Below are 115,343 nucleotides of genomic sequence, written 5' to 3'. Positions count from 1 at the left end.
TAGTTTTAAGCGCATATTGGGCCTTCCTTTATCTGTTTCGGTAAGCGGTGACTTGCTGAATGGTATTAAGAGTCAGCGATGTTTAAAAACAACAACCATTCTCATTACTATTCAGCACGGTGTCAATACACCGTTACCATATTCTTTTAAAAATGGTGCTATGCTTCGGAAGACTATAAAAACTATGCAGAAAGTAGCGGGCACACAGACTATGGGTGGAAATGATCGCAGAATACATAACCGCACGGCGATGAGTGCGAAAGTCCGCGTAACTCATGAAAAACTGGGTGAGTTCGTGTTTTCGACCAGAGACATATCCGATGGCGGTGTTTTTGTGGTGGTGGATACCGAACCGTTTGTGCCATCAATTGGGGACAAGGTTCAGGTCCAGGTGCAGGGCCTGCCGGTGCCCGCCCCGGTTCTGGATATGATGGTGGTGCGCAAGACCAATGATGGATTCGGGCTGCAGTTCGAAGATGCATGACACGATGTTAAATGTGAGCCCTGTCACATTGCTACACTTTGTTTCCCGCTGATAGTTTTCGTTACTCTCTGTCGCATTCTGGTTACCTTGCACTACAAAAATGTAATGGACTCTTTTCCCGCGGTGTCCACAATGGTGACTATCGATTCGTATCCGTGTGGGGGTGTCCCGTGGGAATTCGTCAAAAGAAAATAGCTGCCCATGATCTTGAAATCGGCATGTTTGTGTCTGATCTTGATCGCCCGTGGCACCAGACCCCTTTCCCTATCCAGGGTTTCCATATCCGCTCCCAGGACGACGTCCGCTCAGTGCTGTCCCACTGCAAGTGGGTGGTCATTGACGTTGCGGAAATCCGTGAAAGCATTGAGCAGAACAAATCTGGCAGCCGCTACTCTACTGATAAGCCAATGCGAGCGGGAACCAGTCGCGAATTGGTGCAACTGCCCCCGCTGAGCATCAGGGAGCCGGTCAGCTACGAAAATGTAACCAGCATGAAGAAGGAGCTCAAAGTATCCAGAAAGTTAATGGCGGATGCAGAGGCTTCTCTCCATCAGGTGTTTCAAGCCATAAAGGAAGGGGTTACGCCGGATTGGCGGGAAGTGGCTACAGTAACCCGCAGGATGGTTGCCAGTGCGATTCGCAATCCTGATGCGTTGCTCTGGCTCAGCCGAACACGGCATCACGATGACTATCTCTATCGGCACTCCCTGAATACCGCCGTATGGGCCCTGGTTTGCGGTCGTCAGCTTGGTCTGAATGAAGGTCTTCTGAATCACCTTGGGCTGGGCTGCCTGCTGTCGCAGATTGGCAAGCTGGACCTTCCGGGCCATATTCTGCGTAACGAAGGCAAGCTGGATGCGGGTGATTTCACGACCTACCGTCGTTACGTGGAAACGGGTGTAGAGAAGCTGCTGGACACAGGGTTATCAAGAGCTGTTATCAGCGTTGTTCAGGGGCACCGGGAGCGGCATAACGGTTCCGGCTTTCCCGAAGGCGTACGCGGTGACAGAATTCCACTGCTGGCCAAGGTTGCCGGGCTGGCGGAGTACTTTGAAACCCTGATTGGCCCCCGCGATGGGGCAGAGCCGCTGACGCCTGCCCGTGCCGTGAATCTGCTTTATGACATGCGCAATATCGAGTTTCAGGAAGACCTGGTGGAGCAGTTTATTCAGGCCACTGGCATCTATCCTACCGGCAGCCTGGTTGAGCTGACGGATGGCCAGCGGGGAGTTGTGGTTTCCCATACGCCAGAGCGTCGCCTGTGGCCGAAAGTGATGATTATGACAGATCATGACAGCCGTCCTCTCAAGTCTGCCCGCATTGTTGACCTGGCCAGGTACAACGAAAGCCTTGGCGGCCAGGAATCCCTCAGCATCGCCGAGTGCCTGCCCTATGGCACAGAAGGTCTGCATCCGGAACATTACGATGTGACCGGGGCTGAATCCCGCTGGAGCCTTTCCCGTATCGTTGGTGCCTGAGAGCACCAACGATACGGATGATCAGATAAGGATGCTGAGCTATCGTTGACCCGCAGTTCTGAGTTTCCTCCCGATTCGTGCGACAGCGCCCTGCCTACTTGAATTCCTCTTCCCTTGGCACAACCTATAACTACCTGTTTTTGTTCCTCTGGATTCATTATGACCAACGCACTGGAAATTGAAGGTCTGGTCAAGACCTATGGCGACGGCTTTGAGGCCCTCAAGGGTATTGATCTTCACGTAGCCGAAGGTGATTTCTTCGCACTGCTGGGACCCAATGGCGCAGGAAAGTCCACCACGCTTGGCATCGTCTGTTCCCTGGTGAACAAGAGTGCAGGCAAGGTGCGTGTTTTCGGGTCCGATATCGATACCCATCTCTCGGACGCCAAACTGAACCTCGGCGTCGTGCCCCAGGAGTTCAACTTCAACCAGTTCGAGAAGGTGTTCGATATCGTCACCACCCAGGCCGGCTACTATGGCATTCCCCTGAAGAAAGCATCGGAGTCGGCCGAAAAGTATCTGCGTCAGTTGGGGCTGTGGGATAAACGCAATACCCCGGCGATGATGCTGTCCGGCGGCATGAAGCGCCGGTTGATGATTGCCCGGGCGCTGGTTCATGAACCGAAACTGCTGATTCTGGATGAACCCACCGCCGGCGTGGATATCGAGCTGCGTCGATCCATGTGGACGTTCCTTGAGGAAATGAACCGCCAGGGCACCACCATTATTCTGACAACGCATTATCTGGAAGAGGCAGAAGCGCTGTGCCGTAACATCGCCATTATTGATCATGGCCGGATCTTGCGTAATACCAGCAAGCGGGAGCTGTTGCAGCAACTGAGTTCGGAAACCTTTGTTCTGGACACCGCCGAGCCGCTCGGGCATGCACCGGTTCTTGATGGTTTCTACAGCCATCTTGATGGCGAGGGCGCCATGGTGGTGGATGTGGAAAAAGGCCAGAGTCTTAATGGCATGTTCATCCAGCTGGAAGAGAAGGGCATCCGAGTGGTCAGCATGCGCACCAAGGCCAACCGGTTGGAAGAGCTGTTCATTCGCATGGTGGAGGACAATAACCCAAGCACCGCCAGGGAGGGAGACGCGGCATGAGAACAGATGCCATGCTGACGGCCTACAAAACCATCGTGACCCGTGAAATCCGCCGGTTCATGCGGATATGGCCGCAAACCCTTTTGCCGCCAGCGGTCACCATGACCCTGTACTTCATTATTTTCGGCAATCTCATCGGCTCCCGCATCGGGGTTATGGATGGTTTCGACTATATGTCGTTTATCGTTCCCGGGCTGATCATGATGGCAGTGATCACCAGCTCCTATGCCAATGTGGTGTCGTCGTTTTTCTCCATGAAGTTCCAGCGCAGCATTGAGGAATTACTGGTTTCACCGGTGCCCAACTGGATCATTCTGGCGGGCTATGTCACCGGCGGCATGTCCCGCGGATTGGGTATTGGCCTGATTGTGACGCTGCTGTCGCTGGGCTTCACCGAGCTGTCGATTCATCATCTGCCGATGGTAATCCTGACGGTGTTTCTCACCTCGGCACTGTTTTCACTGGGTGGTTTCATCAACGCCATGCTGGCCACCAAGTTCGATGACATTTCCATCGTGCCGACATTTATTCTCACACCACTGACGTACCTGGGTGGGGTGTTCTATTCCATCGACATGCTGCCGGGCTTCTGGCAGGGAGTGTCGATGATCAATCCCATCCTCTACATGGTGAATGCCTTCCGCTATGGCATTCTTGGCGTATCGGATGTCAATCCGTACGTTGCCCTTGGTATGATTGTGGTGTTTATCACCATTCTGTCTGCCGTTTCCCTGCGCATGCTGGCGCGCGGCAAGGGCATTCGTCACTGATGTCTGGTCGCAGGATTTTTCATGGCCCTTTTTGATGCCCCGCTGGGCAAATCCAGCGACTACCCGGATGCCTACGATCCGCAACTGCTGTTCCCCGTTGCCAGGGATGAAAACCGTCGGCGCATCGGGCTGGAAGACGGCCGCTGGCCGTGGTTTGGTGAAGATCTCTGGCAGGCCTGGGAAATTTCCTGGCTGCGACCGGGAGGTGTGCCTGCAGTGGCATGGGCGGAAGTGCGCGTGCCGTCGGCATCGCCATCCATCATAGAGTCCAAGTCGCTCAAGCTGTACCTGAACTCCCTGAACCAGACGGTGTTCTCCTCGGCTGATCAGGTCAGGGAGGTCATTTCCCGGGATCTGTCCAGTGCAAGCGGCGCTTCGGTGGCAGTGGAGCTGCACAGTGTCGACCAGGGAGCAAGGGCGATCGGACGGCCACAAGGGTTCCTGCTCATCGATGATGAGTTGCTGGATTCCGTGGAATATGACTACAACCCGGATTGTCTGTTAGCCAGTGGTGATGTGATTTCACAGAAGCTTTGCTCCCACCTGTTGAAGAGTAACTGCCCGGTAACCGGGCAGCCGGACTGGGCCACGGTACTGATCGACTACACCGGGCCGGCAATGGACCGGGCAGGACTGCTTCGGTACATCGTAAGCTTTCGTCAGAAGCAGGATTTCCACGAACACTGTGTGGAAACGATGTTCATGGACCTGATGGCACGCTGCAGTCCGCAGCGTCTGTCGGTTTGCGCACGCTATACACGCCGGGGCGGACTGGATATCAACCCATGGCGCAGCACCAGGCCGGAAGATGCAGCAGGGCCGAGGTTAATCAGGCAGTAGGCGCGAGCGGAGTCAGGAGTTCGCTTCCTGGCGCAGGCGATCGGCGGCATTTTCGAGGGCGTACAGGATGGACTCGCGTTCGCGCTCGGTAATTTTCTCCGAGTCCAGATACATCGCAAACCCGCTGTGTTCGTGCTCCAGAAAGCTACGGTTGGGGCCCATGTCACGGCGGAAGTCCACTACCTCATAGATGGGCACCGGCCGGCCGAAGCCTTTCACGGTAATCTTCCCCTTGTCCCGGCACATGATGCGTTCTTTGATCAGAGAGAAGGTTTCATGGGAGATGAGGATCTCGCCGGGCTTCGCGAGGGATTCCAGGCGGCTGGCCAGATTCACTTCCTTGCCGATGATGGTGTAGTCCATGCGGTTTTCGGCACCGAAGTTGCCCACGGTGGTGTACCCGGTACTGATACCCATGCGGATTTCCAGCGGCGTCTTGATGCCCTGGCTGCGCCATTTCTGGCGCAGTATTTTCATGTGCTTGCGCATTTCCACGGCCATGGAGACACAGGCGAAGGCGTCCTCTTTCTGGCCGCGGCTGGAGGGGTCACCGAAGAAGATCATGATGGAGTCACCGACAAATTTGTCGATGGTGCCGCCGTACTTGAGGGCAACTTCAGACATTTCATTGAAGTAGTGGTTCAGCAGTTCGGTCAGTGCTTCCGGTTCCATCTCCTCGGAAAGTTCGGTGAACCCCTTGATGTCGGAAAAAAACACGGCCAGTTTTTTCCGCCGGGTTTCCAGCCGCACATCGCGCTCACCGGTAAAGATGGACTGCCACACCTGCGGGGAGAGGTATTTGGACAGCTTGTGAGACAGTGCGGCGGACTGTTCACGTTGATTCTGGATCTGGGTTTTTGCCATCATCAGGGCACGGGCCTGCTGATGGGAGTATAAGGCAGTAACGCATATGTAGAGCCCGGTGGCCAGTATCGCGACAATGCTGGTAATCAGCGGTGACTCGAACGACTCTGCCGGGCCTGCAATGGCCAGGCCAATGGCACAGCTAACAGCCATGATGGTCGTACCGAACAGCCACTGGCGGATGCCGCCAATGATCAGGCAACTGAACATCAGCATCAACGCGACGGCCACGGACGGGATTGCAACCAGCCCGATGCAACCAACGAACCCGCCTCCGATGGCACAGTCCACCAGCAGCATTTTCTGGCGGATACGGGCCGAGTTGCGCAAAAAGGTCCGACGGGTAACCTGATGGGCGATGTGAGGCCAGGAGAGGGCGCCTGCGAGCAGCCATAGCATCCAAAGGCCAAATACATCCTGAAGCATGCCCGAAACGATGATGCCCGCGGTGGCGGTGTATGCCAGAATTCTGCCGTTATAATCCGGCATGGGGGGGATGGCAATGGGGTTGTTCTGGGAATGCAGAACAGCAGCCTTGCCGGTGCTGGCGTTACGCAGGTCGATCGGTGCGCTCATCATTTCAGAAGCGAATCCACCAGGTAGCGAAGGCTTTGCTGTTGGTTCATATAAGGATCTACGGGATCATTTATTGTTTTCAGGGTAGATAAATACGTGTTCATCGTGGAAAGTACATAGATGGAAGACTAACAGCAAACTATCTTCCCCACAATTCGTAAGGGTATCCAGGCTCGAAACTACGGCGTATACCCAACCACAGCGAGACACTATGACTGCAGTAATGGATGCATTGATGAACCGCTCTTCGGAGCCCCGCCTGGCCTCGCCGGCACCCGATGCCGGGACTCTGGAAAAAGCCTTCGCCTGCGCCGCAAGGGCGCCTGACCACGCGCTTTTGCGTCCCTGGCGTTACCTGGTCATTGAAGGGGATGAGGCCCTGAACGCCCTGGGTAATCTGTTTGCATCAACCTGTGGTGACGATGCGCCGGAAAAAGCACGGGAAAAGCTTCGCAAGAAAGCGTTGAGGGCGCCGATGGTTATCGTCGGCATTGCCTGTCACCAGACGCATCCCAAGGTGCCCGAAATCGAGCAGACCATGTCGGCTGCTGTTGGTATGGGCTATTTGCTGCTGGCGCTGGAGGCTGCCGGCTATGGCGGCATGTGGCGCACGGGTGGTCTCGCCTATCATCCGGATATCATCAGGGGCCTGGGGCTCAAAGATAATGAGATCATTACCGGCTTTCTTTTCACCGGTACCGTAACCGCGAGCAAACCGGCAGTACCAAGGCCCGATCAGAAAGAGTTTGTGAGTCGCTGGCCGCAGTAACTGCCGGCAGTTGCCCCTGCCGGTTCCGGCGGGGGAAATCCCTTGCCGCTTTAATGCCTGCTCTCTTCCCATGAGTGATCCGGATTCCGCCCCAGCCCCCGCCCCGCAACATCCCGTAAAAACTGGCATCGTGATTGCTTTCAGTCCTGCATAAAGCACAAACGGCAATTTGAACAAAGCCGGGTGCAGGTATCGGAGGCATTATGGCTATTACCCTGGATAAAGCATTAGGCATTCACCAGCACGCCCTGGAAGGGCGGGTCAAACGTGCCGAGGTGCTGGCAAACAATCTCGCCAATGCGGACACACCGGGCTACAAAGCGCGGGATATCGACTTTCAGGCGATGATGCAGAAAGCCCAGGAAGGCATGAGCGGGTTCGGCATGAGCCGGACGCACGAGTCACACATGGACACGTCAACCATGGGTCAGGACAGCGAGCTGCTGTACCGCGTTCCGCATCAGCCGTCAGTGGATGGCAACACGGTGGACTCGCAGCAGGAGCAGACCCGTTTCATGCGAAACGCCATGGATTACCAGGCCAGTTTCCAGTTCCTGAACGGCAAAGTTACCGGCATCAAAAAGGCACTCTCGGGTCAGTGATCCGGGCGCAGTCATTTAACTGAGGAGCAACACCATGTCACTGGGTAGCATTTTCGATATCGCCGGGTCCGGCATGACAGCCCAGTCACTGCGGCTGAATACCACAGCGTCCAACATCGCCAACGCCGAGACTGCCAGTTCCAGTACCGAGCAGACCTACCGTGCCCGCAAGCCGGTGTTCGCAGCCATCCAGCAGTCCATGCTGAACCCGTCACAGCAGCAGGGTCTGGCCTTCGGGAGCGAAGAAGGTCAGGGTGCCGGCGTTCGGGTCGAGGGCATCATTGAAAGCGACGCCGAACTGCAGATGCGATACCAACCCGATCATCCCGCGGCGAACGAAGAGGGGTATGTCTATTATCCCAACGTGAATGTGGTTGAAGAGATGGCAGACATGATGTCTTCGTCCCGCAGCTTCCAGATGAACGTGGACATCATGAACAGCGCCAAATCAATGATGCAGCGCATCCTGACACTGGGTCAGCAGTAACCGAGCGAGGATTGAAACATGAGCGCAATTAACCCGGCAGATGCCTCGGATGTGCTGAGCAAATACAAGCTCGAGCAGCAGCAGACCAAAAGCGGCAATGAGCTTGGCAAGAACGAGTTCATGGAACTGATGATCGCCCAGTTGAAGAACCAGAATCCGCTGGAGCCCCAGGACAATGGTGAGTTCATCTCCCAGCTGGCGCAGTTCAGTTCACTGGAAGAGATGCAGGGTCTCTCCGGCAGTGTGGACGATGTGGCAAACCAGTTCCGCTCCACCCAGGCCCTGCAGGCCTCGGCGATGGTGGGGCGTACTGTTCTGGCGCCATCCTCCGTGGGAATCCTGGGCGCTGACGGCGAGATTTCAGGCAATGTGGAAGTTCCGGCCAGCACCTCCGGTTTGAGGATTTCGATCGAGAACCAGGCCGGCGAACGGATAAGGCAGATTGATATGGGCTCCCGGCAGGCCGGTGTAACCGGATTCAGCTGGGACGGCAAGGACGGCAACGGCAACAGTTTGCCTCCCGGCCCCTACAAAGTAGTGGCGGAAGCGTCATACCCGGAAGGCCCTGAGCAGCTTGGCACCATGATGAGCGCCAATGTTGACAGCGTCTCGCTGGGCAAGGGCGGCAATATTACGCTGAACCTCGCTGGAATGGGTTCCATCGCCCTGTCAGAAGTTGAGCAGATTAATTGATACCGGTGAAAAATCAGAGGTGAAGTATGGCTTTCAATACAGGTCTTAGCGGCTTAAGGGCATCATCGGTGGACCTTGATGTCACCGGTAACAACATTGCCAACGCCAGTACCGTGGGCTTCAAGGGCAGCAAGGCCCAGTTTGGCGACTTGTACGCCAGTGGCTTTCTGAGTGCGGGCACCAATCCGATTGGGGATGGTGTGCGGGTGCAGGACGTCAAGCAGTCCTTCAGCCAGGGCAACATCAGCTTCACCGACAACGGCCTGGACCTCGCGATCAACGGCGACGGCTTTTTCGTGCTCAACAATGGCGGCGAAGTCCGTTATTCCAGAGCCGGTCAGTTCGGTATCGACAAGGACGGGTTTGTCACCAACAACCAGAATATGCGGGTGCAGGGCTTTGTGGCCGATGACGACGGTAACCTGTCGGGTATTCGTGACGACCTGCAGGTAGAAACCGATAACCTGGCACCACGGCGTACCACAAATCTGCGTACGGACGTCAATCTGGATTCCCGGGAGACGGTGCTGGAGCGTCGGGTGGCGGACATGGGCGACTTTACAGCTGTCGATCCAGGATTTCCTGCTGAAACATTTGATATCACCTACGAGGATGGCAGTGTCGTCAGCGCGTCCATCAGTGCAGATTCCTCAGCGGCAGATGTAGTGGCTATACTCAATGCCCAGGAAGGGCTTTCCGCATCTGCGACCACCACCTACGAGGGAATGACGGAAGGGAACTTGCAGGATGCAATAGATGACGGCAACTTTGCTTTCAATCTCGCCGTAGGCGGGGTAACGGTGCCGGTGGATACAACGGGTGTGACTGACCCTCAGTCTCTGGTCAATGCCATCAATGACGCCCAGGCGCCGACGATTTCGGCATCGCTGACTGGTGGCAATCTGAGACTGATCGATAATCGTGGCAACAATCTTACCGCCAGCTATAGCAGTACCAACTTTGGCCAGGGTCCGGACACAGCCGTGGGCACAGTAAGGCCCACGGCAGACCGCGAAATAACGGACATTGCGTCAACCAGTGGCACCACGAACCTGACCAATTCGTGGGACTCGCGGACCATTGAGATCACCAACCAGTTCAATCCCCAGGATCAGCGCACCTATAACCACGCCACTTCCACTACTATTTACGATAGCCTGGGCAATTCCCACGAAATGACTCAGTTCTATGTAAAACAGCCTTCACCGGGTGATGGTGTCGGAATAAGTGAGTGGTCCGTGTTCACACAGATTGATGGTGAGTTCGTTGGAGGCACGGACCAGAATCCGTACCAGGCCCGTTTCAATCAGGACGGCGTACTGCAATCGGTGAACGGTGATCCCAATGGCGAAATTCTGATCGATGACTGGACGCCCAAGGACGCTGACGGCAGACCCAACGGCGCGGACGGCCCTCCGGCTCCGGGGGAGGAAGTTACCACTCCTATTCCCGACCCACCTACTACATCTGCCTTTGTACTGGACCTGGGTAACACCACCCAGTTCGGTAGCGACTTCGGGGTGAACGATCAGCGCCAGAACGGGTTTGCGACTGGCCGTCTGTCAGGCCTGGATGTTTCCGATCAGGGGGTTCTGTTTGCCCGCTACACCAACGGACAGTCACAGTCCCTCGGGCAGGTGGCTCTGGCATCGTTCAACAATACCAACGGGTTGTCGCCGGTGGGTGAAACTACCTGGGTGGAAACCTTCGAATCCGGCCAGCCCATCGTCGGCGCGCCGGATACCGGAACGTTAGGCTCTATCAAGGCCAGCTCTATCGAAGAATCCAACGTGGATCTCTCCGCCGAACTGGTAAACCTGATCATTGCCCAGCGTAACTACCAGGCTAACGCCAAAACCATCGAAACCTCCGATGCCGTCACCCAGACGATCATCAACCTCCGCTAACCCTGAAAACTGAACATGGCACAACTCCTGCTAGAACAATGGAAAGACTGAATACAGTCAAAATTCCGGCAGGAGTTTTCCCATGGACAAAGCCCTCTATATTGGAATGTCCGGCGCCAAGCAGAACATGCTTTCCCAACGTGCCCACGCCAACAACCTGGCTAACGTCAGCACCACCGGTTTCAAGCGGGATTTTGCCCAGGCCCGCAGCATGCCGGTTTTCGGTGAGCATCACCCCACACGCGCCTATGCCATGGCCGAAAGGCCGGGAACGGATCTTTCTGCGGGCGCCCTGATGGACACGGGCCGCAAGCTGGACGTTGCCCTTGAAGGCGATGGCTGGCTGGCAGTGCAGAACCAGCAGGGCCAGGAAGTGTTCACCCGTTCCGGCAGCATGCAGATTGATGTGAATGGCCTGATGCGCCTCTCCAGCGGCGAGATGGTGATGGGCAATGGCGGCCCGGTTGCATTACCCCCTTTCGATAATGTGCAGATCGGTGCCGATGGCACGATTTCCGTAATTCCTGTGGGTGGACCACCAGACCAGCTGGTCGAGGTGGACCGCCTGAAACTGGTGAATCCGCCACCCGGAGCCCTGGAGAAAGGTGAAGACGGTTTTATCCGCCGTAAAGCCGACCAGGCGCTGGACGGTCCGGAGCCGCCAGACGCCAACATGCGGGTGGCGTCGGGATTTCTGGAAAGCTCCAATGTGAACGCCGTCGAAGAGATGATTTCCAATCTGCAGCTGTCCCGGCAGTACGAGATGCAGGTGAAGATAATGACTACTGCCAATGAGAATTCCGAGGCTTCGGCACGACTGTTGCAGAATCTCTGATAAACCTATTGAACATCGTCCGGGTGGGCGTGAAAGCGGCAAAATTCGGCCGCATTGAAGCGGCCCCGGCAAGGAGTAGATGACATGCATCCAGCACTTTGGGTCAGCAAAACCGGGTTGAGCGCGCAGGACACCAACATGTCCACCATCTCCAACAACCTGGCCAACGTGAACACAACCGGTTTCAAGCGGGACAGGGCGGTGTTTCAGGACCTGCTGTATCAGATTGACCGGCAGCCCGGTGGTCTGAATACCCAGAACTCGGAGCTGCCATCCGGTCTTCAACTGGGCACGGGTGTGCGTATCGTTGGCACCACCAAACAGTTCTCCCAGGGCAACCTGGAGGTCACCGAGCAGCCCCTGGACATGGCGGTAAACGGCCGTGGTTTCATGCAGATACTGCTCCCGGACGGCCAGATTGCCTACACCCGTGATGGCCAGTTCCAGCTGAATGCCGACGGCGACATCGTCAATCCGGATGGCTACACCCTGGAGCCCAACATCAATATTCCGGAGAACGCCACCAACGTTACCATCGGTAAGGATGGCACCGTGTCTGCGGTGACCGATGACCAGGCGACACCCGTCAATCTGGGCGAGATCACCCTGGTTGACTTTATTAATCCGCAGGGCCTGCAGGCGATCGGCAACAATCTTTACAAGGCCACCAATGCCAGTGGCGATCCCGCTGAAGGTGAGCCCGGCATCGGCGGCCTCGGAACCCTGGAACAGGGCATGGTTGAGGCCTCCAACGTGGAAGTGGTGGAGGAGCTGGTCAATATGATTACCACCCAGCGCGCCTACGAAATGAATTCCAAAGTGGTTTCTGCAACGGACCAGATGTTGCAGTTCATCACGAATAATATCGGTTAACCGGTAGCAGCGTTTCAGGAGGGCCATCATGACACCCATTATCACTGACAGATCAGGCAGGCACGGTGCAGGAATCCTGACTGTCGTGCTGGCGCTGGCTGTACTTCAGGGCTGTACCGCCATGAGCCGCCCCCGGGCAATGCCGGACGACCCGGCCTATTCACCGGTTCGGGCCGAGGCCATGATGCAGAGAGACCCGGAGTCAGGTGCTATTTACCAGTCCTCGCGTAACTACAGCCTGTACGGCGATACCGTAGCGCTGAACGTTGGCGACATCCTGACCGTGACCCTGGAAGAGTCAACCCGCGCCAGCAAGAACGCCGAAAGCAGCATTACCAAAGACAATGAAATCTCCATCCTGGACCCTCGTATCCTGGGCAGAAGCAACATCGACCTGGGTACCGATATCGATCTGGAGCGGGATTTTGCGGGCCAGGCGGAAGCCGATCAGAGCAACAGTCTGGCGGGCAACATTACCGTAACCGTCACCGAAGTGCTCCCGAATGGTGTTCTGCATATCCGTGGTGAGAAATGGCTGTCCCTGACCAATGGCGATGAATATATCCGTCTGACCGGGCTTGTTCGCCCCCAGGATATTTCGCCGGATAACACCATTGCCTCCAACCGTATTGCTGACGCCAGGATCGCCTACGGCGGTACCGGCGATTTTGACCAGGCCAATCAGATGGGCTGGCTGGCACGATTCTTCAACAGTGAGTGGTTCCCGCTATGAAAATGCTGAGATTCGGGGTGTTGCTGGTAGCGCTGTCAGTCATCGCGGCGCCTGTGCTGGCGGACCGGCTCAAGGACCTGGCCCGTATCAAGGGCGTGCGCAACAACCAGCTGGTCGGCTATGGCCTGGTGGTGGGACTGGATGGCACCGGCGACAAGGCGCCGTTTACCAACCAGACCTTCCGCAACATGATGAACCAGTTCGGAATCACCCTGCCGCCGGGCGTAAATCCCAACCTGGCAAACGTGGCTGCCGTGACTATCACCGCCACGCTGCCCCCGTTCGCCAAGCAGGGGCAGGAACTCGATATTACCGTGTCGTCCATCGGCAATGCCGACAGCCTTAGGGGAGGCATGCTGTTGATGGCCCCTCTGAAAGGTGCCGATGACCAGGTTTATGCCATGGCCCAGGGAAGCCTGGTAGTGGGTGGATTTGGTGCCCAGGGCGCTGACGGCTCGCGCATTACCGTGAATGTGCCCAGTGTTGGCCGCATACCCAATGGTGCCACCATCGAGCGCGAGGTGATCTCCCCCTTTAACAGGGGCGATACCATCACCTTCAACCTGATGCGCGCTGACTTCACCACGGCTCGCCGGGTGGTGGAAGCCATCAATGGCCAGTTGGGACCGGACATGGCCTATGCCCACGATGCCACGGCGGTGTCGGTAAAGGCGCCCCGTGATCCGTCCCAGCGAGTGAGTTTCCTTTCCATTCTTGAAAACATTACCGTCGATCCGGCACAGGATGCCGCCAAAGTGGTCATCAACAGTCGTACAGGCACGATTGTGGTGGGGCAGAACGTGAAAGTGAGTCCGGCCGCGGTGACCCACGGCAACCTGACGGTGACCATTGAAGAGAATCCGGAGGTGAATCAGCCCAACCCTTTCAGCGATGGCGAGACCGTTGTTGAACCCAACACCCAGATTGCGATCACCGAAGAGCCGGCAAGGATGTTCAAGTTCGGCCCGGCCGTCACTCTGAACCAGATTGTTCAGGCGGTAAATCAGGTTGGTGCGGCGCCGGGTGACGTCATGGCAGTTCTGGAAGCGCTTAAACAGGCCGGCGCATTGCGGGCCGAGCTGATCGTGATATAGGTGGCGTGATGCAGGATCTCAGTCTTCAGAAAGCACAGGTCTATACCGATTTCGGAGGTCTTAATGACCTGAAAACCCAGGCCAGGACTGACAAGGATGCAGCGCTGCTGGAAGTAGCAAAGCAGTTTGAAGGCCTGTTTCTGTCTGAAATGGTCAAGTCGATGCGTAAGGCGGGCGATGTGTTTGCCGAGGGCAACTACCTGAACAGCCAGCAGTCGGAGTTCTACCGCGAGATGTTTGACAGCCAGCTCAGCCTGACACTGTCACAGAAGCAGGGCACCGGCCTTTCCGAAGCCCTGGTTCGTCAGCTTAGCCGGCAGATTCCCGGCATGGATGATAAGGGCGAACCCATGGCCGCTCATAAGAAGGCGCTGGCTGACTATGACCGCAGTTTGCCGGTGCTCTCGCCGCGTCTGCCGGAGCAGGTGGACAGGGTGAATGAGGTTGCCGAAACCGCCGCGTCAGCGACTGATCCGACGGCAGGCAAAGTAATGCCAGACCGCTTCGACTCGCCGGAACATTTTGTGCGCGAACTTCTGCCGATGGCTGAAAGAGTGGCGGAGCAGAGCGGTATCAACCCCCGCCTGATGGTTGCCCAGGCAGCCCTGGAAACCGGCTGGGGCCGGCACATGATCGAGGGTGACGGCGGCTCACCCAGTTTCAATCTGTTCGGTATCAAGGCGGACAGCCGCTGGCAGGGTGAATCGGTGAATATTGCCACTACGGAGTTCAGGGAAGGTGTGCCAATGAACGAGCGGGCCGCATTCCGGGCCTATCCAGACTATGAAGCCAGCTTCCGCGATTATGTGTCGTTCCTTGAGTCAAATCCCCGTTACCGCGAGGTTCTGGCAGCGGCGGACAACCCTGATGAATTTGCCGACAGGCTGCAGCAGGCCGGCTACGCCACCGACCCGAACTACGGCGCCAAGATTCGCCGCATCATGAATAACGACTCCATGACAACGCTGTCCATGGGCTCCCGCGGGGCTGAGGAGTAAAGGTTATGGCAGGGCTTATCAATATTGGTCTGACCGGTATCCTCGGGCACCAGACTGCGCTGAATACCACCGGCAACAATATAACCAATGCCAATACGCCAGGCTATAGCCGCCAGGAAGTTCAGTTCGAAACCCAGGCGGCTCAGCGCACCGGTGCGGGATCTGTGGGTACCGGGGTTAACGTGACCGATATTCGCCGGCTGGCGAATGAGTTCCTGACCCAGCAGGTGCGTGAAGACAGCACGCTGTTCGGGGAACAGGAGGCCCTTAATTCCGAATTGTCCCGGCTGGACAACCTGTTGGGTGGGGAGTCCACGGGGCTGAGTAATGCTCTCAACAATTTCTTTGCCAGCCTGCAGAACGCCGCAGAAGATCCGGCCTCGCTGCCCCAGAGGCAACTGGTTCTCAGCGAAGCGCAACAGGTGGTCAACCGTTTTGAAGCGCTCAACCAGGAATTTATTCAGCAACGGGAATCGGTCAAGACCCAGATGCAGCAGGGCGCAAAAGACGCCACCACACTGCTCGAGAGCATCGCGGAACTGAACAAGGCTATCTCTGAATCGCCCGGGCTGGCCCAGGGACGCGAGCCGAATGAGCTGCTGGACAAGCGGGATGAGAAACTGCGCGAGCTGTCGGAACTGGTCAGCATCCGGGTGACCCGGGCCGAAGGTAGCCAGGTGAATGTTTCCCTGAGTAATGGCCAGGCTCTGGTGGTTGGATCCCAGGCAGCGCAACTGGGCACTCGTGTGAATTCCGAGGATCCCATGTCGCTGGCGTTTACCCTGACCACCGGTGGCCGGGTTCTGAACGTGGACGAACAGGTCAGTGGCGGCAAACTGGGCGGCTTGCGGCGCTTTGAGTCGGAGGGATTGCAGCCGGCATTCGACGAATTGGGACGTGTCGCCATAGCGCTGTCTGATACCGTCAATCAACAGCATGAAATCGGTATGGACCTCGAGGGTGACCTGGGTGGGTTGTTCTTCAGTGACATCAACTCGGAAGCCGCGCAGCAGGGAAGGGTGGTGGCCAATGCCAACAACGCCGCTCCAAAGAACGCGCAGCTGGCGGTAGAGATTACGGACAGTGCCGCGCTGCCGGCCGGCAGCTGGTCGCTGGAGTTTGGTGGCGACGGCCGCAACTTCGAATTGGTGGACCGGGCGACCGGTGAGGTTGTCAATCAGGGCCGTTTGCCAGACCCGGTGCAGTCAGAGATTTCCATGCCAGGGTTCAATATCCGCGTGGAAGGTGGCACCTTTAATGCCGGCGACAAGTTCCTTATCCAGCCGACACGGCAGGCCGCGGCCAATATTGATCTGAAAGTCGATCGGGAAGAGGACCTGGCCTTCGCCAGCCCGGTACGGGCAGAAGGGGATGACGCGAATACCGGTGATGCAACCATCAACCAGGGCAGGATGCTCAACGTACGGGACCCGTTTACCAACTCGCTGCTGACGAATTTCCGCCAGGACGGTCAGCTTGATCCGCCGCTGGAAATACGGTTCCGTGACGATGGAGGCACGCTTGTTTACGACGTCTTTGACTCAAACGCAGCTCCGGGGGACCCGCCACTTATTGCAGGCAACGCCTCGGGCACTCCGCCAGTCAATGTGTTTGAGAAGGGCGTCTCTAATAAGTTCTTTACTGAGGACCCGCGCTCTGACGAGTATTTCGGTTTCCAGTTTGAAATCTCCGGCAATCCCAGGCCCGAAGACTCTTTCAAGATTGAGTACAACACCAACGGCGTGTCGGATAACCGTAACGCTGAATTTCTGGCCGCGCTGGGCACCAAAAATACGCTGAACAATGGCAGCCAGAGCTTTGCCGAAGGCTATGCCGGGCTTGTTGAGGATATCGGTGTGAAAACCCGCCAGAGCCAGCTGGACAAGGACGCAGGCCAGACCCTTCTGGAGCAGTCCAGCAACCAGCGGGAGTCGGTTTCGGGCGTCAACCTGGATGAGGAAGCCGGCCGGTTGATCCAGTACCAGGCCGCCTATAACGCCTCGGCCCAGGTAATGAGCGTGGCTCAGGATTTGTTCAATACCCTGTTACAGAGTTTCCGGTAACAGCACGAGGTGATGTGACATGATCAGAATTTCATCACAACAGATATTCTCCGGCGGGATCAACCGGCTGCAGGACCTGAACAGCAGTCTTAACCAGACTCAGGAGCAGATCTCCACCGGTAAACGGGTGAACAGGCCGTCGGATGATCCTGTTGCGGCCGCCCGCATTCTCAAGCTGGACCAGGAACTGTCCCGTATTGAAACCTACCAGCGCAATGCCGGACTTGCGGAGAACCGGTTGCAGCAGGAAGAAAGCACACTGGCCAGTTCGGTGGATGTTATCCAGCGTGTTCGTGAACTGACGGTCCAGGCCGGCAATGGCTCTCTGTCTGCGAATGACCGCAAGTCCATTTCTTCCGAAATCAAGGAACGGCTGGGGCAGCTGGCAAACATTGCCAACACCCGTGACGCTTCAGGGGAGTATATCTTCAGCGGCTTCCAGGGCAACACAGCGGCGTTTGCCAAGGATGACTCAGGCAGTTGGGTGTACCAGGGTGACGAAGGGCAGCGAGTGCTGGAGATTGATGACGGTGTAACCGTTCCAATCAGCGATCACGGCAAGGGAATTTTCTCTAACATTGCGGCTGCTGTGTTTGCTGAAGGTGACCCTGCCAATGCGGCAGAAGCCAGAATAGACGGCATTCGGGTCACTGATAACGGAGATCTTGCTACCGTCTCACCCGACGATATCACCCTGACCGTGGACACAGCCACTGCAACCATAACCGCCATCAATAGCCGGACAGGAGACCCTCTACCGGATTCGCCCGTTAATTATGTCAGTGGTGAGCCATTTGAGATCGCGGGGGTGCAGGCGACTATCACGGATGCGGCGGCCGGAGATGAATTCACCATCCGTGCAGGCGAAAAACAGTCGGTATTTGCCACCTTCGAAAACCTGATTGATGGCCTGGATACCATCGACAAGGGCTCGCCAGCAGGCCAGGCAGCTTATGACGACCTGATTGCCGCCTCCCTGCAGAATCTGGACAACGCCCAGGAAAGCGTTGTGCAGAAGCAGACCGAGTTGGGCGGGCGACTGAATGCGGTGGAGTCCACCAGGTCCTTTCTGGAGGATTCCTCCGTTTACAGCGAAGAGATCCGCTCTGAACTGCAGGATGTGGACTACGCCGAGGCCATCAGTAACCTGAGCTTCCAGAGCTTCGTTTTGCAGGCGGCGCAGCAGTCGTTTGCGCAGGTATCGAGGCTGTCACTGTTTGATCGTCTGTAACAAAGGCCTGCCGGAACAAGGAAGCCCGGCACTTGTTATTGCTTTCAGATTCAACCTCAGTATAATTCCCCGCACTCTCCGATGGCGGCGTGGTGAAATTGGTAGACACGACGGATTCAAAATCCGTTGGGGTAAAACCCGTGGCGGTTCGAGTCCGCCCGCCGCTACCACTTACAAGCCGCTCAACGCGGTGTCGTGAACAGTCCATCCAATGAACGTCTCCGATTTTCACTTTGATCTGCCGGATGAACTCATCGCCCGGTATCCACTCAGGGAGCGCAGCGCGTCACGCCTGCTGAGCCTTGACGGCCTTTCCGGCGCAGTTTCCCATCGACAGTTTTCTGACCTTCCGGGCCTTCTGCAGCCCGGCGACCTGCTGGTGTTCAATAACACCCGGGTGATACCGGCACGGTTGTTCGCGAAAAAGCAGACCGGAGGCCAGGTTGAGGTGCTCGTGGAGCGGCTGCTTGGGGAGCACGACATGCTGGCTCACGTGAAGGCATCCAGGGCGCTGAAACCGGGGCAGCGGATAATTCTGGAAGACGGCACTCACCTGCTGATGAAACAGCGGGAGGAGGCACTGTTTCACCTGTTGTGCGATAGCAGCGAACCCTTGCTGGAACTCCTCGAGCGCATCGGTCACATGCCGTTGCCGCCCTATGTGGACCGCCCGGATGAATCCAGTGACCGGGAGCGCTATCAGACCGTCTATGCCAGAGAGGCCGGCGCCGTAGCTGCCCCGACCGCAGGGCTCCATTTCGACGACCGCATTTTCTCGCAACTCCGGGACCGGGGCATCGAAAGCACGTTTGTAACGCTGCATGTGGGGGCCGGCACTTTTCAGCCGGTGCGTGTCGACAGTATTGAAAATCACGTAATGCACAGCGAAGTGGCCCATGTATCCCAGGCCGCTGTTGATGCGGTTAATGCAGCCCGGGCTCGCGGCAGCCGGGTGGTTGCAGTAGGCACAACCTCTGTGCGATCGCTGGAATCGGCCAGCCGCGGCGGTGTACTGAGCCCGTTCAGGGGTGAAACGGATATCTTTATCTATCCCGGTTATCGTTTTCAGACCGTGGACGCGATGGTGACCAATTTTCACCTGCCAGAGTCGACGCTGATCATGCTCGTCAGTGCCTTTGCAGGTTATCAGAACGTGATGAGCGCTTACCGCGAAGCCGTTGCCGAGCACTATCGTTTTTTCAGCTACGGTGACGCCATGTTTATTACAGGGCAGGAACCGAGCCTGGGTGCCCTTAAATCCTGTGCCGGAGAAGGGCGCCCGGAATCCGGAGAGCAATCATGACCGATCAGTGTTTTATGTCCTTTGAAAAACTGGGCGAGGATGGCCGCGCCCGGCGCGGGCGTCTGACCTTTCCCCGGGGCACGGTGGAAACGCCGGCTTTCATGCCCGTGGGCACCTACGGCACCGTCAAAGGCATGCTGCCCAGGGATATCAAGGATATCGGCGCGGAGATCATCCTCGGCAATACCTTTCACCTGATGTTGCGGCCGGGCACCGAAGTGGTGAAGGCCCACGGTGACCTGCACGACTTTACCCAGTGGCACGGTCCGATCCTGACAGACTCCGGTGGCTTCCAGGTATTCAGCCTGGGGGAGATGCGCAAGATCACGGAAGCGGGAGTGACCTTCCGTTCCCCCATAGATGGTTCCCCGGTGGAGTTGTCGCCGGAAATTGCCATGCAGGTGCAGCGCGACCTGGGCTCCGACATCGTGATGATTTTCGATGAATGCACCCCTTACCCCGCCACGGAAAAGCAGGCCAGCGAGTCCATGGAGCTGTCCCTGCGCTGGGCCGAGCGCAGCAAACAGGCGCACGCGGGCAACCCGGCTGCGCTGTTCGGCATTGTCCAGGGCGGTATGTACGAATCGCTGCGGGACCGCTCACTGGAAGGCCTGACCGGAATTGGTTTCGACGGTTATGCCATCGGCGGGCTGTCAGTAGGAGAGCCCAAAGAGGATATGATCCGGATCCTGGATCACCTGCCACCGAAAATGCCGGAGGATCGCCCGCGTTACCTGATGGGTGTTGGCCGCCCGGAGGACCTTGTGGAAGCGGTCCGCCGTGGCGTGGACATGTTCGACTGTGTCATGCCCACCCGTAATGCCCGCAATGGTTACCTGTTCACCTCTACCGGTATCGTCAAGATCCGCAACGCACGTCATCGTCACGATACCGCGCCGCTGGATGACCAGTGCGACTGTTATACCTGCAACAATTTTTCGAGAAGTTACCTGCATCATCTGGATAAGTGTGGAGAAATGCTCGGTTCACAACTCAATACCATTCACAATCTGCGTTACTACCAGAAGGTGATGGCCGGATTGCGTGGCGCAATTGAAGCAGGTACATTGTCGGACTTTATTAGCGACTTCTATGCCCGCCGGGGTGAAACCGTGCCAGCAATGGCCCAATGACAGCGGGACAAGCCGGTTCTGAACCGCTACCTGAACTTTTCTTAAAAAACGGAGATAGTCAATGAAATCAATCAAGTTACTTGTTGCTGCACTCTTTGCCGTAATGCCGGCACTGGCTATGGCTCAGGATCCAGGTGCCGGCGGCATGGGAGTGATGGGGCAGGTGATTTTCTTCGCCGGCTTTATCCTGATTTTCTACTTCCTGATCTGGCGTCCCCAGTCCAAGCGTGCGAAAGAGCACAAGGCACTGATGGCGGGCCTTAACAAGGGTGATGAAGTGGTTACTTCCGGCGGCATGGCTGGAAAGATCACCAAGGTAACTGACGATTTCATCGTAATAGAAATTGCCGACAATGTTGAAGTGAAGGTTCAGAAAGTTGCTGTTGCAGCGGCACTTCCGAAAGGAACTCTGAAGGACATCTGATCGACCGGTTTTCGACTCAGGTCTGAATTTGCCAAGCTGAAACATCACAGCCGGTCCGCTGGCCGGCTTAAAGGGACCCCATGCTGAACAAGTATCCGCTCTGGAAAAATCTGGTAATCCTGATCGCACTGGTGATCGGATTCATCTACGCTCTGCCTAATGTCTTCCCTGATGACTACGCTGTACAGATTACCGGTGCGAGGAGTAGCACCGAGGTCGATCAGAGGATTCTTGAAAGGGCCGTTGATGCACTCGAGGCCAAAGGGATTGTCGTCAAGGAATCCGAGATTCAGGAGCGTGATGCCCTGATCCGGCTGAATGACGCTGAGGCCCAGTTGCGGGCACGGCCGATTGTTCAGGATGCACTCGGCAGGGAGTATCTGGTAGCCCTGAACATGGCACCCTCTACCCCGGAATGGCTGAAAAGCCTTGGTGCCGGGCCGATGAAACTGGGCCTTGATCTGCGCGGTGGTGTCCACTTCCTCCTGGAAGTGGATATGGAGACTGCGGTGGAGCAACGCCTTGAAGCCATGTCCAGTCAGATCAAGCGTGAATTGCGGGAAGAGCGCGTACGCTATCGTGGCGGTGACCTGGAAGGCGACAACTCTATCGTTCTGACCTTCCGGGATGAAGAGTCCCGGAGTGAGGCATTCAACCTTGTTCGCGATCAGTACAACCAGTTCCTGCTGGACGAAGAGACCGAGGATGGAGAATACCGTCTGGTGCTCACGATCTCGGAAGGCGAGGTCAAGTCTATCCAGGATTACGCCCTGGAGCAGAACCTGACGACCATCCGTAACCGGGTGAACGAGCTTGGTGTGGCGGAACCCCTGGTGCAGCGCCAGGGTGCCGACAGGATTATCGTCGAGTTGCCGGGTGTCCAGGACACGGCGGCGGCAAAGCGTGTACTGGGTGCCACCGCCAACCTGGAGTTCCGTCTCGAGGCGCGGCAGGATGCGCCAGAGGCGAGTACCGAAACTTACCAGTTCCGTGACAATCCCAACCGCGAGGCACGCCTGGAAGAGGATGTCATCGTAACCGGCGACAATGTGTCCAATGCCCAGCAGGGCTTCGACGAGAATGGTCAGCCCCAGGTTAATATCACCATGGATTCTGTGGGCGGTGACCTGATGAACCGGGCTACCCGCAACGCCATCGGGCGCAGAATGGCAGTGCTGTTTATCGAATACCGTACAGAAACAGAAGAAGTGGTGGTGGACGGCGAAACCCGTACCGTCGACAACCGCGTTGTTGAAAAAGGCATAATCAGCCTGGCCACAATCCAGTCCGCCCTGGGAATCAGTTTCCGGATTACCGGTCTCGATTCCATTCCGGAAGCTTCGGAGCTGGCGCTGCTGCTGCGAGCCGGCTCACTGGCCGCGCCGATGTACTTCGTGCAGGAGCGCACCATCGGCCCAAGCCTGGGGCAGAAAAACATTGATGCCGGCATGATGTCGGTACTGCTCGGCTTTGTTCTGGTGCTCTGTTACATGGTGGTCTACTACCGTGGCTTTGGCATGATCGCCAATGTTGCCCTGACACTTAACCTGATGCTGCTGATTGCCTGTATGTCGATCCTCTCGGCAACCCTGACCCTGCCGGGTATCGCGGGTATCGTGCTGACGGTGGGTATAGCGGTTGACGCCAACGTGCTTATCTTCGAGCGCATAAAGGAAGAGTTGAAAACAGGTGTTCCGCCGCAGTCTGCGATCAATGCGGGCTACTCCAGAGCGTTTGTGTCGATTTTCGATGCCAATATCACCACCTTGCTGGTGGCAGTGATCCTGTTCGCCATGGGATCGGGCCCGGTGAAAGGGTTCGCGGTGACGCTGTCGATCGGTATTCTCACATCGATGTTCTCCGGGCTGATGGTCAGTCGCAGCATCGTGAATCTTGTATACGGCGGTCGAAAGATCGAAAAGTTGTCGATCGGAGGTAAGCTGGCCAATGTCTGAAGTTGAGAGAAAACCTATCGATTTTATGGGCGCACGGAAAATTGCTTCCGTGGTGTCTATCGCCCTGATTGTGATCGCGATTGCGTTACTGGCGATACGCGGCCTGAACTTCGGGCTTGATTTTACCGGGGGCACGTCTGTTGAGCTTGAGTATCAGCAGGCCCCGGCCCTGGACGATATCCGGGAGACTCTGGAGAGTGCCGGTTACGAGCAGTTTGTGGTGCAGAATTTCGGTTCGGATACCACAGTGCTGATACGGATGGCCGAGTCCGAGAATGATCAGCTGGCGGCCGAGGTGATGGAAGTGCTTTCAGAAGAAGGCGCCGAACTGGAGCTGGTGAGTTCCGAGTTCGTAGGCTCCCAGGTCGGTGACGAACTGAAGGAAGACAGCGGGCTGGGGATGCTGATTGCGCTTGCAGTGGTGCTGATCTACGTGGGCATGCGCTTTCAGTTCAAGTTCGGGATCGCATCGGTTGTGCCGCTCGCCCACGACGTCATTATTGTCCTTGGCGTGTTTTCGCTGTTCCAGTGGACCTTTGACCTGAGTGTGCTGGCCGCGTTGCTGGCGGTCATCGGCTACTCCCTGAACGACACGATTGTTGTGGCGGACCGGATCCGTGAAAACTTCCGCAAGATGCGGGAGGGAGATTCCGAGCACGTGATCAATGAATCGATCCACCAGACCATCAGCCGGACCATCAACACATCCGGCACCACACTTGTGGTTCTGTTTGCCCTTTATTTCATGGGGGGTGAAGCTATCAATAACTTTGCGCTGGCTTTGATCATTGGTGTGGTTGTGGGTACCTATTCATCCATTTACGTTGCTGCCAATATGCTGGTTGCCCTCGGGGTTGCCCGTGAGGATCTGATTGTGCCGCCGAAGGAAGGCCTGGCAGGGCAGGAAGAGGAAGAAGAGCAACCGCCTGAATGGCTGAACCGGATGTAAACCTAAACCGGCCTACCACAAAAAAGCCGCAACACCCCGAGGGGTTGCGGCTTTTTTGTGCGTCTCCGGCTTAGCGCGGCAAACGGCCCCGGAAGGGGTGAAGCGTTTTCAGGACTTCACGGAACAGCTTGGGGTTGGCGACAATAAGCTGTTTCGCTTTTTCCGTTGACGGATTGCCGGAGAAGTCGCCTGTCAGCGCGCCCGATTCCAGTGCCAGAGTTACGCCAATGGCAAGATCTGCAGGTTCGGGGCGGAAAATGACAGCAGCGTCCAGGTGGCCGGAAGACACCCTTGCGATATCCAGGGCAATGCAGCCGGCCGTGCGGAACATGCTGCTGTCGCGGGCCAGCAATGATGCCATCTCGCCCCACATCAGCGGATCATCCCCATATCGGGTCTGGTCAAGCAGGTTACTGACCACTGCAGCGCGATCGGCGTGTTTGATTTCGCTTGTGCGTACGCGCCGGCTGTTCAGGGCTGCACCGTGGCCGCGGCTGGCGGAATATTCTTCACCGGTGACGGGGTTGACCAGCAACACATTCTCGGTGCGGTTGTTTTTCTTCTGCAGCAGTGCCAGTGCGAAATCAGGAATGCCCCGTAAAAAGTTTTCGCGCCCCAGCACCGGAAATATGTGCCAGCTTTTGTCGTTGGCGCCTGCATCCGCGTCGTTCAACGGTGCGATCATGTGGTCTTTGTAGGCCTTTTCGAGCTGCTCCGAGAAATTGTCGTAAACAGACTGCTCGACCCGCTCCAGTTGCTTGCGGCGGTCCTCGCTGTCGCCATTGGGTTCCTGGCGTTCGAAGTGTGCTTTCAGATAATCGGACCCCTGACGCGCGACGCGCAGGGCCATTTTAATAGCTGGTTGCATCTGAGTGTTCATTATCCGGGTGTGTGAAGGCCGCGTATCATATCAAAAACAAGTGCCACTTGTATGTTTTTCGGCTCCGCATTGTCACTGGGGGCGCTGTATCAGGGGGCATTCGAAGAAGCAGGGGCGGGGCAAAATCTGGTATCATGCAGGCCCTTCGGGATCATTATTTACAGGTTACTACAGAGACACGAGCGCCATGCACAAGTCAGCGATGCCCCAGGAGGGCACCGACACCTTTGATGACCAGGTCAGGATTGTTCTGGTTGAGACTTCTCACTCCGGCAATATCGGTGCCGTTGCCAGGGCCATGAAGAATATGGCGCTGGGTAGTCTCTGGCTGGTCAATCCAGTGTCGTTCCCTGATGAAACCTCCTACGCGCGGGCGGCCGGTGCATCGGATGTACTCGATAATGCCCGCGTTGTTACCTCTCTCGACGAGGCCATTGCCGACTGTGTCTGTGTGATGGGTACCAGCGCCCGTGGCCGCAAGGTCCCCTGGCCGGCCATGGCACCGCCCGATGCGGCTGCCATGGCCGCCGAACACTCAGGTGCAGGGCCTGTTGCACTGGTTTTCGGTCGTGAGAACCATGGCTTGAGTAATGAGGAGTTGCAGCGTTGCAACTTTCACATTCATATTCCGTCCAATCCGGACTACAGTTCCCTGAATCTGTCCATGGCTGTCCAGGTGATGTGTTACGAGTTGCGCATGCATTATCTGCGAGGACTTGAAGGTGGCGACGGCAGCCCCTACCTCAGAGCCATGGCCGCGCCGGGGGATGCCGGGTGGGATGTGCCACCGGCACCGGTAAGGGATGTCGAGAGTTTTTTCGAGCATCTTGAGCAGGTGATGGTGGATGTCGATTTCCATCGCCGCGAGAAACCCGGGCTGCTGATGACGAGGTTGCGTCGTCTGTTCCAGAGAGCGAAACTCGATCAGACGGAGATCAACATACTCAGGGGGGTTCTGACTGCTGTCCAGAAGTCCTCTGAAAAGACAGTAAAAAACACTTCCAGGGCTGGTTCTACAGCCGGTGAGCAGGAATAGGGTTATGTTTGAACGTTTAAAGGAAGATGTAAACAGCGTATTTCATCGTGATCCCGCAGCTCGTAATACCTTTGAGGTTCTGACCAATTACCCCGGCCTACATGCGCTCCTCTTCCACCGGTTTTGTCACTGGCTCTGGAATCTGGGCCTGAAGTGGCTCGCGCGCACCTTCTCGACTATTGCCCGCTGGCTGACCGGCATAGAGATTCATCCGGGTGCGACCATTGGCCGTCGCTTTTTCATCGATCACGGGATGGGTGTTGTCATCGGTGAAACTACGGTTATCGGTGATGATGTGACGCTCTACCAGGGCGTAACCCTGGGTGGTACCAGCTGGAGCAAGGGCAAGCGACACCCTACGCTGGGCAATGGTGTTGTGGTCGGTGCAGGTGCCAAGATACTCGGCCCGTTCGAAGTGGGAGAGGGCGCCAAGATCGGCTCCAATTCGGTGGTGACCAAAGCGGTCCCCGAGGGTGCGACGGTGGTCGGCATTCCTGGCCGTGTTGTCGTCAAACGCAGGGACGAAGACAGTGTTCGCCGCAAAGAAATGGAAGAGCGCATGGGGTTCGACGCCTACGGTGTGACCGAGGAAATGCCTGACCCGGTTGCCCGGGCCATGCGCAGCCTGCTGGACCACATGCATGTGGTGGATGATCGAATCGAAAATATGTGCAAGGCTCTGAGGAAGGTCAACAGCGAATACCAGAACGGAGAAATGCCGCCGCTTCAGGAGGAAGATTTCGACTGCGTGCGGGACGATGAACCATCAAAGCGGTGAATACTTGACTGAAATGGTTGGTCAATTCATACTCGCCGCTTATAAAGCCTAATCAATTCCTGACCGGGGCTGAGTTTATGAGACTGACCACCAAAGGCCGCTATGCGGTGACGGCAATGCTGGATCTGGCCCTTCACGGGGATCAGGGGCCGGTCAGTCTGGCAGATATATCTGCCCGGCAGGAGATCTCCCTCTCGTATCTCGAGCAGTTGTTTTCCCGCCTTCGCCGTCACCAGTTGGTGACAAGTATCCGGGGGCCCGGTGGTGGCTACCGGCTGAGCCGCACACCAGACTCCGTGTATATTGCGGAGGTGGTGGACGCGGTCAGCGAGTCCCTGGATACCACCCGTTGCGGCAATAAGGGTGATTGCCAGAATGGCGAGAAATGTCTGACCCACCACCTGTGGTCTGATCTGAGTGATCAGATCCATCAGTTTCTGAGTGATATCAGTCTCGGTGACCTGATGAGAAAGCGGGAGATCCAGGTGGTTGCTACCCGTCAGAACAGGCGCCATTCGGAAGGTGATTCACAGACGATCAACACCGAGCGCCTCTCGGATCAGGCGCCGGCCTGAACGATTATCCTGAAAATTCTATGAAAAAACCTGTCTATCTGGATTATGCGGCGACCACGCCCGTAGATCCCATCGTTGCCGAAGAAATGTGCAAGTACCTCACGCCGGATGGCGTTTACGGGAATCCTGCCTCCCGCTCCCATGCCTACGGCTGGCAGGCCGAAGCTGCAGTGGAAGGTGCCCGTCGGCAGGTTGCCAGCCTTATCCATGCTGACCCACGAGAAATCGTCTGGACGTCCGGTGCCACCGAATCCGATAACCTTGCCATCAAAGGCGCGGTTGCGGGCCGGGACGACCCTCACATTGTGACATCGGTAATCGAGCACAAGGCGGTACTTGATACCTGCAAATGGCTTGAACAGAACGGCGTAAGTGTAACCTGGCTAAAGCCCGGGAGTGATGGCCGCATTGCCCCGGCACAGGTCGAGAGCGCACTTCACGACAATACGGTTCTGGTGAGTCTGATGATGGTGAACAACGAACTGGGCTGTCAGACGGACATTGCAGCGATTGGAGCCATGCTCCGGGAGCGTGGCGTACTGTTTCATGTCGATGCGGCCCAGGCGGCCGGTAAAACCGAAGTGGATGTCAGCGCCATGGCGGTGGATCTGCTTTCACTGTCTGCTCACAAGGTATATGGTCCCAAGGGTATTGGCGCACTGTATGTCCGTCGGTCACCGGATGTGCGCATCGAAGCGCAGATTCATGGCGGTGGGCACGAGCGTGGAATGCGTTCGGGCACGCTGCCAACGCACCAGATTGTGGGGATGGGCAAGGCGTTCGAGCTTGCAGCCGGGCAGCTTGAGCAAGAGCAGGCGATGCTGGAACGTCTCCGCAGCCGCTTTCTGCAAGGCCTGAAGAACCTTGACGGCGTAGCGCTCAACGGCAGTGAAGAACACCGGGTGCCGGGCATCGTCAACCTGTCTTTTGCCGGCGTGGACGCGGAGTCCCTGATGCTGGGCTTGAGGAATCTTGCAGTGTCGTCCGGATCCGCCTGTGCGTCTGCGACCGTTGAGCCATCGTTCGTGTTGAGAGGAATAGGTCTGGGAGATGAGCAGGCCCATCGGGCTCTGAGGTTTTCTTTTGGCCGTTTTTCCACAGTGGAGGAGATTGACTTCGCAGCGACGCAAATCGTTGACGTTGTTACCCGTCTCCGTTCAGTGCGGTAGGCAGTTGCCTCCGGACTGCGTATAATCCCAACCCTGAAATTTTTCAGAACCTGTAATGGAGACAGATCATGGCAAACGAGCGCACGCTCTCGATTATCAAGCCCGACGCAGTCGCAAAAAATGTGATCGGCGAGATTTACACCCGCTTTGAAAAAGCGGGACTGGCGATTGTTGCCGCGAAGATGATGCATCTGACTCAGGAGCAGGCGGAAGGGTTCTATGCCGAGCACAAGGAACGCCCGTTTTTCAATGATCTGGTTGCCTTCATGACGTCCGGCCCGGTTGTTGTTCAGGTTCTGGAAGGCGAAGATGCTATCGTGAAGAATCGCGACCTGATGGGTGCTACCAATCCCAAGGAAGCGGAAGCAGGCACTATTCGCGCCGACTTTGCATCGTCCATTGATGCCAATGCGGTTCATGGTTCGGATTCGGCAGCGTCTGCCGAGCGCGAGATCGCGTATTTTTTCAATGACGGCGAGATCTGCCCCCGCGGCTGATTGAGCTGCACCGGGCCGGAACCATTTCCGGCCCGGATTGGTTATCTGATCGAGGTTATGAAATGACAGCTGTTGCTGAGAAAACCAACCTTCTGGGAATGCCGAAGGCCAAGATGGAGGCTTTCTTCGAATCCCTGGGGGAGAAGCGTTTCCGGGCAACACAGGTGTTGCAGTGGATTCATCAGCGTGGTGCCGATGACTTCGATCAAATGACCAATATGAGCAAGGTGCTGCGGGAAAAACTGAAGGAAGTGGCAGAGATTCGCGGGCCGGAAGTGGTCTACGACGAATCATCGAAAGACGGTACCCGCAAGTGGGCCATGCGCATGGATAACGGCAACAGTGTCGAAACTGTGCTGATTCCTGATGGTGAACGCGGCACTCTGTGTGTTTCTTCCCAGATTGGCTGTAGCCTGGACTGTACTTTCTGCTCAACGGGAAAACGGGGCTTCAACCGTAACCTGACCGCTGCCGAGATTATTGGCCAGGTCTGGGTGGCCCGCAAGGCGTTCATGCCCTTCGAGCCCGGCCCGGATCGCCCGATCACCAACGTGGTGATGATGGGCATGGGTGAGCCGCTGCTGAACTTCGATAACGTGGTTGACGCCATGAACCTGATGATGGAGGACCTGGCTTACGGCATCTCCAAGCGCAGGGTGACGGTGAGCACTTCCGGCGTGGTTCCGGCAATAGACCGGCTGGGCGAGGTTACCGATGTTTCACTGGCCATTTCGCTTCACGCGCCCAACGATGAATTGCGTAACCAACTGGTGCCGTTGAATAAGAAGTACCCGATTTCCGAGTTGCTGGCTGCCACGCGCCGTTATCTCGCCCGCCTGCCGGATAAACGCAAAGCAACCATCGAGTATACAGTGATTGAAGGGGTCAATGATCAGCCGGAACATGCGAGGGAGCTGGCGGTTGTTTTGCGCGGCTTACCGTGCAAGATCAACCTGATTCCCTTCAACCCGTTCCCCGAGAGTGATTTCCGGCGTCCGAGCATGAACGCCACCCGTCGCTTTCAGGCTGTTCTCAATGAGGCGGGGTATATTGCAACTGTCAGAACAACCCGCGGCGACGATATTGATGCGGCTTGCGGGCAGCTTGTTGGCATGGTGGAAGATCGGACCAGGAGAAGCCAGCGTTACATACAGGTGCACCAGGTCAGTCCATGAGTCCGGGTGAGGTTTCGCCCCTGAATACAAGAGGAATTATCCATTGTGACATCTGAACCGGTAAACAGGGTACGGGCTGCATTTGCCATGGTATTACTGGCAATCTTTGTCACAGGCTGTGTGACCAAAACCGATAGCCGATTCGCCCGCGAAGCCGATCGTGAGAAAGCAGTAAAGAACTACGTTCAGCTGGCGACAGCCTATATTGGCCAGGACAACATAGACCGCGCCAGAAACCACATTGACCGCGCTCTCGAGCTTTCGCCGGAAAACCCGGGTGCTCTTGCCGCGAAGGGCCTGGTCTACCAGTCAGAGGGTGAACCGGAACTGGCAGAGCGAGCATTCAAAGATGCCCTGGACAGCGATCCCGACTACACCCGTGGACGGGTTTATTATGGCGCCTATCTGTATCGGGAGCGGCGATTTGAAGAGGCTCGTGACCAGTTCCTGGCCGCTTCGCGGGATACTGACTACCCTGAGCGTGGATCGGTTTTTTTCAATCTTGGCCTGACTGAAGAGCGATTGGGCAATCTTGATGGCGCTGTAACGGCGTATCGACGGGCCGTCGAATTATCCCGTGGCGACGCCAGATCGTTGCTTGCGCTGTCGCGCACGCTGGTGGAGAGCGGCGAATATGAGGCTGCTGCTCGCTATTACAGCCGTCTGACCAATCTGATGCAGCGAAACCGGAACCTTCGCCATTCTCCGGAAAGCCTGTATACAGGCATTCGCATTGCCCGCCACTTCGGTGACCGGAATCTGGCATCGAGTCTGGGACTGCAGCTGAAGAACAACTTTCCGAACTCTGTCGAATACCAACAATACAGGGTGATGACGTCAAATGGACAGTGATGACACACAACAGCCAGTGGTGAATGAACCCGCAGGGCAGCAACTGCGGCGCGCACGGGAACAGAAGGGGCTGAGTGTCTCGGCCGTGGCTGATGCGCAACACCTGCGTCCGGCAGTCATACATGCCATCGAGGATGGCGCTTACGAACAGATCGACAGTGAACTGTTCCTGAAGGGATATGTCAGAATTTATGCGCGGCAGGTTGGCCTCGACCCGGACAGCCTTATTGCGACACTGGACAAGGAGCTTGAACCACTGCGGGAAAGAAAGGCGCAGGCGGAAGAGCTGAATCCGCTGGTTGATATTGAGCGCCGTAGGCGCCAGAAGCGCCATATTGCAAAGCTGCTGTTTTTTGTTCTTGTTATTGCCATTGCCGTATTTGTGGGTCTTCGTTTTCTGGATAACAGCGGTATGACCGTTGCACCCGAAGAGCCGGGTACCTCCGACATGCCATCAGAGTCGGTTGAAGAGTCGGTTGAGCCAGCGCAGTCCGAGACTGACGTCAGCGATGCTTCAGGCGCCGTCGGTGGTTCTAGCGGAGAAAACGGCGATGTCGCGAAACCGCTGCGGACGGAGGTTGAGCCGGGCAGCGACGAGCTGGCTGTCGAAGACGGCGGTATACCGGCACCGATGAACGGACAGAGTGAAATTCCTCTGGTTGCAGACAGCGATTCCGGTGAGGCCGCCAGGCCTGTGGGGGAACAGGCTTCAGAACCAACAGGCGACATTGACGAGAGCCGTGTACCGGTGGTCACCATTACTCAGGAACCAGCATTCGAGGAAAGCGCGCGGCCGGACGCGGCAGTGGGAAACGCCCGACTGGAAATGACGTTCAGCGGTGAGTGCTGGGTTCAGGTGACGGACTCCGCTGGCAATCGTCTGCTGGGGTCTTTGCAGCGGGATGGTGATCGCGTCGAGGTTTCCGGCAGAGTGCCGATTGAGGTGATTGTTGGCGCTGTTGATGCTGTCGAGTCCATTCGCTTCGATGGGGAAGCCGTGGATATATCCGAATTCAGGGCTTTCAATAACCGCGCAGAATTTTCGCTGGATATCTGATAGTTACGAACACACTTTTCCGGTTGGCAGCTATGAATCACGAATCTCCTATCAAAAGACGTAAATCCCGCCAGATAATGGTGGGTGATGTTCCCGTTGGTGGGGACGCTCCGATTGCCGTTCAGAGCATGACCAACACCAATACCTGCGACGTGGATGCTACGGTGGGCCAGATCCGGGCGCTCCAGGAAGCGGGTGCCGATATCGTCCGGGTATCGGTGCCGACCATGGACGCTGCCGAGGCCTTTGGTAAAATCCGCTCCCTGGTATCGGTGCCTCTGGTGGCGGACATCCACTTTGACCACCGTATTGCCCTGAGGGTGGCGGAGCTTGGTGTTGACTGCCTTCGGATCAACCCGGGAAATATCGGACGGGATGATCGTGTCAGTGCGGTTATCAGCGCCGCCCGGGACAGGAATATTCCGATTCGAATCGGGGTCAATGCCGGTTCGCTGGAAAAAGCCCTGCAGCGCAAATACGGCGAGCCTACACCAGAGGCACTGGTGGAATCGGCCATGCGCCATATCGATATTCTCGACAAACACGATTTCCAGAACTTCAAGGTCAGCCTCAAGGCCTCTGAAGTTTTCATGACGGTGGCGGCATACCGCCAGATTGCAGCGCAGATCGACCAGCCACTGCATCTGGGCATCACCGAGGCAGGGGGGTTTCGTTCCGGTACCGTGAAGTCATCGATTGGCCTGGGCATGTTGTTGATGGACGGTATTGGCGACACCATCCGGGTGTCCCTTGCGGCAGATCCGGTTCAGGAGATCAAGGTCGGATTCGATATACTCAAAAGCCTTCGTCTGCGCAGCCGCGGTATAAACTTTGTGGCTTGCCCAAGCTGTTCGCGCCAGAATTTCGATGTTATCCAGACCATGAATGACCTTGAGGCCCGCCTGGAAGATGTGAACGAGCCGCTGGATGTGGCCATTATCGGTTGTATTGTTAACGGTCCGGGCGAGGCCAAGGTGGCGGATCTCGGTCTCACCGGTGGTAGCCCGAAGAATCTGTTCTACATGTCGGGCAAGCCCAACCAGAAACTCGATAATGCCAACCTGACCGAGGATCTGGAACGACTGATCCGCGAGGAAGTCGCCCGTCGCAAGGAAAAGGAAGACGCGATCATTACCCGCTCGACTGACTGAGTGCTGGTCGTCAAATCACTGAAACAGAAAAGGTAGTAACTTGGCTAAGATCCAGGCAATCCGCGGGATGAACGATATCCTGCCAGAACAGACGCCGGTATGGCAGTTTGTCGAAGACACAGTCAGGCGGGTGCTTTCGCAATACGGTTACCAGGAAATCCGCATGCCAGTGGTAGAACAGACAGACCTGTTCAAGCGGTCCATTGGCGAAGTAACGGATATTGTCGAGAAGGAAATGTATACCTTCGAGGACCGCAATGGCGACAGCCTGACTCTGCGCCCGGAGGGCACTGCCGGCTGTGTTCGCGCTGCTGAAGAGCATGGCCTGCTATTCAACCAGACCCGCCGCCTGTGGTATACAGGCCCCATGTTCCGTCACGAACGCCCGCAGAAAGGTCGCTACCGCCAGTTTCACCAGATCGGCGTGGAATGTTTCGGAATGAACGGCCCTGATATCGATGCCGAACTGCTTGTGCTGACGGCCCGTCTCTGGCGTGAGCTCGGGCTGAGCGAACATACCCGCCTGGAAATCAATTCCATCGGTACCTCGGCGGCGCGCCGTGAATACCGGGAGGCTCTGGTGGCCTATCTGTCCGGTTATCGGGATCAGCTGGATGATGACAGCCAGCGCCGCCTGGCCACCAATCCCCTGCGTATCCTGGACAGCAAGCACCCTGGAACCCAGCAGGTTCTGGCGGATGCGCCAAAGCTGGATGACTATCTCGATCATGAGTCAGTGGAGCACTTCCGCGAGCTTCGCTCATTGCTGGATGCCGCCGGTGTCGATTACACGGTGAACCCGCGCCTGGTGCGTGGGCTTGACTACTATGGCAAAACCGTCTTCGAGTGGATCACCGACAGCCTTGGCGCACAGGGTACCGTATGCGCCGGTGGCCGATACGACGGGCTGGTTGAGCAATTGGGTGGCAAACCCACCTGCGCTGTGGGGTTTGCCATGGGCCTTGAACGGCTGATTCTGTTGCTGGAAACTCTCAGCCTGGTTCCGGCCAGTGCCAACGGCAATGTGGATGTGTATGTTACTGCGATGGGAGAGGCTGCGGTGGCACCCGCACTGTCACTTGGCGAGTCACTGCGTTCTGCCTTGCCGGGCGCCCGGATAATGAGCCATTGTGGCGGTGGCAGCTTCAAGAGCCAGATGAAAAAGGCAGATCGCAGCGGCGCACGTTACGCCATCATTCTTGGCGAAAACGAACTGGCCAACGACTCAGTGGCACTCAAGCCGTTGCGGTCGGATGAATCACAACAGGATATTGCCCGGGCCGAACTCGCGGGCATACTGGAAGAATTGCTGGGCCGCTGATGGCGGGCCGACAGGCTGCAGGCACAATAATCATCAATTACAGGAGTCATCATGGCTGAAGTTCGCACTGAGGAAGAAACGGTCCAGGCAATCAAGGACTGGTGGAAGAAAAACGGCAGCTCGCTCCTGATCGGTATCGCCGCGGCACTGGCTATCGTATTTGGTTGGCAGGCCTGGCAGAACCATCAGATGCAGCAGCGCACCGAAGCCGCTTCGCAGTTTGCCGACCTGATCAACGCCTACAGCGATGAGAGCGATGAAAACCGCGCCGAGACAGTTGCCTACGTGGCCCAGAACCTGCGTGAGGAATACAGTGACAGCGCATTTGCCATCTATGGCATGCTGATGCTGGCCCGGCAACAGATGATGGACCAGGATGACCCGGAAGCTGCCATCGAGTCCCTTACCTGGGCCCGCGAGAATGCGGAAGAATCCGGCGCCCTGGCGCTGGTGATCCGTAACCGGCTGGCCCGGGCCCAGTTTGGTGCCGAGCAGTATGACGTCGCTCTCAACACCATTGAGAGCGTGGACGATACCGGTAGTTTCAGCGCCATTTTCTCAGAGCTGAAAGGCGATATCCTGCTGGCACAGGGTAATCGTGACGCTGCCCGTGACGCCTACCTGGCGGCGAGAGATCAGAATCAGCAGGGGCGTAGCGGTATTCTTGAGCTCAAGCTCTCGGATCTTGGTGTAGGGGAGGGAGACTGATGCCCCTGGTGTTTAAAGGGCAAATGCGTCCCGCACCATTGATCGTCCTGCTGGTGATCGCACTGCTTGCCGGCTGCAGTGCCACGGATACTTATGAGCAGCCAGCGCCGGTGCCTGAAATTTCCGCCTCCGTTGAGCTCGAAACTGTGTGGACCATGTACGTGGGGGAGGGGCACGATGACAACTTCCTTTACCTGGCACCACTGAATGCCGGCGATATCCTCTACGCCGCCTCGGCTGAAGGTGAAATCTGGGCTGTCAGGCCGGAAAATGGAGAGGTGGTCTGGTATCAGGATCTCGACGAGGACATCAGTGCCGGAGTTGGCGGGGACCAGGGCAACCTGTATCTGGTTACCCGCGATGCGCAGCTGAAAGCTCTGTCGCGGCAGGACGGCACCGAGTTATGGGAGCAGTCCCTGCCAAACGAGGCGGTGGCTTCTCCGCAGTCAAACGGCCGCCTTGTAGTGGCACAGACGATTGACGGTAAAGTACTGGCGTTCGATGTCAATGGTGGCGAAAAGGCCTGGCAATACGACAGTGATGTACCGGTCCTGTCCATTCGCGCGGCGGCATCACCGCTGGTAGGTGCGGATCTGGTGCTGGCGTCACTGTCCAACGGCAAGCTGATGGCGATTTCCACTGAGACCGGGCAACCTGTGTGGCAGTATGAAGTGGGTCAACCCCAGGGGCGCACAGAGCTGGAAAGACTGGTGGATGTTGCCGGAGAGCCGCTGATTCTGGAAAGCGCGGCCATGGTGGTTGGTTATCAGGGCAAGCTGGCCCTGGTGGACCTGCAGAGTGGCCAGGAAATATGGAGCCGTAAGGAATCCAGCCTGCAATCTCCCATGATAGGCAGCGGCAACATTTTCATAGCCGGAGCCGATGGTAACATTACCGCCTATCGCGGCTCTGACCGTCGCGAATTGTGGGTTCAGGATAAGCTCTCCTGGCGTCAGCCCACGCAACCGGTTGTCTACGGCGATTATCTGCTGGTTGGAGATTATGAAGGTTACATCCATATGATGTCACTGGAGGACGGTAGCCTCGAGGGCCAGCGGGAGTTTGACGACGAAGGATTGCGGGTGCCTTTCCAGCGCCTGCAGAATGGAAACCTGCTGGTTTACGGCAATAGCGGTAAGATGTCTGTTCTTAAATTACCGGAGCGCGACTGAGCGTTCCTTTCCGGCCGTATCGCTGTGAAGCGCCGGCCCTGTTCACTGTGTAGCGAAAGATTATGACCCCTGTAATTGCACTTGTCGGGCGTCCCAACGTTGGCAAGTCGACACTGTTTAACCAGATGACGCGGTCCCGGGATGCGCTTGTAGCGGATTTTCCGGGCCTCACCCGTGACCGCAAATACGGCGAGGGCGATTACGAGGGCCAGCGGTTTATTGTAATTGATACCGGTGGCCTCACTGGCAACGAGGAAGGCCTTGACGCAGAAATGGCCCGCCATTCCATGCAGGCGGTTGAAGAGGCTGATATCGTGCTGTTCCTGGTGGACGGCAAAGCCGGGCTTAATGGCGGTGACGAACTGATTGCCAACCATCTGCGCAAAACCGGCAAGCGGGCACACCTGGTCGTCAACAAGACTGACGGTCAGGACCCTGACATTGCCGCCTCTGATTTTCACGGCCTTGGATTCACTTCGACCTTTCTGATTGCAGCCTCTCACAACCGCGGCATCCGTTCGATGCTTGAGGAACTGCTGCCTTCGGAAGAAGAGCGTGAAGCCCAGGACAGGGCGGATCGGTATCCGGGTATCCGGATCGGGATCGTCGGTCGACCCAATGTGGGGAAATCCACTCTGGTTAACCGCATGCTGGGCGAAGATCGGGTTGTGGTCTTTGACATGCCCGGCACCACCAGGGACAGCATTTACATCCCCTATGAGCGTATGGATCACCAGTACACGCTGATCGATACAGCAGGCGTTCGCCGCCGCAAGAACGTCAGCGAGACCGTGGAAAAGTTTTCCATTATCAAGACACTGCAGGCCATCGACGACGCCCATGTGGTTATCCTGGTGATCGATGCCCGGGAAGGGCTGGTGGACCAGGATCTTCACCTGATTGGTTTTGTTCTGGATGCGGGCCGCTCACTGGTCATCGCCATCAATAAATGGGATGGCATGGACCCTGAAGACAAGGCGAAGGTGAAAGAGCAGGTTCAGCGTCGCCTGGATTTTCTCGATTACGCCGACAAGCACTATATTTCCGCACTGCACGGCTCCGGTGTTGGTGTGATGTACGATTCGGTTCATGACTGCTACGAATCCGCGATGGCCAAGTGGCCCACTAACCGGCTTACTGCCATTCTTCAGGATGCAACCGCACAGCATCAGCCGCCACTGGTGCAGGGGCGCCGTATCAAGCTCCGTTATGCCCACCAGGGCGGCTCCAACCCCCCGGTAATCGTGGTGCACGGCAACCAGACAGATGCGTTACCGGGCGCTTACAAGCGCTACCTGGAGAATACCTTTCGCAAGGTACTGAAGGTAAACGGCTCACCCATCCGCTTTGAATTCCGTTCCAGTGAGAATCCGTTTGCCAACAAGGTCAGCCGGCTGACCCCTCGTCAGAAGGTCAAGCAGGACAACGACCTCAAGAAAGGCCGGCCGGTGAAAAAGAAAGCGAGAATGAAGAGCAGGAAACGCTGATCCTGCCAGCGCAGGGCTGATGCTTCAGATCAACCCTGCGTCCTCCACCTGCCTGGCCTGTACTGCGGTGAGAGCAATGGTAAAGACGATGTCTTCCACCGTCGCTCCCCGGGAAAGGTCGTTAACCGGTTTCCTGAGGCCCTGAAGCATGGGGCCGATACTCACTACGTTGGCGCTGCGCTGAACCGCTTTGTAGGTGGTGTTACCTGTATTAAGGTCGGGGAAGATAAAGACCGTTGCCTTGCCGGCGACCTTGCTGTTGGGCGCCTTGCTTCTGGCAACGCTTTCGATGGCTGCGGCGTCGTATTGCAGGGGGCCGTCAATCATCAGATCAGGGCGCCTTTCCCGTGCGATTCTGGTGGCTTCCCGCACTTTGTCCACGTCCTCGCCACTGCCCGACTCGCCGGTGCTGTAGCTGATCATGGCCACTACCGGCTCAATACCGAACGCTTCCGCCGAACCTGCGCTCTGAATTGCTATATCAGCCAGGTCCTCTGCATCGGGATCCGGATTGATTGCGCAATCACCATAGACAACAACCTGTTGCGGTAGCAGCATGAAAAAAACAGAAGACACCACCTTTGCATGCTCGTGGGTCTTGATCAGTTGCAGCGCCGGGCGCACAGTGTTGGCGGTGGTGTGGTTAGCGCCCGATACCAGCCCGTCAGCCTTGTCTTCGGCAACCATCATGGTTCCCAGAACCACATTGTCTTCCAGCATCGCTTTGGCCATATCCGGGGCCAGGCCCTTGTGTTTGCGAAGCTTCACCATCGGCTCGACATAGTGTTCGCGAACCTCCGCAGGGTCGATGATTTCCATTTCATCAGGCAATTCCAGGCCCTGGGACCGGGCCACATTTTCAATATCATTACGGTCACCCAGCATTATGCAGTGAGCCAGATTGCGCTGGTGGCAGATAATCGCCGCATGGACCGTACGGGGTTCATTGCCCTCCGGCAGGACGATGCGTTTGCCAGCGGCCCGGGCGCGTTCCGACAGTAAATAGCGAAAAGCCGGTGGCGATAGCCCGCGCTGGCGTTCTACCTTCAGGTGTTCTCTGAGCCATTCGGCGTCAATGCGGGTAGCAACTGCCTCCATGGCTTTTTCAATCCGGTCCGGATCATCCGCAGGGATGGCGGGCGAAAGACTGGCGAGGCGGTGAGCCGTTTCGTAGGTATTGGTTTTCGTTCTCATGACGGGCAGCCCCGTTTCCAGTGCCCGGCTGCAGAGTTCGATTACTCTGTCGTCGGGCATAAGCCCGCCTGTCAGCATGATGCCGGCGAGCGGGACGCCATTAAGTGCTGCAACCGCAGTGGTTACCATAATGTCCTCCCGGTCTCCCGGCGTCACCATGAGGGTGCCCGGTTTCAGGGTGTCTATCATATTGCGAATAGTGCGGGCACTGACGGTCACTTTCTGGACACGGCGGGTGTGCATTTCCCCTTCGTGGAGTACTTCCGAGTCCATTTCACGGACAATGTCCGAAACCCGTGGCGCCATCAGCTCCGGTTGCCAGGGAATGACAGCAAGCAGCCGGTACTGGCCGTCCCTGAAAACGCTACAGGCCTGGTCATAATCAACCGTTTCCGTTGGGACTCTGGAATTTACCCAGGGCGTGAATTCAGATCTCTCGGGTTCGCCAACCTTGTTGAGAACCACGCCGATCACGTCCGGATCCGACGGACTCGAGAACAGTCGGGCGTAGAACTCCAGTTCCTCGTCGAGACTTTGTGGATCGGTAGTGCCCGGAGTACTGACCAGAACAACCTCGGAACCCAGGTTGCGGGCTACCTCCATGTTCAGTCTTGCGATATAGGCTTCTTTTGTGTCCAGTACCAGACCCTCGATAATAACCACATCAACGGTCCTGGCTACTTTCTGATATTCGCCCACGATGGTTTCCAGGAGCTGGTTGTCCTTACCGGTATTGAGAAGGTTCTGGGCTTCTTTCAGGCTCATCGGGTCGGGAGGCTCGAGATGACTACGGGCCCGAACAAAAGCCACGGAGCTGTCTTCCCCTCCGTTATGGTGGGCCTCACCGTCATAGACTGACTGGCGAAACGGTTTGTAAAACCCTACGCTGACCCCCACTCGCTCAAGTGCTCTGAGCATGCCCAGGCAGACCGACGTTAACCCGGAGTTGAGGGCTGTTGGCGCAATAAAAAGACTTTTTGCCATGGATGGCTTCCTGCGTTGATTCGTCGTTATTCAGCCATTCCGGGAGGCCACCAGCGCTTCCCTGGCTATCACAAGTTCTTCATTGGTCGGTATGACCAGAACACGGAAGCGGCTGTCTGCCCCTTCAATCTGTCCATTACTGATGTTGCCGTGATGGTTGTTCAGCTCGCCATCGACGGTGAATCCGAACAGACCGAGGTGCTCCAGTGTCCTTTTCCGCACCAGACTGCTGTTTTCGCCGATCCCTCCTGTGAAGACGAGGGCATCGAGATGCGCCAGGGAGGCCATCATGGCTCCTACGTATCGTGCGAGGCGGAAGCAGAAGACATCAATGGCAGTCTGCGAGGGTTCATGGCCGTGATCTGCCAGTTCGCACAGGGCCCGCATGTCATTGGTCTGGCCCGACAATCCCAGCAGGCCACTCTCTTTGTTCAGCATACGGTGAACCTGCTCTGCGTTCATGTCCTTGTTGGCAAGAAAATCAAACAGGCCGGGGTCTACATCGCCACTGCGAGTGCCCATCACGAGCCCCTCCAGAGGTGTCAGCCCCATACTGGTATCAACACTGTTGCCGTCACGAATGGCGGTGATACTGCAGCCATTGCCCAAGTGAGCGGAGATAATGGATGTGGTGGCGGGGGTTTTGCCCAGAATGCGGGCTGTCTCAGTCAACATAAACTGATGGCTGGTGCCATGGAAGCCATAGCGCCGAATACCCCAGTCGTTGTACAGCTGCCTGGGGAGGGCGTAAAGATAGGCTTTCGGCGGCAGCGTATGGTGGAAGGCGGTATCGAATACCGCGACCTGGGGAACGTCCGGAAACAGGGCTGTGGTTGCCTCGATTCCTGTCAGGTTAACCGGGTTGTGGAGCGGCGCCAGGCTCGCGCAGTTTTTTATTGCAGCGAGTGCGTCATCATTGATGGGTGCCGCTTCACGAAAGGTTTCGCCGCCATGGACGACCCGATGCCCAATGGCAGCGGGTGTTTCATCAAGCAGCCCGCAGTCCTGCCAGACATTAACAAGTGCGTTCAGCGCCTCCTTATGGCCGGCTCCGGCACTAAGGTCAATCCGTTCCTCGCGGCCTTTGACCGTGGCAAAGGCGTCATCTTTGCCAAGACGTTCAGCCAGGCCACTGGATACCTTGTTCAGCTGTCCGTCAAACAGTGCAATTTTGAGTGATGAACTGCCACAATTAATGACGAGTATCGTTTCTTCCATGATAAGTCCATTTTTACTCAGTGGCTTTTCAGCGAACCCGATGATTGGATCTGAGCCATGACCGGAAATCGTCCTCCGGCAGCGGGCGGCTGTAAAAATAACCTTGGGAGTAGTCACAGCCTTCCCGTTGGAGGAAGTGGGTCTGTGCTTCTTCCTCAACTCCTTCTGCTATAACCTGCAGGTTGAGGCTGTGGGCCATATTGATGATGGCCCTGACCAGGGCTGCGTCGTCCGCTTCTTTCATTACATCCTGTACAAAGGATTTGTCAACTTTCAGCGTATCAAACGGATAGCTTTTAAGGTAGCTCAGCGCGGAGAAGCCGGTTCCGAAATCGTCCACAGCAAGGCGAACGCCGGATTGATCCAGCTGACGCAGTATATCAGCGGTCTCAATGGTGTTATCCAGTATCAGGCGCTCTGTAATTTCCAGTTCGAGCTGATGGGGCTCCAGGCCACTGGATTCAAGAGCATTCATGACGGTATAAACAAAACCCGGATCCCGGAACTGCCGCGGAGATACATTCACCGATATGCCGATGCTGGTGCCCATGGTTTTTTTCCAGCGCATCGCCGCATGGCAGGCTTCGTGCAGTACCCACTCGCCGATAGGTGTAATCAGACCCGTTTCCTCTGCCAGCGGGATGAAACGATCGGGCATGACCATGCCCAGGCCGGGATTGTTCCAGCGTAGCAGAGCCTCTGCCGACGAGAGTTCGCCGGAATCCGTATGCACAATCGGCTGGTAGTAAAGCTCGAATTCTTTCTGTTCCAGTGCCCGGCGCATCAGCGATTCCATCTGCAGTCTCTCGTGGGACACTTCGGTCATTTCCGGAGCAAAAAGTGCGTAGGCACTCTTGCCCTTGCGCTTGGCCTGGTACATTGCGGCATCGGCGTGCTGCAACAGGGTGCCACTGTTATCCGAGTCATTGGGGAATATGGCTATGCCGATACTGGTGGTGACAAACACTTCCTGGCCGTTGAGCAGGTAGGGCGGGGCAAAGGTCTTGAGAATACGCTCTGCTACCTGAGAGGTTGCTTCAGGGCCGGTCAGTCCTGGCAGAATAACCAGGAACTCGTCGCCGCCAAGTCTGGCAACGGTGCTGGTTCCCCGCAGGCAGCTCGAAATGCGGCGCGCTGCTTCAATCAGGAGGTTGTCGCCTGCATCATGTCCAAGGGTGTCGTTGATGTGTTTGAAGTTGTCCAGATCCAGAAACATGACGCCAACCAGCGAGCTTTCGCGCCGCGCCTGGGCCAACGCGAGCTTGAGCCGGTCAAGCGCCAGCATCCGGTTGGGAAGGCCGGTGAGAATGTCATAGTTCGCCTGCCGCAGAAGCTGCTGCTCGTATCGTTTGCGGATACTGATGTCTTCGCCGAGGATGAGGTACCCGGTTGCTTCTCCGTTGGCATTCTTGATGGGAGTGACAATCAATTGCTCCCAGAAGCGCTCACCGTTTTTGCGAACGCTGTTGATTTCACCCTGCCAAACGCCAACACGCTGAACCTGAAGACGAATGGATTGCCACAACTGCCGGTTCTCGCGATTGGCATGGGCATCCTCGGAAAGCATGCCTGGATGCCTGCCGAGGATGGAATCGGCATCGTAGCCGGTGAGCTGTGTGAACTTATGATTCGCGAACTCGATGCGCCACTGACGGTCACAAATCAGTACTGACGAGGGACTTTGCTCAATTGCCTTGGAGAATTTGCGAATCTCCTCGGCATCCCTGGCCTGCCGCTCCACGTCATCATTGAGTCGCTCCCGCATCTGGTTGATGGCATCGGTTACCTGGGCCAGTTCATCATTTCGATTCAGCGGACTGTCGGGTCGGTCCAGTTCGAGTGGTTGCGAGAGATTACTGAGGGAGAAGTTGCGGGCATAGTTGGCCATGGTGCTGAGATGGCGGACAACGAAATACTGGAATATCCAGATAATCAGAATCGACACAACGAAGATTTTCAGAAACTCGGTCGTCAGTACCACCACAACCTTTTGCTTCATGTCCGAATACACGCGGTCCAGATCCGCGGTTACGGTCAGTTGGCCCAGGGTGAACGTGCCTCCCCCCCCATGCGCCAGTTCAAAGGTATGTTCGGTGGTCCTTGTGTCACGGGGTATGTTGCCCATCACCAGTTCGGAATCAGGCTCGATCTTGAGTCGCAGATGGACGATGTCCGGAAGGCTCAGGATGCCCTCGAGCTGGGTCTGTAGCAGTTTCTGGTCAAGTGCCCAGAGGCTGCGGGCAAGGCTGGAGGTATAACCGGTCTCAATCACCTCCATCCGCCGGTCAATCTGGGCCAGATCCTTACGATAGTCTGAATAGATCTGGAAAGCCGAGGAAATCAGTGTGAACACGGTACTGAATAGCAGGATATAAGCGAGTAGCCGGAAGGACAGCGGAGACCCCGTTCGAAATTGTTGCAGACGATTCAGCAGTTTTTGCATGTCCTATACTTCGGCCGCACAGGGAGGATTTGGTCGCTAACGGTCAGGCTATATCTTCAGGACTATAACAGCAGTTTCTTGCAAATGCTTTGCAAATACAGGAAAAATCGGAAGAAATGTGTAGCGGTTCAGGGTTTTGACGGGGTATGGCCGTCGGTGCCATTGACTCAGATCAATATGCTGTCGGGGCCGTGAGCGTAATCTGAAAACAGTTAATCGGAACTGTTCAGGAGAGTAAGGCTATGTATACCGACGCAGTTGTTATCGCAGGCATTGTGACCGTTCTACTGATGGTAGGATTTTTTATCGGCGTGGGAATTTTTGTACTGAAGGACTCAAAGCATCAGCTTGGCGATCATGGCAGGCATTCCGGGTCACCAGAACATGATGGCCGCAAGCAGTAACAGGCAGGCTGTAAAGTTGGCGTCCCCTAGGGGGTTCGAACCCCTGTTGCCGCCGTGAAAGGGCGGAGTCCTAGGCCACTAGACGAAGGGGACGCATCGCTTCAAAACCTTGCCTCATCGAGGTGGCGCGTATATTAAGTAAGGCGATCCGGCCTGTCAAACGGTTTTTGAAAAAAACAGGCCGTCGGAATGCGCCCTTCAATATCCAACGGCATCCGCGAGGGCAGGGCTGAGATCAGGAAAGCGGAACTCGAACCCTTCAGCCTCAAGCCGCTCGGGTATGGCCATTTGCCCTGTCAGTAGCAGCCGTGACATTTCTCCCAACGCGACTTTCAGGACCGGCGCAGGAACCGGAAAAATTGCCGGCCGGCCGAGAACACCTGCAAGACATTTGGTGAACTGTCGGTTTGTCACCGGGTTAGGACTGACAACGTTGTAGGCTCCCCGTGCACCTTCGTTGTCCATCATCCAGATCAGGGCCGCTACTACGTCGTCACGATGCACCCAGGGCATGTACTGTTCACCACTGCCGAGGCGACCTCCGAGCCCAAGCTTGAACGGCGGTAACATACGTTGCAAAAACCCGCCGCCGGGCCCGGCAACAACGCCGGTGCGGGAAAGACACACACGCACTCCATCTGGTTCCAGTCTGAGCGCTGCCTGTTCCCAGTCACTGCACAGCCGGTGGGTAAATTCATCATTGGGCGGAGTATCCTCAGTGACCCGGCGACTGCCCTGATCGCCGTAGAATCCGACAGCGGAACCGGATACCAGAACGGGCGGGAGCGTCTGCCAGCTCCGTATCACATCCACCAGCTGGTTGGTAAGGGCAATACGGCTGTCCCTGAGTTCCTGCTTGCGCGACTCGGACCAGCGCTTGTCCGCAATGCCCTCGCCAGCCAGGTTGATCACAGCGTGGAAGCCCTCGTGGTCGCGGAGCTTTTCAAGATCGTTCACCGCTTCGACGCGACCGCACACCGACTGGACATCGGGCGCCGGTTGCCGGCTTAAAACGGTAAGGATATGACCCTCGGCGATCAGTTTCTGGCACAGCGACTGGCCAATAAAGCCAGTGCCTCCGGTAACCAAAATCCGCTTTTTCATGATCGTTCACTCCTTATGATTTGCCGGTTCAGGTGTCAGCGCGGGCAGCTTTGTCACGGAGATTGTCACGCCGGCTGTTTCTGTCGTTCCAGTTCCTGGGTCACCACATCACGGATTGCATTGCCCAGTTGTGGATTTTCCCCGATCGGTGGCGCCAGCGTAATGGTGACATCATGATTATCCTGAAGCTCTTCTATCATTCCGGGTACGTCTTTTCTCAGGTGACGACCCGCAGCCAGGAACAGCGGAACGATCGTGAAGGTGGTGATGCCGTCGTTCTTGCCTTCGGAGATAATAGTCTCCAGGGAAGGCTCTGCCAGTTCCATGTAGGCGATGCGAGAGCCCGGCACTGAATCCAGCGTTGGCGTGGCAAGTTTTTCAAAGGTCTGGCACCAGCGCCGGTCACTGCTTCCGTGCGCGAGTAGAATGATTCTGGGGTCGTGGTTCATGGCATCTCCTGATATGACCAATAGCCTGATAGTTATCGTAGAGTGTAGCATTGCCGGCCCGGTGGCCGGCCTGTAGCAATGCAACAGGGTAAACAATATGTTCGATTGGAAAGAGATTCTGGATTTCTGGTTTGGCGAACTCGATGAACACGGGTTGCCGGACAGCGAGCATCGCAATCGCTGGTTCCGATCGTCTCGCGCCTTCGATCAGGAGATTCGCCGACGTTTCATATCCATGGTTCTGTTTGCCTCTGAGGATGGATTGCGCCACTGGAGAAAGGTGCCAGGCGGGGCATTGGCCGAGATTATCCTGCTGGATCAGTTCAGTCGCCACATTTACCGTGGCGGAGCGCTGGCCTTCGATAATGACAGACTGGCTATCAAACTGTGCAGGAATGCCATGCGCAGCGGACATGACATGGCATTGCCACCGGTTCAGCGGGCGTTTCTCTATATGCCGCTGCAACATTCCGAGAAAATTGAAGACCAGAATCTTTCGGTGGATTGCTACGAGCAGCTGGCATCCGCCACTGGCGGAATTGCAGGGGACTTCATGGAAAGTTTCCTGCAATCCGCCAGAGATCACCGGGATATTATCCAGAAGTTCGGCCGCTTTCCCCACCGAAACCGGGCATTGAAACGCCGCTCGAGCCCGGAGGAAGAAAGCTTCCTGCAGTCAGGGAAGCGGTTTGGCCAGTAACACCAGGCTGATCGCAAAAAAGAGTTGACGGACAGGGATGAATCCGTAGAATACGCGTCCGTTGATCAAGCGGGAATAGCTCAGTTGGTAGAGCACAACCTTGCCAAGGTTGGGGTCGCGAGTTCGAATCTCGTTTCCCGCTCCAGTTTCCGGAAACCCCTCCCTCTCAAGCGAGAGCGCGGGGTTTCTTTTTTTAGCGAAGCCTCCGGGCTTCACCGTCAGCCTGGCATTCCCGCGCACTCTCGCTTTGGCCGGTTTCTCTGATACCCCCTGATTACCTTTTGCACTCTCGCCATTCCCGGTTTTAGCCTGAACAGTCCAAAAGCCGCAGGAAAATAGTCCTGATATCCATATTTATAGCCTCTGTTTAGCCTCCGTTTCCGGCAGGTTCCTCATATCATTTAGCGACTGAAGCATAAATTGGCGAATTCAATTCTTAAGGGACCAGGTTTATGGATACCAATAAAAAAACCTATATCCTTGCCGGAAGCTCGGGTAGCAAACTGGGTGTGCTTGATCTGATCATTGGATGCTTATACAGGCATGAGTGTTATGCCTATGAAATACATACTTTTGACGACAATGATGTTGAACGGTTTTTCTTCCGGGTAGAGTTTTATTATATTGGCGGTGGCGAATTTTCCGAAGAAAGCCTGCGGAGTCAGTTCGCCGACCGGGCTACAGCCTTTGACACGGAATGGGAGCTGCGGGATTTATCGATTCCCGACAGGCTGGTTATTCTGGTATCAAAGTATGACCATTGCCTGGAGGATATTCTGCATCGCTACCGTACCGGCGCATTCAATATCGAGATTCCGGCTATCATATCCAACCACCCGGACCTGAAAGGGCTGGCTGACTGGCACGACATCCCCTACTACCACCTGCCCATTACTGAGGAAACAAAGTCGCAGCAGGAAGCCGGGATATGGGAGATCATCCAGAAAGTCGATGCTGACCTGGTCGTGCTGGCGCGCTACATGCAGGTACTGTCCGACGATATGTGCAAAAAATTGCACGGGCGTGCCATCAACATCCACCACTCGCTGCTGCCGGGGTTCAAGGGCGCAAAGCCCTACCATCAGGCCTATGACAAAGGAGTGAAGCTGGTAGGAGCGACTGCGCATTACGTAAGTAAAGTTCTCGACGAAGGTCCGATCATCACCCAGGGAGTGGAGGCGGTGGATCATACCTACACGCCGGAGCTCCTGGTAGCAAAAGGACGTGATACTGAACGCCTCGCCCTGGTAAAGGCGATCAAGCTGCATATTGAGCGACGGTGTTTCCTCAACGGTAACAAAACTGTTGTCTTTCCCGGACACTAGAGATTATCAGGTCCGGCTTTAGGCCAAACAGTCTAAAAGACGCGGAAAAATAGTCCTGATACCTGCTTTTGTGGCTTCTGTTTAGGCCCCGTTTTCGGCGAGTTCCTCATATCATTTACATGGTGCCGGGTTTTTGGTTGTGCGCAGTGTCACGGCCAGGAACAGGGACGGGGTTGCAAAATAAGAGGACGAAAAAATGGGTAAGCACGAACAGAAAGAATTTGGCTTTGGAACACAAATCCGCAAATCTCCCTATTTCGAGGCAACCGTGCGCTGGGGCGCGAATGGCTTCTCGGTCTATAACCACATGTATATCCCTCGCGATTTTGGTGATCCCGAACAGAATTTCTGGAACCTGGTCAACGACGCCATTCTCTGTGATGTAGCCGTAGAGCGCCAGGTCGAGATCACTGGCCCCGATGCCGCACAGTTTGCGCAACTGCTTACTCCACGGGATCTTTCAAAATGTGCTGTCGGCCAGTGTAAATATGTGCTTATTACAAATGCCGAGGGCGGGATTCTGAACGATCCTGTCCTGCTGCGTCTCGAGGAAAATCGCTTCTGGATCTCCCTGGCTGACAGCGACATTTTGCTGTGGGCCCAGGGTGTCGCCATCAACGCTGGGCTGGACGTGCAAATCCGCGAACCGGAAGTATCTCCGCTTCAGCTGCAGGGCCCGAAGTCCGGCGAGATCATGAAAACCCTGTTCGGTGAGAGCATTACCGATCTCCGCTACTTCTGGCTACGCGACTGTGAGCTCGACGGCATTCCTCTGATCATTTCCCGCACCGGCTGGTCGAGCGAGCTGGGCTATGAGCTCTACCTGCAGGACGCTTCGAAAGGTGAAGAGTTGTGGGAGAAGATCATGGCTGCAGGTGCTCCATTTGGGCTCAAACCGGGTCATACATCGACAATTCGCCGTATCGAAGGCGGAATGCTGTCCTACCACGCCGATATGGACATCAATACCAATCCGTATGAACTAGGCCTTGATCGACTGGTTGAGCTGGATATGGAGGCTGATTTCATTGGTAAGGCTGCACTCAGGCGTATCCGTGAACAAGGTGTCTCTCGCAAGCACGTTGGTCTGGTGATCGACGGTCCCGCGCTGTCGGGCCCTAACACCAGATACTGGGCGCTGGAGAAAGACGGTGAGTGCGTGGGTAAGGTTACTTCAGCGGTATTCTCTCCGCGGCTGAAGAAGAACATTGCGCTGGCCATGGTGAGCGCGGATTTTGCGGAGCTTGGAACAATCTTCGACGTTGATATGCCCCTTGGGAAAACAACGGCCACTGTGGTCGAAAGGCCGTTCTTTGACCCTAACAAGAAAATCGCGGCGGCCTGAAGGTATAGAAACAGAGCCTGGCCAACTGCCAGCAGACAGGAGAGATTTTATGGCACTGTTTTCCTTTCCCTCTAAATCCACCGCTGCCGGCAGAGAGGACCAGACATCCCGACCACTGGAGAACTTCCTTCGCGGCTATTCGATTGAGGTCATCCCGCGGACCGCCGCAAAGGTTGCAAGTTTTCGTGATATTCTGCCTGAAGGCACGCGTGTCTATATCGCTCATATCGATGGAACACCGATTGAGGATATGGTTCGCACCGCTCGTCGCCTGACCGATGACGGGTTCGCCGTCATGCCCCATTTTCCTGCCCGCATCATAAAGGACCGCGCTGAACTGGCTGACTGGATCGCCCGGTATCAGGGCGAGGCAGGTGTGACACAGGCATTGCTCCTGGGCGGCGGGCGCACTACTACGGCTGGCGAATTCGAAGACTCCTTGAAGCTGATCGAAACAGGACTGTTCGATGGCTTCAGACACCTGCATGTTGCTGGCCACCCTGAGGGAAACCGCGATATTGATCCCGATGGCTCTGACAGGATTGTCATGCAAGCGCTTAACTGGAAGCAGGCTTTTTCCCGGCGGACCGATGCGAGGGTAGCGATCACTACCCAGTTCTGTTTCGAAGCTGCGCCGGTCATCGCCTGGGCCAATCGGGTCGCAGACGAGGGGATTGACCTGCCAATCCATATCGGCGTGGCCGGACCTGCCAGGATCCAGACGCTGATGAAATACGCCCTGTCTTGCGGCGTCGGCCCCAGCATGAAGGTGTTGCAACGCCGGGCCAGGGACGTGACCAAGCTACTTTTGCCCTATGAGCCCACAGAACTGTTGTCTGAGCTCGCTGTGTATAAAGAGCAACAGCCGGGCTTTGGCATTGAACAGGTGCATTTTTTTCCGCTGGGAGGGATTGAAACCAGTGCGAACTGGGTTACCGAACACGGCGGGAGTGCAGGTCGGCCAGCAAACTCGGAAGGGGATACACATGACGGCGCGGATTATCGACGGTAAAGCGTTCGCAGCTGTGCTACTCGAAAATGTAGCTGAGCACGTTACGCAACTCAAACAGGCTCATGGACTAATTCCGGGCCTTGCGGTTGTGCTGGTTGGAGAAGATCCCGCATCCGAGATCTATGTCCGCTCGAAGGCAAAGAAGACGGTTGAAGTTGGTATGCACTCATACGAGTACAAGCTGCCCGCAGATACTGTCGAAGCCGAACTTCTGGCGCTGATCGAACAGCTCAATCTTGATCCATCGGTTCACGGCATCCTCGTTCAGCTTCCCTTGCCAGAGCATCTTGACGAAGCATTGGTGACCAATGCGATTGATCCGTCCAGGGACGTGGACGGGTTTCATGTTTCCAACGCTGGCCTGCTTGCCACTGGCCAACCGGCTATGGTGCCTTGCACCCCTTTAGGGTGCCTGATGATGCTTCGCGGGTATTGCGGTAATCTGGCCGGGTTACACGCGGTCGTGATCGGGCGTTCTAACATCGTGGGCAAACCCATGGCACAGTTGCTGCTGAAAGAGAATTGCACAGTAACCGTGGCACATTCGCATACGAGGAATCTGCCCGATATCGTGGTTGCTGCAGATATCGTTGTCGCGGCTGTAGGACGGCCTCTGTTCGTCAAAGGCCAATGGCTCAAAACAGGTGCCACAGTGATTGACGTGGGTATCAATCGGATTGACCAGGGTGACGGTACGATGCGCCTGGTTGGCGATGTCGATTACGGCGCTGCCAAAGATATTGCAGGCGCGATCACACCGGTGCCCGGCGGCGTCGGCCCGATGACCATTGCCTGTCTGCTGGCCAACACCGTGACGGCATGTTGTCGTGCGCATTCCCTCCCCGAACCTGCACGTCTGAAAGTCTGACAGACAGAAAACTCTGATCAGCGAAGCTGCTTGAACGGCGATGTATAACTAGCAACTGAAATATAGCAACTCAAATATTGAAGATACCCACCCGGGTGACTAGACTGCCGTCATCAGGATGCTATTTGTAGCGTTAACAATATGAAAAAAGTCGCGCTAGATGCTCTCGATGTCCGCATTTTAAGTGCGGTTCAGCAGCACGGACAAATAAGTAAAAATCGGCTTGCTGAATTGGTGAACCGATCGCCGACCCCCTGCTGGCTGCGACTGACCAAACTCAAAAAAGCTGGCCTTATAACTGGTTATCGGGGGCAGGTCGCTGTCGACAGAATTATCGATCTGACCAAGGTTTTTCTGACCATTTCACTGAACGCTCATAAAAAGTCAGATTTTGACCGGTTTGAAAAACGCATTCAGAGCATTGATGAGGTTGTGGAGTGCTGCGCGACCGGTGGTGGCTATGACTATATACTCAAGGTAACAACCAGCAGTCTGTCGGATTTTCAAACGTTTATCGAACAGTTACTCGAAGAAGAGCTCGGAATAGATCGCTATCTGATTTACGTTGTAACGAAAGAAGTAAAATCCACGTCACTCAGTTTGTCGCAACTCATGGAAATGAAGAGACGTACAGAAACCTAGTATCCCCGCCTCGGATTTCAGGGCATCAGGCAACCATAACGTCCGCAGGCGATGTCTGCCGGTCAGTCATCCTTTTTTGGGGGAAGGTGTGGTCATCCTGCCTTCAGTGTCTCGCCAGCCCTCCTCGCCGATAAGAGGAACAAACCGGACACCACCGAGATCTTCGGACTCTGTTTCATCTTCACTGACGCGGGTAATACGCAGCAGTTTTTGCTGGTGAATAGCCGGACCGGTTGGAATGACGAGGCGCCCGCCGATAACCAGTTGCCTGACCAGGGATTCCGGAACACGGGGTCCACCGGCGGTCACAACAATGGCGTCAAAGGGAGCGTGCTCCGGCCAGCCGAGGGTGCCATCGCCACACAGGACCCTGACGTTGTCATAGCCCAGGTCAGCCAGACGTTCCCGGGCCAGTTTCGCCAGCATAGGGTGCCGCTCAATGGTGTAAACCTGTTTTACAATTCTGGAGAGAACCGCTGCCGCATAGCCAGAACCGCTACCGATTTCGAGGACGGTATTGTCCGGCTCGAGCTGCATCGCCTCGGTCATCAGGGCAACGATATAGGGCTGGGAGATGGTCTGCCCTTCTTCTATAGGCAGTGGACTGTCATCATAGGCATACCTGGTCTGGCGGGCCCCGACAAATGCTTCCCGCGGCACAGCTTCCATGGCTTCCAGTACCCGTTTATCCTTGATGCCCCTTCTTGCCAGGATAGCAAGGAATGCCTGTTTCGCTTTGCCTGGATGGCGCTCACTGGTCATATTGCCTCTCCTTGCAGTTAACCGGCGATTCTCGGGTATACTCCTGATCGAAAGTACTACATTTAACCATTTTCGGGGAACCCTCATGCAAGTGCATTCATTGTATGTCTATCCGGTTAAATCCCTCGCCGGGATTCGGGTTTCCTCGTTTCATATCGATGATTTCGGTCCTGCGGGTGATCGGCGCTGGATGATTGTTGATGCTGATCGACAATTTGTGACCCAGCGTACCAATCCGGAACTTGCAAGGGTTGGAACCCGCATGGAATCGGGTCAGGTGATTGTGGATATCCCGGGTGAAGGGGAATTCCCGCTGGTTGCCGGCGGTGACGAATGCCGGGTCAGAGTCTGGCGGGACTGGGCCAAAGCCGTTTATGATGGCACGGAGGCTTCCCAGGCCCTGTCCCGGTATTGCGGCGGGCCTTTCCGTTTTGTTTTCATGCCCGATGAAACCTTTCGCCGCGTTGATGCCAGTCGGGTTAACGAGTATCGTCGTGTCAGTTTTGCTGATGGCTTCCCATTCCTGATCACCAATCTGGCGTCCCTGGACGAATTGAACTCACGGCTCGACGACCCGGTGGAAATGCGCCGCTTCAGGCCCAATATAGTGGTCGAGGGTGCTACTCCCTGGACGGAAGACGAGTGGGGGACGCTGCTTATCAACAACATTGCGTTCAGTCTGGTCAAACCCTGTTCCCGCTGCGTTATGACCACTGTCGATCCTGACCGTGGCGAAAAAGCTACGGATTTACAGCCACTCAGGGAGCTTGGAACCTACCGGCGTACCTCTGATGGCGTGATTTTCGGAATGAATGCGATTCATGAATCAGCCGGAGATATCCTGGTGGGAAGCGCTGTTACTTTCGCGGCTGATACAACGACCGCAACAACGGAGAAATCATAACGTGCCATTGTTAACGCTGGATGCCGTATCTCTCGCTTTTGGCATGCAGCCATTGCTTGACCGGGCATCCATGACCATGGAGCCTGGAGAACGCGTGTGCCTTCTGGGCAGAAACGGGGAGGGAAAATCCACCTTACTGAAAATTGTCACCGGCGAGGTAGTGCCGGACGGTGGAACCGTGAGACTGGAAGACGGTGCAAAGCTTTCGGTATTGCCCCAGAACCTGCCCGTCAACGATACCCGGACGGCTTATGAAGCCGTATCCGGCGCGTTTCCGGAGACTGGCGATCTGCTTGCCGAATTCCACAAATTGACGCAGAACGCGGATGAGGCAAGCCTTGATCGTATGATGAAAGTCCAGGAGCGCCTGGAGTCACTTGATGGCTGGCGACTGGACCAGAAAGTTGGCGCCATTCTCGCCCAATATGGCATCGACCCGGATCAGCGGCTGAATACACTCTCCGGTGGCTGGCAGCGAAGAGTTCTGCTGGCCCGTGCGCTGGTTACAGAGCCCGATGTGTTACTGCTGGATGAGCCGACCAACCATCTGGACGTGCCTGCCATTGCGTGGCTGGAAGAGGCTCTGGGTCAGTTCCGCGGGGCGATACTGTTTGTCAGTCACGACCGGGCCTTTATCCGCAGGATGGCAACGAGAATCGTGGAACTGGACCGGGGCCATCTGGTGAGTTTTGCCGCCACCTATGACCGCTATCTGGACCTGAAGGAAAAGGCGCTGGAAGAGGAAGAGCGTCAGAATGCGTTATTCGACAAACGCCTCAAACAGGAAGAAGCGTGGATACGCCAGGGTATCAAGGCGCGGCGAACCCGCAATATGGGCCGGGTGAGGGCGCTCAAGGCAATGCGGGAAGAGCGGCGGCAGCGGCGCGAACGTGGGGGCACTGCCAGCTTCTCGGTGGAGGATGCGGCCCGTTCCGGAAAACTGGTGGTGGAAGCCAGCGAAGCAGGATTTTCCTACCCGGACGGTACCCCGGTTATCCGGGACATGAATATGACCGTTCTGAGGGGTGACAAGATCGGCCTGGTTGGTGAAAACGGAACCGGGAAAACAACACTGGTGCGTCTGCTGCTAGGGGATCTCAAGCCCACTGAAGGCAGGATCCGGTTGGGTACGAATCTCCAGGTGGCCTATTTTGATCAGCTTCGCGGTGAGCTGGATCTGGAGCGTAACGCTCTCGATAACCTTTCCGAAGGGCGTGAGTTCATTGAAATCAACGGTCAGAGCAAGCACGTGCTGGGCTATCTGCAGGAATTCCTGTTCAGCCCGGAGCGTGCACGTTCTCCGGTACGTGTCTTCTCCGGCGGCGAACGTGCACGATTGCTGCTCGCCAAACTGTTCAGTAAACCCGCCAACATTCTGGTGCTCGACGAACCGACCAACGATCTGGACGTGGAAACCCTGGAGCTGCTGGAGTCCCGTCTGGTGGAGTTTGCCGGTACGGTGGTGGTGATCAGTCACGACCGGGAGTTTCTCGATAATGTGGCAACCGACACCGTATTTCTGGACGGCTCTGGTAAAGTTGCCGAGTTTGTCGGTGGTTACACCGACTGGCGAAGGCAGGGTGGGCGGTTTCCCTCCGAGGGCGGGGTTCGAAAGGCGTCAAAACCACCAATGAACGACAGGCCAGCCCCGTCCCCGGAGCCTGCGTCCATATCGTCCGGTACCGAATCGGCAAAGGTAAAGCCCGCCAAGCTCAGCTACAAACTCAAGCTGGAACTGGAGCAATTGCCAGGCCAGATCGAAAAACTGGAGCGTGAGCTGGAAGACCTGCGGCAGCAGATTTCGGACCCGGAGTTCTATTCCGGCGCGGCGGACGATGTATCCGCGACCCTTGCGGAACTGGGTGACAGGGAAGCCCGCCTGGAAACGGTTATCGAGCGGTGGATGGAGTTGGAGGAACAGGCGAATCAATGAACGTAACGTATCAATTCAGGTTTGAAGATAGCCGGTCCGTGGATTTCAAAGTAACGGATGAGCCCACGGCAGCGAAAGGCAACCTGCCAGCGTGGACCAGGCTAGGGCATTGTCAGTGCTCAAACTGTCCCCTGAGCGCAGCGGAATCGCCGCAGTGCCCGGCGGCTGTGGAAATATTGCCGGTGGTGAATGCATTCCAGGCTGAGGATGCTTATCAAAAGGTGGATGTCGTTGTTACTGACGATCACAGGACCTACTCAAAGTCGACAACACTTGAGGAGGCGCTGCGCTCACTGTTGGGTCTGAAAATGGCCACCAGTGGTTGCCCGGTGCTGTCCGAGTTGAAGTCCATGGCGGTACACCACCTGCCTTTTTCCAGCAATGATGAGTTCATAATGCGAAGCGTCTCCCATTATCTGCTGCAGCAGTATCTGGCGAAACGGAATGATCAGCAGCCGGACTGGGATCTGAAAGGGCTGGTGGAGAGAAACCAGCGTTTGCAGCTGGTCAATCAGGCCCTGTGGCAGCGCATCCATTCTGTCTGTAAGGGTGACAGCAACCTCAAGGCGCTGCTGAACTTTTTTTCAATGGCCTCCAGCGTGAGCTTTTCCCTGGAAAGCCAGCTTCGTAAGCTGGAAACAAAAATACGAGGTGAAGGCGCTGTCTGAAGCGCCCTCCCTTGACATCACACATCACATTGTTCTACTGAATCCGAACGGCAAGCACGTCGCAGACGGTTCCGTGCAGGACGCCGTTGGCGGTAGAGCCCAGAAGTAACTGGAAACCTTTGCGCCCGTGACTTCCGACAATAACCAGATCCGCATCCTGCTCTTTCGATAGCCGGTGGATTTCGGACTCCGGACGGCCAACGGTCACCACCTGATTCTCTTTCGATATATCATACTGCGTGCCGTATTGGGCAAGCTGCTCTTTTGCTGCCTTGTCCAGCTGGTCCTGAAGTTCCGTCAGGTCCATGGGAATGTCGCCGCCGTAGGCATAGCCAACCGGCTCGACCACGTGCACAAGCATCAGTTGTGCGCCATGGGCTTTACTGACCTCGACGGCCTTGTTAAGAACCTGCGGGGCCTCTTCTGTCAGATCAATGGCCACCAGAATTTTTTGATAGATTGACATCGCATCGCTCCTTCGCGGATGAAGTCTTAATAGGGCTTATCCAGGCAACTCTTTACCTGAAAAGTGTAAATCAACAGTGACGGTATCAAAACAGTCAGGCATTGTCCCGGAGAAGGTCGATGGTGGTAGCCAGACTGTCCAGAATGGCTTTGGAATAACGATCGATTACGAAGGCGACGTTATTGTCATTATAGTTGATATAAGAAGCACGGATAAATTCCCACTTCGATGTCAGCTCATTCAACGTCTTTTTCAGTTGGCCCTGAGCGTTGCCTTCCGTTACCTCCGCGAGCAGGGCATCGAACAGGCGTGCCTGCTCATCCAGCGCGATATCATTGGATGAACCCTGAAATGTCTGGGCAACCGAGGAGTTGGTTCGAGCGGAATACTTCGCCATCATCTGGGCAATGGTGACTGCGGCAGAGCGGGCCGCCTCTACCCGGTTGTCAATCTCGGTTTCGCTACTTTCCTGGGCCAGGAGGTACAGTTTGGTGGCCGCCTGATTCATCAGGAGTGCCTGGTTCGCCATGTCGGAAACCAGGCGCAGGTCCGGGTATCCAGTGTTGCGAACATCATTAATGTTGCTGCGCATCAGGTCTTTGAAACGGTCGAATTCGACGTTAAGACTGTCTACCTGCTCTGCAGAAAGTACCCCTGCGGTGCTGTCTGCGACAGAGTTCATGGCTTCGTTGGCCTTATTGATAGCGGCCACGATTTCGTTGAGAGTCTCGGTATCACCAGTGGCGCTGAAACGGTAGTAGGCATCAAGTGCGATATAATTGCTGATGCGGAAGCTGTGAAGATCGGAAAGGAAGCCGTCTCCTCCCTCTTGCGCGCGGACAGTAAAGGAAGCGATCAACAACAGAATCAGGGCTGTTACGAGTGAGCGTACCCGCACGGGAGCGTCTTTCATCGGATGGGTCTCCGTAAGGCTGCTTTATTATTGTGGACTAAAGTCGTAATCCGAAGGTAAAGTAACTGGGCTGGCCAATCAAGCAGTTTTGCGAGGCATTCCGCTGTAATTGCTTGATCAAAAACAGTTCCATTCGCCTCCAGGTGCCGTTCGGCTGTTCATTCGGAGGCAGTCCGGGTTGATTCTTCCAGAAACAAATTGACAAACGAGCCATTTTTTTTCATCGTGTCACCTCACGATTCAAACGACTGTATGAATTTTTTGGATCGATTGATCGGGTAGTGACCGAAATCTCGCTGCATCGGCGGCCGCATGGCGAGCGCTTGTGCGGCTGTTTCAGCAGTTCCAAACACAGACTGGAGATCAGTTGATGATTTACGAAGGTAAAGCCATCACGGTTAAAGAGATCGAAGGCGGGATCGCTCAGTTGAACTTTGACTTGCAGGGTGAGTCAGTAAACAAGTTCAACCGTCTGACGATTGAAGAGCTCCGCGCCGCGACTGACAAGCTGGAAGCGACAAAGGGCCTGAAAGGCCTGGTAGTGACCAGCTCCAAGGGCAGCTTTATCGTTGGTGCCGACATTACAGAATTCACCGAGCTGTTCGCAGGGCCGGAAGAAGACCTGGTTGCCAACAACCTGAAGGCTAACGAAGTATTCAGCGCCATCGAAGATCTGCCTTTCCCCACAGTTACCGCCATCAATGGCATGGCTCTGGGCGGCGGCTTCGAGATGTGTCTGGCCACCGATTACCGGGTAATGGACAGGAAGGCCAAAGTGGGCCTGCCGGAAGTGAAGCTGGGCATATTCCCGGGCTTCGGCGGAACTGTTCGCCTCTCCCGCCTGGTTGGTGTTGATTACGCAGTGGAATGGATCTGCGGCGGTACCGAGAACCGTGCCGACAAAGCGTTGAACATCGGCGCAGTGGATGCCGTACTCGAGAGTGAAAAGCTGGTGGAAGCTGCCATCGGCATCATCAATCAGTGCAACGAGGGCAAGCTGGATTACCAGGCCCGTCGTGAAGAGAAAAAGGGCAAGATCAAGCTGAACGCCATGGAAAGCATGATGGCGTTCGAGATCTCCAAGGCCTATGTTGCCGGCCAGGCTGGCAAGAACTACCCGGCACCGGTTGAGGCCATCAAGGTGATGCAGAAGCACGCCGGCCTGACTCGTGACAAGGCAATCGAGGTGGAAGCCAAAGGCTTTGCCAGGATGGCCAAGACCAACGTGGCCGCGTGCCTGGTTGGCCTGTTCCTGAATGATCAGGAACTGAAGAAGAAGGCCAAGGCGTGGGAAAAAGAAGCCAACGAAGTAAAACTGGCTGCAGTACTGGGCGCCGGTATCATGGGCGGCGGTGTTGCATTCCAGTCAGCCCTGAAGGGCACACCTATCCTGATGAAGGACATTAACCAGGATGGCATTGCCCTGGGCCTGAAGGAAGCCAAGAAGCTTCTGACCAAGCGCATCGACAAGGGCAAGATGAAGCCCGACCAGATGGCCGATGTTCTGAACAACATTACGCCAACGCTGAACTATGGCGACTTCAAGAACGTCGACCTGGTTGTGGAAGCGGTTGTCGAGAACGCAAAGGTCAAGGATGCCGTGCTGCGTGAAACCGAAGATTCGGTTCGCGAAGACACCATCCTGACCTCCAACACCTCCACCATTTCCATCAACAAGCTGGCGGCCAACCTGAAGCGCCCGGAAAACTTTTGTGGCATGCACTTTTTCAACCCGGTGCATATGATGCCGCTGGTTGAGGTTATCCGTGGCGAGAAGACGTCCGACCGTGCGATTGCAACTACGGTTGCGTACGCCAAGGCCATGGGCAAGACACCGATCGTTGTCAACGACTGCCCCGGCTTCTTGGTAAACCGTGTTCTTTTCCCGTACTTCGGCGGTTTCGTGAACCTGGTGCGCGATGGTGCCGATTTCCAGCATGTTGACAAGGTTATGGAAAAGTTCGGCTGGCCGATGGGTCCTGCGTATCTGCTGGATGTTGTCGGCATGGATACCGGCAAGCACGCCGGCGAAGTGATGGCCGAGGGCTTCCCGGACCGGATGAAGCACGAAGGCACCACAGCCATTGACGTGATGTACGAGAACAACCGTTACGGACAGAAGAACGACAAAGGCTTTTACAAGTACGAACTGGACCGCAAAGGCAAGCAGAAGAAGGTTGTTGATGAAGAAACCTACAGGCTGCTTGAGCCGGTCGTTCAGGGTAAGAATGATTTCAGCGACGAGGACATCATTGCCCGCATGATGTTGCCTTTGTGTCTGGAAACCGTTCGCTGCCTGGAAGACGGCATTGTTGAAGACCCGGCTGACGCCGATATGGGTCTGGTCTACGGTATCGGCTTCCCGCCGTTCCGTGGTGGTGCCCTGCGCTACATCGACGACATGGGTGTCGACAGGTTCGTCGAGCTGGCAGACAAGTTTGCAGATCTGGGTCCCCTGTATCACCCGACCGAGAAGCTGCGTGAAATGGCCAAGACTGGCGAAAAGTTCTTTGGCTAACCCTGAACGAGATTTCCGAACGGAGAAAGATCTATGAGCCTTAATCCGAGAGACGTTGTCGTCGTCGATTGCGTGCGGAGTCCAATGGGTCGTGCCAAAAATGGCTGCTTCCGCAATGTACGTGCGGAAAACCTGTCGGCTGCGCTGATTGAAGCACTGTTTGAGCGTAATCCGAAGCTCGACCCGAAAGAAGTTGAAGACGTGATCTGGGGCTGTGTAAACCAGACCAAGGAACAGGGCTTCAACGTAGCGCGTCAGATTTCACTGCTGACCCGCATTCCCCACGAATCTGCGGCGCAGACAGTCAACCGTCTGTGTGGTTCTGCCATGAGTGCGATCCATACGGCGGCCCAGGCCATCCAGACCGGCAATGGCGACGTGTTTGTTATTGGCGGTGTGGAGCACATGGGACACGTTCCCATGACCGAAGGCTTCGACCACAATCCGGCTGCGTCCAAGTACTCCGCCAAGGCGTCCAACATGATGGGCCTGACTGCGGAAATGCTGGCGAAAATGCACGGTATTACCCGTGAGCAGCAGGACGAGTTTGGCGCACGCTCACACCGCCTGGCCCATGAAGCGACCCGGGAAGGCCGTTTCAAGAACGAAATCGTGCCTATTGAGGGTCACGACGAGAACGGCTTCAAGGTACTGATCGAAGAGGACGAAACCATCCGTCCCGAGACCACGGTTGAGTCCCTGGGCCAGCTCAAGCCGGCCTTCGATCCGAAGAACGGTACGGTGACCGCTGGTACGTCTTCACAACTGACTGACGGTGCCGCCGCCATGGTACTGATGTCCGCGGAGCGTGCCGAAGCGCTGGGACTGAAGCCAATGGCAAAGATCCGCAGCATGGCAGTTGCCGGTTGTGATCCCGCGATCATGGGTTACGGACCGGTTCCGGCCACCAAGAAGGCGTTGAAGCGTGCAGGTCTGAAAGTCGAGGACATCGACTTCTGGGAACTGAACGAAGCCTTTGCAGGCCAGTCCCTTCCGGTGCTGAAAGACCTGAAACTGCTTGGCGTGATGGAGGAGAAAGTGAACCTGAACGGTGGCGCGATTGCCCTGGGCCATCCGCTGGGCTGTTCCGGCGCACGAATCTCGACCACGCTTCTGAACGTAATGCAGGCCAAAGGCGGTAAACTTGGTGTTTCCACCATGTGTATCGGCCTCGGTCAGGGCATTGCGACTGTGTGGGAGCGCCTCTGATCCGGTAAGCCGGATTGGTAGCGAGCCCTCAGGAGGCCCGGCAAATGCCGGGCTTTCCTGTCTCTGACGGTGCAAAAAAGCCGGGGACAAACAGAAGAATGGGTTGTCTTGCTTTTCTTGACCCTGTAAAACAATGCACCTATACCAATGTGGCGGCTATGGAGCGTTTTCTAGCCGACTGATTTTACAGCGAGTTTACGGTTTGCTGATTTTTTAACCGAATTATCGCCAAGGACACAGATCTCCGATATGGGTAAAAGTCTCGTTATTGTCGAGTCGCCAGCGAAAGCGAAGACCATCAACAAATACCTGGGCTCCGACTTTATTGTGAAGTCGAGCGTTGGTCATATTCGTGACCTGCCAGTCAGTGGCAGCGGCTCAACCTCGGATCCGAAAGAGCGCGCGAGGCAGGCTGCGCTCACCCGCAAGATGAGCCCGGACGAAAAGGCGGCTCACAAAAAGCGCAAATCCAGGGAGCAGCTGGTTGCACGCATGGGCGTAGACCCGGACCACGACTGGAGCGCCCGCTACGAGATACTTCCCGGCAAGGAAAAGGTGGTCAGTGAACTGAAACGCCTGGCGAAATCCGCTGATCACATCTATCTGGCAACGGATCTGGACCGTGAAGGTGAAGCAATTGCCTGGCACCTTCAGCAAACAATCGGTGGTGAACCTGAAAAGTATCGCCGCGTGGTGTTCAACGAGATTACCAAGCGTGCCATCCAGGAGGCTTTCAACGACCCCGGTGATCTGGATACTGACCGTGTTAATGCCCAGCAGGCCCGCCGTTTCCTCGACCGCGTTGTCGGTTATATGGTGTCCCCGTTGCTGTGGGCCAAGATTGCCCGGGGTCTTTCCGCTGGCAGGGTTCAGTCAGTGGCGGTCAGGCTGATCGTTGAGCGTGAGCGGGAAATTCGCAGGTTCATCCCCGAAGAATTCTGGCAGCTACATGCTGACCTTGCCTCAAAGCAGGCCGAACAGCCGGTTCGTTTCGAGGTCACCCGTTACCACGACAAAGCCTACCGTCCGGTCAATGAGGCACAGAGTACTGAGCATGTTGAGCGCCTGAAAGCGGGTACTTTCAGGGTTGCCAAACGTGAAGACAAACCGACCAGATCGCGGCCATCGGCACCTTTTATAACCTCCACCCTGCAGCAGGCCGCAAGTAACCGGATGGGCTTCAGCGTCAAGAAAACCATGATGCTGGCCCAGCGCCTCTACGAAGCAGGTTTCATTACGTACATGCGTACTGACTCTACCAACCTCAGTCAGGATGCAGTGACCAGCTGTCGGGAGTTTGTCAAAAAACAGTTTGGTGAAAAGTTCCTGCCGGAGAACCCGAGGGTCTATGGCAGCAAGGAGGGCGCCCAGGAGGCCCACGAGGCGATTCGTCCGACAGACGTTGGCCGCAGGCCGGCGGATATCAGCGGTCTGGAGAAAGACGCTGAGAAGCTGTATGACCTGATCTGGCGCCAGTTCATCGCCTGCCAGATGGCCGATGCCGAGTTCCTGAGTACGTCGATTGTGGTCGCTAACGGCGATTACGAGCTCCGCACCCGCGGCCGTATCATCAAGTTCGAGGGCTTTCTCAAGGTGGCGCCCCAGTCGGGCAAAAAGGACGAGGATATTGCGTTACCCGACATCCAGGTTAATGAAACACTGGAGCTGAAGAAACTTGATCCCAGCCAGCACTTCACCAAACCGGCTCCGCGCTATACCGAAGCCAGCCTGGTCAAGGAGCTGGAAAAGCAGGGCATTGGCCGGCCTTCAACTTACGCTTCGATTATCTCCACCATCCAGGACCGCGGATACGTTCGTCTTCAGAACCGCCGGTTCTACGCAGAGAAAATGGGCGAGATCGTCACCGAGCGCCTGTCTGAATCTTTCCCGAACCTGATGGATTTTGACTTCACCGCCAGGATGGAAGATGAGCTGGATGAGATAGCCAACGGGGAAGTTGACTGGAAAAAGGTGCTGAACGATTTCTACAGCCGGTTCCGGCAGCAGCTGGAAAAGGCCGAGAGCAGTGAAGATGGCGGTATGCGGGCCAATACCCCGACAGAAACCGACATTCCGTGCCCGAGCTGTGGTCGCCCGATGCAGATTCGCGTGGCCAGTACCGGCGTGTTCCTGGGATGTTCCGGTTATTCGCTGCCGCCGAAGGAACGTTGCAAGACCACCATCAATCTGGTGTCGGGCGACGAGGTGGTCAGCGCCGATGAGGATGTGGAAGGTGAGGGCGAAAGCCGCCTGCTGCGCAAAAAACGCCGCTGCCCGAAGTGCGGAACTGCCATGGACAGCTATTTGGTGGACGAGACCCGCAAATTGCATGTGTGTGGCAACAATCCCGATTGCTCCGGGTACGAAGTGGAGAAGGGCACTTTCCGTATCAAGGGCTATGAGGGGCCGACACTGGAGTGCGACAAATGTGGCTCTGAAATGCAGCTGAAGACTGGCCGTTTTGGCAAGTATTTCGGTTGTACCAACCCCGACTGCAAAAACACACGCAAGCTGCTGAAGAGCGGTGAGCCAGCACCCCCCAAGATGGATCCGGTGCCCATGCCGGAACTCAAGTGCGAGAAGGTTGATGACACCTATGTGCTTCGTGACGGGGCTTCAGGGTTGTTCCTGGCTGCCAGCAAGTTTCCCAAGAACCGGGAAACACGTCCACCACTGGTGATGGAGATCAAGCCCCATCGTGAGGAAATTGATCCCAAGTACGAATTTCTGATGAAGGCGCCCGAGCGGGATCCGGAGGGTAATCCTACCGTTATCCGCTACAGCCGGAAGACCAAGGAACAGTACGTCATGTCGGAGAAAGACGGCAAGGCGACCGGCTGGTCTGCCTGGTATGTGAACGGGAAGTGGCAGCCGAAAGAAAAGTAGTGGAGCAGGCGCCTGGTTCCCCTCTCCCCTCGCGGGAGAGGGGCCGGGGGAAATGGGGCTACCCCTTCTTCCTCAGCCGCTGGATCAGGGAGGACGTATCCCAGCGTTTGCCGCCCATCTGCTGGACATCTCCATAAAACTGGTCCACCAGCGCCGCAACGGGAATCCGGGCACCATTCTTGCGCGCTTCCTCCAGGCAGATCGCCAGGTCTTTACGCATCCAGTCAACCGCAAAGCCGTGTTCGAACTCTCCGTCAATCATCGTGCCGGAGCGGTTTTCCATCTGCCATGACTGGGCAGCACCCTTCGAGATGACGTCCACCACCTTGCGCACATCCAGCTCCGCCTGTTCTGCGAAGTGAAGCGCCTCGGACAGCCCTTGAACAAGGCCGGCTATGGCAATCTGGTTTACCATCTTGGTTTTCTGGCCGCTGCCAACCGGGCCCATCAGGTTCAGGGCTTTTGAGTAGTGTTCCATCAGAGGCCTTGCTTGCGAAAATGCCTCGGGCTCTCCGCCGCACATGATGGTGAGCTGTCCCTTCTCGGCTCCCTGCTGACCGCCGGAAACCGGAGCGTCAATAAACTCCAGATTGCGCGCTCTGGCAAGTTGGGCCAGTTGTTCCGCTATGCCGGCAGAGGCTGTTGTATGATCCACCAGAATAGCGCCGGGCTTTGCGTTGGCGATGATGCCGTCAGCGCCCTCGAACACTTCAACAAGATCGTGGTCAGCGCCAACACAGGTGAATACGAAGTCGGCGTCGATAACAGTGCTGGCGATGGAGTCGCAGGCTTTGCCCGCATATTTGTCGGCCCAGGCCGCTGATTTTCCGGCACTACGGTTCCAGACCTGTACGTCGATGCCGGCGGCTGCCAGGTGACCGGCCATGGGGTAGCCCATAATGCCCAGTCCGATGAATGCAGCGGTTACGCTCATAAAATCTGTCTCCGGAAATTGGTTATTGTTGGGGAAAACAGCCTCAATCATTACAGAATGAGCTGACACAAAAAAGGCCGCTATGCAGCGGCCCTGATCCGATATCCATTTTTATCTATTTTTTTGGGTATTTCCGGGCTTCTTTACCGGTGTACAGCTGCCGCGGACGACCGATACGGTAATCGCCACTGACCATTTCGTTCCAGTGGGAGAACCAGCCAATGGTGCGGGAGAGGGCGAAGATTACGGTGAACATGGATGTTGGAATACCGATCGCCTTGAGGATCAGGCCGGAGTAGAAGTCCACATTCGGGTAGAGCTTGCGCTCGACGAAATAGTCATCTTCCAATGCGATTTTTTCCAGTCGCTGGGCAATTTTCAGCAGCGGGTCATTTTCCAGGCCAAGTTCGGTCAGCACTTCATGTGCGGTTTCCGCCATAACCTTGGCGCGCGGGTCAAAGTTTTTATAAACCCGATGGCCAAAGCCCATCAGGCGGAACGGATCGTCCTTGTCCTTGGCCTTGGCAATAAACTTCTCAATGTTGGCCTCGTCGCCGATCTCCGCCAGCATATCCAGAACGGCTTCATTGGCGCCGCCGTGAGCCGGGCCCCAGAGTGCAGCAATGCCGGAGGCGATACACGCATAGGGGTTGGCGCCGGTAGAGCCTGCCAGGCGAACTGTGGAGGTGGAGGCGTTCTGTTCGTGATCTGCGTGCAGGATGAAAATCTTGTCCATGGCTTTTGCCAGGATCGGGTTCGGTTTGTACTCCTCACAGGGGACACCGAACAGCATCTGCAGGAAATTCTCGGCGTAGGTCAGGTCGTTGCGCGGATAGACGAACGGCTGGCCAACACTGTACTTGTAGCTCCAGGCTGCAATAGTCGGCATCTTGGCAATCAGCCGGTGGGCAGTGATTTCCCTCTGCTCGACGTTGGCGACATCCATCTGGTCGTGGTAGAAAGCCGAAAGCGCTCCAACGACGCCGCACATGATGGCCATGGGATGCGCGTCCCGGCGGAAGCCCTGGTAGAAGTTGCGCATCTGGTCATGAAGCATCGTGTGGTTTTTGATGGTGTCGTGGAAATGCGTGTTTTCTTCAGCCGTGGGCAGCTCACCATTGAGCAGCAGGTAGCAGACTTCAAGGTAGTCGGAGTTTTCGGCCAGTTCCTCAATCGGGTAGCCGCGGTGCAGTAGAACACCGTTGGCACCGTCAATGTAGGTGATCTGGGATTCACAGGCCGCGGTGGATACAAATCCGGGGTCGTAGGTAAATACGCCTTCCTGGACCAGGCTTCTCACGTCGATGACGTCAGGGCCGACGGTGCCCGAGTACACTGGTAGCTCGATGGACTTGTCACCCACCGAAAGCGTGGCTTTCCTGTCGGTCATGGTGCTCTCCTATTTATCAGGATTTGGATACGCTAGAAAGGCGCGTATTATCGCAAAACTGGCGGCAAAATATAGGGCGTTGGCTTTTTTTGTCAATGGAGGAGCCAATAAAACCCTTTATTTGACATTCGCTGTAAATCAGGGAAAGCCGGAATGCGCCCTTCCACGGGCATAAATCGAATTTGTCAATGATCTATATAGCGAGTGTCAGGCCCTGATTTAACGGGCTCTGGCGAGGTTGCGCGTTTGTAATTGGCAGGGGTACTCCTTATAATCCGTATCCCGGAATCGGGGATATACCAGGCCGCAGCGCCAGACACTAAAAGAGCGCCTGCCGGTTTTTCTCCCTCCTTAGCCAATCGTGTGCAGGATTCGTTCAGCACAATGATCCTTACATACCAACCATCCGCATCCGGTTTTGCCGGCTCCGCGGAACCAAGAGAGAGTGTGAGAGCGCTGTGAATAGCAAACGACCAGTAAATCTCGATCTCAGCAAGTTCCATTTTCCGCTGCCAGCCATTACGTCCATATTGCATCGCATCAGTGGCATCATCATTTTCGTGGGTGTTGCATTCATGCTGTACGGACTTCAGCTTTCCCTTTCGGGGGAAGAGGGCTTCAGCCGTGTTAATGGATTGCTGGACAGCTTCCTCGCGAAGCTGATTACCTGGGGCATTCTGTCTGCCTTGCTGTATCACCTGGTTGCGGGCATCAAGCACCTGCTGATGGATATGGGCATCGGCGAAGAGCTGGAAAGTGGCCGGCTCGCGGCGAAAGCCACAATCGTGATTTCCGTTATTCTCATCCTTCTTGCAGGAGTCTGGGTATGGTGAACAGTGTAGACAGTGTTACAAACCTCGGCCGCAGCGGCGTATTCGACTGGATGATCCAGCGCGTTACCGCCTACGTACTTGCTCTGTATACAATTTTCCTGTTCGGTTTCATGTTGACGTCCGACGTCAATTACGAGACCTGGTCGGGACTTTTTGATCAGACCTGGTTCCGTATCTTTACCCTGCTTGCCCTGCTGTCAATCGGCGCGCACGCCTGGGTAGGGCTCTGGACAGTAACAACGGATTACATCAAGGCGACGCTGCCCCGGTTCCTGGTTCAGGCGCTGTGCGGTTTGACGATGTTCGTGTATGTGGTCTGGGGCATTCAGATTCTTTGGGGGCTTTAATTAATGGCTAATATCAAGACCATGTCTTACGACGCGATTGTTATCGGTGGTGGCGGTGCCGGTATGCGTGCCGCCCTTCAGCTGACCGAGTCCGGCGTTAACACAGCGTGTATCACCAAGGTATTCCCGACACGTTCCCACACAGTGTCTGCGCAGGGCGGCATCACCTGTGCCATCGCCAGTGCTGATCCCAACGACGATTGGCGTTGGCACATGTACGACACGGTAAAAGGCTCCGATTATATTGCGGACCAGGATGCCGTTGAATACATGTGTTCGGTAGGCCCGCAGGCGGTCTTCGAGCTCGAGCATATGGGCCTGCCGTTTTCCCGCACCGAGCAGGGCCGCATTTATCAGCGTCCGTTCGGTGGCCAGTCCAAGGGCCCGGACAACCCCACTCAGGCGGCGCGTACCTGTGCTGCTGCGGACCGCACCGGTCACGCTCTGTTGCACACCCTTTACCAGGCAAACCTGAAAGGCGGTACCACCTTTCTGAACGAGTGGTACGCGGTTGATCTGGTCAAGAACAGTAAAGACGAAGTGGTTGGCGTTGTTGCCATTGAAATCGAAACCGGAGAAGTGGCTTACATCAAGTCCAAGGCTACGGTTCTGGCGACCGGCGGCGCGGGTCGTATCTATGCTTCCACCACTAATGCCCTGATCAATACCGGTGACGGCATTGGCATGGCGCTGCGGGCCGGATTCCCGATGCAGGATATGGAGATGTGGCAGTTCCATCCTACCGGTATCCATGGTGCCGGTACGCTGGTAACCGAAGGTTGTCGGGGTGAGGGTGGTTATCTGATCAATTCCGAGGGCGAACGTTTCATGGAGCGATATGCTCCTAATGCGAAAGACCTGGCCGGCCGTGACGTCGTCGCGCGGGCAATGGTTATCGAGATCCTTGAGGGCCGCGGCTGTGGACCCGAAAAGGACCATGTTCTGCTGAAGCTGGATCATCTGGGTGAAGAAACACTGAATCTGCGTCTGCCGGGTATCTGTGAGCTTTCCCGTACGTTTGCGCACGTAGACCCGGTGAAAGAGCCGGTCCCCGTGGTTCCGACCTGCCACTATATGATGGGCGGCATTCCCACGAACGTTGGTGGTCAGGCTCTGACCCAGGACGAAAGCGGTAACGACAAGCCGATTCCCGGTCTGTTCGCCTGTGGTGAAGCGGCCTGCGTGTCCGTACACGGCGCCAACCGTCTTGGTGGCAACTCGCTGCTTGACCTGGTGGTATTCGGTCGCGCTGCTGGCCTGCACATTGAAGAACAGCTTCGTGGCGGTTTTGAAGTCGATGATGCCAGTGAGCAGGACATCAAAAATGCCATGGCTCGCCTTGACCGCCTCAACAGTGCATCGGAAGGGGAAAGCGTGGCCGAGGTTCGCAAAGACCTGCAGAGCTGCATGCAGCTGTACTTTGGTGTTTTCCGTGACGGCAAGAGCATGGAAGAGGGCCTGAAGAAGCTGGAGGCGATTGGAGAGCGTGTGCGCAATACCAAGCTGGCTGATACCAGCAGCGCTTTTAACACCGCCCGTATCGAAGCGCTCGAGCTTGACAATCTTTTTGAAGTGGCTCTGGCAACTGCCATTTCCGCGTTCGAGCGTAAGGAAAGTCGCGGTGCTCACGCCCGCAACGACTTTACCGAGCGGGACGATGAGAACTGGCTCAAACACTCCATGTATTACCCGGTAGACAAGCGTGTCGGCAAGCGTGCTGTAAATTTCGCACCGAAGACAGTGGACACGTTCGAGCCGAAGATCCGGACTTACTAAAGGGGACGTCCAAATGTTAGTGAGCCTTTATCGCTATAACCCGGAGACCGACAACGCGCCCTACATGCAGGACGTGGAGGTTGAGGTGCCGGAAGGCAAGGATCTGATGGTCCTTGATGTGCTCAACCTGATCAAGGAGCGCGATCCGTCAATGGCTTATCGTCGCTCCTGCCGTGAGGGTGTTTGTGGCTCTGATGGCATGAACATGAATGGCAAGAACGGTCTTGCCTGCATTACCCCGATGTCAGAAGTTGTCAAGGATAACAAGCTGGTGCTGCGCCCGCTGCCCGGCCTGCCGGTTATCCGCGACCTGGTAGTCGACATGAGCCTGTTCTACAAGCAGTATGAAAAGGTGATGCCGTACCTGCTTAACGATAACCCGGCACCTGCCATTGAGCGGTATCAGTCTCCGGAAGACCGGGAAAAACTGGATGGTCTGTATGAGTGTATTCTCTGTGCATGCTGTTCCACGGCTTGCCCGTCATTCTGGTGGAATCCGGAAAAGTTCATTGGTCCGGCGGGCCTGCTCCAGGCCTACCGCTTTTTAGCGGACAGCCGTGATACCGCCCAGGCAGAGCGGCTTGCCAATCTTGACGACCCGTTCAGCGTATTCCGCTGCCGTGGCATCATGAACTGTGTCAGCGTATGTCCTAAAGGCCTGAACCCGACAAGGGCAATCGGCCACATCCGCAATCTTCTGCTTCAGCGGGCAACATAAGCAGAATCTGGAACAGACGCTATACTGTGCTGACACGTTTGGCACCTGGAAGGGCCCGCAACGATGCGGGCCCTTCAACCAAAGGCTTATAGTCAAAGGTCTTAGCAGGGTGCACACTATGCAGGCCGTGGCGGGAACCTATAAGGTTCCCCCTGTGGCTTTGCTGAGTATAATAACCACCGGGGAACGGAAAACATCCTGGTTGGATGTGGTGGCCACAGTCGATCCCGTAAAAACCCGTATTGACTCAGATATACCCCTGGCCGACCATTGCCAGCTCCCCGCACCAGCCCAAGGTGAGCTATTCAAAATGCACGAAAGCATAATGGAGCAGTTATGGCAGACTTCCCACCTTCAAGGTGGCAATCTTGCCTATGTTGAACAGCTTTTCGAAACCTACCTGAAAGACCCCAATGCCATTCCCGAAGAATGGCGCAGCTATTTCGATAAACTTCCCAGTGTGGATGGCTACAAAGGCCGCGATATAGATCATTCATCTATACGCCAGCAGTTTGAGCACATTTCCCGCAATCAGCGTTTTCTTGCCACCGGCGGTGTACCTGCCAGCGCAACGTCTGATGCAGACAGGAAGCAGATTCGTGTGCTCCAGCTGATCAACGCCTTTCGTTTCCGCGGCCATCAGGAAGCAAAGCTTGATCCCCTGGGGGTCTGGAAACGTCCTCAGGTTGAAGATCTCGACCCTTCGTTCCATGAGCTTTCCGAAACGGATTACGACCTTGAGTTTCAGACCGGTTCCCTGAACTTCGGTTCCGAGACCATGAAGCTTCGGGATATTGTTGGCGGCCTTCGCGAGACGTATTGCGGAAGTATTGGCGCCGAGTACATGCATGTTGTGGATACGCGGATCAAGCGCTGGTTCCAGCAGCGGATGGAACCCGTACGCTCCCGTCCGAATTACGAAGCCGGCACCCGCAAGCACCTTCTTGAGCGTCTCACGGCTGCAGAAGGGCTGGAAAAATACCTTGGTTCCCGTTACCCCGGTGTGAAACGTTTTGGCCTTGAGGGTGGTGAGACCCTGATTCCCTGCCTGGATGAACTTATCCAGAGGGCGGGCAGCTACGGTGCCAAGGAAATTGTGCTGGGTATGGCCCATCGTGGCCGCCTGAATGTCCTGGTTAACACGCTTGGCAAAAACCCGAAAGAACTGTTCGATGAATTCGAGGGCAAGAAACTCGCCGATTCAGGCTCGGGTGACGTCAAGTACCACCAGGGTTTCTCATCCAACGTCATGACCGAAGGTGGTGAAATCCATCTGGCACTTGCCTTTAACCCGTCGCATCTGGAGATTGTCTCGCCAGTGGTTGTAGGCTCTGTTCGCGCCCGTCAGACCCGTCGTGAAGATCCCAACGGCACTCAGTGTGTACCCATCATCATGCATGGTGACGCAGCCTTTGCAGGTCAGGGCGTGGTCATGGAAACCTTCCAGATGTCCCAGACCAGGGGCTATGGCGTTGGCGGTACCATTCATATCGTCATCAACAACCAGGTTGGTTTTACCACCAGCAAACAGGAAGACGCCCGGTCGACTGAATACTGCACCGATGTGGCCAAGATGATCCAGGCCCCGATCCTGCACGTGAACGCGGACGACCCCGAAGCCGTGATGTTTGTCACCCAGATGGCCATGGATTATCGCCACGAGTTCAAGAACGACGTGGTGATTGACCTGGTGTGCTACCGCCGCCGTGGCCACAATGAGGCAGACGAGCCGGCTGCCACCCAGCCGGTGATGTACGACAAGATTCGCAAGCTGACGACCACCCGCAACCTTTACGCCGAAAAACTGGTGGCAGACGGGATTATCTCCGAGGAGGAAGCCAAGCAGCTCGAACTGGACTATCGCGACGAACTGGACAAGGGCGATCATGTGGTCAAGTCCCTGGTCAAAGAGCCCAATAAAGAGCTCTATGTAGACTGGACCCCCTATCTGGGCCACGAATGGACAGCAAAGTGCAAGTCCAGTGTCGCCCTGAAGACAATCCAGAGGCTTGGCAAAAAGCTGACCCATATACCGGAAGGTTTCAGTGTGCAGCGCCAGGTCTCCAAGATCATGAGTGATCGCGAGAAGATGACGGCCGGCGCCCTGCCCATCAACTGGGGCTACGGCGAGATCATGGCCTATGCGACGCTTCTCGAGGAGGGACACCCGATACGTATTACCGGGCAGGACGTTGGCCGCGGTACCTTCTCTCACCGCCACGCTGTGCTGCACAACCAGAAAGACGGCGCGACCCATACCGCCCTCAAGCATATCGCGGAGGACCAGCCGAGATTCGAAATTTTCGACTCCCTGCTGTCCGAAGAAGCAGTCATGGCATTCGAATATGGTTATGCAACCACTGCTCCCAAAGGTCTGATTGTCTGGGAGGCCCAGTTTGGTGACTTTGCCAACGGCGCCCAGGTGGTCATTGATCAGTTCCTGACCAGTGGCGAGCATAAGTGGGGGCGCCTGTGTGGCCTGACCCTGCTGTTGCCCCACGGCTACGAAGGGCAGGGTCCGGAGCACAGCTCAGCACGTCTTGAGCGCTTCCTGCAGCTTTCCGCAGAACACAATATTCAGGTATGTGTGCCTACTACCCCGTCGCAGGTGTTCCACATGCTTCGACGTCAGGTCAAACGCCCACTGCGTAAGCCGCTGGTAGCCATCACTCCCAAGAGTCTGCTGCGGCATAAAGAGGCAACCTCTGATCTCGAGGATCTGACATCCGGCACTTTCAAGACTGTGCTGCCTGAGAAAGAGCTTTCCGATCCGAAGAAGGTCGATCGCCTGATCCTGTGCAGCGGCAAGGTCTATTTTGATCTGCTGGAGCGCAAAAAGGCCGACGAGCGGCATGACGTCGCGATCGTTCGGATCGAGCAACTGTATCCGTTCCCCGGGGATGACCTGGATGAGCTCCTGAGCCAGTACAGCAAGCTCAAGCACGTAGTCTGGTGTCAGGAAGAGCCGATGAACCAGGGTGCCTGGTACAGCAGTCAGCATCACATGAGAAATGCCCTGCATCGCCACAACCCCAAACTTTATCTTCAGTATGCGGGTCGTGACGCTTCTGCTGCTCCCGCCTGTGGGCATATGTCCGTCCACATTGAAGAGCAGAAAAAACTGGTTAACGACGCGTTTGAAATCTGACGAGCTACCGAACTAAGGACCCGAGATGTCAACTGAAATAAAAGCCCCCGTATTCCCAGAGTCGGTCGCAGAAGGCACAGTCGCGACCTGGCACAAGCAGCCCGGCGAAGCCTGTTCCCGTGACGAGCTGATTGTCGATATTGAAACCGACAAGGTCGTGCTCGAGGTGGTCGCTCCGGCTGATGGTGTGATTGAGGAAATACTAAAGGGTGAAGGCGACACCGTGGAAAGCGGTGAAGTGGTCGGAACCTTCAAGGAAGGGGCTGCGGGCGAATCAAAGCCTGCTGCCAAGGATGATGGCGGAAAAGAGGAAGGCAAGAAGGAAGAGGCGACCGAACAGCCCTCTGAAGAAACTGCCAGATCCTCCGGCGAAGCCATTCTGAGCCCCGCGGCCCGCAAGCTGGCAGAAGAGAACAATGTCAATCCGGATGCCGTTAAAGGTACCGGAAAAGACGGTCGTGTTACCAAGGAAGATGTTCAGAATCATATAGATACGGCGAAATCTTCAGGTACCACTTCAGCTGCGGAAGCGAAGCCCGCCGGCGATATGCCGCAGGTCGACCTGGGCTCCGGCGAGCGCCCTGAAAAGCGTGTGCCAATGACCCGGCTGCGGGCCAGCATCGCCAAGCGCCTGGTCAATGCGCAGCAAACTGCCGCCATGCTTACTACGTTCAACGAAGTGAACATGGGACCGGTCATGGAACTGCGCAAGCAGTACAAGGAAAGCTTCGAGAAACGTCACGGGGTCAAACTCGGCTTCATGTCGTTCTTCACCAAGGCCGCTACCGAAGCGCTGAAACGTTTCCCGGCGGTAAATGCGTCCATCGACGGTAACGACATGGTTTACCATGGCTACCAGGATATCGGTATCGCGGTGTCAAGCGACCGTGGCCTGGTTGTGCCTGTTGTGCGTGACGCCGATGCACTTGGCCTTGCCGGCATTGAAAAGAAAATCGTCGAGTACGGAACCAAGGCCAAAGAAGGCAAGCTTGGCATCGATGAAATGACCGGTGGCACGTTCACCATCACTAACGGTGGTATCTTTGGATCATTGATTTCCACGCCGATTCTGAATCCCCCGCAGACCGCGATCCTGGGCATGCACAAGATTCAGGAGCGTCCGATGGCGGTGAACGGCAAGGTGGAAATCCAGCCGATGATGTATCTGGCTCTCTCCTATGACCACCGCATGATCGATGGCAAGGAAGCGGTACAGTTCCTGGTAGCCATCAAGGAAATGCTTGAGGATCCGGCACGCATTCTGCTGGACGTCTGAGCCGACACTTAACGAATTGGATAAACGGGATAAAACATGTCTGACAAGTACGACGTAATCGTCATTGGCGCCGGCCCGGGCGGCTATGTTGCCGCAATCAAGGCAGCGCAACTGGGACTGAAAACCGCGTGTATCGAATCGTGGACCGACAAGGAAGGCAAGCACCGGCTCGGCGGTACCTGCCTGAATGTGGGCTGTATCCCCTCCAAGGCATTGCTGGAGATTTCCCACAAGTACGAGGAAGCGCACCACGGCTTTGCGGATCAGGGTATCATTGCCAAGGATGTCAAGATGGACATCGGCAAGATGATGGAGCGCAAGGAAGGCATCGTGAACCAGCTCACCGGTGGTATCGGCGGTCTGTTCAAGGCCAACGGCGTAACGTCGATTCAGGGTCACGGCAAGTTGCTGGCCAACCGCAAGGTTGAAGTGACGGACAAGGATGGCAAGGCCACAACCTACGAGGCTGATAACGTTATTATCGCCACCGGTTCCAAGCCCATCCAGATTCCGCCTGCTCCTTTTGACGGTGAGCATATCGTTGACTCTGAGGGTGCACTGGAATTCACCGAAGTGCCCAAGCGTCTTGGCGTTATCGGTGCCGGCATCATCGGGCTGGAGCTTGGCAGTGTCTGGGCGCGACTGGGCGCAGAAGTAACGGTGCTTGAAGCAGTTGACACCTTCCTGCCGACCATTGACCAGCAGATCGCCAAGGATGCGCTGAAACAGTTCCAGAAACAGGGCCTCAACATTGTGCTGGGCGCACGTATGACCGGTGCGGAAGTGAAGCGCAAACTGGTCAACGTCAGCTATGAGGATTCCAATGGTAAGCAGGAAGCCAAGTTCGACAAGCTGATCGTGGCTGTTGGCCGTCGACCCTATACCGACAACCTGTTGTCCGAAGACTCAGGTGTTCAGATGGACGAGCGCGGCTTCATTTTTGTGGATGACAATTGCAAGACAGAAGCTCCGGGTGTCTGGGCTGTCGGTGATGTGGTGCGAGGTCCCATGCTGGCGCACAAAGCGTCGGAAGAGGGTGTTATGGTTGCCGAGCGTATCGCCGGCCATAAGCCGCAGGTGAATTACGACTGCATTCCGAACGTGGTCTACACCTTTCCGGAAGTTGCCTGGGTTGGTAAGACCGAAGAGCAGCTGAAAGCCGAGGGTGAAGAATATAACGTGGGTACCTTCCCGTTTGCCGCCAATGGCCGCGCCATGGCAGCGAACTCGGCAACCGGCATGGTCAAGATTATCGCTGATGCGAAGACTGACCGGATCCTCGGGTTCCACGTGGTTGGTCCCCAGGCTTCTGAAATCGTTGCCCAGGGCGTGATTGCCATGGAGTTCGGTTCCAGCGCCGAAGATCTGGCCCTGACCTGCTTTGCACATCCGACTCTGTCCGAGTCCGTGCACGAGGCAGCTTTGGGCGTGGCCGGCGGTGCCATTCATATCGCCAACCGCAAGAAAAAGAAGTAACGCAAACCAGGAATTTTTTAATTCGGGAAATTGACTATGAATTTGCATGAATATCAGGGCAAGCAGCTGTTCGCTGAATATGGCCTGCCGGTATCAAAGGGCATTGCCTGCGATACCCCCAAGGAAGCAGTGGCTGCCGCTGACGAGATTGGCGGTGACGCATGGGTAGTAAAGGCCCAGGTACATGCCGGTGGCCGCGGCAAGGCCGGCGGTGTCAAGCTGGTCAAGAGCAAGGACGAGATCCGCGCTTTTGCCGAAAACTGGCTGGGCAAGAACCTGGTCACCTACCAGACCGACGAGAATGGCCAGCCGGTCAGCAAGATCCTTGTTGAGTCGCTGACCGATATCGACCAGGAGCTTTACCTGGGTGCGGTTGTTGACCGTGGCACCCGTCGTATCGTGTTCATGGCGTCCACCGAGGGCGGTGTCGAGATCGAGAAGGTAGCCGAAGAAACCCCCGAGAAGATCCTCCGGGCCGAAGTCGATCCACTGGTAGGCGCGCAGCCGTATCAGGGCCGTGAGCTTGCCTTCAAGCTGGGCCTGGAAGGCAAGCAGATTGGCCAGTTCACCAAGATTTTCCTGGGTCTGGCAAAGCTGTTTGAAGAGCGTGATCTGGCGCTGCTGGAAATCAACCCGCTGGTTATTACCCCGGCCGGAGACCTGCACTGCCTGGATGCCAAGATTGGCGTCGACGGCAACGCACTTTACCGCCAGAAGAAAATCCACGAAATGCACGATCCCTCCCAGGAAGATTCCCGGGAAGCGGAAGCTGCCAAGTGGGAGCTCAACTACGTGGCGCTGGAAGGCAACATCGGCTGCATGGTTAACGGCGCCGGCCTGGCCATGGGCACCATGGACATCATCAAGCTGTCCGGCGGCCAGCCTGCCAACTTCCTGGACGTTGGCGGCGGAGCTACCAAGGAGCGCGTTTCCGAGGCGTTCAAGATCATTCTGTCCGATGCCAACGTCAAGGCCGTTCTGGTCAACATCTTTGGTGGTATTGTCCGCTGTGACATGATTGCAGAGGGCATCATCGGTGCGGTCAAGGAAGTGGGCGTGAAGGTTCCCGTGGTTGTTCGCCTTGAGGGCAACAACGCAGAAACTGGCACCAAGGTACTCGCCGATAGCGGCCTGAACATCATTGCTGCCACCAGTCTGTCGAACGCGGCAGAGCAAGTCGTAAAAGCCGCGGGGGGTAAATAATGAGCATCCTGATCAACAAAGACACCAAAGTTATCTGCCAGGGCTTTACCGGCGCACAGGGTACCTTCCACTCTGAGCAGGCCATCGAGTATGGCACCAAAATGGTAGGTGGCGTCAGCCCCGGTAAGGGCGGGACCGAGCATCTCGGCCTGCCGGTATTCAATACCGTACGTGAAGCGGTCGAGAAAACGGGCGCGGAAGCCACCGTAATCTATGTTCCGGCACCGTTCTGCAAAGACGCGATCATCGAAGCTGCAGACGCTGGCATCGAGCTGATTGTATGCATCACCGAGGGCATCCCGACCATCGATATGCTCTACGCAAAAGAGTACGTGGATCGCAAGGGCGTTCGTATGATCGGGCCCAACTGTCCGGGTGTGATCACGCCGGGCGAGAGCAAGATCGGTATCATGCCGGGCCATATCCACAAGCCGGGCAAGGTGGGCATTGTCTCCCGTTCAGGCACCCTGACTTACGAAGCGGTCAAGCAGACCACGGACTTCGGCTACGGTCAGTCCAGCTGTGTCGGTATTGGTGGGGACCCGATTCCGGGCTCCAACTTCATCGATATCCTGCAACTGCTGCAGGACGATCCGCAGACTGAGGCCATCGTGATGATCGGCGAGATCGGCGGTACCGCCGAGGAAGAAGCTGCTGCCTTCATCAAGGAAAATGTCAGCAAGCCAGTAGTGGCTTACATCGCCGGTGTCACAGCTCCTCCGGGTAAGCGTATGGGCCACGCTGGCGCCATTATTTCCGGTGGTAAGGGTACAGCAGACGAGAAGTTTGCCGCCCTGAACGATGCGGGTGTCAAGACCGTGCGTAGCCTGGCTGAAATCGGCAAGGCGCTGAAGGAAGTGACTGGCTGGTAAATCTCCGCCGGTGAATCAAAGCCCCCGGGTCTGCCTTGCGGACTTCCGGGGGTTTTTTGTTTTAAGGTGCCGGTGACAGGTTTTTAAAAGGTACCTTAACGCCGGGTGCACATAAGTCTATAATGCCCGGTCAGCCTCGAATAAGATGGCTGTTCCCTATAAACAGAAGGAGTTCATGCTTTGAGTTCTGTCGATTCCCAGCAACGGATTTTGTCCGGCATGCGTCCCACCGGCAAGTTGCACCTTGGCCATTATCACGGTGTTCTGAAGAACTGGGTCAAACTCCAGCATGAATTCGAGTGCTTTTTCTTCGTCGCGGACTGGCACGCGCTGACTACCAACTACGACGATCCCAGCGATATCCAGGGAAGCGTCTGGGATATGGTGATTGACTGGCTGGCGGCCGGTGTCAATCCCGGCTCCTCCACAATGTTTATCCAGTCCAAGGTGCCTGAGCATGCCGAGCTGCACCTGCTGCTGTCGATGATAACGCCGCTGGGTTGGCTTGAGCGCATCCCCACGTACAAGGACCAGCAGGAAAAGCTGCGTGAGAAGGATCTGGCTACCTACGGTTTTCTGGGTTACCCGTTGCTGCAGAGCGCGGACATTCTCATGTACCGGGCAGGACGGGTACCCGTAGGCGCAGACCAGGTCTCCCACGTTGAGATCACGCGGGAAATCGCACGCCGTTTCAACCACCTGTACGGTCGTGAACCCGGATTTGAAGAGCATGCCGAGGGCGCCATCGTCAAAATGGGCAAGAAAAACGCAAAACTCTACCGCACTCTGAAGAAGCGCTATCAGGAAGAGGGCGATATGGAGGCGCTGGAGACGGCCCGGGCCCTGCTCAAGGAACAGCAGAACATCTCCCTGGGGGACCGTGAGCGGCTTTACGGTTATATTGAAGGCGGCGGCAAGGTGATCCTGCCTGAGCCCCAGCCGTTATTGACACCGGAATCGAAAATGCCAGGCCTGGACGGCCAGAAAATGTCCAAATCCTATAACAATTACATCGGCCTGCGCGAGGCGCCGGACAGCGTGGCCCAGAAGGTTCGCACCATGCAGACGGATCCGCAACGTGTGCGCAGGACCGATCCGGGGGAACCTGAGAAGTGCCCGGTCTGGGGGCTGCACAAGGTGTACTCCGATGCCGACACCCAGGAATGGGTGCAAACCGGCTGCCGCAGTGCCGGCATTGGCTGCCTGGACTGCAAGAAGCCGCTGATTGAGTCGATCATTGAAGAGCAGCGCCCGCTGCACGAACGTGCGCGGGAGTATGAGAGCAATCCTGATCTGGTCAACGCCATTATTGAAGAAGGCTGTGAGCATGCCCGGGACGCGGCGCGGGATACCCTCGAGGAAGTTCGCGCGGCTATGGGGCTGAGCTATCGCTGAACACCGGCGCTGACGACTCTGGAGACACCATGACGGACGATACCGCAGGCAAATCAGTGGCAGAAGAGGTGGCGGAGGCGTCCGTTCCTGTCGCTGAGCAGGCGCCGCTGGCAAGGGTCTCCGGTAAACCGGTGGTTGATCTTCCCCGTGATCTGTATATACCACCTGATGCCCTTGCCGTGTTCCTGGAGGCGTTTGAAGGGCCCCTGGACCTGTTGCTGTATCTGATCCGGCGCCAGAACATGGATATCCTGGACATTGATGTCAGTGAAATCACCAGGCAGTACATGGATTACATCGGCGCCGTTGAGGCCCTGCGCTTTGAACTGGCGGCGGAATACCTGGTGATGGCTGCCACCCTGGCGGAGATCAAGTCGCGGATGTTGCTACCGCGGCAGGAAGCCGAGGATGACGAAGAGATGGATCCCCGGGCGGAGCTGATCCGGCGTTTGCAGCAGTACGAGCGCTTCAAGCAGGCAGCTGAAGACATGGATCAGATGCCACGGCTGGAGCGGGACAACTTCACCGCTTCGGCAGCATTACCGAAGATGCCGTCGAGTCAGCCACATCCGGATGTGCAACTGCGGGAAATTCTGCTGGCACTCCAGGGTGTGCTGAAACGGGCGGATCTGTTTACCAGCCACCATGTTGAAAGAGAGCGGCTGTCCACCCGTGAGCGCATGTCGGCCATACTTTCGGTATTAAGGGACGATCAGTTTGTGACATTCGAAAGCCTGTTCATAGCGGAAGAGGGGCGCCTCGGTGTTGTAGTCAGTTTCCTGGCGACACTTGAGCTGGTCAAGGAACAGCTGATCGAGGTGGTGCAGGCCCAAACGCTGGGCCCGATTCATGTCAGGGCCAGGGCGTCCCGCTGATCGTCTGACATCGCGCAATTCGATACCCGGTAGTGAACCATGAATGAAGAAAACCTCAGAAAAATCCAGGCGATTATCGAGGCGGCACTGCTTGCCGCGGGCAAGCCGCTGTCGGTGGAACAGTTGCGGGAACTGTTTGAGGAAGACGAGCGCCCGGGCCGGCAGATCATGGAGCATGTGCTTTTGTTGCTGGAGCAATCGTGTCAGGGACGGGGCTTTGAACTGAGAAAGGTGGCCAGCGGGTACCGGCTACAGGTAAGGGAAGAGTACGCGCCCTGGATCGGGCGGCTATTCGAGGAGAAGCCCCAGCGTTATTCCCGCGCTCTGCTGGAAACCCTGGCCCTGGTTGCCTATCGCCAGCCCATTACCCGGGGTGAAATTGAAGATATCAGGGGTGTCACCGTTAGCAGTAACATCGTCCGCACCTTGCTCGAGAGAGAATGGGTACGGGTTGTGGGCCACCGCGACGTGCCCGGCCGGCCGGCGATGTTCGCGACCACGAAACAGTTCCTGGATTACTTCAACCTGGAGGGGCTGGATCAGTTGCCCCCGCTTTCCGAAATCCGCGATCTTGAAGAGATCGGGCGGGAAATTGAAAAAAACATGCAGGCCGAGATCGAATTCGACTCTCCGGCCAGGAATGCTGGCGAGGAGGACGGCGAAATGACACCGGACTCTTCGCCAGAGCAGACACTTCACTGATGCCGCCGGCATCAGCCACTTGTTAAGGACAGATTCATGGCGGCAGATCGCCCCCGTAAGCCTGAAAAGAAAATGCAGGAAGAAAGCACGCCTTCCGGCCCGGAACGCATCCAGAAGTTGCTGGCCCGGGCTGGCGTAGGGTCACGCCGGGAAGTCGAGGGCTGGATAGAGGCCGGCCGTCTGGTTATTAATGGCCAGCCGGCCGAGCCTGGACAGAAAGCCTCTGTCAGCGATCGGATTGAGCTCGACGGCAAGCGCCTTGATATTGAGGCAGGCGCAGAAGTGCTCCGGCGCGTGCTGATTTACAACAAGCCGGAAGGAGAAGTAACCACCCGTCGCGACCCGGAAGGGCGTCCGACCGTGTTCGACAGTCTTCCGCGGCTCCGTGACCATCGCTGGATCGCTATTGGCCGGCTTGATATCAACACCACCGGCCTGGTGCTTTTCACCACCGATGGGGAACTCGCCAACCGGCTTATGCATCCGTCCCGCCAGATTGACCGCGAGTACGCGGTAAGGGTTTTTGGCGAAGTGGATGAAGCCATGATCAAGCGGCTGTCGGAAGGTGTGCTGCTGGACGATGGCATGGCGAAGTTTTCCGATATTACGCAAGCAGGCGGCAAGGGGATCAACCAGTGGTTCCATGTCACTCTCCTGGAAGGGCGTAACCGGGAGGTGCGGAGACTGTGGGAATCCCAGGGCGTTCGGGTCAGTCGTCTCAAGCGGGTGCGTTATGGACCGGTTTTCCTGCCCAGCCGGCTGACCGTGGGCAAGTGGGAAGAGCTGGACCAGAAAGCAGTTGACTCGCTCAGTAAGGCAGTGGACCTGGAACCGGTTGCGATTCCGGCGAAAACGCCGTCCGAGCAGAAGGTTCATGATCGCCAGCGCCGGAAACAACCGAGTTCCGCACCCCGGAAATCAGGCAATCCCCGTTGGCAGGTGGACAGCTCGGGCCCCGATCAGAAACCGGCTCGCAAGCCTGTCGCACGCAAATCACCGAAGCGATAATCAGTTTCCGATAGCGGCGAAAACCCTGGTGCAGTCACGACCATGGTCTTTCGCCCGGTACAAGGCTTCGTCGGCGCGCGTCAGCCATTGATTGGCGGTTTCATCGGGAAGACGCTGGGCCACACCGCAGCTGGTGCTGACCGAAACGTCAGTGTCACCACAGTTAACGGATATGGAGCTGATATACTCGCGAATTCGATCAGCAACGACGCGGGCATGGCTTTCATTGGTGTGGGGTAGCAGGATGGCAAACTCCTCGCCGCCAAAGCGGTAGACGCTGTCCGAATTCCGCACCGCCTTCTGCAGCTCGACGGCTGCCAGCTTAAGGATGTGATCCCCGACTACGTGGCCGTACCGGTCATTAACCGCCTTGAAATGGTCGAGGTCACACAGAATCAGCGAATAATCCTCGCCATGCCGGTCACCCAGGCAGCATGCCCGCGCCAGGACCTCGTCCATTGCGCGCTTGTTGGGCACACCGGTCAGGGAATCTGTCAGCGCGGCCTGTTCGATGGCAATGAACTGGCAGGCATTACGAATCGGGCAGATAGCAGCAGCCAGTATCAGCTCAATGCCTTCCAGTTCCTGCTCAGCAAATTTCTGGCGCCGACTGAGCGACAGGGTGCCATAGAAGCTTCCCTCCAGGTTCAGGCGGTAATCGCAACGATGCGGGCCGCCCATGCCGGTGGCATACACAAACTCGCGGGCGGCGATCTGGTGGCGGTAGTTCATACAGTCAAAGGGCACCACGGCGCTGATCTCTTCCGCCAGGATGGCCAGTTGGGTTTCCAGATTGAGGGTCGTTGACAGCCTGCGGGTAAGACGGGTGAGGGCATCCGGTGATTCAGTCCATTCCCGATGAGCCTGTCTGAGCGCCGCGAGCTTTTGAGGTTGAGGTCCTGACTTGTTGATCGTTGGGATGTTTTTCACTCGACACGGCCCGTTGAAGGTATTTTGCGTATCAGCAAGCAAGTTTTCAGCCAATCGAATAATAACGTGCAATAACAATGTTCTATAATATATATCTAATATAATTTATAGATTTATTGATGATAGAGCTAAACGGTATGTCAATAAACCGGCAGTAAACTGCCGTACCAACCGGATCGTCAAAATGTCGGACAAGGGGATTGGGCCGGCCAGCGGCTGTGGTAAACTTCTGCGCTTATTCCTGGCTGCCAGTAGTGAGTGAGCGACCAACTTTATGAGGTTTCAGGCCCCCGAAAGTCTTTCCGAGCAGATAGCCCAGCATATCGGGCAACGCATTGTCACCGGTGATCTCAAACCGGGCGAACGGATACAGGAGCTGAAGGTAGCCGGAGAACTCAATGTCAGCCGCGGCTCGGTGCGCGAATCCCTGCTGATTCTCCAGCGCCGTCATCTGGTGGAAATTTTTCCGCGCAGGGGCGCTGTGGTATCCAGTCTGACACCGGAACTGGTGAACAGCCTCTACGATATCTATATCGACCTACTGTGCATGTTGGGGCGCAAGTTGCTTGAGCGCTGGTCCGGCGAGCAGTTGTCCGGGGTCATGGCGCGAGTTCGCGAGCTGCAGGCGGTAATCGATGCGCTTAATTCCTCCAGGGGCGATGCGGCAGAACAGGTGATCGACGCGGGTTTCGGGGTTATGCGCTACACCTATGGGCTGGTGGAAAACCCGTTCCTGGAAGAGACCCTGGAAAATTTCCGTCCCGCCATCAGCCGCACCTATTTTGTCGCCCTGGAGAATTTCCGCGATGAACTGGAGGAAACCGGTCGCTTTTTCCGGTTGCTTGCCGATGCCGCTCTGCGGGGTGATTCCCCCGGCCTTGAACAGGCAATCTGCGAGTTTGGTGAACATCAGCGCCAACAGGTATTAAGTATTCTGAAGCAAGAGGTGAGCGCCTGATATGCGCCTGAAATCCATCAAGCTCTCTGGCTTCAAGTCATTCGTAGACCCGACTACGGTGCCCTTCCCTTCCAACATGACAGCTGTTGTGGGCCCTAACGGGTGTGGCAAGTCCAATATCATTGATGCCGTCCGCTGGGTCATGGGCGAGAGCTCCGCCAAGTACCTCCGTGGCGAGTCCATGTCGGACGTCATTTTCAACGGCTCCGGCGCTCGCAAACCGGTTGGCCAGGCGTCCATCGAACTGGTGTTCGACAACAGTGACGGTTCCGCCCCCGGCGAATTTGTCCGCTTCAACGAAATCTCCGTCCGGCGCCGGGTATCCCGGGAAGGACAGTCAGAATACTTCCTCAACGGCTCCAAATGCCGTCGCCGCGACATAACCGATCTGTTCCTGGGCACCGGCCTGGGCCCCCGCAGCTACGCGATCATCGAGCAGGGCATGATTTCCCGGCTGATCGAAGCCAAGCCGGAAGAGCTGCGAGTCTATATTGAAGAAGCGGCTGGCGTCTCCAAGTACAAGGAGCGCCGCAAGGAAACGGAAAGCCGTATACGCCGCACCCGGGAAAACCTCGAGCGTCTGACAGATCTGCGGGACGAACTGGGGCGACAGCTGCAACATCTGGAGCGCCAGGCCCAGGCAGCGGAAAAGTACAGGACATACAAGCAGGAAGAGCGACAGAAGAAGGCCGAGCTGACAGTTCTGCGTTGGCAGTCACTGGATAAGGACCTGCAAACCTGGCGCTCGCGGATCCGGGATACCGAACTGGAACTGGAGAGGCAACTGTCCGAGCGTGTCAGCCTGGAAACCTCCCTGGATACCCTGCGGGAAAGTCACCAGGACCGCAACCAGCACTTCAACAAAGCCCAGGCCCGCTATTACGAAGCCGGCGCTGATATCGCCCGCCTTGAACAGAGCCTGGAACACCAGCGTGAGCGCAGCCGCCAGACAGCTGCAGAGCTGGATCAGGCCATGGCGAACCAGCGCGAACTGGCCCGTGAACTGGAGCAGGACCAGGAGAAACTGTCCGCAATCCGGGAAGAGCTCGATATGCTGGAGCCGGAACAGGAAGCGCTGTCACAGAAGTCTGAAGAGTCCGGCGAAAAACTTCAGAATGCCGAAGATGCAATGAGCGCATGGCAGCATGACTGGGAGGATTTCAGTTCCCGCTCCGCGGATGCCCGTCGCCAGGCCGAGCTGGCCCAGTCCCGCATCCGTTCCCTGGAAAATGCCATTGAGCAGCTTCGCAGCCGCCAGCAAAAGCTGAAAGAGGAGCAGGAACTGCTTGAAAGCCAACTTGACCGTGCCGGGCTGGATGATTTTCTCGAGCAGCAGGAAACCCTGGAATTACAGCGGGACGAAGCATCGGAGCGGATCGAATCCGTTCAGGATGAACTTCGGGAGGCACGGCATCAACAGGGGGATGCAGAGCAGACAGCCAGCAATGCGCGGCAACGGGTCCAGAGCCTGAGAGCATCACTGGAATCCCAGCAGGCGCTGCTTGATGAACAGATGGGAGGGCACGACGATACCCTGCAGGCCTGGCTGAATGATCGGGGCCTGAGCAACAGCCCGCGACTGGCCAAACAGCTGAAAATCGAGGATGGCTGGGAGTTCGCGGTTGAGCAGGTAATCGGCCGATTTACCCAGGGGCTCAGTGTCCCTGGTCTGGATTCGGTGCAATCAGAGATGGCCGCGGCCCCCCGCGGATTGGCACTGGTAAGCAGTGAGTCCAGTGGCACCAGCCATTCAGAGGGGCTTGCCGGCAAGGTAACCGGTGCCGGTGGCATGGCTCCCCTGCTTGCAATGGTGGATACGGCAGAGACCATGAACGAAGCCCTGGGACGGCAAGACACGCTGGCGCCGGGGAAAAGCATCATCACGCCTGAAGGAGCCTGGGTTTCTGTAGACTGGATTCTGATGCCTGATTCTGACGCCGCGCAGATCGGTGTCATTGAGCGCCAGAAAAAGGTCACCGCACTGGCAGGGGAGCTGGAACAGGCAGAAGCCGCCCTTGAATCCGCCACGGATAACCTGGACCGTTTGCTGGAGCGGTCCGAGCGTGCAGAGGCGACCAGAGACGAAGCCCAGGCCCGTTTGGCGGATGCTGACCGGGACCTGGCAGCCCTGTCATCGAAGATCAGCGGCCTGAAAGCCCGTGCCGAACAGATCGATGCCCGGCTGCAACGTATTGGCGACGATCTGGCGGATGTGTCCATGAATCTGGAAGGCCAGCAGGAACAGCTGCAGGAGACCCGTGAGGAGTGGCAGCAGGCTCTCGCCTCCACGGAAGACAGTGATGATGAGAAAGAACGTCTGCTTGAGCGTCGCGATGTGCTGCGGGAAAACCTGGACCACCTGCGCCAGGAGGCCAGGCACGATCGCGACCGTGCACACCAGTTACAGCTTCAGCTGCAGTCCCTGAACAGTCAGCGGGACGGCCTGCGGCAGACCATTGACCGCATGCAGTTGCAGAAAGAGCGTCTGGACGAACGCCTGGATATCCTTCGGGAAAGCCGCGAGAGCGCGGAGGAGCCCATTGAAGACCTGCAGATGCAGCTGGAGGGCCTGCTGGACCGTCGTCTTGCCGAGGAAGGAAAGCTGGGCGCAGCGCGGGACGCACTTGAGGAAATCGATCGGGACGTACGCGACAAGGAGCAGCGCCGCAGCCGCATAGAACATAGCGTTCAGGACGTCAGGGCCAGCCTTGAAAAGCTGAAGATGGAATCCCAGGCACTGGAAATTCGCGCTGGTAATCACCTCGAGCAGCTGGAAGAACTGGATATCCGCCTGCATGAGGTTCTGTCGACATTGCCGGAGGATGCCACCGAAGAGGTCTGGGCAGAAGAGCTGGAGAAACTTGGCGCACGGATTCAGCGCCTGGGTGCCATTAACCTGGCAGCTATTGAGGAGTATCAGGTACAGAGTGAGCGCAAGACTTATCTGGACAGTCAGCATGAAGACCTGATGGAAGCCCTGGAAATCCTCGACAACGCCATTCGCAAGATTGACAGGGAAACCCGCCAGCGCTTCAAAGAAACCTTTGACCAGGTGAATGGTGGGCTGCAGGCTCTGTTCCCGAAAGTATTCGGGGGTGGCAACGCCTACCTGGAGCTTACCGGTGAAGATCTTTTGGAAACAGGTGTGGCGATCATGGCGCGGCCGCCCGGCAAGAAAAACAGCACGATCCATCTTCTGTCCGGTGGCGAGAAAGCATTGACGGCAATTGCGCTGGTGTTTTCGATTTTTCAGCTCAATCCGGCACCGTTCTGTATGCTGGACGAGGTGGACGCGCCCCTGGACGATGCGAATGTGGGCCGTTACGCCAATCTGGTGAGGGAAATGTCGAAACAGGTACAGTTCATCTACATTACCCACAACAAAATCGCCATGGAAATGGCCGATCAGTTAATGGGTGTTACCATGCACGAACAGGGTTGTTCACGGCTGGTATCGGTTGATGTGGATGAGGCCGCAGCACTGGCAGAGGCCTGACCGGGTGTCCGCCAGTCAATGTTCGTGCAAAAATGACGAAACCGCCATCTGGCCTGTGTTTGCGTTGTATTCATTACAGGCTTTTTTTAGAGTAGCAACGATATCCGATCTGCAAACAGGACAGCACTACTATGTCTCTTAGGGAATGGTTAATTGCCATCGGTACCCTGGTTATTCTGGGTATTGTTATAGATGGTTTGCGCCGCATGAGGCGCGCCCGCAAGGAATCAAGTGCAATTTCTTCCGGTATGGGGGCGGATGATCTGGACGATTCCCCATTGGACAAGGACTATAATCCGGAACTCCCCAACGGCGGGGCCCGGACCATTTCCCGTGATACCCTGGAAGAGCGGGGCTACGTAAAACCGGAAAAAAATCGCCTGGCAAGACCCGATCCCAAGCCAACCCGACCGGTTGTAAAAAGTTCCAGGGGCGAGGCGGCCGAGGAGCGGCCCGCGCAAACGGAAAAGGCGGGGGATACTGCCGCCCGCGAACCTGATGACACTTCTTTTGACACCGATACCGGGTGGGGCGCGGTTGACGATGAGCCAGAAATGCCTCCCGCGGACGATGGCATTATAGGAGAGCCCAGGATCGCGGCTCGCCCCAAGCCGGATCAGTCCGAGCCCCGGGCGGAGCAACAGAGCGAAACCGTCGTCCCGCCGACGGTGACTACCGAAGTGGAGGAGGACACTGCGCGGCGGGAGCAGGCGGCACACACTTCAGGTCAGCCACTGGCCGGTGCAAACCGTCCCGAAGCCCGGGAAGTGGTGGTTATCAATGTGCTGGCAAAAACCGATGAGAACTTTACCGGGCCGCAGCTGAAAGCTCTGTTTGAGGCCTGCGGCCTTGAGCATGGCGATATGGACATCTATCACCGTCATGAACAGACAGACACTAACAGCCCTGTCCAGTTCAGCGTCGCCAGCGCAGTCGAGCCGGGTACATTCAGGCCGGAAGACATGCCGGCCCTATCCACTCCCGGCATCAGTTTTTTCATGAGCATGCCGGGGCCAACGAATTCCATGCAGGCCTTCGAGTTCATGCTGGAGACGGCGCAGTGTGTGGTACGTAACCTCGGTGGCGAGCTGAAGGACGAGCGGCGCAGCGTGATGACCCCGCAAACTATCGAACACTGTCGTCAGCGCATTCGCGAATTTGAACGCAAAGAGCGAAGCCCAAAAAAATGACCAAAGCTACTCCGGATGTTATCAGCCGGGCCGCAGAGCTCCGGGACATGCTTGCCGAGTATGATTATCACTATTACGTCCTGGACGATCCCAAGGTGCCAGACGCGGAATACGACCGTCTGTTCCGGGAACTGCAGGATCTGGAAGCAAAATACCCGGATATTGTTACCCCTGACTCACCCACACAACGCGTAGGCGCCCGTGGAGAAACCACCTTTGAGGAGGTGGAACACCGCATTCCGATGCTGTCACTCGATAACGCGTTCAGCGAAGAGGAGCTAAGGGATTTTGATCGCCGGGTCAGGGACCGCCTTAAAACCAGTGACGATATCGAGTACGTCGGCGAGCCCAAGCTTGATGGCCTGGCGGTAAGCCTGCACTTCGAATCCGGCATCCTTACCCGCGCAGCCACCCGGGGTGACGGTTATACCGGTGAAGACATCACCGCAAATATCCGCACCATTTCCTCGATACCGCTGAAGCTCCGTGGTAATTCGTTCCCGGATGTTGTGGAGGTACGGGGAGAGGTCTATATGCCTCGGAAGGGATTCGAAACGCTGAACAAACGGCTGGCCGATCGGGGCGAAAAAACCTTCGTGAATCCCCGCAATGCGGCGGCAGGCAGCCTGCGCCAGAAAAAATCCTCGGTCACAGCGCGCCGCCCGCTGGAAATGTGTGCCTACAGTGTTGCGCTGGAGGATGAGAGCCGTCTACCGGCAACACATTGGGAAGCGTTGCAACAGGTAAAAAAGTGGGGATTCCGGATAAATCCGGAAATGTGCAAGGCGACGGGGGTAGAAGCCTGTCTGGATGCTTATAATGATCTTATGGAAAAGCGGGCGGGGCTGCCGTACGAAATTGATGGAATCGTTTTCAAGGTCAACAGTCTGGCGCTGCAGCAAAAACTGGGCTTTGTATCACGCGCGCCGCGATGGGCCATTGCCCAGAAGTTCCCGGCGCAGGAAGAGCTCACGGTTATTGAGGATGTCGAATTTCAGGTAGGGCGCACCGGCGCGATAACACCGGTTGCCCGCCTGAAACCGGTGTTCGTGGGTGGCGTTACGGTCAGCAATGCCACGCTCCATAACATGGATGAGATTCGCCGGCTGGATGCCCGTATCGGTGATACCGTATTTGTTCGCCGTGCCGGTGATGTGATTCCCCAGGTCGTCAAGGTGGTGACCGAGCAGCGCCCCGACAACGCCCGGATTGTTGAATTACCCGAAGTCTGCCCGGTGTGCCAGTCCGATGTTGTACAGATTGAAGGCGAAGCCGTGGCCCGTTGTTCCGGTGGGCTGTTCTGCCCTGCTCAACGCAAGGAAGCCATTCGCCATTATGCGTCCCGCAAGGCGCTGGATATCGAGGGGCTGGGTGACAAGTGGATTGATATTCTTGTGGATCGGGGGATGGTCCATACCGTCGCTGATCTTTATAAGCTGAAGAAATCCGACCTTACCGGCCTGGAGCGGATGGGAGAAAAGTCGGCCAGCAACCTTATCAAAGCGATTGATCGCGCCCGCCATCCGGTACTGTGGAAGTTTGTCTATGCCCTGGGGATTCGTGAGGTCGGCGAAACCACGGCGAAGGCTCTGGCCAGCCACTTCGGAACTCTGGAAGCGATCAGTGAAGCGGATGAGGAGGCGTTGCAGTCGGTTCCTGATGTGGGTCCTACTGTCGCAGGCCATATCCGCAGTTTCTTCGATCAATCCCATAATCAGGAAATCATTCAGGCACTCCGGGATGCCGGGGTGCAATGGCAGAGCGAGGAAATTACCGCTTCCGAAAAGCCCCTGAAAGGAGAGACCTGGGTGCTGACAGGCAGTCTGTCCGGCATGACCCGGGACGAAGCGAAGGACAGGCTCGAGTCTCTCGGTGCGAAAGTGGCAGGGAGTGTTTCCCGGAAAACCGCCTGTGTTGTCGCGGGGGAGGAACCAGGCTCAAAGCTCACAAAAGCGGAAAGTCTGGAGGTTCCGGTCATGGATGAAGAGGCATTCGTTGATTTTCTGGCAAGCCACGGCATTGAGAGCTGATTCTGAATCCGCGAGCTCGCGCAGACTCATTACCCCACCTGTTGACTACACGCTACCCTCATGGCGGCCTGCACTGGCATATAGCCGGAGATAGTCAGTGCTGGTCACTACCCCGGCAGGACGGCCGGTCTCGTCGACGACCAGTGCGGCGCTGAGCTGGTGAGCCAGCATCAGCCTTGCCAACTGGTGGGCATCGGTTTCCGGCGAAGCGGTCAGAAATGCCGGTAACTCGATATTCACGAAACCGGAATCCGGGGCGTGATCTTCTGATTCGTGCAACCAGGTCAGTAACCAGCGAAGATCCACCAGTCCTGCCACGTTTCCGTCGGCGGTAATGACAATGTGGTGTATACCGTTTTCTTCCATGGTCTCCAGTGCGTCGGCCACCGTGGCAGTAGCGGGCAATGAAAACAGGGTCGGTGTGCATATCTGGGAGACAGGAAGGTAAAGCCTTCGCTCTTTGGGCTCCCCGGCTGTCGCTGAGCCGTATTCCTCAAGTGCACGATGACGCCCGGACCTGGCTGCCATCTGGAACTCGGCATCGGTGTTTTCGCTATGGCTGACATCAAGTTTATGGGTTTCCGTCAGCTCTGTGACCTCGCCCACGCGGCGGCCCCGAAATATCTCGGGAAGGCGTGTACCGACCGGACGGCCGGGTTCACTGACATAGATGGACATAATCGTTTGCTCCGGACATAACAGGGCCTTCTCAGGTTATCGGCCGGATGTTGGATTGCTTCAGGCGCCAATAGTTTCCGATGCTGATGCATCCCGCCTGTGGCAGCGCTGGGTTGCGACGCGCCTGGCCAGAGACGCCGGCAGACACTGTGGCTGACCGGTAATTCGGTCTGCCAGATATTCTGCCAGCAACGGGGCGTAGGTCAGGCCCTTGCTGCCCAGGCCGGTAAACAGGTCGATGCCTTCCAGTGTGCGGCCCGCAGGGTCGGTCAGGGGGCCGGCAACGGGCTGGTAATCATGGGTTGTGCAGCGAAACGCCACTTTTCCCTCAAGCAAGGCAGGGTCCAGTTGCATTGCTGGACCACTGAATACACTGGGCACCATGGAAGCCAGCATCGAAAGGTTTTCGCGGTGGCTTTCAACTGAAAGCGCCGGCGAATGATCATGAAGGTCGAAGGTTGCGCCGGTCAGTGCCGTACCCTTGTGAGCGGGGTTTATGTATCCCGGGCCGCAGAGTACAACGGCAGGGTTATTCAGTGATGGTTCCGGTAAGTGGGAAACCTGTCCGCGGATGGTCCGGAAGCGGAATTCACTGCGCAACGGTATCAGCTCCGGGGTAAGGTGCCCGGCACAGATCACCACCCGGTCAGCAACAACATCCTGTTCACCGTTTCCGGCAATGTGCCATCTGCCGTTGCAGGGAGTCAGCCGGTGCACGTCAAAGCCAAAGCAGTGACGTATCCGCGAGTGGCGGACCAGCGAGCGGCACAACCTGCCGGGCTCCAGCCAACCACTGAGGGGAAACCAGAGGCCATCGCTGTTGACGGGAATGCCGGCCAGGCGGGAGGCCTCGGTGGCGTCGATGGGGCGGAGAACGGCTTGTGGGTAATCATTGCGCGCGATGAAGCGGGCCTGTCGGACGGCCTCTGTATCACTGTAGGCCAGCTGGATGAGGCCGGTAGGGTGCCAGCAATGATCCCCGGATTGAGCGTAGTAGCGCTGACTGAACAGCAAGGAACTCAGGCCAAGCTTCGCCTGGTCATTGAATTCCACGCCGAGCTTCACGTACAGGGCGCCCTGGCAATTGCCCGATGCTGCCATGCCTGCATCCGCCGCCCTGTCTATCAGAGTTACTTCAACTCCCCGCTGGGCCAGGTTGCGAGCCAGCAGGCTGCCAGCAACGCCTGCGCCTATAATGGCGATGGAATGCGGAGCTGTCGGGCTTTCATGGCCGCCCGCCTCCGGGACCCTGGGAAGCTCTCCGGCCATCATTTCCAGCTTGCGCCCGAACCCCGGCGTTTTCCGCATCGTGAACCCGGCATTCGTGAGCAGCCTGCGAACTTCACCAACGGCCGTAAAGGTCGCCATCGTGGTGCCCGGTCTGCTATGGCGTCTGAGAGCCGTGATCGCTGCCTGTTCCCACATGTCCGGATTTTTGGCCGGGGCAAAACCGTCCAGAAACCAGGCATCGGCATGGAAGTCCAGTTCGCGCCAGGCTTCCAGGACATCGCCAAAGAACAACGTCAGCCGGATACGCCCGGCGGCCAGCACCAGCCGGTGAGCGCCCTGGACTGGCGGCGGGTACTGGTCAAGCAGTTGAGCTGCGTAATCGCCGAGTTCCGGCCACAAGGACAACGCCTGGCGGAGATCTTCACGGTCAAGGGGATAACGCTCAGCGGAAATGAAGTGCAGGCACGCATTATCGGCGGGGCCTGACGCTTCCCAGGTTTGCCAGGCGGCAAGAAAATTCAGCCCGGTACCAAACCCCGTTTCGGCGATGGCAAATGAACCGCCGGCTGGAACCCTGGCAAACCTCTCGGCCAATCGATTATGGCGAATGAACACGTGACGGGCTTCTTCCAGTCCATCATCACGACTGAAATAGACATCGTCAAAACGGGTGGAGCAGGGCACACCTTCCCGCCATTCAATGGCAGCGGTCTCAATGGATGGGGGACTGATGTCCGTGCTCACTGTCTGGTCACCGCCTTTTCTTCTCTGCTGCTACTCTGTAGCGCTGTCGGCCTTTTTCCGGGACACGCTGTGAATAATGACGGGCTCTTTCGGCACATCGCCCATGCCGCCCGATCGACCGGTTGCCTTGCCGGCGATGGCATCGACGACACCCATACCGCCGCTGACCTTGCCGAACACGGTATAGCCCGGCCCGCGGACACCGGCGTTCAGGAAGTCGTTATCGGCCAGATTGATAAAAAACTGGGAGGTTGCGGAATCCGGCGAACTGGTGCGAGCCATGGCAATGGTGCCCCTCAGGTTTTTGGCGGTCGGTTTGGCCTCATTGCGCACCGGATCACGGGTTTGCTTCCGGTTGAGGTTTTTGTCAAATCCTCCACCCTGAATCATGAAGCCCGGAATGACCCGGTGAAAAATGGTGCCCTCGTAGAATCCGTTGCTCACGTACGCGAGGAAATTGTCCACGGTTTCCGGTGCAATGTCCGGCCGCAGTGTCACTTCGATCACGCCTTCACTGGTTTCGATGATCACCTGTGGCAATTCGTTCTGGTGCTCCTGGGCAGACAGTGATGAGGTGATGCCCAGCAACAGGGTTACGCAAAGAGCGATCTGCATCACATATCGAAACGGTTTAACGGAAATTGTCATTCTATAACGGCTCACGCTGCTAGCTCCGGGGTTGTCTGCTGCCATACTCTGATGGCTGCTGGCTGATCCTGGATTTTAACAGAGTTTGGCAGGCAGGTCGGCCTGATTTGACTGGAAGTTGCTACGGTCAGGCGCTAGCAAGAATGGTACTGTGGGATACCGCCTTCTGTTCTCCCTGGGCCCCGTAAAGCTTCTGGTGCCCGGAAACGCCACGGAAAATGTCGGTCAGACGGGAAAGGCGTTTCTGCAGGTGACTGATGACTCTGCCATTGCTCTGGTTAATTGCCTGGCAGGCTCGCAAGCGCCTGTCGGCGTCTTCCCAGAGTGCGACAAGGTCCGGCAGGCCAGCGCTGCGGATGAACCGCGAGGGCTCGCCACTGTCGGGGCGGAAACCCATGGCAACCATCAACCGGATTTTCCGTTTCGCGCTTTCGCGGACCTGTTCCAGCAGCCGGTTCTTTTCGCCGGTCAAGGTCTCAAGCTTGCTAACGTCAGAGCTGGAGAGGCAGGATTTTTCCTGATTGAGAACATCCGCCAGTGTGTCCAGCTTACGGATATCCTCGGCAAGAAGATCTTTCAGTTCATCAATTGCGGCCATGAGTTACTCACCCGAAAATGCTTTCATCCATCTCAAGCATTTTCTGGGCCAGTTTCTCGGCATCAATTTTGTAAGAGCCATTTTCCAGGGCAGAGCGGATCTGTTCGATGCGATCATCGTCCATTTCCGGATAGTTGCCCAGCTTCTGCTCAAGCTGTTTCAGGTCTTTAGCCTGGCTGCTCAGGTTGACATTTTCACCGCGGGGACCCTGAGCCTGGGTCTTTGCCTGCTCTGTCGCAGAGGGCTGGGTGTTCTGAGTACCGGAAGACTTGTCGGCCGTGGTTTTCTGGGTGTTGACCTGGCCTGGGCCTATTCCATTAAAGTCAACTGACATAAGGTTACCTGCTTGGCTGATCAGCCGCATTGGGCGGCTCCACGAGTTTAATACCTGGTTATCGGCATGGCTTTACATTTCTTTAGCAAATTTTTACACGGATGAGATTACAAGTCAGTCATCTGGCCGCTCTGCGGCAAAAGCTTGCCACCGCCGGCCAATGGATTCCGCCGCGGCAAGCATTACATGGGAATCTCCACATGGCCCGGTGCTGTTACACGGGCACGGACCGTGCGCGACGACGACAGATTTTCCACCAGAACCTGTTCCCCTATGCCGGCGCTGGCCAGCGCCTTGCCGCGGGAGTTCACCGAAAAGTTTCCGCTGCGGGCGCTGATAATAACATGATCTCCCCGCTCGATTGCCGCAGGGGTAAGCAGCAGATCAGGTGTGAATACTGTGCCGGCATTGATTCCCCGCCGCATTTCCATACCGACGAGCTGATCCCGGCGGGTAATAGCGCCGCGCCTTATGGAATTGACCACGACGGAGTCTGTACTCAATGCACTTTCCGTCAGCCGTTCACCTCTGCTGAGGGGGCGCGAAGCCACCATGGCATCGCCGGTTATGGTGACGGAAACCGGCAGGAACATCCGCCATGGCCGAAGACCTTCACAGGAAACCAGCAGTGACGGTTGCGTGGTTTTCCAGGGGTCACCGCTAAACGTTACCTCCAGCGACTCGTCGCAGGTGGCGAGGGAGAGGCGGGCATCCAGTTTGCCGCTATCGAAAGCGACAGAGAACCCCTCATCCGCCTGGTTTTCGGCAAATGCCTGCAGGAAGTCATCGGCAGCGGAATAGATTTGCTCCGCTGTGGTGTTGGAGGCGGTGGCCGTGCCTGCGATGGTAGACATTAGCAGTGCAGTAACGAAAATGCTGATGCGCATAAGCTGCGGTTTGTCCTATGCTAGCAATTAATAGGGTAAATGCTCGTTATTCGAGAAATTTCTAATGATTTCCGAATACAGCCGTTAAGCCCTTCCAGAGTCAATAAACCGGCACCTCAGGGTGCCATTTGGCGCATAACAGTTACGCAGCAAAATGCGTGCCGCCAGCGAGTGGTTGTGAGCAGGAGAAGAGACGATGACTGGGGTATTGGACAGTGTAAATCAGCGCACGCAGCTTGTAGGTCAGAACCGCCTGGAGCTCCTGCTGTTCCGGCTTCGGGGCCAGCAGGTCTATGGCATCAATGTATTCAAGGTCAAGGAAGTGCTTCAGTGTCCGAAACTGTCTTCCATACCCAACAGCCGTTCCATGGTGTGTGGTGTTGCCCATATCCGGGGGGAGACTATCCCGATTATTGATCTTGCGATGTCGATAAGGCTTCCCGGGATTCCGCGGGAACAGTTGGCAAACTGCTTTGTAATCATCACCGAATATAACCGCAAGACCCAGGGGTTCCTGGTTGGCGGTGTTGATCGTATCGTCAACATGAACTGGGAAGACATACTTCCGCCGCCCAAGGGGGCCGGAGAAGACGTCTATTTGACCGCAGTGACCCGCATCGATGACAGAATTGTCGAGATAATCGATGTGGAAAAGATCCTTTCCGAGGTTTCACCACTTGACCAGGATGTGGGCGAGGAGTTGCGCACCAGAAGTGCCGCGCGTGCGCCGGGTCATCTGCCGGTACTGGTGGTGGATGACTCCACCGTTGCCAGGCGCCAGATTGAACGCTGCCTGAATGCTATTGGCATGGACGTTGTGACCAGGAATGATGGCAAGCAGGCTTATGACTACCTCAAGGAAATCACTGCAGACGGTTCCCGCGCCTCAGATCACCTGTCTCTGATCATTTCCGATGTCGAAATGCCTGAAATGGATGGGTACACTCTGGTTACCAGGTGCAAAAACGAGCCTGCCATCAGTGACGTCTATATCATGCTGCATACTTCTCTCAGTGGCGTGTTCAACAAGGCTATGGTGCAAAAAGTGGGAGCTGATGATTTCATGGCCAAATTCAGTCCTGATGAGCTGGCGGAGCGGGTCATGGAGATTATTGACCGCGAGCAGTGAGGTTTTTTGTCGCTTCCGACTCACCCGATACTGAGATCCAATGAAAGCTGAAATAACGCCACAGGAATACGAGGCCTTCAAGACCTTCCTGCAGGATGCGTGTGGCATTTTGCTGGGGGATAACAAGCAGTACCTGGTCAAAAGCCGGCTGCGCAGGATCATGGAAGAAAACAGACTCAACACTCTGGGTGAGTTGCTGGAGCGGATAAAGCGTACCGGCCGTAGCAGCCTGAAAGAAGTGGTCATCGATGCGATGACCACGAATGAAACCCTGTGGTTCCGGGATAACCACCCGTTTCGTATCCTGCAGGAAAAACTGTTACCGGAATTTGGCGACCAGAAATCGGCACAGTCACTGCGTATCTGGTCAGCGGCGTGTTCAACCGGTCAGGAACCCTATTCCGTTGCCATGATTATTGAAGAGTTCCGGCGCCAGCGGCCGGGCAAACTCAGAGATGTCAAAATTACAGCGACGGACATTTCCAAAAGCGTACTGGAAGTGGCCCGCCGTGGCGAATATGAGATGATTGCCATCGGCCGTGGCCTGTCTCCGGAACGCCAGAAACAATTCTTTACCCCCGCCGTGAACGGCAGCTGGCAGATCAGGCCGCAGATCAAGAACATGGTCGAGTTCCGCGAGCTGAATCTGCTTGAACGCTACATGCTGGGAAAGTTTGATATTGTGTTGTGCCGGAATGTCCTGATCTACTTTTCGGCAGAGCTGAAGAAGGACATCCTCACCCGCATTCATGCCACTCTCAATCCCGGGGGTTATCTGATACTGGGCGCGTCGGAATCGCTGAACGGGCTGCCTGATCTCTATGAAATGGTGCAGTGCCACCCCGGAATCATTTACCGGAAGAAATAGGTCCGCCCTATGCCTGCCAATGTATGGATACTGGTCGCCGCACAGGCTCTTGCCATGTGCACCGCCCCTTTTATCGTTTTTATCGGAAGCATTCACGGCCGCCTGCTGGCGCCGTCACCGGAACTGGCCACCCTGCCGGTGGGGCTTGTTGTTGTGGGCACGGTACTGACAATAAAGCCTGCCACATGGCTGATGGAACGCATCGGGCGAAAACCGGTGATGCTGCTGGGAACGCTCGCCGGAACACTGGCAGGCATGCTTGGGATGCTGGCAGCCTGGACCACCAGTTTTCCGTTGCTGTGTGCCGCCGCCGTTGTGGGTGGAACAGGGCTGGCCGTAGTACATCAGTATCGTTTTGCGGCCATGGAATCGGTATCGCCCCAAATGGCCGGCTCCGCTGCCGCCCGGGTTCTTCTGGGCGGACTCGTGGCCGCCTGGCTGGGGCCGGAAATTGCTCTGGCCGGGGGTGGTAGCCAGGCGGAATATCCTTTCATGGGCGGATGGCTCGCCCTGGGCGCGGTTCAGTTGCTTGCCATGGCGGTATTGAGTCTGGGGTATCGTGCCAGTGGCGAACAGGTGCGGGAGACCACAACCGGGGGCGGTCGTCCGATGGCCGACATTCTGAAGCAACCGGTTGTGTGGGCTGCGATCAGCGCTGCCGCCGTCGGTTACGCAATTATGAGCTTCATCATGACGGCTACGCCCTTAAGCATGACCGAGATAGCCAACCACCCCCTTGAAGACGCCAAATGGGTCATCCAGATCCACATCATGGCCATGTATCTGCCGTCATTGGTCAGCGGCTGGCTGATTCGGGTTGTGGGTATCCCGCGGATGATGGCCTTGGGGTTACTGGCATATCTCGGGTGTGTGGCGGTGGCCTTCAGCGGTATCAGTTTCCAGCATTACCTGTCTGCCTTGATTCTGCTGGGTATTGGCTGGAATTTCCTGTTCGTGGGTGGCACCACGCTACTGCCTCACGGTTATCGGGACGAAGAGCGCTTCCGGGTGCAGGGCCTGAATGACCTGATGGTGTTCGGTTCGCAGGCGACGGCTGCACTGAGTGCGGGAATGGTGCTGGCAGCGTTTGACTGGTCGGGGTTGTTGCTGATAGCGGTGCCGTTCCTGATCCTGCATGGGGTGCTGATGACGGTCTGGCTTCTGAACCGCCCGGCGGCGTCCAGGGTGGTCGAATAGCAGGGGAGGATGGTGCCGACACCCCCTCAGGGTGCCGGCACTGCCGGAAGGTTAAACCAGGTTGTAAATGAACACGATGGCCACGGCGATCGGTGTGAAATACCGCAGCACCCGATACCAGGCGGTAAAGACGGCAGGTGACATGGACAGTTCCTCTTCCAGACTCGGACGGGACAGGAACCAGCCGACAAACACCGCGACCAGCAGTCCGCCGAGCGGCAACAGGATGTTGGCCGTCAGGAAGTCCAGCAGATCAAAGATCGTCTTGCCTTCGAACATCGCGAACATACCCAGCGGTGCCACATCGGACCACAGGTTCAGGGACAGTATGGACGCGATGCCCAGCAACCAGCAGGCGATACCGGCACCGAGGGTGCTGAGGGTGCGGTTCATTCCTTTCTGTTCTTCAAGCCATTCCACCAACGGCTCCAGCAATGAAATGCCGGATGTCCAGGCGGCAAAAATCAGCAACACGAAGAACAGCGTGCCAAAAAGGCTGCCCATGGGCATCTGGCCGAAGGCCAGCGGCAGGGTCTGGAAAATCAGCCCGGGGCCGGCACCTGGCTCAAGACCGTTGGCAAATACGATCGGGAAGATTGCCAGCCCGGCCAGCAATGCCACCACGGTATCCATCAGTGATACGGCAACTGAGGTCTTGGCAATGGAGATGTTTTTTGGCAGATAGGAGCCGTAGGCCATCATGATGCCCATGCCCAGGCTGAGGGTGAAAAAGGCATGGCCCAGGGCCACCAGTACGCCGGAGGTAGTGAGTTTGGAGAAGTCCGGCTGGAACAGGAAGCTCGCCGCCTCGCCAAAATGGCCAGTGGTCATGGCGTAACCCACAACGATAAGCAGCAACACGAACAGGGCAGGCATCAGTATGCTCACGGCACGCTCAAGCCCTGAACGGACACCACGAGCAACCACAATCATCACCAGTGCCATAAACAGGGTGTGCCACATCAGCAGTTTTACCGGATCGCCCAGGAGACCCGAGAAGATAGCGCCGATCGACTCGGCACTCTGGCCTGCCAGTTGCCCGGTGGCGGCTGTGCCCACATAGGAAATGGCCCAGCCACCAATCACCGAATAAAATGACAGGATGAGGAACCCGGCCAGTACGCCAATGGCGGCCACCCAGCTCCATGCAGGCTTCAGGCCTTCATGCCGGGTAATCGCCCGCATACTGTTAACGGGGCTGAGGCCGCCACGGCGGCCAATGAGAACCTCTGCCATCATGATGGGGAGGCCCACGGCGGCTATACACAGCAGATAGACCAGAACAAAGGCACCACCACCATTCTCGCCGGTGATATACGGGAACTTCCAGATATTGCCGAGGCCTACCGCAGAACCGGTGGCCGCCAGTATAAATGCCAGGCGCGAGGACCATAGCCCCCGCGCGGCAGCCGCTTTGCCCATGGCACCATCGGGGGAGGGTGAAGAAGGGTTATTCATCTGTTTTCTCCTGCTTACTGTTTTTGTTTTCGGGAACGAGTGATGGCAATAACTTCGCCATCATCAGCGCGGTATATGGTGGAATCGTTCTTCTGCCAGTTGATCTGCGATCTGCCCGGTGGGCAGGCCGTCGCGGTCTGAGCGCTGGAAAATTTCCTGTAACGTAAGGCCGATAGTGTCGACGTGCTGCTTCACCGTGGCGGGGTCCGCGCCAGTGCGCTCGTAATACACATCGATGATGCCGCCGGCATTGATCACGAAATCAGGGGCGTAGAGTACGCCATGCTTCCACAGCAGCCGGTCGTGGGCCGGGCTGGCAAGCTGGTTGTTGGCGGCACCGGCAACGATGGGCGCCTGCAGCTTTGTAATGGACTGATCATTCAGTACCGCGCCCATGGCGCAGGGTGCCACTACGTCCACCGGCAAATACAGAATCTCCTCTGCCGTGGCCGGTTTGGCACCAAGCTCTGCCACCGCCCGGTCCATCTGGTCCTGATGAATGTCGTACACCCACAGCTTTGCGCCGGCTTCGGTCAGATGCCGGGCAAGTCGGTAACCAACATTGCCAATACCCTGGACGGCCACCGTCAGTCCTTCCAGGTCACTGCGCCCGAGTCTGTGCTTCACCGCGGCCTGGAGGCCCACGAAGGTCCCCCAGGCTGTGGCAGGTGACGGGTCGCCGCTGCTCGGTTTGCCATCAAAACCGGGGCGTTCCTTGATGCCCGCAACATTGCTGGTCTGGCGGCTCATGATTTTCAGGTCAGCAACACTGGTGCCTGAGTCTTCTGCCGCAATGTACAGTCCGCCGAGCTGTTCCAGGAAGCGGCCCATGGACTCCAGCAAGGCTTCGGTTTTGTGCTCACGGGGGTCGCCGATAATAACGGACTTACCGCCACCCAGATTGAGATTGGCCAGAGCAGACTTGTAGGTCATGCCCCGTGACAGGCGCAGTACGTCGCGGAGGGCCTCTTCATCGCTGGCATAGGGAAACATGCGGCAACCACCCAGGGCGGGGCCGCGGGATGTATTGTGCACGGCAATGATGGCTCGCAGTCCGGTTTCAGGGTCGCAGCAGAAAGTCAGGTGTTGGTGATGGTCGAATTCAGGATGCGCAAATACAGTCATCGTTCTGGTTCCTTTTTACGCGTTTGCATAGCCGGCTACGATGGCTGCGGATGCCTGCTGTGTTTGCGGGCAAAACCCGAAGCGGATCGTAAACGGGTGGTGGACTGGTCTAAAGCCCGGGCCAGGGCTGCGGTAATTGTGTCAGGTCGGAACTTCGTAGCGGATACGATGCGGGTGATCGTAGTGCAAAAACGGGATGTGTCAGGAGAGCCATTAACGGGAGTTGCAGAATGCGGGCGCAAAAGCCCATCATCTGAGACTGATTTACCAGTAACATGCTGAAATCCTCTTCCACCTGGCCGGATCACGGCTTCGTGGTTGTCTTGTTGTTGTGCCCCGGCGGGTTGGCCGGCTGGCATGATTTCATTGTGCAGGGCCCTTTTGGGGCCCGGCGGAAAAAGACTAGATAGCTTTTACACCATCGTCAATGGTTGGAGATCACACATTTTTTGGTGAATTTGAAAATTTTAACGGTAACAGTCAGATATCTCTACTTTACGTAAACGTAAATTTTAAGGTTGTCCGGAAATCGTAGCCGGATCTGGCTTATGACCCCTTCAGGAATCCATTTTATGTCCAATGCAAAGAGTCTGATCATGTCTGCTGTTCTGGTGCTGGCAGGATGTACCGGTGTGCCCGATGGAATTGAACCCGTGAGCGATCTGGACGTGGAGCGCTATAAGGGCACCTGGTATGAAATCGCGCGTCTGGATCATTCGTTTGAGGAAGGTTTGTCAAATGTCACCGCTGATTACTCGCTTCAGGACGATGGCAGCATCCGGGTGATCAACCGGGGCTATTCAGAGGAGGACGGGAAGTGGGAGGAAGCCGAGGGTCGTGCGGTGTTCGTTGACGATGAAGCCAACGGGCATTTGAAAGTGTCATTTTTCGGGCCTTTCTACGCCTCTTACGTCGTGTTCAGACTGGATCAAGACTACCGCTTCGCCTATATCACCGGATATGACCGGGATTACGTCTGGTTTCTGTCGAGGACACCAACGGTAGACGACGAGACCCTGGCGGAATTCAAGAAGACCGCCGAGGCCCGTGGCTTCGATCTGGATGAGTTAATCATTGTTGATCAGAGCCGTAACCGTTAATCCTGCAAGACAGCCTGGGCCAGACCGGGTGGTTAGAAGGGCAGGTGGCCCGTCTTCACCCAGATAACCGTTTCCTCGTCGACAAACGGGTGGTGCTGGCTCATGTGAGGGCTTCGCATCCAGGTGCCTGCCGGGTAACGTCCATTTTCGTCACAAAATTCGCCCGATAGCACCAGTATTTCCTCCCCACCGAAATGCCGGTGGGGCTGGAACTTCTCCTTTGCAGGCCATTTCACCAGAGCGACATGCTCGTGTTCAAACTCATGCAGCGGCATCACCTCAAGCCCGCCAATTCCCGGTAACCACTCAGCGGTGTTGGTGTCGATGCGGACGGTGGCGGTGTCGCGCTGATCAAACTGATGAAGCTTTACAAACAGCACGCAGCCCTCCTTGCTGAAGGGCGCATGGCCGCTTCCGGGCGGATTGCGCAGGTAGGTGCCCTTACCGTAGTCACCGGTTTCATCGGAAAATACGCCCTCCAGCACCAGAATCTCCTCACCCAGCGGGTGTTCGTGGCGTTTGAAACTGGCGCCGGGCTCGTAGCGAACGATACTGGTGGCGTGGCCGCGCTCCGCCTCTTCACGCGCCAGAGGTTTACGGAGAACGCCTCCAGCCGGGCTGGAAATCCATTCCTGATCGGGGGTATGGATAACGACTTTCTGGCTAAAGTCCATATTGAGCATGATGATCTCCGGTTGTGTGATCTGGTATCCCTGTCGCTATTTGATCAGTTTCTGGACATCACGGAAGCGCGGGTGCTCGCAATGCTGCATCCACTCGAAAGCCACCATCTCGACGGTAACAATGGTGGCTCCAGCCTGCTGCAGGCGCTCCAGAGCTGCATCACGATCGTTGTCATGGCGGGAACCGGTTGCGTTTTCCACCACCCAGACACCGAAGCCGGCGGCCAGAAGCGACAGGGCGGTCTGCAACATGCAGACGTGAGTCTCGCAGCCCCCGATAATGACCTGTTTACGATCATTGGGCATGGCGTCTACCAGCCCCCCGCCGCAGGCATCAAAGTGGATCTTGGTGACGGTCTGGTCGGCAAGCGTGGATATGTCGTCGTCGTTGTGTCCCAGTTTTTCCGGAATCTGTTCTGTGGCGATCACAGGAACGTTCAGTAACTTCGCAATCCGGGCAAGTCGCACACTCTCCGCGAGGACTGAATCACCATGGCTGATTGCAGGCATAAGTCTCTTCTGAAGGTCCACCAGTACCAGCGTCGATTGCTCGGCGTTTAACAGCATAACTAACTCCTTTCGGTCCTAATCCGGAATGTGTCCAGTCCCAGTATTGCATAAACCGGGAACGGGTTGCCGCCACAGTGCGACTACCAGGTATCAACCACTGGCCGATGGCCACCCCGCAGGGACTCCGGATCGACGGAGTTCAGACCCCTGATCAGCCAGTCGCGGGTTTCGGCGGGGTCAATCACGGCATCGATCTCGAGGAAGCTTGCCATGCTGACGCCCTTGCCGCGCTCATAGAGTTGCCCCACAAGCTTATCGAACAGGGCGTTGCGCTCGTCCTGGTCTTCTATGGCTGCCAGTTCCCTGGCAAAGCCCAGACGAACCGCGCCCTCCAGTCCCATGGCCCCGAACTCGCTGCTGGGCCAGCCGATGGTAAACATTGGCGCATGGAAACTGCCGGCCGCCATGGCCTGGGCGCCGAGGCCATAGCCTTTACGCAGCACCACCGTGAAGAAGGGCACCACCATGCTGGCAGCGGTGACGAACATCCGGGACACATGGCGCACGGTGGCCTGTTTCTCCGCCTCCGGCCCGACCATAAAGCCCGGCGTGTCACACAGGGAGAGCAGCGGCAGGCCATGGGCATCGCACAGCTGCATGAAGCGGGTGGCCTTGTCTGCCGCAACAGCGTCGATGGCTCCACCCAGATGCATGGGATTATTGGCGATCAACCCGAAGGCCTTGCCCTGGATACGAACCAGGGCAGTGATCATTCCCGGTGCAAAGTGAGGGCGCAATTCTATCACTGAATCCTGATCGGCGAGGGCGTTGATCACCCGGCGGATGTCGTATACACGCAAGCGATTCTCCGGAATCAGGTGCCGGAGTTCGCGCTGGTCGACTGCTTCGCCGGCCGGCACATCGCCCTGGAAAAAAGCCAGGTACTGTCTGGCCATGCGGGTAGCTTCCTCCTCATCGGAGGCGATAATATCGACAACACCATTGCGGCTTTGAGTTGAGACCGGGCCGACTTCTTCGGGCATGAAACGGCCAAGGCCGCCGCCTTCGATCATTGCCGGGCCGGCCATACCGATGGTGGCGTTTTCAGTGGCAATGATCACGTCGCAGCAGCCCAGCAGTGCGGCGTTACCTGCAAAACAGCGCCCGGATGCAATACCAATCAGGGGCACAGTGCCGCTCAGCCGGGCCATGCGCATGAAGGTAGTGCAGTCCAGCCCCGCTACGCCAATCCAGTCCACATCGCCGGGCCGGCCGCCCCCGCCTTCGGTGAAAAAGACCAGGGGCAGCCGCTGCTTTTCGGCCAGTTCCAGCATACGGTCGGTTTTCTTGTGATTCATCACGCCCTGGGTGCCGGCAAATACCGTGTAGTCGTAGCTCATGGCCATGCAACGGGCAGTCTGCGGAGCAAACAGTTCGCCGTTCACCGTGCCGATACCGGCGATCAGTCCGTCAGCCGGGCTGAGAGCCTGGAGTTCTTTCGCGCTGCGGCGGGTGCGCTGGGCGGCGAGGGCAAGGGCGCCATACTCCATGAAACTGCCATCATCAAGCAGGTCTGCCAGATTCTCCCGCGCGGTTCTCTGACCGGTTTTGCGGCGTTTTGCCACCGCCCCGGGCCGTTTGTCATCGGTAAGCTGATCGTGAAGTGACAGAACTTTCTGCAGGTCCGCCCGGATATGATCGAGGTTCATGGACTCCTCCGTGGAGACGTCGATAGCGGCCATTTCCCCGGGTTCGATAAACATCAGGGGCTGGTCTTCGTAAACAGCTTCGCCAGCCCCGGCAGCCAGAGCCACTACATGCCCGCTTTGCCCGGCCCTGATCACAAACTCCATTTTCATTGCCTCAAGTACCGCAACCTGTTGTCCTTCCACAACCGCCTGGCCGGGTGCTGCATCAATGCTGACAACGACGCCCTGGGCCGGCGCTGTGATCGGATCAGAACCTTCCGGCCCGACAGCAATAACATTATCGGCCGACAGGGTTTGGCCGGTTTCTTCGAAATACAGACCTGGATGAGGTTTCGCCTCGTTGGGTATGAGCTCCGCAGCGTGGGTGTCAATAAACCTCGTGGATAGCTCGTTCGACTGAACCCGGTTGTGCTGAAGGATGTTCTGGAGCAATCCGATGTTGCTGGGGACGCCCTCCAGACGAAATTCGCAGAGGGCGCGATAGGCGCGGCGGAGCAGGGCGGAGTAGTCGCCTTCAGAATGGACAATCAGTTTCGCCAACAGGGAATCATAGGCCGGGCTTGTGGTGTAGCCGGCGTAACCGTACCCATCGACCCGAACCCCTGGACCGGTTGGGGGTTCATAGGCCTCTATTGTTCCGCCTGCAGGTCTGGCACTGCCGTCCTGCGCCATGGTTTCCAGATTGATCCGAAGCTGAACTGCCCGGCCTCTCGGTTCCGGTGCACAGTCCAGACCCAGTTCTGCCAGTGTCATGCCGGCAGCAACAAGAATCTGAAGCTGGACCAGATCCAGCCCGGTAATGGCTTCGGTGATCGTGTGTTCGACCTGCACACGGGGGTTGGCTTCAAGAAATACATAATGGCCGGATTCCATATCCACCAGGAACTCGATGGTGCACAGCCCGCGATATCCGACAGCGCGGCTGAGCATTTCTGCATCTGCCAGTAGCTGATCGCGCAGTTCAGCGGACAGGCCCGGTGCCGGAGCTATTTCCATTACCTTCTGGTTCCGCCGTTGCAGGGTGCAATCCCTTTCCCAGAGGTGGGTAACAGCTGTGCCATCACCAATAATCTGGACCTCAATATGCCTCGCATCAGGTATCAGCTGCTCAATATAGAGATCGCCGTTGCCAAATGCCGCCGTCGCTTCTGACTGGCAGCGGTAAAAGGCGGACTCCAGCTCTGCCAGTGAATGGACAGGCCTCATGCCCCTTCCGCCACCACCGGCGATAGCCTTGAGCATCACGGTGCCGGGTTCACCCAGAGATTTCATGAATGATCTGGCCGATTCCAGGCTGGTGGGCTCATTGGTGCCATGAATCAGCGGTACGCCGTGCTTCCTGGCCAGCTGCCGGGCGCTTGCCTTGTCGCCAAAGACATCCAGCACCGCCGGCGAGGGCCCGATAAAGAACACCCCGGCCGCCTCACACTGGCGCGCAAAGCCCGGGTTTTCACTGAGGAATCCGTAACCGGGATGAATGGCGTCGCAGCCGCAGTCCCTCGCGATGCGGATCAGTTCTTCACCATCAAGATAGGCTGCCGGCCCCGACCTGTTCAGGGCTACTGATGCGTCTGCCTTCCTGACATGAAGCGACTTGCTGTCGTCCTGCGCGTATACCGTCACCGTCGGTATGTTGAGTTCAGCTGCCGCACCTGCGATGCGTACGGAAATTTCACCACGATTGGCAATCAACAGGCGTTGGAAGGGCATAGGTCAGCGTATCCTCTCGGGAAGTGTTGTGCTTTATATTGATAACAGTAACCAGCACCATAGCCTAGAACGCCCTACCAGGGGGTTGAAGTGATCTTTACTTATCGCTGAACATCAACGGTATTAATTGCTTAAGCGATTCATATCGAAGTGGAGTCAATATGTCACGTTGGCTGATAATTGCGGGTATAGCGCTGGTCGTGCTGGGCCTTCTGGTCCACTTCGCACCCTGGTTGTTCCAGTGGTTCGGCAAGCTGCCTGGGGATATCAATATCCGCTCGGACAGAAGCCAGTTGTTCATACCTGTTACCTCGATGATCCTGATCAGCGTTGTTCTTACCATCGTACTGAATCTGTTCAATCGTTAGCCAGCACCGGCTTTGAAAGAACTCCTGGCCAAACGATATAGAAATTTGAGTTGCCAAACCCCGATAAAACCATTAAAGTTTGCGCCCTCAAATGAGCGACGACGTCCCCGAAGGGGTGAGGCACGAAGTGCCGGATAACGCGCACGCCTGGAAAGTACGCTTGCAAAGCAAGCGCAGCGCGAAACAATTCAGGCAAGATTTTGAAGGTATTGGAGAGGTGGCCGAGTGGCTGAAGGCGCACGCCTGGAAAGTGTGTATACGTTAATAGCGTATCGAGGGTTCGAATCCCTCCCTCTCCGCCAAATCAAGGCCCTGATTTTTTGAATAAAAATCAGGGCCTTTTTTCATTTTTGGGACAAAATTGGTCCACCTGATTCCTCGGGCGAGCCAGCCGCGCAGTACTCTATCTGTTAGCAGGCTCAGCCGCACATCCGGCAGACGCTCTTACACCCCGGCCCGCTGAACGATTCCGTTTGTCGCAGTACATGTCAGCATCCGCACGTGCATACAGATTTTCAATGTCACTGGTTTCATCCGGACATTGCCACACCGCTGCTCAACCCCACATGAAGCTGTGTCCCATCGTGCAGGGGGGATAGGCAGTGAGTAATTCTCCATCCTTTACCGGATAAAGGTCGACCTCATCCAGCGAGGCGTGAGCTACCGACGCAAGGGAACAATGCCACCGACAGTCTGTCACAATGCAGGTTGAAGCCGTTGTTACCGATGGCATTTGATGGGCAGGCACTTTTAAGTGGCCTGCCCTGCATGCCAGTCAGCGCTAGAGGGACGTGTTACACAACGATATCCATTCCACTATGAATCAGAATGGGCTGCCAAATTTTACGATCGAGAGCCATGATAATGATTAGACATCAGGGTGTTTAACAAGGGGCGAGCCAAGCTGGTAGCGGTCCATGACGGCACAGAGTTCAAACGGGTCCAGGATGCATTGCGCTCAAGCGAAGCGGAATTCCGGACTCTGGTCGAAACCATGCCGCAAATTGTGTGGGTCACTCGTCCCGACGGTTGGCACATCGACTTTAATCAACACTGGCTGGATTACACCGGGCTGACCGTCGAAGAGAGCCTTGGACATGGCTGGAATCCACCATTTCACCCAGACGACCGCGGGCGTGCTGCCGAGCGATGGCTGCAAGCGACGAACAGCGGCAAACCCTATGAGATTGAATACCGGCTACGTCGGCGGGACGGGGTGTATCACTGGATGCTCGGCAGAGCCCTTCCAATGCGCGATGCTGAGGGCAACATTGTCAAATGGTTCGGCACATGCACGGACATTGACCATCTGAAGCGGACCCAGGAGCGTCTCGATGAGGCCCAGCTGGTCGGAAAGATCGGGGATTGGGAGTACAACCCCATCACCGACGACACTACCTGGTCACAGGCAGTGTACAGGATGTTCGGAAGAGACAGTCGGCTTGACGCCCCTAAAAACCTCCTTGAGAGCTCAACCCTTTACGACGCTGAAAGCGCTGTTCTGTTGAAAAAAATGTTGAATCTGGCAACTGCATCCGGCCAAACGCAAAGATTTGACCTTCGCACAAAGGGAGGTGACGGCCAAGAATCTTATGTCCAGGTAGTCGCAGTGCCAAGAAAAGCTGATAGTGGCGAGGTCGTGGGCCTTTTCGGTACCGTTCAGGACATTTCTGAACGAAAACAGGCAGAACTGGCGCTACACGCCAGGGCACAGCAACAACGGCTCGCCGCCGCGCTTGGACAGTTTGCATTGTCGGCCACGAGTCTCGACGAGGTGTATACGGAAGCGGCATCGACAATCGCGCAGGGTCTGAAAGTAGAGTTCAGCAACATTCTGCTCCTCGATGGGCCGCAAAACCCCCTGGTTCTGAAAGCTGGCATCGGATGGAAGCCAGGCTGGATCGGCCGCCAGGTGGCTGATCCAGTGGAGCAAACACAAACGTATCGGGTCCTCGCATCCCGCGAACCCGTCATCATTCATGATTTCAGTGAGGATTCGCAATTCGCTCCGTCCGAACTACTCACTTCCCATGGTGTTATGAGCGGTGTCGATATTCTGGTGGGCGGATTTGAAAAACCGGCCGGAGTGCTGGGCGCTTACACCGATACACCCCGCAAATTCTCAACCGATGATGTCGGCTTTTTACAGGGGATTGCCAATATCCTCAGCGCCGTGGCCGAGCGCCAACGGGCTAACGAGCAGCTTAGCCATATGGCACTTCACGATCCGCTGACAGATTTGCCAAATCGTCTGCTTTTAACAGATCGACTCAATGAAGCGCTGTCGCACGCCAAGCGCCACGATGAACAAGTTGCCCTTCTGTTTGTGGACATCGACCGGTTCAAACACGTGAATGACGTATTCGGGCATGCGCTGGGCGACCATGTTCTTCATGAAGTCGCAAAGCGGCTGTCCCGCTGTGTGAACTCCGAGGGTACGGTAAGCCGGCAAGGCGGCGACGAATTTATCGTGGCTTTAACGGGAGTTCAGGAAGAACAGGATGCCGCTCTCATTGCCGATAGGCTCCTCACTGCCATTACCTCTCCATTCATCCTCGAGGACATCGAAATTATCCTCGGCATGAGTATCGGGATAGCGTGTTTTCCCCGCAATGGAGAGGATGCGGGAACCTTGCTGCGTAATGCCGATGCGGCTATGTACGTTGCCAAAGAGTTGGGTCGTAACCGTTATCAGTTTTACGCACCTGAAATGAATATGCGAGCGCTGGATCGTTTGACCCTTGAGAGCGACCTGCATCGTGCCATCGAACGTAATGAGCTGTTTCTAATGTATCAGCCTCAACTTGACCTCAAAACAGAGAATGTTGTCGGTCTGGAGGCACTGGTTCGATGGCGGCATCCCTCCCGTGGACTTATTTCCCCTGGTCAATTCATCCCTATTGCGGAGGACTGCGGCCTGATTATTCCGATTGGGAACTGGATACTGGAATCGGCCTGCACCCGGCGCGCTTACTGGGCGTCTCAGGGCTTAACGACAGGGTCTATGGCGGTGAACATTTCTGCGCATCAATTCCGCCAGGCTGATTTTTGTGACCGAATAAATGATGTGCTTTTACGCACAGGACTACGGCCCGACTTGCTGGAACTGGAAGTCACGGAAGGCGTGATCATGCAAGGCATTGACCAGGTGCTGAATAAGCTCAACCTGCTTCGCGAATTGGGGGTCACGCTTGCCATAGATGATTTTGGGACCGGCTATTCGAGCCTGAATTACCTGAAGCAGTTTCCACTCCATTGTTTAAAAATAGATCAATCATTCACGCGGGGGCTGCCGAACGACCAGGGAAATGAAGCGATTGCCAAAGCGATCATACAAATGGGACACAGTCTGGGACTGAAGGTACTGGCCGAGGGGATTGAGACCAAGGAAGAGGAAAACCATCTCAAAGCACTGGGCTGTGATGCAGGACAGGGCTATTTATACGCTAAGCCGCTTTCGACCGGGGATTGCGAGGAATATCTCAGAGTCACACACCGGGATTAGTTGCCAACAAGGTGGCGATTTGCTCAAGTGGGATCCCCGGACGGAAACCTGTGAGGAATACAAGGTCACCCCCCGCCCTGCCGGCTACAGATGGTAGAGGGGACTTTCAGTCTACTATCAGAAACCTTAAAAATGCCGGATTTAGACAGAGATTAACAAGCGGGTCAGAGCTTATCTGCACCAACAAGTTGTCCAAATCAAGGATCCATCTCATTCTTGCCGGCAGATAAAACAGAAGGCGATATAAGTTTCTGCGTTTGCTTCTGTTTGTTTATAGCTACGCCTGGAGGGGTTATCGGCCCAGCAATATTGAAACAACTGCGCGAGGAAACCCGGCCAGCCCACCTGGCCCTGGAATCCCAGCCACTAATGAAGAGACTGTTGTCCAGTCGGCTGACTGCAATGGAGTATGGCCAGCTAATACAATCCATGTTGGCGTTTTATCAAGCCCTGGAGTCACAGCTGGCTCCTGCTACAGCGGCCCTTCTTGAGCGACATCCAGATCCGAATTATCGGTATCTCCCTCGCGCGCCCCTACTGGCCAATGACTGTCGAGCGCTGGGTTGTGACTCCTCGGGTTTGATGCGGGGCCCCACAGAACTCCGGTTGGACGGCAGTGGGGCTTATCTGCTGGGGGTACTCTATGTGATTGAGGGTTCTACCCAAGGCGGTCGGTTTATTGCCAAACATCTGGCTCAAACACTGGGTCTGAATGAGAATTCAGGCGCGAGCTTTTTTAATATTCATCAATGGAACAACTCCTGGGCGGCTTTTCGCAGTTGGTTGAGCACGGATTTGGAGCGGAGCTACCAGGATGATACCAGGAGCATTATTGAGGGGGCTAATATGACTTTTTCAACTCTACATACCCACCTTGACCAGTGGCAGTTACTGATCCATGGGAGATAACGCACTTTATTCAGAGGCGGAGATAGAGGCAGCTCTCGCCGTTTGTGACAGTGAGCCGGTCCGTATTCCCGGTGCCATTCAGCGGTTTGGCGTTTTAATTCGCCTTGATCGGGAGCTTACCTGTGTTCAACAGGTGAGCGCCAATATTGAGGCTTTCCTCGGCGTTTCTGTCAAGGAGAGCCTGTTGGTGTCGCCTCAGATTCTGCTGGGCAAGAAAGTGCATCGCAGCTTGCGTGAAGGGCTTGCCAAGTGTGACCAGTTGCCCGCCGGGCTGGTGGTTGGCCGGGAAGCAGAAGGTAAAACCCGAAAGTTTCATGTTGCTGCCTTTCACTCCGGCGATTCCGTGGTGGTGGAGCTGGAACCCGTTGCGCCGCGAACCCGTTATCGCTGGCGATCGGTGGCCAATGAGCATCTGAAAACGTTGGTCCGTGGCGATACCGAAGCGGCCGTGCTGAATGAATTGGTAGCGGCGGTCAGGTCGATTACCGGTCATGACCGCACTCTCGTCTTTCGATTCGACGAACATTGGAATGGTCGCGTGATGGCGGAAAGTCATAACGAGCGATTGCCGTCCATGTTGAATCACCACTTCCCCGCCAGTGATATCCCCCCACAGGTGCGCGCGCTATACGGGGTCAACCAGCTGCGTTTTATAGCAGATACATACCAGGACCCCGTACCCCTGGTACCTTCTCTTGAACCATCCGTAGACCTGAGTTTGGGGGCTCTGCGCGCTGTGTCCCCCGTGCATCGCCAATATATGCAGAACATGGGAGTCGCCACTTCAATGTCCGTGGCTATTTACTCGAGCACTGGGCTCTGGGGCCTTTTGGTTTGTCACAAGCGGGATGCTGAAGTGTTGACCCCTTCCGGACGCGATAGCGTAGCGATCCTGGTGCGGGTGGCCGCCCAGCGCCTGTTTTTGCTGAAAGCGGAGGCTGAGGCCCGCTATCGGGATCAGATCCGCCAAAACCGGATAGTACTGGCGCGTGAAGTGCTGGAGCAAGGGCCAGAGCATATTCTCGCCGAACATGCCGCCGAGTGGCTGCGATTATTTCAGGCCAGCGGAGTGGCCTTGGTTTATCGCGATCATGCTTCCCGGCATGGCTGTACCCCGGTAAAATCCCAACTGTTTGATTTGGCAGCGTGGCTTGCGGAACAGTGGCGGGAACTCAACCCCTGGTCCACCATGAGCCTTGCGGAGGCCGGCTATCCGGGAGTCGACGACCTTGATTGTGGCTGTTGTGGACTGTTGGCCATGCCCTTGGTGATAGATGTCACTAGCCGCGGCTGGCTGTTTTTCTTTCGCCGGGAGCAGGTCGAAACGATCGACTGGGCGGGGGAACCGCAAAAAATACTCGAACGGCTGGATGAGCAACTGAAGCTCACGCCGCGACAATCCTTTGCCACATGGCGGGAAGAGGTGCGTGGGAAAAGCCTGGCGTGGCTGCCACAGGAGTTAGCGTCAGCCAGAGACATGGGTGACGATCTGGCAGTATTGGTTTCTGCTCATGAAGTGACTGATTTGAACGAACACTTGCGGTCAGAGCGAGAGGCGCTTGCTCGCGCGAACGACCATCTGCACGAGCTGGCAACCACCGATTCTCTGACTGGCGCAATGAACCGCTATCGAATCGAACATCTGGTACAGGTGTTCCTGGCCAATGCCGAACGCTATGGCGTTTCTTTTTCTCTGGTATTATTTGATATCGACCATTTCAAGGAGGTCAACGATACCTATGGGCACGATGAAGGGGATCGGATTCTGAAAACCCTGGTTAGCAGCCTGGAATCCTGCTTGCGGAAGGGCGATCAGTTGGGTCGCTGGGGCGGTGAGGAGTTTTTGGTACTGGTGCCCGGTACAGACCTCATAGGCGCCACAGAATTTGCCGCGAGACTTCGGGCCCGGGTTGTGGCCACAGATTTTGGTTTGCGAAACCCAGTGACGGTAAGCCTGGGAGTTACAGAGTGGATGAAGGGGGATAGCCTGAAAGCCTTATTGGTGCGCGCCGATAGCGCTATGTATCGGGCCAAAAACGCTGGCCGTAATCGAGTTTTTAGCGATAAAACTGAAGAGACTCGACACAGTGAATGATGGAGCGCGATCACCCTTTACTCTGCGTCGCTCGATCACGAAATCTTACCCAGAAGTTTCCCGGTCACTGCGCGCTAAAGTTCGCATAGGCAAGGTTGGTTTGCGTGGTCATTCTGTGGCCGTCGGTTATAAACTCCAGTAGGTTGTCAGGGACGCTCTGAGCAATTCTGCACAGCTCCATTCCGAAGGCGATTGTCATGACAGGCCGCTGTTACGCGCCATACCGCGTTACCAACGTCATCGGCCACCAGCAGACCTCCCTGCTTATCCAATGACACCCCTACAGGTCGCCCGCGGGCATTGCCGTCCGCGTCCAGGAAGTCCGACAGCACGATCCGCATCGGGCCGCTCGGGCGACCATCGGTGAAGGGTACGAAGACGACTTCATAGCCATTCAGTGGCCTTCGGTTCCAGGAACCATGCAGGCCGACGAACGCGCCCTCACCAAAGCCGGCCACACTGTTGTCGTTGAAAGCCAGACCCAAAGGTGCCACGTGGGCGCCAAGGGCAAAATCAGGTGAGACTGCGCGAGCAACCAGCTCTGGTTGTTGGGGGCTCACACGCTCATCCACATGCTGGCCGTAGTAACTGTAGGGCCAGCCGTAGAAAGCGTCGCGGCGGACCGATGTCAGGTAATCGGGAACCAGATCGCTGCCGAGTTCATCGCGCTCGTTGACAACCGCCCACAGCGCTCCCGTATGTGGCTCCCAGTCCAGCCCCACCGGGTTGCGCAGGCCTGAAGCAAATACACGGGTAGCGCCGGTGGCGGCATCGACCTCGAGTATTGCCGCACGCATGTGCTCGACATGCATTCCGTTCTCGGCGACGTTGCTGTTGGATCCGACGCCCACATACAGATGAGCGCCATCAGCACTGGCGAGCAGACTCTTGGTCCAGTGGTGGTTCAACTCGTCGCCCTTGCCCGGAAGGTCAGTAACCTTGGTTGGAGCAGCGGTGATCGTCGTCTCACCGCGCCGATAGGGCACTTTCAATAATGCATTGGCGTTGGCCACGTATAAGGTATCCCCGACCAGCGCCATTCCAAAGGGTGAATGCAGGCCTTGGAGAAAGACACTGCGGAATTCAGCCTTGCCGTCACCATCGAGATCGCGTAACAGGGTGATGCGGTTGGCGCTCGGGACAGCGGCTCCGGCGCGTTTCATGACCCAGTTCATGATCCAGCCTTTAATGCCGTCGATTCCGCTTTTTCCCGGTGGCGCGTTGGTCTCGGCGACAAGCACATCGCCATTCGGCAGGACATACAGCCAACGCGGGTGGTCAAGGTCCTCGGCAAAAGGCGTTACCTCCATGTCCGCGGCCGGCGTCGG

99 protein-coding genes and 4 tRNA genes (2 of these 103 cut by a window edge) are annotated in these 115,343 nt (G+C 56.5%); 76 read left to right on the top strand and 27 right to left on the bottom strand.

What is annotated here, in order from left to right; all coding sequences use genetic code 11:
- Nucleotides 1-15, bottom strand: the beginning of a protein-coding gene (locus DIT72_RS12810) for a Fe(3+) ABC transporter substrate-binding protein (protein ID WP_135955640.1). Its footprint begins 999 nt before the window's first position; 15 of the gene's 1,014 nt are visible here — the first part of the coding sequence; it begins with the start codon at nt 13-15; the stop codon falls past the left edge of the window.
- Between the two features lie 196 nt (nt 16-211).
- Here DIT72_RS12810 and DIT72_RS12805 point away from each other — a divergent pair, with 196 nt between their 5' ends.
- The 5 genes from DIT72_RS12805 to queF all read left to right on the top strand — a co-directional run bounded on the left by DIT72_RS12805 (nt 212) and on the right by queF (nt 4,679).
- Complete coding sequence (locus DIT72_RS12805; protein ID WP_135955774.1) at nt 212-484, top strand: PilZ domain-containing protein; 273 nt, start codon at nt 212-214, stop codon at nt 482-484.
- 170 nt (nt 485-654) lie between these two features.
- Nucleotides 655-1,962 (top strand): HD-GYP domain-containing protein, encoded by a 1,308-nt coding sequence (locus DIT72_RS12800; protein ID WP_135955639.1) that lies wholly within the window; start codon nt 655-657, stop codon nt 1,960-1,962.
- A gap of 159 nt (nt 1,963-2,121) precedes the next feature.
- Nucleotides 2,122-3,069: an ABC transporter ATP-binding protein gene (locus DIT72_RS12795; RefSeq protein ID WP_135955638.1), complete on the top strand. Its 948-nt coding sequence runs from the start codon at nt 2,122-2,124 to the stop codon at nt 3,067-3,069.
- Complete coding sequence (locus tag DIT72_RS12790; RefSeq protein ID WP_135955637.1) at nt 3,066-3,839, top strand: ABC transporter permease; 774 nt, start codon at nt 3,066-3,068, stop codon at nt 3,837-3,839. The genes DIT72_RS12795 and DIT72_RS12790 overlap by 4 nt, the downstream gene beginning before the upstream one ends.
- Nucleotides 3,840-3,860: 21 nt before the next feature.
- The gene (gene queF / locus DIT72_RS12785) at nt 3,861-4,679 is read left to right on the top strand and encodes an NADPH-dependent 7-cyano-7-deazaguanine reductase QueF (RefSeq protein WP_135955636.1); all 819 of its coding nucleotides are present in this window, start codon (nt 3,861-3,863) and stop codon (nt 4,677-4,679) included.
- A gap of 12 nt (nt 4,680-4,691) precedes the next feature.
- Here queF and DIT72_RS12780 read toward each other — a convergent pair whose 3' ends face one another.
- Nucleotides 4,692-6,122: an adenylate/guanylate cyclase domain-containing protein gene (locus DIT72_RS12780; RefSeq protein WP_135955635.1), complete on the bottom strand. Its 1,431-nt coding sequence runs from the start codon at nt 6,120-6,122 to the stop codon at nt 4,692-4,694.
- 208 nt (nt 6,123-6,330) lie between these two features.
- Here DIT72_RS12780 and DIT72_RS12775 point away from each other — a divergent pair, with 208 nt between their 5' ends.
- The 18 genes from DIT72_RS12775 to secF all read left to right on the top strand — a co-directional run bounded on the left by DIT72_RS12775 (nt 6,331) and on the right by secF (nt 24,168).
- A complete protein-coding gene (locus tag DIT72_RS12775) occupies nt 6,331-6,888 on the top strand; it encodes a nitroreductase family protein (protein ID WP_135955634.1) in 558 nt (185 codons plus the stop codon).
- A gap of 203 nt (nt 6,889-7,091) precedes the next feature.
- Entirely contained in the window at nt 7,092-7,490 is a 399-nt protein-coding gene (gene flgB / locus DIT72_RS12770; protein WP_135955633.1) for a flagellar basal body rod protein FlgB, read from the top strand.
- A 34-nt stretch (nt 7,491-7,524) separates the two neighbouring features.
- Nucleotides 7,525-7,977, top strand: a complete 453-nt coding sequence (gene flgC, locus DIT72_RS12765) for a flagellar basal body rod protein FlgC (protein ID WP_135955632.1) — start codon at nt 7,525-7,527, stop codon at nt 7,975-7,977.
- 18 nt (nt 7,978-7,995) lie between these two features.
- On the top strand, nt 7,996-8,670 hold the full coding sequence (locus DIT72_RS12760) for a flagellar hook assembly protein FlgD (protein WP_135955631.1): 675 nt from the start codon (nt 7,996-7,998) through the stop codon (nt 8,668-8,670).
- A gap of 26 nt (nt 8,671-8,696) precedes the next feature.
- On the top strand, nt 8,697-10,577 hold the full coding sequence (locus DIT72_RS12755) for a flagellar hook protein FlgE (protein WP_135955630.1): 1,881 nt from the start codon (nt 8,697-8,699) through the stop codon (nt 10,575-10,577).
- A gap of 82 nt (nt 10,578-10,659) precedes the next feature.
- Nucleotides 10,660-11,412 carry a flagellar basal body rod protein FlgF gene (locus DIT72_RS12750; RefSeq protein ID WP_135955629.1) on the top strand — a complete coding sequence of 251 codons (753 nt, stop codon included), beginning with the start codon at nt 10,660-10,662 and terminating at the stop codon, nt 11,410-11,412.
- An 84-nt stretch (nt 11,413-11,496) separates the two neighbouring features.
- The gene (gene flgG / locus DIT72_RS12745; protein ID WP_135955628.1) at nt 11,497-12,285 is read left to right on the top strand and encodes a flagellar basal-body rod protein FlgG; all 789 of its coding nucleotides are present in this window, start codon (nt 11,497-11,499) and stop codon (nt 12,283-12,285) included.
- 28 nt (nt 12,286-12,313) lie between these two features.
- Nucleotides 12,314-13,018 (top strand): flagellar basal body L-ring protein FlgH, encoded by a 705-nt coding sequence (gene flgH / locus DIT72_RS12740; protein ID WP_135955627.1) that lies wholly within the window; start codon nt 12,314-12,316, stop codon nt 13,016-13,018.
- Nucleotides 13,015-14,112: a flagellar basal body P-ring protein FlgI gene (locus DIT72_RS12735; RefSeq protein WP_135955626.1), complete on the top strand. Its 1,098-nt coding sequence runs from the start codon at nt 13,015-13,017 to the stop codon at nt 14,110-14,112. The genes flgH and DIT72_RS12735 overlap by 4 nt, the downstream gene beginning before the upstream one ends.
- Nucleotides 14,113-14,120: 8 nt before the next feature.
- Nucleotides 14,121-15,110 (top strand): flagellar assembly peptidoglycan hydrolase FlgJ, encoded by a 990-nt coding sequence (gene flgJ / locus DIT72_RS12730; RefSeq protein WP_135955625.1) that lies wholly within the window; start codon nt 14,121-14,123, stop codon nt 15,108-15,110.
- Nucleotides 15,111-15,115: 5 nt separating this feature from the next.
- A complete protein-coding gene (gene flgK / locus DIT72_RS12725) occupies nt 15,116-17,173 on the top strand; it encodes a flagellar hook-associated protein FlgK (protein WP_135955624.1) in 2,058 nt (685 codons plus the stop codon).
- 19 nt (nt 17,174-17,192) lie between these two features.
- Entirely contained in the window at nt 17,193-18,404 is a 1,212-nt protein-coding gene (gene flgL, locus DIT72_RS12720; protein ID WP_135955623.1) for a flagellar hook-associated protein FlgL, read from the top strand.
- A gap of 83 nt (nt 18,405-18,487) precedes the next feature.
- Nucleotides 18,488-18,574 (top strand) — tRNA-Leu (locus DIT72_RS12715).
- Nucleotides 18,575-18,615: 41 nt separating this feature from the next.
- Nucleotides 18,616-19,707, top strand: coding sequence for a tRNA preQ1(34) S-adenosylmethionine ribosyltransferase-isomerase QueA (queA, locus tag DIT72_RS12710; protein ID WP_135955622.1), 1,092 nt, complete (start codon nt 18,616-18,618; stop codon nt 19,705-19,707).
- A gap of 14 nt (nt 19,708-19,721) precedes the next feature.
- Nucleotides 19,722-20,840 carry a tRNA guanosine(34) transglycosylase Tgt gene (tgt, locus tag DIT72_RS12705; protein ID WP_135955773.1) on the top strand — a complete coding sequence of 373 codons (1,119 nt, stop codon included), beginning with the start codon at nt 19,722-19,724 and terminating at the stop codon, nt 20,838-20,840.
- Between the two features lie 61 nt (nt 20,841-20,901).
- Nucleotides 20,902-21,264 (top strand): preprotein translocase subunit YajC, encoded by a 363-nt coding sequence (gene yajC / locus DIT72_RS12700; RefSeq protein WP_135955621.1) that lies wholly within the window; start codon nt 20,902-20,904, stop codon nt 21,262-21,264.
- Between the two features lie 80 nt (nt 21,265-21,344).
- Nucleotides 21,345-23,219 carry a protein translocase subunit SecD gene (gene secD / locus DIT72_RS12695; RefSeq protein ID WP_135955620.1) on the top strand — a complete coding sequence of 625 codons (1,875 nt, stop codon included), beginning with the start codon at nt 21,345-21,347 and terminating at the stop codon, nt 23,217-23,219.
- Complete coding sequence (secF, locus tag DIT72_RS12690; RefSeq protein WP_135955619.1) at nt 23,212-24,168, top strand: protein translocase subunit SecF; 957 nt, start codon at nt 23,212-23,214, stop codon at nt 24,166-24,168. The genes secD and secF overlap by 8 nt, the downstream gene beginning before the upstream one ends.
- Before the next feature lie 70 nt (nt 24,169-24,238).
- Here the strand turns inward: secF and DIT72_RS12685 are convergent, their stop codons facing one another.
- Nucleotides 24,239-25,036, bottom strand: a complete 798-nt coding sequence (locus tag DIT72_RS12685; RefSeq protein WP_135955618.1) for an inositol monophosphatase family protein — start codon at nt 25,034-25,036, stop codon at nt 24,239-24,241.
- Nucleotides 25,037-25,235: 199 nt separating this feature from the next.
- Here DIT72_RS12685 and trmJ point away from each other — a divergent pair, with 199 nt between their 5' ends.
- The 13 genes from trmJ to der all read left to right on the top strand — a co-directional run bounded on the left by trmJ (nt 25,236) and on the right by der (nt 38,026).
- Nucleotides 25,236-26,084 (top strand): tRNA (cytosine(32)/uridine(32)-2'-O)-methyltransferase TrmJ, encoded by an 849-nt coding sequence (trmJ, locus tag DIT72_RS12680; protein WP_135955617.1) that lies wholly within the window; start codon nt 25,236-25,238, stop codon nt 26,082-26,084.
- Nucleotides 26,085-26,088: 4 nt separating this feature from the next.
- Nucleotides 26,089-26,862 carry a serine O-acetyltransferase gene (gene cysE, locus DIT72_RS12675; RefSeq protein WP_135955616.1) on the top strand — a complete coding sequence of 258 codons (774 nt, stop codon included), beginning with the start codon at nt 26,089-26,091 and terminating at the stop codon, nt 26,860-26,862.
- Nucleotides 26,863-26,939: 77 nt separating this feature from the next.
- Entirely contained in the window at nt 26,940-27,437 is a 498-nt protein-coding gene (gene iscR, locus DIT72_RS12670; RefSeq protein WP_135955615.1) for a Fe-S cluster assembly transcriptional regulator IscR, read from the top strand.
- Nucleotides 27,438-27,457: 20 nt separating this feature from the next.
- On the top strand, nt 27,458-28,606 hold the full coding sequence (locus DIT72_RS12665) for an IscS subfamily cysteine desulfurase (RefSeq protein WP_135955614.1): 1,149 nt from the start codon (nt 27,458-27,460) through the stop codon (nt 28,604-28,606).
- A gap of 68 nt (nt 28,607-28,674) precedes the next feature.
- Entirely contained in the window at nt 28,675-29,103 is a 429-nt protein-coding gene (ndk, locus tag DIT72_RS12660) for a nucleoside-diphosphate kinase (protein ID WP_135955613.1), read from the top strand.
- A 62-nt stretch (nt 29,104-29,165) separates the two neighbouring features.
- Nucleotides 29,166-30,278 carry a 23S rRNA (adenine(2503)-C(2))-methyltransferase RlmN gene (rlmN, locus tag DIT72_RS12655; protein ID WP_135955612.1) on the top strand — a complete coding sequence of 371 codons (1,113 nt, stop codon included), beginning with the start codon at nt 29,166-29,168 and terminating at the stop codon, nt 30,276-30,278.
- Nucleotides 30,279-30,365: 87 nt separating this feature from the next.
- The gene (gene pilW, locus DIT72_RS12650; RefSeq protein WP_135955772.1) at nt 30,366-31,130 is read left to right on the top strand and encodes a type IV pilus biogenesis/stability protein PilW; all 765 of its coding nucleotides are present in this window, start codon (nt 30,366-30,368) and stop codon (nt 31,128-31,130) included.
- The gene (locus tag DIT72_RS12645; RefSeq protein WP_135955611.1) at nt 31,120-32,187 is read left to right on the top strand and encodes a RodZ domain-containing protein; all 1,068 of its coding nucleotides are present in this window, start codon (nt 31,120-31,122) and stop codon (nt 32,185-32,187) included. Before pilW ends, DIT72_RS12645 begins: the two co-directional genes overlap by 11 nt.
- Before the next feature lie 32 nt (nt 32,188-32,219).
- The gene (gene ispG, locus DIT72_RS12640) at nt 32,220-33,338 is read left to right on the top strand and encodes a flavodoxin-dependent (E)-4-hydroxy-3-methylbut-2-enyl-diphosphate synthase (protein ID WP_135955610.1); all 1,119 of its coding nucleotides are present in this window, start codon (nt 32,220-32,222) and stop codon (nt 33,336-33,338) included.
- A gap of 40 nt (nt 33,339-33,378) precedes the next feature.
- Nucleotides 33,379-34,659: a histidine--tRNA ligase gene (hisS, locus tag DIT72_RS12635; protein ID WP_135955609.1), complete on the top strand. Its 1,281-nt coding sequence runs from the start codon at nt 33,379-33,381 to the stop codon at nt 34,657-34,659.
- 51 nt (nt 34,660-34,710) lie between these two features.
- A complete protein-coding gene (locus tag DIT72_RS12630) occupies nt 34,711-35,367 on the top strand; it encodes a YfgM family protein (protein WP_135955608.1) in 657 nt (218 codons plus the stop codon).
- Nucleotides 35,367-36,539, top strand: a complete 1,173-nt coding sequence (bamB, locus tag DIT72_RS12625) for an outer membrane protein assembly factor BamB (protein ID WP_135955607.1) — start codon at nt 35,367-35,369, stop codon at nt 36,537-36,539. Before DIT72_RS12630 ends, bamB begins: the two co-directional genes overlap by 1 nt.
- Before the next feature lie 62 nt (nt 36,540-36,601).
- Nucleotides 36,602-38,026 (top strand): ribosome biogenesis GTPase Der, encoded by a 1,425-nt coding sequence (gene der / locus DIT72_RS12620; protein WP_135955606.1) that lies wholly within the window; start codon nt 36,602-36,604, stop codon nt 38,024-38,026.
- A 24-nt stretch (nt 38,027-38,050) separates the two neighbouring features.
- On the opposite strand, the gene pta is transcribed toward der, so the two are convergent.
- From pta to DIT72_RS12605, 3 genes are read right to left on the bottom strand one after another with little or no spacing between them, the layout of a single operon-like run.
- Nucleotides 38,051-40,204: a phosphate acetyltransferase gene (pta, locus tag DIT72_RS12615; RefSeq protein ID WP_135955605.1), complete on the bottom strand. Its 2,154-nt coding sequence runs from the start codon at nt 40,202-40,204 to the stop codon at nt 38,051-38,053.
- Between the two features lie 30 nt (nt 40,205-40,234).
- Nucleotides 40,235-41,425, bottom strand: a complete 1,191-nt coding sequence (locus DIT72_RS12610; protein WP_169450030.1) for an acetate/propionate family kinase — start codon at nt 41,423-41,425, stop codon at nt 40,235-40,237.
- A 25-nt stretch (nt 41,426-41,450) separates the two neighbouring features.
- Nucleotides 41,451-43,865: a bifunctional diguanylate cyclase/phosphodiesterase gene (locus DIT72_RS12605; RefSeq protein ID WP_135955603.1), complete on the bottom strand. Its 2,415-nt coding sequence runs from the start codon at nt 43,863-43,865 to the stop codon at nt 41,451-41,453.
- 242 nt (nt 43,866-44,107) lie between these two features.
- On the opposite strand from DIT72_RS12605, the gene ccoM reads away from it, so the two are divergent.
- On the top strand, nt 44,108-44,269 hold the full coding sequence (gene ccoM / locus DIT72_RS18570) for a cytochrome c oxidase subunit CcoM (protein WP_168355056.1): 162 nt from the start codon (nt 44,108-44,110) through the stop codon (nt 44,267-44,269).
- 17 nt (nt 44,270-44,286) lie between these two features.
- Here the strand turns inward: ccoM and DIT72_RS12600 are convergent.
- The 3 genes from DIT72_RS12600 to DIT72_RS12590 all read right to left on the bottom strand — a co-directional run bounded on the left by DIT72_RS12600 (nt 44,287) and on the right by DIT72_RS12590 (nt 45,822).
- Nucleotides 44,287-44,362, bottom strand: a tRNA-Glu gene (locus tag DIT72_RS12600).
- A 105-nt stretch (nt 44,363-44,467) separates the two neighbouring features.
- Nucleotides 44,468-45,373, bottom strand: coding sequence for a TIGR01777 family oxidoreductase (locus DIT72_RS12595; RefSeq protein WP_135955602.1), 906 nt, complete (start codon nt 45,371-45,373; stop codon nt 44,468-44,470).
- A 65-nt stretch (nt 45,374-45,438) separates the two neighbouring features.
- A complete protein-coding gene (locus DIT72_RS12590; protein WP_135955601.1) occupies nt 45,439-45,822 on the bottom strand; it encodes a sirohydrochlorin chelatase in 384 nt (127 codons plus the stop codon).
- 97 nt (nt 45,823-45,919) lie between these two features.
- Between DIT72_RS12590 and DIT72_RS12585 the strand changes: the two genes are divergently transcribed.
- The 7 genes from DIT72_RS12585 (at nt 45,920) to DIT72_RS12555 (ending at nt 51,714) form a co-directional block, all read left to right on the top strand.
- Nucleotides 45,920-46,522: a DUF924 family protein gene (locus tag DIT72_RS12585; RefSeq protein WP_135955600.1), complete on the top strand. Its 603-nt coding sequence runs from the start codon at nt 45,920-45,922 to the stop codon at nt 46,520-46,522.
- A 69-nt stretch (nt 46,523-46,591) separates the two neighbouring features.
- A tRNA-Gly gene (locus DIT72_RS12580) sits at nt 46,592-46,667 on the top strand.
- 307 nt (nt 46,668-46,974) lie between these two features.
- Nucleotides 46,975-47,847, top strand: a complete 873-nt coding sequence (gene purU / locus DIT72_RS12575; RefSeq protein WP_135955599.1) for a formyltetrahydrofolate deformylase — start codon at nt 46,975-46,977, stop codon at nt 47,845-47,847.
- 196 nt (nt 47,848-48,043) lie between these two features.
- Nucleotides 48,044-49,192, top strand: a complete 1,149-nt coding sequence (locus tag DIT72_RS12570) for a glycine cleavage T C-terminal barrel domain-containing protein (protein ID WP_135955598.1) — start codon at nt 48,044-48,046, stop codon at nt 49,190-49,192.
- Nucleotides 49,193-49,241: 49 nt separating this feature from the next.
- On the top strand, nt 49,242-50,204 hold the full coding sequence (locus DIT72_RS12565; protein ID WP_135955597.1) for a methylenetetrahydrofolate reductase: 963 nt from the start codon (nt 49,242-49,244) through the stop codon (nt 50,202-50,204).
- Nucleotides 50,179-51,072 carry a bifunctional methylenetetrahydrofolate dehydrogenase/methenyltetrahydrofolate cyclohydrolase FolD gene (gene folD, locus DIT72_RS12560; protein ID WP_135955596.1) on the top strand — a complete coding sequence of 298 codons (894 nt, stop codon included), beginning with the start codon at nt 50,179-50,181 and terminating at the stop codon, nt 51,070-51,072. The genes DIT72_RS12565 and folD overlap by 26 nt, the downstream gene beginning before the upstream one ends.
- A gap of 141 nt (nt 51,073-51,213) precedes the next feature.
- Nucleotides 51,214-51,714, top strand: a complete 501-nt coding sequence (locus DIT72_RS12555) for an Lrp/AsnC family transcriptional regulator (RefSeq protein WP_135955595.1) — start codon at nt 51,214-51,216, stop codon at nt 51,712-51,714.
- 66 nt (nt 51,715-51,780) lie between these two features.
- Here DIT72_RS12555 and DIT72_RS12550 read toward each other — a convergent pair whose 3' ends face one another.
- Entirely contained in the window at nt 51,781-52,476 is a 696-nt protein-coding gene (locus tag DIT72_RS12550) for a protein-L-isoaspartate(D-aspartate) O-methyltransferase (protein ID WP_135955594.1), read from the bottom strand.
- Nucleotides 52,477-52,561: 85 nt separating this feature from the next.
- Here DIT72_RS12550 and DIT72_RS12545 point away from each other — a divergent pair, with 85 nt between their 5' ends.
- Genes DIT72_RS12545 through DIT72_RS12535 form a run of 3 tightly spaced genes read left to right on the top strand, consistent with a single transcriptional unit; the run spans nt 52,562 to nt 55,981 of the window.
- Nucleotides 52,562-53,380 (top strand): MOSC domain-containing protein, encoded by an 819-nt coding sequence (locus tag DIT72_RS12545; protein ID WP_135955593.1) that lies wholly within the window; start codon nt 52,562-52,564, stop codon nt 53,378-53,380.
- A 1-nt stretch (nt 53,381) separates the two neighbouring features.
- Nucleotides 53,382-55,313, top strand: coding sequence for an ATP-binding cassette domain-containing protein (locus tag DIT72_RS12540; protein ID WP_135955592.1), 1,932 nt, complete (start codon nt 53,382-53,384; stop codon nt 55,311-55,313).
- Nucleotides 55,310-55,981: a DUF6901 family protein gene (locus tag DIT72_RS12535; RefSeq protein ID WP_135955591.1), complete on the top strand. Its 672-nt coding sequence runs from the start codon at nt 55,310-55,312 to the stop codon at nt 55,979-55,981. The genes DIT72_RS12540 and DIT72_RS12535 overlap by 4 nt, the downstream gene beginning before the upstream one ends.
- Nucleotides 55,982-56,015: 34 nt before the next feature.
- Here the strand turns inward: DIT72_RS12535 and DIT72_RS12530 are convergent, their stop codons facing one another.
- Together DIT72_RS12530 and DIT72_RS12525 are read right to left on the bottom strand one after the other, a co-directional pair.
- Complete coding sequence (locus tag DIT72_RS12530) at nt 56,016-56,447, bottom strand: universal stress protein (protein WP_135955590.1); 432 nt, start codon at nt 56,445-56,447, stop codon at nt 56,016-56,018.
- Nucleotides 56,448-56,541: 94 nt separating this feature from the next.
- Nucleotides 56,542-57,360 carry a hypothetical protein gene (locus tag DIT72_RS12525; protein WP_135955589.1) on the bottom strand — a complete coding sequence of 273 codons (819 nt, stop codon included), beginning with the start codon at nt 57,358-57,360 and terminating at the stop codon, nt 56,542-56,544.
- A 370-nt stretch (nt 57,361-57,730) separates the two neighbouring features.
- Here DIT72_RS12525 and fadB point away from each other — a divergent pair, with 370 nt between their 5' ends.
- From fadB to topA, 3 genes are all read left to right on the top strand, one after another.
- The gene (gene fadB / locus DIT72_RS12520) at nt 57,731-59,878 is read left to right on the top strand and encodes a fatty acid oxidation complex subunit alpha FadB (protein ID WP_135955588.1); all 2,148 of its coding nucleotides are present in this window, start codon (nt 57,731-57,733) and stop codon (nt 59,876-59,878) included.
- A gap of 33 nt (nt 59,879-59,911) precedes the next feature.
- On the top strand, nt 59,912-61,087 hold the full coding sequence (gene fadA / locus DIT72_RS12515; protein WP_135955587.1) for an acetyl-CoA C-acyltransferase FadA: 1,176 nt from the start codon (nt 59,912-59,914) through the stop codon (nt 61,085-61,087).
- Nucleotides 61,088-61,336: 249 nt separating this feature from the next.
- Nucleotides 61,337-63,973, top strand: coding sequence for a type I DNA topoisomerase (gene topA, locus DIT72_RS12510; protein ID WP_135955586.1), 2,637 nt, complete (start codon nt 61,337-61,339; stop codon nt 63,971-63,973).
- A gap of 58 nt (nt 63,974-64,031) precedes the next feature.
- Here topA and DIT72_RS12505 read toward each other — a convergent pair whose 3' ends face one another.
- Both DIT72_RS12505 and gltA read right to left on the bottom strand, forming a co-directional pair.
- Nucleotides 64,032-64,907: an NAD(P)-dependent oxidoreductase gene (locus tag DIT72_RS12505; protein WP_135955585.1), complete on the bottom strand. Its 876-nt coding sequence runs from the start codon at nt 64,905-64,907 to the stop codon at nt 64,032-64,034.
- Nucleotides 64,908-65,022: 115 nt separating this feature from the next.
- Nucleotides 65,023-66,297, bottom strand: a complete 1,275-nt coding sequence (gltA, locus tag DIT72_RS12500; RefSeq protein WP_135955584.1) for a citrate synthase — start codon at nt 66,295-66,297, stop codon at nt 65,023-65,025.
- A 458-nt stretch (nt 66,298-66,755) separates the two neighbouring features.
- Between gltA and sdhC the strand changes: the two genes are divergently transcribed.
- The 13 genes from sdhC to rluB all read left to right on the top strand — a co-directional run bounded on the left by sdhC (nt 66,756) and on the right by rluB (nt 81,926).
- Nucleotides 66,756-67,130 (top strand): succinate dehydrogenase, cytochrome b556 subunit, encoded by a 375-nt coding sequence (gene sdhC / locus DIT72_RS12495; protein WP_135955583.1) that lies wholly within the window; start codon nt 66,756-66,758, stop codon nt 67,128-67,130.
- Nucleotides 67,124-67,477: a succinate dehydrogenase, hydrophobic membrane anchor protein gene (gene sdhD / locus DIT72_RS12490; protein WP_135955582.1), complete on the top strand. Its 354-nt coding sequence runs from the start codon at nt 67,124-67,126 to the stop codon at nt 67,475-67,477. The genes sdhC and sdhD overlap by 7 nt, the downstream gene beginning before the upstream one ends.
- 3 nt (nt 67,478-67,480) lie before the next feature.
- Nucleotides 67,481-69,253: a succinate dehydrogenase flavoprotein subunit gene (gene sdhA, locus DIT72_RS12485; protein ID WP_135955581.1), complete on the top strand. Its 1,773-nt coding sequence runs from the start codon at nt 67,481-67,483 to the stop codon at nt 69,251-69,253.
- A gap of 13 nt (nt 69,254-69,266) precedes the next feature.
- Entirely contained in the window at nt 69,267-69,971 is a 705-nt protein-coding gene (locus DIT72_RS12480) for a succinate dehydrogenase iron-sulfur subunit (RefSeq protein ID WP_135955580.1), read from the top strand.
- Between the two features lie 310 nt (nt 69,972-70,281).
- Nucleotides 70,282-73,119: a 2-oxoglutarate dehydrogenase E1 component gene (locus DIT72_RS12475; RefSeq protein WP_135955579.1), complete on the top strand. Its 2,838-nt coding sequence runs from the start codon at nt 70,282-70,284 to the stop codon at nt 73,117-73,119.
- A 25-nt stretch (nt 73,120-73,144) separates the two neighbouring features.
- Nucleotides 73,145-74,395 carry a 2-oxoglutarate dehydrogenase complex dihydrolipoyllysine-residue succinyltransferase gene (odhB, locus tag DIT72_RS12470; RefSeq protein WP_135955578.1) on the top strand — a complete coding sequence of 417 codons (1,251 nt, stop codon included), beginning with the start codon at nt 73,145-73,147 and terminating at the stop codon, nt 74,393-74,395.
- 36 nt (nt 74,396-74,431) lie between these two features.
- Nucleotides 74,432-75,871 (top strand): dihydrolipoyl dehydrogenase, encoded by a 1,440-nt coding sequence (lpdA, locus tag DIT72_RS12465; protein WP_135955577.1) that lies wholly within the window; start codon nt 74,432-74,434, stop codon nt 75,869-75,871.
- A 36-nt stretch (nt 75,872-75,907) separates the two neighbouring features.
- A complete protein-coding gene (sucC, locus tag DIT72_RS12460; RefSeq protein WP_135955576.1) occupies nt 75,908-77,074 on the top strand; it encodes an ADP-forming succinate--CoA ligase subunit beta in 1,167 nt (388 codons plus the stop codon).
- The gene (gene sucD, locus DIT72_RS12455) at nt 77,074-77,946 is read left to right on the top strand and encodes a succinate--CoA ligase subunit alpha (RefSeq protein ID WP_135955575.1); all 873 of its coding nucleotides are present in this window, start codon (nt 77,074-77,076) and stop codon (nt 77,944-77,946) included. Before sucC ends, sucD begins: the two co-directional genes overlap by 1 nt.
- A gap of 180 nt (nt 77,947-78,126) precedes the next feature.
- Nucleotides 78,127-79,341: a tryptophan--tRNA ligase gene (locus tag DIT72_RS12450; RefSeq protein WP_169450026.1), complete on the top strand. Its 1,215-nt coding sequence runs from the start codon at nt 78,127-78,129 to the stop codon at nt 79,339-79,341.
- A gap of 29 nt (nt 79,342-79,370) precedes the next feature.
- A complete protein-coding gene (locus DIT72_RS12445; protein WP_135955574.1) occupies nt 79,371-80,216 on the top strand; it encodes a segregation and condensation protein A in 846 nt (281 codons plus the stop codon).
- Nucleotides 80,217-80,255: 39 nt separating this feature from the next.
- Entirely contained in the window at nt 80,256-80,918 is a 663-nt protein-coding gene (gene scpB, locus DIT72_RS12440; RefSeq protein WP_135955573.1) for an SMC-Scp complex subunit ScpB, read from the top strand.
- Between the two features lie 36 nt (nt 80,919-80,954).
- Complete coding sequence (gene rluB / locus DIT72_RS12435) at nt 80,955-81,926, top strand: 23S rRNA pseudouridine(2605) synthase RluB (protein WP_135955572.1); 972 nt, start codon at nt 80,955-80,957, stop codon at nt 81,924-81,926.
- On the opposite strand, the gene DIT72_RS12430 is transcribed toward rluB, so the two are convergent.
- Nucleotides 81,927-82,856: a GGDEF domain-containing protein gene (locus DIT72_RS12430; protein ID WP_135955571.1), complete on the bottom strand. Its 930-nt coding sequence runs from the start codon at nt 82,854-82,856 to the stop codon at nt 81,927-81,929.
- 274 nt (nt 82,857-83,130) lie between these two features.
- Between DIT72_RS12430 and DIT72_RS12425 the strand changes: the two genes are divergently transcribed.
- The 4 genes from DIT72_RS12425 to ligA all read left to right on the top strand — a co-directional run bounded on the left by DIT72_RS12425 (nt 83,131) and on the right by ligA (nt 90,530).
- Nucleotides 83,131-83,814, top strand: coding sequence for a GntR family transcriptional regulator (locus tag DIT72_RS12425; RefSeq protein ID WP_135955570.1), 684 nt, complete (start codon nt 83,131-83,133; stop codon nt 83,812-83,814).
- A 1-nt stretch (nt 83,815) separates the two neighbouring features.
- Entirely contained in the window at nt 83,816-87,310 is a 3,495-nt protein-coding gene (gene smc / locus DIT72_RS12420) for a chromosome segregation protein SMC (RefSeq protein WP_135955569.1), read from the top strand.
- A 131-nt stretch (nt 87,311-87,441) separates the two neighbouring features.
- Complete coding sequence (gene zipA, locus DIT72_RS12415; RefSeq protein ID WP_135955568.1) at nt 87,442-88,500, top strand: cell division protein ZipA; 1,059 nt, start codon at nt 87,442-87,444, stop codon at nt 88,498-88,500.
- A complete protein-coding gene (ligA, locus tag DIT72_RS12410; RefSeq protein ID WP_135955567.1) occupies nt 88,497-90,530 on the top strand; it encodes an NAD-dependent DNA ligase LigA in 2,034 nt (677 codons plus the stop codon). The genes zipA and ligA overlap by 4 nt, the downstream gene beginning before the upstream one ends.
- 45 nt (nt 90,531-90,575) lie before the next feature.
- Here ligA and DIT72_RS12405 read toward each other — a convergent pair whose 3' ends face one another.
- From DIT72_RS12405 to flgA, 6 genes are all read right to left on the bottom strand, one after another.
- The gene (locus DIT72_RS12405) at nt 90,576-91,208 is read right to left on the bottom strand and encodes a CBS domain-containing protein (RefSeq protein ID WP_135955566.1); all 633 of its coding nucleotides are present in this window, start codon (nt 91,206-91,208) and stop codon (nt 90,576-90,578) included.
- Nucleotides 91,209-91,268: 60 nt separating this feature from the next.
- Nucleotides 91,269-93,182 carry a bifunctional tRNA (5-methylaminomethyl-2-thiouridine)(34)-methyltransferase MnmD/FAD-dependent 5-carboxymethylaminomethyl-2-thiouridine(34) oxidoreductase MnmC gene (gene mnmC / locus DIT72_RS12400; RefSeq protein WP_135955565.1) on the bottom strand — a complete coding sequence of 638 codons (1,914 nt, stop codon included), beginning with the start codon at nt 93,180-93,182 and terminating at the stop codon, nt 91,269-91,271.
- A 30-nt stretch (nt 93,183-93,212) separates the two neighbouring features.
- The gene (locus DIT72_RS12395; RefSeq protein WP_135955770.1) at nt 93,213-93,830 is read right to left on the bottom strand and encodes a peptidylprolyl isomerase; all 618 of its coding nucleotides are present in this window, start codon (nt 93,828-93,830) and stop codon (nt 93,213-93,215) included.
- Between the two features lie 127 nt (nt 93,831-93,957).
- Nucleotides 93,958-94,428: a flagella synthesis protein FlgN gene (locus tag DIT72_RS12390; RefSeq protein ID WP_135955564.1), complete on the bottom strand. Its 471-nt coding sequence runs from the start codon at nt 94,426-94,428 to the stop codon at nt 93,958-93,960.
- A 7-nt stretch (nt 94,429-94,435) separates the two neighbouring features.
- On the bottom strand, nt 94,436-94,762 hold the full coding sequence (flgM, locus tag DIT72_RS12385) for a flagellar biosynthesis anti-sigma factor FlgM (protein WP_135955563.1): 327 nt from the start codon (nt 94,760-94,762) through the stop codon (nt 94,436-94,438).
- A 182-nt stretch (nt 94,763-94,944) separates the two neighbouring features.
- The gene (flgA, locus tag DIT72_RS12380; protein ID WP_135955562.1) at nt 94,945-95,649 is read right to left on the bottom strand and encodes a flagellar basal body P-ring formation chaperone FlgA; all 705 of its coding nucleotides are present in this window, start codon (nt 95,647-95,649) and stop codon (nt 94,945-94,947) included.
- 196 nt (nt 95,650-95,845) lie between these two features.
- On the opposite strand from flgA, the gene DIT72_RS12375 reads away from it, so the two are divergent.
- The 3 genes from DIT72_RS12375 to DIT72_RS12365 are packed head-to-tail and all read left to right on the top strand — an operon-like array spanning nt 95,846 to nt 98,843.
- Nucleotides 95,846-96,778, top strand: a complete 933-nt coding sequence (locus DIT72_RS12375; RefSeq protein ID WP_135955561.1) for a chemotaxis protein CheV — start codon at nt 95,846-95,848, stop codon at nt 96,776-96,778.
- A 40-nt stretch (nt 96,779-96,818) separates the two neighbouring features.
- Nucleotides 96,819-97,646 (top strand): CheR family methyltransferase, encoded by an 828-nt coding sequence (locus DIT72_RS12370; protein WP_135955560.1) that lies wholly within the window; start codon nt 96,819-96,821, stop codon nt 97,644-97,646.
- Nucleotides 97,647-97,655: 9 nt separating this feature from the next.
- The gene (locus tag DIT72_RS12365) at nt 97,656-98,843 is read left to right on the top strand and encodes an MFS transporter (RefSeq protein WP_135955559.1); all 1,188 of its coding nucleotides are present in this window, start codon (nt 97,656-97,658) and stop codon (nt 98,841-98,843) included.
- A 51-nt stretch (nt 98,844-98,894) separates the two neighbouring features.
- Here DIT72_RS12365 and DIT72_RS12360 read toward each other — a convergent pair whose 3' ends face one another.
- Both DIT72_RS12360 and DIT72_RS12355 read right to left on the bottom strand, forming a co-directional pair.
- Complete coding sequence (locus DIT72_RS12360; RefSeq protein ID WP_135955558.1) at nt 98,895-100,301, bottom strand: sodium-dependent transporter; 1,407 nt, start codon at nt 100,299-100,301, stop codon at nt 98,895-98,897.
- Nucleotides 100,302-100,364: 63 nt separating this feature from the next.
- Nucleotides 100,365-101,426, bottom strand: a complete 1,062-nt coding sequence (locus DIT72_RS12355; protein WP_135955557.1) for a Glu/Leu/Phe/Val family dehydrogenase — start codon at nt 101,424-101,426, stop codon at nt 100,365-100,367.
- Between the two features lie 572 nt (nt 101,427-101,998).
- Here DIT72_RS12355 and DIT72_RS12350 point away from each other — a divergent pair.
- On the top strand, nt 101,999-102,526 hold the full coding sequence (locus DIT72_RS12350; protein WP_135955556.1) for a lipocalin family protein: 528 nt from the start codon (nt 101,999-102,001) through the stop codon (nt 102,524-102,526).
- A gap of 32 nt (nt 102,527-102,558) precedes the next feature.
- Here the strand turns inward: DIT72_RS12350 and DIT72_RS12345 are convergent, their stop codons facing one another.
- From DIT72_RS12345 to DIT72_RS12335, 3 genes are all read right to left on the bottom strand, one after another.
- Nucleotides 102,559-103,209 (bottom strand): cupin domain-containing protein, encoded by a 651-nt coding sequence (locus DIT72_RS12345; protein WP_135955555.1) that lies wholly within the window; start codon nt 103,207-103,209, stop codon nt 102,559-102,561.
- A gap of 36 nt (nt 103,210-103,245) precedes the next feature.
- Nucleotides 103,246-103,776, bottom strand: a complete 531-nt coding sequence (locus DIT72_RS12340) for an isochorismatase family protein (RefSeq protein ID WP_135955554.1) — start codon at nt 103,774-103,776, stop codon at nt 103,246-103,248.
- 83 nt (nt 103,777-103,859) lie between these two features.
- Nucleotides 103,860-107,138, bottom strand: coding sequence for a carboxyl transferase domain-containing protein (locus tag DIT72_RS12335; protein WP_135955553.1), 3,279 nt, complete (start codon nt 107,136-107,138; stop codon nt 103,860-103,862).
- 161 nt (nt 107,139-107,299) lie between these two features.
- Between DIT72_RS12335 and DIT72_RS12330 the strand changes: the two genes are divergently transcribed.
- From DIT72_RS12330 to DIT72_RS12310, 5 genes are all read left to right on the top strand, one after another.
- Nucleotides 107,300-107,506, top strand: a complete 207-nt coding sequence (locus DIT72_RS12330) for a DUF2905 domain-containing protein (RefSeq protein ID WP_135955552.1) — start codon at nt 107,300-107,302, stop codon at nt 107,504-107,506.
- A 211-nt stretch (nt 107,507-107,717) separates the two neighbouring features.
- Nucleotides 107,718-107,808, top strand: a tRNA-Ser gene (locus tag DIT72_RS12325).
- Between the two features lie 578 nt (nt 107,809-108,386).
- Entirely contained in the window at nt 108,387-111,011 is a 2,625-nt protein-coding gene (locus tag DIT72_RS12320; RefSeq protein WP_135955551.1) for a sensor domain-containing protein, read from the top strand.
- A gap of 216 nt (nt 111,012-111,227) precedes the next feature.
- Nucleotides 111,228-111,920 (top strand): biliverdin-producing heme oxygenase, encoded by a 693-nt coding sequence (locus DIT72_RS18565; protein ID WP_135955550.1) that lies wholly within the window; start codon nt 111,228-111,230, stop codon nt 111,918-111,920.
- A complete protein-coding gene (locus DIT72_RS12310; protein WP_135955549.1) occupies nt 111,910-114,015 on the top strand; it encodes a sensor domain-containing diguanylate cyclase in 2,106 nt (701 codons plus the stop codon). The genes DIT72_RS18565 and DIT72_RS12310 overlap by 11 nt, the downstream gene beginning before the upstream one ends.
- A 146-nt stretch (nt 114,016-114,161) precedes the next feature.
- Here the strand turns inward: DIT72_RS12310 and DIT72_RS12305 are convergent, their stop codons facing one another.
- Nucleotides 114,162-115,343, bottom strand: the 3' portion of a protein-coding gene (locus DIT72_RS12305) for a PQQ-dependent sugar dehydrogenase (protein ID WP_228260810.1). The gene runs 165 nt beyond the window's last position; the window shows 1,182 of its 1,347 coding nt (coding positions 166-1,347); the start codon falls outside the window, past its right edge; the stop codon is at nt 114,162-114,164.

The sequence above is a fragment of the Marinobacter orientalis genome (assembly GCF_004792665.1).
Lineage (GTDB): Bacteria > Pseudomonadota > Gammaproteobacteria > Pseudomonadales > Oleiphilaceae > Marinobacter > Marinobacter orientalis.
Note: the sequence above shows the minus strand (reverse complement) of the source record. Positions and strands in the feature narration are given on the sequence as shown.

Coding starts and splice junctions, on each gene's coding strand:
- DIT72_RS12805 (WP_135955774.1), top strand. CDS start 212: ATGGGTGGAAATGATCGCAGAATACATAACCGCACGGCGATGAGTGCG.
- DIT72_RS12795 (WP_135955638.1), top strand. CDS start 2,122: ATGACCAACGCACTGGAAATTGAAGGTCTGGTCAAGACCTATGGCGAC.
- DIT72_RS12790 (WP_135955637.1), top strand. CDS start 3,066: ATGAGAACAGATGCCATGCTGACGGCCTACAAAACCATCGTGACCCGT.
- queF (WP_135955636.1), top strand. CDS start 3,861: ATGGCCCTTTTTGATGCCCCGCTGGGCAAATCCAGCGACTACCCGGAT.
- DIT72_RS12780 (WP_135955635.1), bottom strand. CDS start 6,122: ATGATGAGCGCACCGATCGACCTGCGTAACGCCAGCACCGGCAAGGCT.
- DIT72_RS12775 (WP_135955634.1), top strand. CDS start 6,331: ATGACTGCAGTAATGGATGCATTGATGAACCGCTCTTCGGAGCCCCGC.
- flgB (WP_135955633.1), top strand. CDS start 7,092: ATGGCTATTACCCTGGATAAAGCATTAGGCATTCACCAGCACGCCCTG.
- flgC (WP_135955632.1), top strand. CDS start 7,525: ATGTCACTGGGTAGCATTTTCGATATCGCCGGGTCCGGCATGACAGCC.
- DIT72_RS12760 (WP_135955631.1), top strand. CDS start 7,996: ATGAGCGCAATTAACCCGGCAGATGCCTCGGATGTGCTGAGCAAATAC.
- DIT72_RS12755 (WP_135955630.1), top strand. CDS start 8,697: ATGGCTTTCAATACAGGTCTTAGCGGCTTAAGGGCATCATCGGTGGAC.
- DIT72_RS12750 (WP_135955629.1), top strand. CDS start 10,660: ATGGACAAAGCCCTCTATATTGGAATGTCCGGCGCCAAGCAGAACATG.
- flgG (WP_135955628.1), top strand. CDS start 11,497: ATGCATCCAGCACTTTGGGTCAGCAAAACCGGGTTGAGCGCGCAGGAC.
- flgH (WP_135955627.1), top strand. CDS start 12,314: ATGACACCCATTATCACTGACAGATCAGGCAGGCACGGTGCAGGAATC.
- DIT72_RS12735 (WP_135955626.1), top strand. CDS start 13,015: ATGAAAATGCTGAGATTCGGGGTGTTGCTGGTAGCGCTGTCAGTCATC.
- flgJ (WP_135955625.1), top strand. CDS start 14,121: ATGCAGGATCTCAGTCTTCAGAAAGCACAGGTCTATACCGATTTCGGA.
- flgK (WP_135955624.1), top strand. CDS start 15,116: ATGGCAGGGCTTATCAATATTGGTCTGACCGGTATCCTCGGGCACCAG.
- flgL (WP_135955623.1), top strand. CDS start 17,193: ATGATCAGAATTTCATCACAACAGATATTCTCCGGCGGGATCAACCGG.
- queA (WP_135955622.1), top strand. CDS start 18,616: ATGAACGTCTCCGATTTTCACTTTGATCTGCCGGATGAACTCATCGCC.
- tgt (WP_135955773.1), top strand. CDS start 19,722: ATGTCCTTTGAAAAACTGGGCGAGGATGGCCGCGCCCGGCGCGGGCGT.
- yajC (WP_135955621.1), top strand. CDS start 20,902: ATGAAATCAATCAAGTTACTTGTTGCTGCACTCTTTGCCGTAATGCCG.
- secD (WP_135955620.1), top strand. CDS start 21,345: ATGCTGAACAAGTATCCGCTCTGGAAAAATCTGGTAATCCTGATCGCA.
- secF (WP_135955619.1), top strand. CDS start 23,212: ATGTCTGAAGTTGAGAGAAAACCTATCGATTTTATGGGCGCACGGAAA.
- DIT72_RS12685 (WP_135955618.1), bottom strand. CDS start 25,036: ATGCAACCAGCTATTAAAATGGCCCTGCGCGTCGCGCGTCAGGGGTCC.
- trmJ (WP_135955617.1), top strand. CDS start 25,236: ATGCACAAGTCAGCGATGCCCCAGGAGGGCACCGACACCTTTGATGAC.
- cysE (WP_135955616.1), top strand. CDS start 26,089: ATGTTTGAACGTTTAAAGGAAGATGTAAACAGCGTATTTCATCGTGAT.
- iscR (WP_135955615.1), top strand. CDS start 26,940: ATGAGACTGACCACCAAAGGCCGCTATGCGGTGACGGCAATGCTGGAT.
- DIT72_RS12665 (WP_135955614.1), top strand. CDS start 27,458: ATGAAAAAACCTGTCTATCTGGATTATGCGGCGACCACGCCCGTAGAT.
- ndk (WP_135955613.1), top strand. CDS start 28,675: ATGGCAAACGAGCGCACGCTCTCGATTATCAAGCCCGACGCAGTCGCA.
- rlmN (WP_135955612.1), top strand. CDS start 29,166: ATGACAGCTGTTGCTGAGAAAACCAACCTTCTGGGAATGCCGAAGGCC.
- pilW (WP_135955772.1), top strand. CDS start 30,366: ATGGTATTACTGGCAATCTTTGTCACAGGCTGTGTGACCAAAACCGAT.
- DIT72_RS12645 (WP_135955611.1), top strand. CDS start 31,120: ATGGACAGTGATGACACACAACAGCCAGTGGTGAATGAACCCGCAGGG.
- ispG (WP_135955610.1), top strand. CDS start 32,220: ATGAATCACGAATCTCCTATCAAAAGACGTAAATCCCGCCAGATAATG.
- DIT72_RS12630 (WP_135955608.1), top strand. CDS start 34,711: ATGGCTGAAGTTCGCACTGAGGAAGAAACGGTCCAGGCAATCAAGGAC.
- bamB (WP_135955607.1), top strand. CDS start 35,367: ATGCCCCTGGTGTTTAAAGGGCAAATGCGTCCCGCACCATTGATCGTC.
- der (WP_135955606.1), top strand. CDS start 36,602: ATGACCCCTGTAATTGCACTTGTCGGGCGTCCCAACGTTGGCAAGTCG.
- pta (WP_135955605.1), bottom strand. CDS start 40,204: ATGGCAAAAAGTCTTTTTATTGCGCCAACAGCCCTCAACTCCGGGTTA.
- DIT72_RS12605 (WP_135955603.1), bottom strand. CDS start 43,865: ATGCAAAAACTGCTGAATCGTCTGCAACAATTTCGAACGGGGTCTCCG.
- ccoM (WP_168355056.1), top strand. CDS start 44,108: ATGTATACCGACGCAGTTGTTATCGCAGGCATTGTGACCGTTCTACTG.
- DIT72_RS12595 (WP_135955602.1), bottom strand. CDS start 45,373: ATGAAAAAGCGGATTTTGGTTACCGGAGGCACTGGCTTTATTGGCCAG.
- DIT72_RS12590 (WP_135955601.1), bottom strand. CDS start 45,822: ATGAACCACGACCCCAGAATCATTCTACTCGCGCACGGAAGCAGTGAC.
- DIT72_RS12585 (WP_135955600.1), top strand. CDS start 45,920: ATGTTCGATTGGAAAGAGATTCTGGATTTCTGGTTTGGCGAACTCGAT.
- purU (WP_135955599.1), top strand. CDS start 46,975: ATGGATACCAATAAAAAAACCTATATCCTTGCCGGAAGCTCGGGTAGC.
- DIT72_RS12570 (WP_135955598.1), top strand. CDS start 48,044: ATGGGTAAGCACGAACAGAAAGAATTTGGCTTTGGAACACAAATCCGC.
- DIT72_RS12565 (WP_135955597.1), top strand. CDS start 49,242: ATGGCACTGTTTTCCTTTCCCTCTAAATCCACCGCTGCCGGCAGAGAG.
- folD (WP_135955596.1), top strand. CDS start 50,179: ATGACGGCGCGGATTATCGACGGTAAAGCGTTCGCAGCTGTGCTACTC.
- DIT72_RS12555 (WP_135955595.1), top strand. CDS start 51,214: ATGAAAAAAGTCGCGCTAGATGCTCTCGATGTCCGCATTTTAAGTGCG.
- DIT72_RS12550 (WP_135955594.1), bottom strand. CDS start 52,476: ATGACCAGTGAGCGCCATCCAGGCAAAGCGAAACAGGCATTCCTTGCT.
- DIT72_RS12545 (WP_135955593.1), top strand. CDS start 52,562: ATGCAAGTGCATTCATTGTATGTCTATCCGGTTAAATCCCTCGCCGGG.
- DIT72_RS12535 (WP_135955591.1), top strand. CDS start 55,310: ATGAACGTAACGTATCAATTCAGGTTTGAAGATAGCCGGTCCGTGGAT.
- DIT72_RS12530 (WP_135955590.1), bottom strand. CDS start 56,447: ATGTCAATCTATCAAAAAATTCTGGTGGCCATTGATCTGACAGAAGAG.
- DIT72_RS12525 (WP_135955589.1), bottom strand. CDS start 57,360: ATGAAAGACGCTCCCGTGCGGGTACGCTCACTCGTAACAGCCCTGATT.
- fadB (WP_135955588.1), top strand. CDS start 57,731: ATGATTTACGAAGGTAAAGCCATCACGGTTAAAGAGATCGAAGGCGGG.
- fadA (WP_135955587.1), top strand. CDS start 59,912: ATGAGCCTTAATCCGAGAGACGTTGTCGTCGTCGATTGCGTGCGGAGT.
- topA (WP_135955586.1), top strand. CDS start 61,337: ATGGGTAAAAGTCTCGTTATTGTCGAGTCGCCAGCGAAAGCGAAGACC.
- DIT72_RS12505 (WP_135955585.1), bottom strand. CDS start 64,907: ATGAGCGTAACCGCTGCATTCATCGGACTGGGCATTATGGGCTACCCC.
- gltA (WP_135955584.1), bottom strand. CDS start 66,297: ATGACCGACAGGAAAGCCACGCTTTCGGTGGGTGACAAGTCCATCGAG.
- sdhD (WP_135955582.1), top strand. CDS start 67,124: ATGGTGAACAGTGTAGACAGTGTTACAAACCTCGGCCGCAGCGGCGTA.
- sdhA (WP_135955581.1), top strand. CDS start 67,481: ATGGCTAATATCAAGACCATGTCTTACGACGCGATTGTTATCGGTGGT.
- DIT72_RS12480 (WP_135955580.1), top strand. CDS start 69,267: ATGTTAGTGAGCCTTTATCGCTATAACCCGGAGACCGACAACGCGCCC.
- DIT72_RS12475 (WP_135955579.1), top strand. CDS start 70,282: ATGCACGAAAGCATAATGGAGCAGTTATGGCAGACTTCCCACCTTCAA.
- odhB (WP_135955578.1), top strand. CDS start 73,145: ATGTCAACTGAAATAAAAGCCCCCGTATTCCCAGAGTCGGTCGCAGAA.
- lpdA (WP_135955577.1), top strand. CDS start 74,432: ATGTCTGACAAGTACGACGTAATCGTCATTGGCGCCGGCCCGGGCGGC.
- sucC (WP_135955576.1), top strand. CDS start 75,908: ATGAATTTGCATGAATATCAGGGCAAGCAGCTGTTCGCTGAATATGGC.
- sucD (WP_135955575.1), top strand. CDS start 77,074: ATGAGCATCCTGATCAACAAAGACACCAAAGTTATCTGCCAGGGCTTT.
- DIT72_RS12445 (WP_135955574.1), top strand. CDS start 79,371: ATGACGGACGATACCGCAGGCAAATCAGTGGCAGAAGAGGTGGCGGAG.
- scpB (WP_135955573.1), top strand. CDS start 80,256: ATGAATGAAGAAAACCTCAGAAAAATCCAGGCGATTATCGAGGCGGCA.
- rluB (WP_135955572.1), top strand. CDS start 80,955: ATGGCGGCAGATCGCCCCCGTAAGCCTGAAAAGAAAATGCAGGAAGAA.
- DIT72_RS12425 (WP_135955570.1), top strand. CDS start 83,131: ATGAGGTTTCAGGCCCCCGAAAGTCTTTCCGAGCAGATAGCCCAGCAT.
- smc (WP_135955569.1), top strand. CDS start 83,816: ATGCGCCTGAAATCCATCAAGCTCTCTGGCTTCAAGTCATTCGTAGAC.
- zipA (WP_135955568.1), top strand. CDS start 87,442: ATGTCTCTTAGGGAATGGTTAATTGCCATCGGTACCCTGGTTATTCTG.
- ligA (WP_135955567.1), top strand. CDS start 88,497: ATGACCAAAGCTACTCCGGATGTTATCAGCCGGGCCGCAGAGCTCCGG.
- DIT72_RS12405 (WP_135955566.1), bottom strand. CDS start 91,208: ATGTCCATCTATGTCAGTGAACCCGGCCGTCCGGTCGGTACACGCCTT.
- DIT72_RS12395 (WP_135955770.1), bottom strand. CDS start 93,830: ATGACAATTTCCGTTAAACCGTTTCGATATGTGATGCAGATCGCTCTT.
- DIT72_RS12390 (WP_135955564.1), bottom strand. CDS start 94,428: ATGGCCGCAATTGATGAACTGAAAGATCTTCTTGCCGAGGATATCCGT.
- flgM (WP_135955563.1), bottom strand. CDS start 94,762: ATGTCAGTTGACTTTAATGGAATAGGCCCAGGCCAGGTCAACACCCAG.
- flgA (WP_135955562.1), bottom strand. CDS start 95,649: ATGCGCATCAGCATTTTCGTTACTGCACTGCTAATGTCTACCATCGCA.
- DIT72_RS12375 (WP_135955561.1), top strand. CDS start 95,846: ATGACTGGGGTATTGGACAGTGTAAATCAGCGCACGCAGCTTGTAGGT.
- DIT72_RS12370 (WP_135955560.1), top strand. CDS start 96,819: ATGAAAGCTGAAATAACGCCACAGGAATACGAGGCCTTCAAGACCTTC.
- DIT72_RS12365 (WP_135955559.1), top strand. CDS start 97,656: ATGCCTGCCAATGTATGGATACTGGTCGCCGCACAGGCTCTTGCCATG.
- DIT72_RS12360 (WP_135955558.1), bottom strand. CDS start 100,301: ATGAATAACCCTTCTTCACCCTCCCCCGATGGTGCCATGGGCAAAGCG.
- DIT72_RS12355 (WP_135955557.1), bottom strand. CDS start 101,426: ATGACTGTATTTGCGCATCCTGAATTCGACCATCACCAACACCTGACT.
- DIT72_RS12350 (WP_135955556.1), top strand. CDS start 101,999: ATGTCCAATGCAAAGAGTCTGATCATGTCTGCTGTTCTGGTGCTGGCA.
- DIT72_RS12345 (WP_135955555.1), bottom strand. CDS start 103,209: ATGCTCAATATGGACTTTAGCCAGAAAGTCGTTATCCATACCCCCGAT.
- DIT72_RS12340 (WP_135955554.1), bottom strand. CDS start 103,776: ATGCTGTTAAACGCCGAGCAATCGACGCTGGTACTGGTGGACCTTCAG.
- DIT72_RS12335 (WP_135955553.1), bottom strand. CDS start 107,138: ATGCCCTTCCAACGCCTGTTGATTGCCAATCGTGGTGAAATTTCCGTA.
- DIT72_RS12330 (WP_135955552.1), top strand. CDS start 107,300: ATGTCACGTTGGCTGATAATTGCGGGTATAGCGCTGGTCGTGCTGGGC.
- DIT72_RS12310 (WP_135955549.1), top strand. CDS start 111,910: ATGGGAGATAACGCACTTTATTCAGAGGCGGAGATAGAGGCAGCTCTC.